Source organism: Paenibacillus sp. GSMTC-2017 (assembly GCF_016019935.1).
In the GTDB taxonomy this organism is placed as follows: Bacteria; Bacillota; Bacilli; order Paenibacillales; family Paenibacillaceae; genus Pristimantibacillus.
This window is the reverse complement of record NZ_JAECMT010000001.1, coordinates 692,057-807,399: the sequence shown is the minus strand read 5'-3', so window position 1 is coordinate 807,399 and position 115,343 is coordinate 692,057. Positions and strand designations below refer to the sequence as shown.

Genomic DNA, 115,343 nt, shown 5'->3' with positions numbered 1-115,343 from the left:
CCACCAATTCGATTTGGTTATAGAGGGAAAGGCTATAGTGAACTTGCGATACTGCTTGCATTTGGTGTGCTCCCAGTAGTAGGTGCGTATTATGTGCAAACGTCAGCACTTGATTATCGAGCACTACTGTTATCGTTACCGATTGGTTTGCTTACAACGCTTATATTGTTTAATCATCATTTTCTTCACTGGGAAGGTGACAGACAAGCGGGTAAACGTACATTAGTTGTCGTCTGGGGAGAGAAACGCGCATTAGTATTTTCTAGAGTGTTGCTTTTCCTTGCGTATTTATCATTAGTTGTGGGTATCGTATTCAAAGCTCTTCCAGTATACGCTTTGATTGCACTTCCGACAGCTATACCATTATATATAGTTTATGGTCGTTTGAACGAGCATAATAAATCAGTTGCTTATTTGCCTTTAATGGGTGCCTCATTAAAAGCTACGATGCGCTGTGGTCTCGTATTAATAGCTGTCCTGATCATTCAGGGAGCCTTACAATAAAATCAATAGACAATTAGAGAAGAGGGCATATAATGAATAATAGTAAAACGTTAGGCGATTTTCATACAATATTGAACGATGGTGAGGTTTGGAAAATAGGTGGGTTCCCGCTTCCAGATGGTTCGTTTTGGAAATATCGTGAGCCGAATGCAGTCGTTATTGTGCGCAATAGTATCCTTTATGTCCGCGCCACATTAAGTAGATCGAATGATCAAGTGCAAATTTTAGATAATGCAAAACATATGTATTACTCTGCCAAACCGGTGGTAGTACCAGAGACCGGAGAAATTAGCTTTGAGCTGAACATTCGAGCAAGAACACAAAATACAGTTGCTGGTGACCTTTATGACGGTTATGTTTCGTTAAATCTGCTTGATTTTACAACAGGTGGCGCATTGGACTTTTTTGCGAGTAATGATCAATACGCAAGTGTATATGGTGTATTGCCGTTCCCTGGGGTAAATGTGCCTGAGACTGAAGGGACACGTTATTTCTGCGTCTTCAAAGAAGATCAAGAAGCATTTATCCCGCGAGAATTTAATACGTACAAAATTTCGTATAACCGAAATAATGATGAAGCTGTATTCTATGTAAATGGAGTAGAAGTCCGCAGAGAACAACATATACCCGTTAAGTTTAATGAATTCACCGTAGCATTAGGTATTATGACGGAAAAAGATTTGGGTCCAGAAGGCAGTGTTTCCGTACATGGACAAACCGTAATTGCTGAGTGGTCACCGATAACGATAGAAGTGAATGATTAAGGAGTAGTAAAGGAGCTGTAAGATGCTTTTTGTTCTTATTGCCTTATTTGCAATAGCGGCAATACTTTGGCTGTCTGAGCCGAGTTCTGCTGTTAATCAGCGACTCGGCGCACTTACTTTTAGCGGCGGCACGGGAGCTCTTGCGGCACTGATCGATTATAATTGGTTGCCGCAAGCTGTTCAAGCGGGTGCAAATGAAAGTGTACAGTTGATGATATATCAACTGCAAGTGTTTTCTTCCTTGTTTTCTTATTATGGTATTCCTTATTTCTTCCTGCTCTTTGCACTTTCATACCGCAATTTCCCGTTGAACCGGGCTTTATCGTTGTTTCTTCCACTACTGCTTTTAATCCCAATCTTTTACACTATAGCGACGACACCCTTTTATACAACACAATATCCAATCACCTATCATGTTGTTGTATGGTGGGCAGCGCCCTACATTATATTAGGTACGATTATTGTGTTGTCCAAACGTATCCCTCCAACGATGTTAGCACGTACACACTGGATAGTCTGTTTCGCTGTATTGCCTACAGTCCTCTTTGTTATGTTTATGAATTACATCCTTCCAAGTATGGGTATGATGCGTATGTGGATCTATAACACTTGGATTGTGGTAGTGGGTGCAACTATATTTTTTGGCGGCCTCTTTACATATGGATTTATGGGGATGCGTGTACTAATTGATAGAAAACGATATGACTCTACACTAAGAGCAGTTACTTCGGGGACGGCTATGTTAAATCATGCGATCAAAAATGACGCAGGTAAACTGCGACTTTTCGGTGAGAAAATGAAGCGTCACGCCATCTCCACAAATCAAATGGATTTGCTGGAAGATATCAATTCCATATTATCGGCGTCTAGGCATATGGAGGAGATGGTTCAACGTGTACATCAGAGAACAGAAGATATTCAGCTTCAACTAGAACAAGGAGATCTTGCTAGCTTAGTAGAAGGGACACTTCATACACTTCGTCCTGCATTAGGTAATGTTCAATTAACGACTACATTAGTTGCTGGCTGGCAATGCAAGATTGATCATGCTCAAGTATCAGAAGCAATTACGAATCTAATTATAAATGCTGTAGAGGCAATGAATGGTGCTGGAAAGCTAGAAGTTACGATAACAGATATGAAACGTGAGTTAGTTATTGAAATTAAAGATAGTGGACCAGGTATGAATAGAGTGGAAAGTATGAGTATTTTTGAACCATTTTATACGACTAAATTAGGTGGTAATAACTTTGGTCTAGGTTTACCTTACGCCTATCACGTGATGCGAAAACATAAGGGCTCACTTAATTTCCGATCCAAAAAAGGCGAAGGGACAACTTTTTATATGGGTTTTCCCAAAAAAGTGGTGCAAGCAGAATGGGTTTCGGTAGATTTAGTTAATGGAGGTGAAGTAGTTGAGTAATATTCGAATTGGTCTTGTTGAAGATGATCCGGACTGGCTTAGAGGTATAGCGGATTTTTTGAAGGGTGAGTCTGACTTTAATCTTGTATGGACAGCTTCAACTGGTGAGGAGCTTAGGGAAGCTTTAAGTCATTCTGATGGGAATGTGGATGTAGTACTAATGGATATTATGATTCAAGGTAAACCTGAAGGAGTTCTACTTGCTGAAGAAACTGCCTTAGCAACAGGTGCACGTATCATAATGCTTACTTCAATGGAAGAAAAGGAACTTATTTTAAAGTCATTTCAAGCAGGGGCAATTGATTATCAATTAAAATCAAACTTTGAACAAATCCCGGATGCTGTTAGAGCAGCGTATAGTAAACAATCACCGATCAGCGCGACTGCTGCAGAGCAATTACGGGAAGAGTTCCGTAGGCTGAGGGCAATGGAACGTGATTTTGAAGCGAAAAAGATGGGAGACCTGATTACACCTTCTGAGCTTCAGCTGTTAAGTTTAATTGACCAAGGTTATTCACAGCCGCAAATTGCCGAGAAGCAGTTTATTACACTGAGGACTGTAAAAAACCATGTGAATCATATTTTGAAGAAACTGGGTATGGAAGGTTCCAAGGAAGCAGCTAGCAAGCTGAAAGAAATGGGATTATTAGATAAAGAAAATAAAGGGAGATAGTACCATAAATTGTTGGTACTATTTTTTTTGCATTTTACATGTAAAAATTGCCTTATTGTCAGATACTAATTCGTACGAAATTAGTATTGAGGAGGCGTTACATGTTTGAAATGTTTTCAATTGAACATTATGCCGCACTATTTGTTGGGGTAGTTATATTTGTCGCCATAATCGTATATCGCAAACAACTAAGGGGTCCTAAGCTGAATGGTAAGTTTCGATGGTTCATGGCTGTCCTGCTTTTAGGCTGTGAAGTGACTTTGCAAGCAACATATATAGTAGGAGGGAGCTGGGGGGCTGAGTCACTTCCATTCGAGTTATGTAGTATTACACTTCTACTATCAGCTATTGTACTAGCGTTTCGAGTGAAAAAACTGTATGCAATTGTTTTTTTCTTAGGTAGTTTAGGGGCTCTACAAGCATTAATAACGCCTAGCTTAGATCAAGCGTTTCCACAGTTCAGATATTTTCACTTTTTTATCGCACATATCGGGATTATAGCAACCGCGCTCTTTTTACTTGTAGTAGAGCAATATCGGCCAACGATTCGATCGGTGTTCAGCGCGTTGTTATGGATTCATGTGTTAGCCATTCCTGCTGCTATTGTGAACATTGTTACTGGTACGACCAATTTTATGTTTCTTGCTCGTAAGCCAGCATCAGCTTCATTACTCGATGCACTCGCACCATGGCCTTGGTATTTACTTCAGATGGAGCTACTCGCTATTGCAATGTGTTTGGTGCTGCTTGGAATCACTGAGCTTATCCATAAAATGACTAGGAGGAAGTAAGATGAAAAATGTTTTGCAAAAACATTGGACTTCTTTGCTTGGCGCTGTGTTTATCGTTGCAGCAGTTATAACGTTATTTCAATATACGATAGGTATGGGCTGGATGACAGATTTAATGAAAATTAGTCTAGGATTATTTTCAGGAGCTACTGTCAGTTATATAGGAATCAGGTTTTTACAGCGTAAGCCAAATGAACCTACAGGAGAAATAATATTCGGCATTGGAGCGTGTATTCTGTACACTACATTCACATTTGCAGGCATTTATTATTCCCTGTGGGAGCCAATAGTTGTAACGCTCGGAATGATTGTTATTACAATTGGAATAGCCTATTACGCACACCAATGCCAGTCAAGATTACTCATGAATATAGCTTTGGCTGGTGGGATGTTAGCGCCGCTGATGTTGCAACCGGAATCTGATCAAGTATTTACGTTGTTTCTATATTTGTTAGTCCTTAATTCTGCATTCGTTTATTTAAGTATTATTAAACATTGGATTGAACTTCGAATTGTCAGCTTTATCGGCACATGGCTTATGTTTGTTGTCTATTATATTCATTTCGATCCATTTGTGAGAGGGTTAGAAAGTATATCGATCCGTTATGCGATTGCCATATTTCTCTTCTTTACTTTAAGTATGTTAGTAACTGCTTGGAAAAGGAAACAAAATATTGATGGTGTAGATCTGTATCTAAATATCCCAAATGGTATCATTTTTGGTTTATGGTCATTATGGATCTTGTTTGATGAAGTAGACTTCGGATATGTATTATTGTTCTATGGTGTTGTGTATATGTTATCTGGTTTTAGTATCTATAAGCTTGGTGAACGTGTTACTGTAGCTTCTATGTTATTTGGAGTGGCTGGTTTAGTATTGTCTCTTTTGTCAATCCAGAGCTTTGGTGAAGGAGTTTTGTTTACCGTTATCACGTGGTGTGTATACGCCTATATATTAACTGCAGTTGGTTATGTGAAAAAGTCAGTTATTGCTACAATTGCTGCAGTATTAATTTGGTTTTATGTTGGCGTATACTGGTATGCAATTACTTGGACTTCACCGCGGGGCGAATGGTTCGGTACCTATATTCCTTTTCTTAATTGGGGAGCATTTGCGTGGATAATGTTTGCCGCTTTAGGCTTCTATTTTTCGAAGGGACTACAAATGCAAGGTATGAGTAATAAAGCAAAACGAAATTTGTCTCGTACGTTCGCATTATTATCTCATTTTATTGTTGGGGGATTGATGGCTAGACAAATTCAAAATGTGTTTACAGAGTATTTACAAGAAGTGCCTGACGTTTATATGGACTTAACATTATCCGTTGTATGGGCGCTATATGCCGTCATTCTAGTTCTATGGGGCGCTTATTATAATGAACGAACATTCCGATATTTCGGCTCAGTTGTACTTATTCTAGTTGCTATAAAAGCGATATTTATGGATTTAAGTGGAGAAGATGCACTGTTTAAAGTACTTATTCTTCTTATATTAGGTGCAATATCTTTTCTTATTACGTGGATTAATGGCAAGTGGAAACATACAGAACCACAGTCGCAACTTCAACCTCAACCGCAACAAGCTGACCTGCCGGTAATGAATGAGTAACGTAGCATGAAATGTAAATAAACGTCTGAAAATAATAATGAGACTATCTCATAAGTATGTAATTCTACAGAGGGGATAGTCTCTAAATTCATCAAACACCAACTAATATCGGGAATATAGTTTCATAGCGTTCATTTATAGTAGAATTTAACCATATACGCCAGTAGGTAATAGGCTTATACTAATGAATGAGAGGAAGAAATTCCTAACTATTGAAAGCGGTTGCATACTGAAATTTCTTCTTCATTATAAAATGAAGGTAGGGAAAAAGTATGAAATTGAAATGGTTTAAGGTTGTGTTGTTGTCGTTAGTTTTGTCTGCAACTGTCGTCTGGCCAGTTATGGGAGCACCTACGGGTGAGAGAGGAAGTCCAGAAGTAGTTTCTATTAACTCAGAAACATGCATTGATCCCGTAATTGGAACAAGTCAATCCCCTATTGATCTGGTTGCTCCACTAACAGCGATACCCTCAAATAAAGAAATTCAATCGATATTCTACCCAGCTTTTTTGCCTAAAATCACTAATAAGGGAGGACATGAGATTTCTGTAATTGATAATCCCAGTTTCCCTGCGTCAGGAAGCAAAATAACAATCAACAGCGTAGATTATAAATTAACAGAATTTCATTTCCATACCAAAAGCGAGCATCACTTGAACGGGACTGAATACCCGATGGAAATTCATATTAAGCATCAAAGCACCAGCGGACAAAACGTTGTAATCGGAGTGTTCGTGGAGTCTGTTACAGGACCAGCAGATGTTAACGAAACGTTAACGGCCTTGTTAGACACAATTCCTGTATCAAACGCTTCAGTTACTCCTTCCTCATCAATCGACTTAAACTTGCTACTGCCAGATGCCAATTCAAGAAGTTATTATCATTATGACGGATCATTAACAACTTGTCCGTTTACGGAAGGTATCAAGTGGTACGTTTTTCATACTCCAATTAAAATTTTGAATACGGATTTGGCTAAGTATAACGCAAATTTTGCACATAATGATCGGAATACAAAACCTCTCAACGGCCGTACCATCTACGTGAAGTAGTTAGACAAAAAGTTTACGTAATAGCAAAACGACAAAAAACCTACAAAGCCATTATGAAAGTGGATTTGTAGGTTTTTCTTTATGCAAGTAGATTAGTGTTTAGTAATCTTTAGCCTAAGACGCTTCGAACTTAATATCACGATTGATAGAATGATAGCCCCAATAATATTCATACCTAAACTAATATGGCTACTGATTCCGAGCAATGATTCGTGGAAGGTTAAGATTGACGGTGCCCCAACTTCACGCGACCCGAGCACAAACCTGCCGATTTCTAAGTACGCAATGTGAAAACCAATCGACGTCCAGAGACTTCCGGTCCATAAACGAAGTAGCTGTAAACATATTCCGAAGAAAAATAATATCAGGATATACGACAAGTCTATTTTGAATACATGAATAGGTGCTATAAGCGTTTGAATCAGAGTGAGTGCTATAGGGACAGCTAAAAATAGCAAGGATTGAAATAACACGGCTAACCATGCAGGAAATCGATGTCGTAAGACATCATATATCAGACCTCGCATTGCTATTTTCTCAAAAGTAGCATGATTTTTACCATCCTCTCGAATTAAATGCAATTCACTAAATTTTCCACTTTATAACATATTTACCTTAAGTAGATCAGACGATGGTCTAAGTTTTCGCCTAGACTGGAGTCGAATGTGGTTGTTTTGCGAGGTGAGCGTGTACTAGGAGGAATATAATTTCGTTATTTCGATGAAATAATTATGATAATTTTGCCGCTGACTAGCAGGAAGCTCTAAAAACATGTACAATAAAAACCGATATCACTCATGTACGTCTTTTGACTTGAATTAGGGGGCAACATTCATGAGTATAGATCCACGCACGATGAAAGCGATGCTGCAAGCTCAGCTTGCGCCAAATTTAGACTTCAGACCTTTATCGAAGAAGTCATCTCAGGATCAAGTAGATAACAAGGAAGCTTCCTTATTTAATAAGTTATTGTCAGCACAGATTTCAGGCCAAACGTCGATAGATGAAACATCGGACACTAACGTTCCAGTCTGGTCCAATGAAATTTGGGCACAGGTTGCACAATATGGTATCACGGAGGCAACTCCACTTGAGGTCTCATCCAATCAGTCCTTATCGGCAACTGCACTACAAGGGACACCTTTTGCGAATCTCATCGGGAATGCAGCGTCTAAGTATGGTGTAGATCCATCCTTGATTCATGCGGTAATCGCGACGGAATCTGGCTTTAACCCGCAAGCTGAATCACATGCTGGTGCAAAAGGCCTTATGCAATTAATGGATGGAACTGCAAGAGGACTGGGCGTATCTAATTCATTTGATCCAGAGCAAAATGTAGATGGTGGAACACGATACTTGTCATTACTTATGAAGAAGTATGATGGCAATGAATTGGTGGCGCTAGCCGCATATAATGCGGGTCCTGGAAGAATAGATCGACTTAGCATATCAACAAATGAGGAGCTTCAAGCTAACCTTCACGAGCTACCGAGAGAAACTCAGCGTTATATTGTGAAGGTACAGGAAGCGAAACTATAATGTGTTTTAAGATCACGTTGGATGCTCCGCAAAGATTGAGCGGAGGTCAACGTTGATCTTTTTCTTTTTATTTGAACATGTAAGAGAGGGGGAACAATTATGCTTTATTTCGACCATAGTGCTTCAACGCCACCATATGAAGAGGTTATAGAGACGATGGTGCAAGTAATGAGAAAACACTATGCAAATCCATCCTCGCTACATGCAGGAGGACTTGAAGCAGCGGGATTAATTGGGCGATCAAGGGCATTAATCGCTGATCAGCTCGGCACGACAAAAGGAAGCTGGCTATTTACATCTGGTGGTACGGAATCTAACAACTTGGCTATTAAAGGTGTTGCCAAACAATATCGCTCTCGTGGAAATCATATTATTACGACGGGTATTGAACATGCATCTATACATGAGGCAATGAAGCAATTGGAGTCTGAGGGATACCGAGTCACCTATTTGCCAGTAAGCTCATCTGGACATGTGAATGTTGAAGATGTTAGGGCTGCGCTAACGAAAGAAACGATATTGGTAAGCATTATGCATGTAAACAACGAGATTGGAACGATTCAACCAATAGAGGAGATCGGCCAATTACTGAAAGATTATCCAAAGACGTTGTTCCATGTCGATGCTGTACAAAGTTTGGGTAAAATTCCACTTGACCCAGATAGCTGGGGCATTGATTTAGTTAGTGGATCAGCACATAAGCTCCGTGGACCACGTGGAGTAGGTTTCTTATATGTTCGAGAAGGGGTTAAACTTACGCCTCTGTCATCAGGAGGTTCTCATGAACTTGGTTTCCGTTCAGGAACTGAAAATGTACCTGCTATCGTTGCATCTGCAAAAGCTTTGCGAATGTCCGTAGAGGGAAGCCTTCAAAGAAACATTCGAATGAAGCAATTAAGTCAGCAACTTAGAACCTTTATTGAATCAAAGCCAGAGCTTAAGTTAAATGGAACAGAGCCGCTTGCTTCCCATATCATTCATTTTTCCTATCCAGGAATGAAGCCAGAGGTAATCGTTCATATGCTTGAGCAGAATGGTATAATAGCATCAACAAAATCAGCGTGTTCGTCCAAGGAGAATAAACCAAGTCGTGTGCTGCTTGCATTAGGCGCTAGTGAAATGCACGCTGCTGGAGGCATTCGAATTAGTCTTGGAGACGAACATGAGGACAGACATATTGAAGAGCTATCCCTTGCACTAACACGCATTATAGGGCAGCTAAAGCCGCTTGAGAGGGGTTCTAACTATTGATTTATGATCAAATCGTATTGCGATACGGCGACCTGACGATGAAAGGTAAAAATCGCAATCAATTCGAAAAAAAGATGCTTGGTCAAGTGAAAAATGCACTTGTAGCTTATGAAGGATTAACATACTGGAAAACATTTGGTCGTTTATATATAAAACTTAACGGTCATCCGTATGAGGCTATTGCTGATCGGGTTAAAGATCTATTTGGATTAATTTCATTAAGTCCAGTATTAAGAACGGATACGGAACTAGAAGCCATTAGAGCGGCAGCGATGTCCGTGATGACTGCGCTAGAGACACCCCCTAAAACGTTCAAGGTTAGCGCGAAACGGGCATGGAAAAAGTACCCGCACAGCTCTCATGAAATGAACCATTTGGTTGGTGCTCACATCTTAAGATCATTCCCAGATTTAACGGTAGATGTAAGGAACCCAGAAATCGAACTGCGGGTTGATATTCAAGAAGAATCTACTTATATATTCTGTGAAGTGATTCCTGCTGTTGGAGGATTTCCGTTTGGTTCCAATGGGAAAGCAATGTTGCTTTTATCTGGAGGAATTGATAGTCCTGTAGCAGGTTGGAGTGCGATGAGAAAAGGACTTGAGCTGGAAGCGGTCCATTTCCACAGCTATCCGTTTACGAGTGAACAAGCGAAGGATAAAGTTATTGAGCTAGCGAAGCGGCTGTCTTATTTCAGTGGAGTACCGATAAAGCTTCATCTTGTTCCTTTTACAGAAATACAAACGATGCTTGCTTCATCGAGAAATGAAAGTTATCTGATTACGCTAATGCGCCGGATCATGCTTCGAATAACGGAGCAGCTTGCTGAACGTAATGGTGCTAACGGAATAGTAACGGGTGAAAGCTTAGGACAAGTTGCTAGCCAGACATTGCAAAGCATGAATGTTATTGGCAGAGCAACGGTGCTACCGTTAATTAAGCCCCTTATTATGATGGATAAAAGTGAAATTATTGACATAGCAGTTAAGATCGGAACGTTTGAGACGTCGATATTACCTTACGAGGATTGTTGTACGTTGTTCCTTCCTAAATCGCCAAGCATTAATCCCAACTTGTTAGCGGTTGAGCGAGCGGAAGCAGGTTTATCTGGTTTGGAAGAAATGATTAAAACAGCTATCGAAGGAACAGAACAAATGATTTTGACACCGGACAGTGCTACATCAGCTCAAAAGGCTGGAGAAGATAGCTGGTTCTAAAATTCATTTGCAGAAAAGAAAAAAGCAGTAATTCTCATGGTATGAGATTTACTGCTTTTTTAGTGCCTTCCCTTAATGGGTTTGGCTACTTTTTTGTGCACTAGCTGCTTGTTTACGTTTGTTCATTAAGTATCCGCCACCTACAGTTAATACAACAACTACTGCGATGAATCCCCAGTAAATAAGTTTGTTGTCTTCGAAATAACCACCAAACTTCTTCTCATGTGTAATCATCTTAGCCGCTGTGTAAGCAAGTACTGCGGAACCGACATACACGATCCATTCAAACTTGTTAATAAGTTTGATGAATAGTGTACTACCCCAAACGACAACAGGAACACTGATTAGCAAACCAAGAACGATTAGCACCATCTCATGCTCCGGAGATCCATGAGCCGCACCTGCTACAGCAATTACGTTGTCGATGCCCATCGCTGCGTCCGCAATAATAATTGTGCGGATGGACTGCCACAGCGTGTTGCCGGCAGTGATGTTGTCGTGAGCGCCATCTTGAATGAGCAACTTATATGCTATCCAAAGTAGCAACAAACCACCAGCTAGGTTAAGCCAAGGTACCGCAAGCAATTGAACAACAAGAAGTGTTGCGATAACACGAATACCTACTGCACCTACTGTTCCCCAAATAACAGCTTGCTTTTGTTGTTGAGGAGGCAACTTGCGTGCAGCTAGCCCTATAACAATGGCGTTATCACCAGCCAAAATTAGGTCGATGAACACGATTGTCAATAAGGCTGTAAAAAACTCGGCCGTGAAAAAATCCATTAAATTTTCCTCCTTTCTATATCTATGCTTAATGAAGTCTACAATAAATACGTTCATTCGGGAAGATGTGTTCATATTTTTTTTGGACATATTCCCATTAGCTTGTACATACCTCTGTTATAGAGGGGGAATACCGAATGGACAACGCTCTTATTTTTCTCGAAATTGTATTAATTAATGTACTGCTTAGCGGAGATAATGCAATTGTTATTGCAATGGCAAGCCAGCAACTTCCAATTGAACAAAGAAAGCGAGCCATTTGGTGGGGAGCATTCGCTGCAGTAGGTTTAAGATGTTTGATGACTGTTGTTGCGTTGCAGCTGCTCCAGATTCCTTATTTACAAGCTGTAGGTGCAGTAATGCTTCTCTATATTTCCGTCAAGTTACTCGCAGAAGCGGGAGGCGATCAGGATACACATCATGTAAAGAAGGCGACTACAATAGGTGCAGCAATTTGGACGATCGTTACAGCTGACGTCATTATGAGTTTAGATAATGTGCTTGCTATTGCAGCGGTGGCAGAAGGTGATCTCGTTCTTATATTGCTCGGTATAGCGTTATCCATACCTATGATCATTTGGGGAAGCCAATTATTGGGGACGATTCTGCAGAAGTTTCCATTTGTTGCGTATATTGGAGCTGCACTGCTTGCTTTTGCTGCAGGAGAGATGCTTATGCATGATCCTGGTCTGGAACGCGTGTTGTTTCATGGTTCGCCAATGTTATCAGAGCTTATTCCTCTGCTTTGTGTACCGTTTGTCATTATTCTTTCTATTTTGCGGAAAAGGACGAAATAATGTCTATTTTGAGGAAAATCGCCCCAGTTTATTAGCTGAGGCGGTTTTTTTTGTGCTTACCAACATGTATTACTGGTATTTTTGCCTCACTTCCTATAAACTAATAAAGATAAAAACTGGCGTCTTTCGTCTGTCTATACGATCGATGTTGTAAGGAGCGGAATGGGTATGCCTACAAACAAATATTCCGCTGGAATTATTTTGCTGATTGTCGGGATCGTTATATTGTTGGGCAAAATAGGGGTATTCAGCTTCTTGGGGGCTATTTTCTGGCCTTTGCTCGTTTTGATTCCGGGAGTGCTGCTGCATGTGCTCTATTTTGGCAGAGTGATTCCGGCAGTTATGTTAGTGCCTGGCGGAATGCTCGTTGTTTACGCATTGCTATTTGTCATTTGCAACATTTTCGGTTGGGAGAGCTTGAAGTATTTGTGGCCGATGTTTATACTCGGCATTGCCGCAGGTCTTTATGAATATTACATGTTCGGTTCATCAATACCGCGTGTCGTATTCAGAGCATCAATCGCGCTCGCAGCCGCATCTGTTTTGTTCCTCGTGATCAGCCTGATGTGGAGCTGGGGAATATATCTTGTTGCAGTTTTATTTATTGCAGCGGGTGCGTGGATGATGTTTGGTAAACGTAAGCGTTGGTAAGTGGTATTTAAATAAACAATTGGAGTGGATTATTTCTTATGCAAGCAAGAGAGAACTTACGCAATATCGCAATTATAGCTCACGTTGACCATGGCAAAACGACTTTGGTCGACAAACTGTTACAACAGTCGGGCACATTTAGAGATCATGAAGCAGTACAAGAACGTGCAATGGATTCCAATGATCTAGAGCGCGAGCGCGGTATTACCATTTTGGCGAAAAACACTGCGATTAACTACAAAAACTTCTTGATCAACATTATGGATACGCCAGGACATGCTGACTTTGGCGGTGAAGTTGAGCGGATTATGAAAATGGTTGATGGCGTTCTACTTGTTGTAGATGCTTTCGAAGGTTGTATGCCGCAAACGAAGTTCGTATTGCGCAAAGCACTAGAGCACAATGTTACACCAATCGTTGTCGTTAACAAAATTGACCGTCCGAATGCAAGACCGTCTGAAGTAATTGATGAAGTTCTTGACCTCTTTATCGAGCTTGGTGCAAACGATGAGCAACTGGAATTCCCTGTTGTATACGCATCTGCACTGAACGGTACATCAAGCCTTGATCCTGAGAAACAGGACACTGATATGATGGCATTGTACGAAACCATTGTAGAACATATTCCTTCACCAACTGAAAATGTTGAGGAGCCATTGCAATATTTGGTTACTCTTCTTGACTATAATGAGTACTTGGGCCGAATCGCGATTGGTCGCGTTAACCGCGGAACGATCAAGCAAGGTCAATCAGTTGCTGTTATCGATCATGATGGAAAAGTTAAACAAGCTCGCATCGAGAAACTATTTGGTTTCTCAGGCTTGAAACGTGTAGAAATCCCAGAAGCTGGTGCTGGTGATATCGTTGCAATCGCTGGTATTCGTGAGATCAACATTGGAGAAACAATCGCTGATCCACAAAATCCTGAAGCATTGCCAGTTATTAAAATCGATGAGCCAACTTTGCAAATGACATTCCTTGTTAACAACAGTCCGTTTGCAGGTCGTGAAGGTAAATGGGTTACTTCCCGTAAGATTCGTGAGCGTTTGTTCAAAGAGCTAGAAACAGATGTAGCACTTCGTGTTGAAGAAACAGATAGCCCGGATGCATTTGTCGTTTCTGGACGTGGTGAGCTTCACCTTGGTATCTTGATCGAAAACATGCGTCGCGAAGGATATGAGCTTCAAGTGTCCAAGCCTGAGGTTATCGTAAAAGAGATCGACGGAATTAAACAAGAGCCGTACGAAAAAATGTTGATTGACCTGCCTGAAGAAAGCATGGGAGCTGTAATGGAAAGCCTTGGATCTCGTAAGGCTGAAATGGTTAACATGATCAATCACGGAAACGGTCAAGTACGTCTAGAGTTCATTATTCCAGCTCGTGGACTAATCGGTTACCGTACGTCCTTCCTTACACTTACTCGCGGTTATGGTATTATGAACCATGCATTTGACAGCTATGGTCCACTTGCTGGAACAGGCGTAGGCGGCCGTCATCAAGGCGTGCTAGTTGCAAGTGAAAATGGTACATCAACATTCTACGGCATGCTGGGTGTTGAGGATCGTGGTTATATGTTCCTTGAGCCAGGTGCAGAAATTTACGAAGGTATGATCGTAGGCGAGCACAACCGTGATAACGACATCATCGTTAACATCTGTAAAGAAAAACAACTATCAAACGTTCGTTCCGCTGGTAAAGACGATACAGTTAAGCTTAAAACACCTGTAATCTTCTCCTTGGAGCAAGCTCTTGAATATTTGAACGATGATGAGTATTGCGAAATTACTCCAAAATCGATTCGTCTTCGTAAAAAACTACTAGTGAAGAGCGAGCGCGAGCGTGCTGAGAAGAATCGTAAATCAGCACAACAGGCTGGCGTTTAATCTAAGATATGAATGAGGTTTGTTCGGCAAACCTTAGGCTTAAGGCTTAGGAGGTATAAGGATGCAAGCATGGCTGAGTGATCATAAACTCGTTTCCTATTTGATCATACTTGGATTCACGATTTATATATTTAATCAAGTTTTCCGAGCACAGCAGAAATTGCCGATTCTGAAGGAAATACTTGTCTATCTTTTGATGATTTTTGGTTCCTTCATCTTGATGATATTGCAAGTAGATAAGTTGCCGATCATTCAATGTATGAGCATTGCTGTTCTGATGATGCTTATGTTGCGCGGCCGCCAACTGTATGACAAGTGGAAGGGTGGAAAAGCTGCAAAAACCGAATCTCAACATGCGGAGAGTGGCAAATGAGACTAGAGGATGCGCTTTTTAACTGGCTTCAAATTCAGATCGTTGCAAATGCAAGACCTGATGATGAGGCAGCAAACAACACATTAGCATTTTTTGAACAAATTTTACGTGAGGATCATGGTCTAGGTTCATTTGTCATTACGAAGACGGATGACACCATGATTCATGTGAAATATGAAAAGGATGAACGTGTTAAGCTGCAGCTATATCCACGTGAGGCTTGCGAACAACTGCTTCAAGATATAGTTGCAAATCCCAAATACAATTGATTTGAGGGTGGAACAGATGAGCCAAGGATCGACATCTTTGCCTCCACGCTCGGGATCGCGCGGCTCCGTTCCGCCTACAAAGGCGAAAAAGCCCAAAAAACCAAAGAAGAAACGTTCGTTTTTCCGAACGTTTATCAAGCTTCTAATAGGACTGCTGCTCATTGTAGCCGCAGTCCTTGGTTATTTGGTGTATAAAACGAACGATGCGATTAGTACCATTGGCGTGAATGATAACAAAGTAGAAGAAGTACCTGTTGGTGAATCGGTAAAGGCAAAACCCGTTGCAATGGTTTTGATGGGAATTGATACCCGTGAAAAAGGTGGCTCACTTAATACCGATGTTATGATGGTGGCCGCGTTTAATCCAACTACCAAAAAAGCGACCGTCGTTTCGATACCACGTGATACATATGTAGATGTAAAAGACTATCGTGGCCGTAAAGCGAATAGCTATTATGCTTCTTTCTATAACGTTGCAAGGCAAGAAGGCAAAGACAAGGAAGATGCTGAGCTCGCTGCCAAAAAGGTTGTTAAAGAAGTTTTTGGCGATTACTTTGACATCAATATTCAATATGCTGCAACGATTAACTTCCAAGGATTCTCTGACGTCGTAGATGCTGTTGGAGGGGTTAAGGTCAACGTAGATATGAGGATGAAATATACTGATTCTCATGATGGTACGAATATAGACTTAGAACCTGGCATACAAGTATTAGACGGCAAAAAAGCGCTTGATTTTGTTCGTTACCGCAAGTCGAATGGTGGGGGAGAACAGTCTAGCGACTTCGATCGTAACCGCAGGCAGAGCGAAGTAGTGAGCGCTATCCTTGATAAGCTTTTGAGCCTTGGGGGCGTTCCGAAAGTTGGCTCTGTAATCGATGCGGCAGCTAACAATATTAGTGTAGATATGCCTAAGAAAGAGATCAGCAGAATGCTCGAGAAATATTTTACTATCCGTAGTAATGATATTACTTTCCTGTCTCTTGAAGGTACTTGGAAGAGTCCACATGTAATTGCAGATGAAACAAGTCTTGCTAATGTAAAAGCGGAATTAAACAAAAGATTGGCAGAGTGACCGTAGACCAGTATTCATCTTAAAGTTATAATAAGAGCTAAGTAACTGCTTTTGAATTCTAATTCAGAAGGTGGTCATGCGGATGAACAAAGAAGTAATCGAGAGAAGTTCGCGAGTATGGATTCATACTGTCCTCCTAATAAACAAAAAGCCTAGTGATTAATCACTAGGCTTTTTGTGCCTTTTGGGCATCATTACCGTAATTGATTGACTGGAGCTGGATGGTTCGTATTGGAATGTTTTCCTTTAACACGATTGTGTCCGTTCACCTGTGAAGGCATCACATCACGAGGTATTTGCGGGATGAGTCTACCCATAATGTCAGCGAGTTCCTCTGCAAAGCCGGATATAGGCCGGCCATTTTTAATGTCAGTTCCGATCTCATTTAGACGGCTTGCAATATCGATGTCTGCCGTAACAAGAGCGTCTATACCGTAAGGATCGTTACGGAACGCTTCCGCAACTGAATACTTGATAATCCCTACACGCGAGCGATCAAGTGAGCCATCCACATCAATTCCGACGACAGCAGTATTACCCACAATGACGCAATGTGCGTTTTTTACCCCTTCAATACCTTTTGCAAGCTCTTCCAGATGAACTTCAACTTGTGCCCGGTCTTGTATTAACTTCTTGCCACTCTCGTTCTGCTTTGCCTGTAAATTGTGATTATTATGCGAAGAGGGTGATGTCTCATTTTTTGTTCCATTGCCACAGCCAGAAACCAAGATCATAATGACAAGTGTAGCAGTTAACCACTTACTCATGTATTCCACCTCATTTATTTTGTTGTTGATCGCGGATTTGCTTATGAAGTAGTTTGTCCGCTGTCAACTGAGGCTATGTATGCAATTGTATATCAGATGCCGGGAGGGTTCTCATGAAAAAAATATTCGTGCTCGACACCAACGTATTGCTACATGATCCACAATCTCTTTTTTCATTCGACGATAACGAGATCATTATTCCCGCAGTAGTACTCGAGGAAATAGACTCTAAGAAGCGGCTTGCGGACGAATTGGGGCGTAATGCACGAACCGTTTCTAGACTATTAGATAAAATGCGTGAGCAAGGTCATCTTCATGAAGGAATTATTTTGCCAAATGGTGGAGTATTAAAAGTGGAGCTCAATCACAGAAGCTTTATTCGTGTCCAAGAGATGTTCGGCGAAATGTCTAATGACAACCGAATTTTAGCTGTAGCACTCAATTATCATATGGAGCAACAGAATGCTACGGAGAAACAAGATGTCGTGATGGTAAGTAAAGATGTGCTCGTGAGGATCAAAGCTGATGTGCTTGGTTTACAAGCACAAGATTATTTGTCTGATCGAATTATCGATTCTTCAGAATTTTATACAGGTCAATGGACGCTACATGTACATCCTTCGGTGATTGATGAATTTTATTCTTATCGATTTCTAAGTGTAAATCATCTGCAACTAAAGCAGAAATTGAATCCAAATGAGTTTATTATACTCCGTGATGAACTCGGCACTTCCAAGTCAGCATTATTAAAAGTAAGTCAAGATGGCAACAGACTTGAGCCACTGTATTTAAGTAATGATCCTGTATGGGGGATAACAGCTCGCAACGCACAGCAGCGCATGGCTTTGGAACTTTTGCTCAACGATGATATTCCACTCGTCACTTTATCTGGTAAAGCTGGTACGGGCAAGACGTTGCTTGCTCTTGCAGCGGGACTTCTAAAGGTTGAAGATGATCATAAATATAAAAAGCTGCTAATTGCTAGGCCAGTCGTTCCAATGGGTAAGGACATCGGTTACTTGCCAGGTGAAAAGGAAGAAAAACTTAGACCATGGATGCAGCCCATCTATGATAATTTGGAGTTTTTGTTCGATACAAAAAAGGCTGGCGATATCGATAAAATATTGATGGGAATGGGAAGTATACAAGTCGAAGCGTTAACGTATATACGTGGACGATCAATTCCAGGTCAGTTCATCATTATTGACGAAGCACAAAATTTGACCAAACATGAAGTGAAAACGATTGTGTCGCGTGTAGGTGAAGGAAGTAAAATTGTACTCATGGGAGACCCTGGACAAATCGATCACCCTTATCTAGACTCAATTAGCAACGGGTTAACCCATATCGTGGAACGATTTAAGCAAGAGAATATAAGTGGTCATATGACGCTTGAAAAGGGTGAACGTTCCAAGCTTGCTCAGCAAGCAGCGGACCTTCTCTAACATTAAATGTAGCATCATAATCGTTAAGGCGCTAACGCATAAGTAGAGAAATCTACCTATGCGGAGCGCTTTATTTAATTTTTTGTTGTAAAAAATACCCTATTATTGATATTCTATATCCATAATAAAGAAGCCGGAAAGGAAGAAGTCTGTGTCCCCTCGCAAATATGTGCCACTACTTGCTGGCGCATTGCTTATAACGGCACTTATGTTGATTTATTTTTCACGATCAATGAATTGGGATCAGAGTAACAATTCTAACGGTATTACGCTAGTTGAGCCTGCTGGAGGCCAGCGAATCTCAGAAGCTACTACTAACCTTTATGTAAACGTTTCCCTTCCTCCAATTGACTATCATAAACTTGTATTACAGAACAACATATTTATGAATCGATATCCACAAATAAAAATTCATTTGACTAACGATGTCAAGAAAGTCGGAAACTACGCTACGATTTCTGAACTGAGCGCGCAAGGAAGTGGTTCAGACATTATGCTGCTGAATAATAGTATGGTCATTCCGTTAGCCGTTAAAGGTTATTTGAAGCCGGTTGACAGCTTGATGTCAGGGGATGTTTTTTCTGACCAACTGGCAAGTTTATTAGAACCAATAAAGTGGAATGGTTACCTATGGGGGACTCCTGATGATATTAATCCATATGTGATTGCGTGGAATAAGGACATGCTTGCAGAAGAAGGGTTGACAGAAGCGCCGGATAATTGGAATTCTCTTCAGGAACTAGCTGAAAAGCTTGCTTTATCTGAACCTGATGTAAAGCGGCATCTAGTCAATTTTAGTCCTGGAGACTTGCCTCAATTACTAATGTGGGCGACCAGATTTAATGGAGAGCGTTCTACTCTTATTAATTTACTTGAATTGTCGCCAAACCAGGCGGAGCAACTAACATGGCTTCAATCGAGGCAAGGAGCTGTAGTATCTATTCCTTTGGAAAAAAAGATTCAACTTAGTGAGCTAATTGTTAATCATCAATTACTTACACTTATTCTTCCATGGGAAGAACTCATCTCACTGAAAGAGGACGCTCAGAAAAAGTTGATTGTTGATAACGAAGCACTCTATTATCCGTGGTTGGATGGTAGCAGTTACGTCATTAGCTCAAGTAGTAAATATGAGGACGAAGCTATGCTCTGGATTCAAGAAATGACTGATACTCAAGGGGCACTAAAGGACTTTGTATTATCCAATCAACTTCCTGTCCGAGCTTCGCTCTACGATAACCAAATAATGGGTGAAAAAGCCCCCCCTAGTTGGTGGCTTGACTCTATGAATGCTAAACTTCCAGAAGGTGAGTTATTACTTGCTGATCCAAATTGGCTTGACAGATGGACGGAATGGGAGCTTGCATGGGAGATGGCTACCAAAGAGGAAGTTAAGCTGGATGTTTTTGTTGAAAAAATGACATTACGATAAGTAATGGCTTACAATAAATAACGGCCTCCTCGTTCGACAAGGAGGCCATTTATTGTTTTGGAACTGACTTCAATTAGAGAGTAATACTTAGCTTGATTATAAGCTCTCCATCTTTTACTTCTACTGATTTTGCTTTTAGCATTTCTAAAATTAAACCTGGATAAAAGCCAAGATCAAATTCTTCCTCTAAAGCTGCACGGGTAGTGTCCGGTAGAACAAAACCGTTAAATACAAGCTCATCAACATGGAACAAGATGCCGTTAACTGGCTCATTCTCGACGCTATATTGACCCGTAATACTTATTTCAATATTATCTCGTTTTCCAGATGCTGTTATTTTGTTATCTTTAAACTGAAATGAGAAATGTTTAAATTTTTCGTCCTGTTCTATTAAGAAGGCATTCAGCTTATCTTCTGGCACACGTATCGTATATTGAAATCCTTTAATTTCGAGTAGATCTTTATTGTCTTGAATCCATGAAGGTAATTCACCCATTGCAGTTGAAAGGGCTTTAAAGTATTCTCTTACTTCCGAAAGCCCTTCTTTTTCCCAAAAAGAAGTCAGTTCCTCGATCATAAGTTTAATTTTATCGCTGTCGGATCGTCCATCAAGCTGACCGGCAAGATCACTTTCAAGTGCCAGTACACGTTTCTTTTGATCTTGCAACTTTTGCTCAATATAGATGAGTTCGGCTTGTTTTCCTTCGAGCAACCCGTAATTGTTTTTTAATTGTTCGTAATGCCCTATATATTCGTTTAAGGTATGTTTGTCTTGTGATACGATAATGTCAATATAGTCCAATATACGAAAAAAGTTCGACCATGACTTTGATGTTAAGAGAGCTGAATAAAGCTGATCACGCTCTCCCATATAATAGGCACGCAGCACATCCCCCGCTTGCTCCCTTTTATTAGAAATTGTTTGTTCTTGTATAGCGAGCTGTTTCTCAGCTTCAGTCATCGTAAGCAATAGTGTTTGCTTTTCGGATTGAATTCTACTAATTTCTTTATCAATCTCGATAACGGAGAGGCTTTTCTCAAGGAGTGAATGTACATCCTCGGTAGGCGTAGGCAGCTGCTCAGCAACAATAGGGAGTCGGGTCATGAACAGAGCGCTGACAAGCAATACAATACATGCAGTCGCGATTCGTTCTACAGTCAACGTTATTCTCCCTCCTTAAGCGTTAGTTTATGCGGCAGACTAATCTATTATATCTTACAATTAGAAAAGGATGAACAAGCTATGACTATAATGCCGATTACTCCAATCGCAACTAAAATAACAGAACGAATCTCCCACTCGATATATAAGGGTATTAAGAAGGATAGCGTTGAACATGAAAAACTCGTGCCTTGCATTTCGTTCCATGACTATATGGACATATGTCTCTATGATGAAGTGTACGGTTATTATCGAGCGGGTGCGATTAGAGTTGGGAAGGAAGGGGATTTCTACACCAGCTCGGCAGTCGGCAATGTTATGGGAGAAGTGATCGCACAGTACGCGTTAACTTATAGTAAAGAACAGAACAAACGGATGTTATTAGGTGAATGGGGAGCGGGAACAGGAACACTTTCCGCAGCTATCTCCTCAGCAGGTTATCGATTAAATAAGGATTGGGAGGACCGTTTTCATTCGGTACTTATTGAAAATCACAGTGGTCATGTTGATGCTGTACAAAATAGTTTCCAGAAGGTTGGCATCAACAAAATACCAGCAGTACTCTCTTCTGAGCAGTTGGTAGAAAGTGCAAATGAATGGTTCACTTGTCCTTATTTATTTATTGCAAATGAACTTCTAGATGCATTTCCTGTTCATCGTGTAATGAAAAGAGGAGGTAAGTTCTTTGAGCTTGGAGTAGCTTATTCAGAGGGAGAAGGGTTTTATTACGTTCAGATGGAGCTTACTAACTCTTGCCTTTCTAGTTGGTTAGAACGTGATGGCATCTTATTATACGAAGGCCAAGTGACAGAGATTTGTCCTAGGGTTGTCGAATGGCTTAACTTATTGGCTAGTCTCACTAGCGAAGGTAGACTACTCTTAATTGATTATGGTCACGAAGCTGAGGAATATAGTGCGGAGCATCGAATGGAAGGTACTTTAATGACCTACTCGAAACATCGTGCAAGCGATTCTCCATTTGAACGACCTGGAGAGCAAGATATTACCGCCCATGTTTCATTTACTTTTGTTCGTCGATCGGCAGAAGAAGCAGGTTTTAACGTTGTTTATTTTGACACACAGAAGCAATTTCTTATCGATTACGGTGCGCTGAGTCTACTTCGTGATCATGATGGAAAGGATCCGTTTAGTGACACAGCTAAACGAAATCGAGCTATACGGCAACTATTGCTGAGTGATGGAATGAGCGAATCCTTTAAAGTAATGATTTTAGAAAAAAAAGGATCATAAAAATGAAAAAGATGTCAACCGAATGCGGCTGGCATCTTTTTTGATTTCTTTTGTTAAAAAGGCATGTCCATCTGGAAGACTGACCAATAGGTGAATCCAATGAATGAAACTCCCATATATCCCCAGAACATCATTATGTACGTTCGTTCGGAGAAATTCAAGTAACCTAGAAATACAAACGCTACAGCTTGAGCAAAAAACAACAATGCAAACTCAGGCATGTGGCCTGCGAAAGCCATTAATCCGATGACTAAACACCAGAAACCAAGTACTCGATACATGCGTGCCATGATACATCCCCCTTTACAGCTGACCCGATTTTCTAATGATCATTATAACGTTTGCATATAACAGTGTAAACCTTTAGACGTGACGAAATCATAATTTTTTTTTGTCCCGTAAAGGATTGCGTAGCAATAGTTTGTACAACATTATGACTATTCATGTATGAGGAATCAAAAAAATGGTTATACAATTTAGTATCCAATAGATTCTATGAACTCTACCAAGAGCATAGAAATAAGTAAGCGCCTTTTACGTTAGGAGGTTTTGATTGCATGACAGCAGTTAGACAAGATGCGTGGAGTCCTGATGATGATCTCATTCTCGCTGAGGTAACACTCCGTAATATTCGAGAAGGAAGCACTCAACTCGCAGCATTCGAAGAAGTAGGCGAAAGAATTGGTCGCACATCTGCGGCTTGTGGATTTCGTTGGAACAGTTGTGTACGTAAACGATATGAGGATGCTATCCAAATTTCGAAGCAACAACGTCAGAAACGCAATTATTTAAAGAAGCAAACGGTAACACCAACTTCACAAGTATCCTCATTAGCGGTATTTGAGACTGAGGAGCGTTCTTTCAAACAAGATGTCAGTTCTCTGGATGAAGGACTGTCGGTAGACGCAGTCATTCGTTTCTTGCGCGGCTTCAAAACAACCTATCAGGATTTGTCTCGTCAGATCAGATTGTTTGAGAAAGAAGTAAAAGACAAAGATGAAGATATTTATCGTCTTCGTATCGAAAATGAGAGATTGACCAGAGAAGTAAATAGCGCGCAAACAGATTACCGTACAGTCAATGACGATTACAAAACATTAATACAAATTATGGACCGTGCGCGTCGTCTGACCGTGTTATCAAGCGAAGAAGAAGTAAAGCCGCGTTTTAAAATGGATGCAAATGGTAATTTGGAACGTATTGAATAATGATAGTGGTATGCAAGGGACCTGCCGATAGTAAATCGGCAGGTCTTTCCATTTGAAAAAGGGTAAGTGTATAATACGATGAATGGAAGATCTTGAAAGAGGATGGATGACTACATTGCGTATTGATGTTATTGGTGGTGGCTCTATTGGGCTTCTTTATGCCGCAAGGTTGGCTATATCAGGAGCTAGTGTTACGGTTTGGACTCGAACTCACGAACAATCAGATATCATTAATCGTGAAGGTATTCGATTTATGAAGGATAACGGTAGTGCGGAGGAAGTAATAGCTGTATCTAGTGAATGGTTGACTAGTGAGCGTATCAGTTCCCTGCAACAATTAAGCTCTAATTGGATTATATTAGCGGTTAAACAGACAGATATTACTGAACAATTGCTCCAGTTAATTCATATGATGTCTTTTCGTTTAGAAGAAGGTTCCGCTATTGTCTGCTTGCAGAATGGGATTGGTCATATAGAAAAGCTTACTACGCTAGACTTAAAGATTCCGGTTTATGCAGCAGTGACGACAGAAGGTGCTAAGCGTGAAGATAAACGTACAGTACGTCATACAGGTATTGGACAGGTTTGGATTAGTGAAGAAGCTGAAAATGACCGTAATCGTGAACAAATAGACGTAATATCTCAAAAAATGTTTATAGACTATCTGAAAAAGGCAGGATTTGACGTTTTTCTGTCGAATGAGATCAATAAACGAGTTTTCCAAAAATTGCTGATTAATGCTGTTATTAATCCACTCACTTCAATTTTTGATAGTACTAATGGAGAGCTTCCAAAACATATAAAGCGATTAGATATCATGAAAGCATTATTTGATGAAACGGTAATTGTTCTTCAAGCAACAGGTATGGATGTACCAGAAGATAGTTGGGAACGACTGCTCGATGTATGCCAGAAGACAAGCTCTAACATATCTTCTATGTTAGGGGATGTTCGCGCGGGGCGTCATACAGAAATAGATGCAATCAATGGTGCAATTGTAAGATTAGCTGAACAACACCAATTGAAAGCGCCGATGAATGAATCTGTCATTGCAATGATTAAAAGTTATAAACTGGACCATAACAATAAGGAGTGAACGGGCATGGGTGCGCTTTGGAATAGCTTTGAGAAGCTCTATACGGTGTTGGCAGTTATTCCTCTTCTGCCATTTGCAATCGTTCTATTCGGATATGGAGCCTATATACAAAATCGAAAAAAAGCACTTCTAATGGCGATGGATGTGTCAAACATTTTTTTTGTATTATGTGTAGCAGGTCTATTTAATATTTTGTTTGACAATAGATTTGGGTTATATGGCATTTTGTTGTTTATGCTTCTTGGCGGTGGATTGTTAGGTAACGCTCAGTTTCGCAAACGAGGTAGTGTAGATGTCAAAAAGATTTTTAGGATGATTTGGCGACTTAGCTTTTTTGCAATGAGTGTGCTGTATCTATTGTTTATGGTAATTATGCTAGGAAGAGTTGTTTTTTCAGTCGCATAATGAAGAGAAATGAAGACGTCTCTCCACTATCGGGAGGCGTTTTTTATTTTGACGGTTAGCTTCATCTTTGTGTACAATGACTGTGGAAATACTTTTGATGGAGAGGGCAAACGAGATCATCATACAAATAGATAAATACGGGAGGTCGCTCGCTACGTTATGACTACTGAATCGTATCAACTTTCAAGCGCTCAGCCCTTGACAGAAGCGTATATTCATCGGACGGATTCCCGGTTAAATACGTTGTTTGGCTATCATTCTGGTTGTGAGCAGGATTGGGAGAAACGTGCCAATTCATTGCATAATAATTCGAATACTCGAGCATCTTCACTAGATGTTGCAAACGTACTACGCCTTTATAATAAAAGGATGAATGCAACGGAAGAGACGATGTCAGCCATTTCATCCCTTGCAGAAGGTTCTCCAGTTGTTATAGGAGGACAGCAGGCAGGATTGTGGACGGGTCCGCTACTTGTTATACATAAAGCGGTATCCATCATTAAGGCCGCTAAATCGGCAAGTGAGCAGCTAGGAATCACTGTTGTACCCCTGTTCTGGATTGCTGGTGAGGATCATGATTGGGATGAAGCAAATCACACTTACGTCATTACTTCTGACCAAGAATTACGAAAATTATCTGTAGCTAGGCCAGAAGGTGCACGCACCTCGGTGAGTCGAACTTTATTATCTTCTGACACTTGGGTTCGATTGATTGAGGAGCTAGAACAATCGTTGCCTCATTCCGAATTCAAACCACAGTTGCTTGAACAGCTCACTGATATGTCCAAAGGATCATATTCACTTTCAGATATGTTTGCTCATATGTTAAGCCATCTGTTTGGTCGTGAAGGATTAGTTCTGCTTGATGCAGATGATCCTGAACTTCGGAAGCTTGAATCCCCAATGTTTTCACGTATGCTTGAACATAATGATGAGTTAGAATCAGCGTACGTGTCTACAGGCGAAGCAATCAAGGAGTTTGGCTATGCATTACAAGCTGAAGTTACTGCAAGCAGTGCGAATATATTCCTCTTCCATCCGGATAGAGGTGAAGAAAGAGTGCTGCTATACAAGCGTAACGGAGGATATGAGGATCGTAAGGGGATTTCTTCGTGGACGAAAGAGGAATTACTCCAGATAGCTGCTGAGAGGCCGCAACTATTAAGCAATAATGTACTAACACGCCCGCTCATGCAAGATTATTTATTTCCAGTATTAGGAACAGTGCTTGGTCCAGGAGAGATTGCTTATTGGGCATTAACTGGTGAAGCATTCAAAGTGCTTGGCATGGAAATGCCAATACTTGTTCCTAGAATGTCCTTTACTCTTGTTGAAGGCATTGTAGCTAAAAATATGGAGAAATATGATTTGACATTTGCTGATGTGATGGAACGTTTCGACGCGCGCAAGGAGAAGTGGCTCAAGGATCAAGATAGCTTAGCGATTGCAGAAAAATTTGGTATCGTAAGGGCCAATTTCGAAGCGTCATATAAGCCGCTGGTTGATCTTGCAGCTTCTATTCAGCAAGGCCTCGCTAAGCTCGGAGACACCAATATGACAAAAATATTGGAGCAAATCGATTACATGGAGTCAAAAACGACCGATGCACATCAGAAACAATTTGAAGCATCGATTAGACAGCTCGAACGTATCCGATTAGCGTTACACCCGTCTGGCAAGCCACAAGAGCGAGTCGTTACGATGGTAGCCTACTGGAATCGATATGGTAATTCATGGCTTCATAATCTGCTTGAGGCGCCTTATAGTCGCACGGGCGGGCATGAAATCGTATATTTATAAAGGTAATTAGTAAATACAAACATTATCTTGGAGGGATTATACGTTATGAGTACATTGGATAAGAGCATCATTGCAGACCCGACGCTTGCACCAGAAGGTCATTTGAAAATTGATTGGGCAAGCGCGCATATGCCAGTTTTGAATCGCATCAAAGAGCAATTCGAGCAAGAGAAGCCTTTTCAAGGATTAAAAGTAACGATCTCACTTCATCTTGAAGCAAAAACAGCGTATTTAGCCAAAGTTGTTAAAGCTGGCGGAGCTGAAGTTACGATAACGGGAAGTAACCCTCTTTCTACCCAAGATGATGTTTGTGCAGCACTAGTGGAGGACGGAATTACCGTATTTGCTAAATACAATCCTTCACCTGCTGAATTTAAAGCACTTAACATGAAGGCATTGGAGAGCAAACCTGATCTGCTAATCGATGATGGTGGAGATTTAGCTACTTTGCTCCATTCTGAAAGTAAGGAACATGCTGTTAATCTTCGTGGTGGAGCTGAAGAAACAACAACTGGTATCATTCGATTGCGTGCGATGGAAAAAGACGGTACATTAAACTTCCCGATGGTAGCGGTCAATGATGCATTCTGCAAATATTTATTCGACAACCGCTATGGAACAGGCCAATCTGTATTTGATGGCATTAACAGAACAACAAATCTCGTTGTAGCAGGAAAAACGGTTGTTGTTGTTGGTTATGGTTGGTGCGGTAAAGGTGTTGCGATGCGTGCAAAGGGTCTTGGTGCAACAGTTATCGTAACAGAGATTGATGCAATTAAGGCGGTTGAAGCTTACATGGACGGCTTTGCTGTTATGCCTATGAAAGAAGCTGCTAAGCTTGGTGATATGTTCGTAACTGTAACAGGTAATCGTGATGTTATTCGCGGAGAGCATTATGAGGTTATGAAAAATGGAGCCATCTTGTCCAATGCAGGTCACTTTGATGTAGAAGTGAATAAAGTTGAGCTTGAAGCGATGTCTACTAGCAAACGAACAGTTCGCCGCAACATTGAGGAATACAAGTTGCAAGACGGACGCAGCATTTATTTACTAGCTGAAGGTCGACTTGTAAACCTTGCAGCTGGCGATGGCCACCCTGCGGAAATTATGGATATGACGTTTGCACTTCAAGCGATGTCTTTAAAATATGTAAACGAACAGTATAAAGCAATTGGCAGTAAAGTCGTGAATGTACCGTATGAGTTAGACGAGGAAGTTGCGCGTCTTAAACTTGAGTCTCTTGGTTTCGGTATCGATAAGTTAACGAGTGAACAAGTTGCTTATCTAGATAGCTGGGTAGAACACGAATAAGCTATTATTCGATATTATATTATAATTAAAAATCACCTTTCATTTAGCCTTCATTGGGTTAGTGGAAGGTGATTTTTTTGTGTTAAGGGAATTTGCGTGGGAAAGTTTAATAAAAAACGTTTTTTACATATGTTTACTAATTATTTAATGTGATATGTTTGAAAAACAATAGTTAAAGGAGGGTTGAATAGGATGAAGCTCGTGCGAATTTGCATTGGAATGTTAATTTTAGTGTTACTAGTTACAGGTTGTACAAAATCAGCAGTTGAAAATAATAAGGAGGTTCCAGTGGTCATAGAAAGTTTGCAACCATCTACTCCATTAAGTGAAGAAACTGAAAGTTCGAAAGAAACAATTCCTCCCAGCAAGTTCGATCAACTGCACACTTATATACAGGATAAAGAACAACAAATCCGCAGTGTTATCGTATCTCGAGATGAAGACATTATTTTTGAAGAATACTATGGCGATGCTACAGAAAGTACTTTAAACCATGTCAGGTCTGTAACAAAAAGCGTGTTGTCCGCACTTATAGGAATTGCTATTGAAGAAGGTTTTATTAAAGATATTGACCAGAAAGTAGAAGAGTTTTTCCCTGAATATATGACGAAAGAGACTCATCCACAAGTAGATGAAATTACGATTAAACATTTGCTTACGATGACCTCGGGCATTCCTTATAATTATATGAATTATAGCTCATGGATTAGTGCTGATAATCCAATAGAGACGACATTAGCACTTGATCTCATAACAGATCCAGGGGCAGATTTTTATTACAATGATCCTGGAGTACATATTCTTTCAGGAATAATTTCGAAAACTACTGGAATGAAAGCTAGTGACTTTGCCGAAAAGTACTTATTCGATGAGCTTGGAATTCATTCTTATGAATGGCCAACGGATCTTCAAGGAAATAATTTCGGTCCTGCTGAGCTTGAGCTAACGGCAAGAGATATGTTGAAATTCGGTCAGCTGTATTTAAATAAAGGAAAATGGAATGGTAAAACGGTTGTACCAGCCGGTTGGGTTGATGAATCTGTGACAGCACATACGGATGGTGGACTTCCCTCTGGCGGGAAATATGGATACTTGTGGTGGGTGACGCAAGTGAACGATTATACGAGCTATTATGCAATGGGTTATGGTGGGCAATTCATATATATCATTCCTGAACTAGATCTTGTTACTGTCATAACATCAGGTCTCGACAGACATTATGAAGGGAACAAAATGCTAGTCGAGCAATTTGTTATACCAGCCATTATAAACACTAAATAATGTGATTTTCACTTGGAAACCTTTTCAAGTTTAGTTCCGTCTATTGGATTGATGGGAACGATATAAGGGGGTAGTCCAATGGGTGAAACAAAAGGTTCAGCGGTCCCGAAAAGATATATAAAACAAGGGCTCTCGCTAGTCATCACGCTTCTGCTAGTTATTGCTGTCCTTGCAGGCTGTTCTTCATCGGAATCAGATGGAGAAAGTAAGAAAAGTGTAAAGAACGATGCATTTACTGAAGCAAGCAAGGTTAAATATGAAAGTGCCGCAAGTGAGCAAGAAATTATAAGTAATTATGAGGCTGGACAACCAGAGGAATTAGCTCTGACAACAACTGCAGCAGGAAGTTCTGATGATGTTTCTGCTAATGCGACAACCACTGTTGGTTCAGCGCAAGGTAAAATCATCTACTCTGCTAATATCGTGATGGAAGTTGACGACCTGAAGGAGACGACGAACAAATTAAAAAATGTTATACATCTGAGCGGAGGTTATACGTTAGCGTTTAACGATAATCGCTCTGACGGTGAAATTGCAGCAAGCTACACGATTAAAGTACCTGCCAAAGGGTTTATGTCATTTATCGAAGATATTGCAAAGATAAAAAACAATCACTTTGGGCAAAGTCTTTCTGGGGAAGATGTAACGGAACAATACGTTGATTTGGAGTCTAGACTTAAAGCAAAGCAGTTGGTGGAGCAACGACTAATTATTATGATGGAGAAAGCGACTAAAGCGGCAGATTTGCTACAATTTTCAAACCAATTAGGAGCTATTCAAGAAGAAATTGAAGCGATCAAAGGAAAAATTCGATATTTAGACAATAATGTAGCATTGTCCACTATCGAGCTTCGCATAGTACAAACGGACCAGACACTTCAAACCAGTAAAGCAAAAAAGGATAATAGCTTTGGGAGTCAGCTATCAGGTACTTTATCAGGAAGTGCTAATGTTGTAGTCGAAGCAATTAAGTGGATTATCATCATATTTGTTGGCGCATTACCCGTTCTAGCAGTGCTAGCTATTGTATTTATTCCCATACGTATACTAATGAAACGCCGTAGTTATCAGGGGAAATGGAATAGGAGTAAGGTCCCAGAACAAAGTAAAGAATCGTCGGATAAAGATGATTAATAGGGTAAAATATATTTTTTTCAAATCCTGCTCCCAGAGCAGGATTTTTATTTTAGGTGGCGAATTAGTGTATCAAGGTGGGGAAAAGTGGGGCGAAGTGGAGTGAAAAGGGGAAGGGGTGGAGCGAAACTATGTTTATGGGTGAATATCAACATAGCATTGATGAGAAGGGACGTATCATTATTCCTTCAAAATTTCGCGACTCTCTTGGAACAACTTTTGTTGCAACCCGTGGACTCGACAACTGCTTATTCGTATACCCCTTAACCGAATGGAGTGTACTAGAGCAAAAGCTTAAGACACTTCCACTGATGAAGTCAGATGCGCGTGCATTTACACGATTTTTTTTCTCTGGTGCAACGGAATGCGAGCTTGATAAACAGGGAAGGGTAAATATACCGGTTCATCTTCGTGAATACGCGAAGCTAGATAAAGAATGTATGGTGCTTGGTGTTTCCGGTAGAGTGGAAATATGGAGTAAGCAAACTTGGGATGGTTACTACGAGCAATCTGCGGAAGCATTTAACGATATTGCTGAGAAGCTCGTGGATTTCGATATTAACTTCTAGATAAACAACAAGAATAGGGAGGACTTTAGCGTGTTTCAGCATATTACAGTTTTATTGGAAGAAGCGGTTGACGGATTGGCAATTAAGCCAGACGGTATATACGTCGATTGTACGCTTGGAGGAGCGGGGCATAGCGAGTTAATTGCATCCCGACTGGGCGCTGGAGGACGTTTGATCGCATTCGACCAGGACGACTGGGCGCTCGACAACGCACGCAAAAGACTTGCACCATATATAGATAAAGTGACTCTAGTAAAGAGTAATTTCCGATATCTTGAGCAAGAGCTTCATGGATGTAATGTGCCGATGAAAGACGGTGTTCCACAGGTTGACGGTATTTTATTCGACCTTGGTGTATCTAGTCCACAGCTAGACGAAGCTGAGCGTGGCTTCAGTTACAATCATGATGCTCCACTAGATATGCGGATGGATCGTGACGGTGATTTGACCGCTCATGAAATCGTCAATACGTGGGATGAACGAGATATTGCCCGAATTTTGGATCGCTATGGTGAAGAAAAATTTGCTAGATCCATTGCTCGGAAAATTATAAAAGCAAGAGAAACAGCACCTATCGAAAAGACTGGTGAATTAGCAGAGTTAATTAAATCTGGTATACCAGCAGCTACAAGGCGAACAGGTGGTCATCCAGCAAAACGTTCGTTTCAAGCATTTCGAATTGCAGTTAATGATGAGCTTGGTGCTGAGGAAGAAGCGTTAGAACAAGCTATTAGATGTTTGGCACCCGAGGGGCGGGCGTCAGTCATCACGTTCCATTCACTGGAAGATCGTATTTGCAAACAAATCTTCGCAAAATATGTGGAGAAATGTACTTGCCCATCCGACTTTCCGCTATGTGTATGTGGAACGAAAGGTATTGTTAAATTGGTTAATCGCAAACCGATCTTGCCTAGTGAAAGAGAGCTTGAACTCAATTCTCGCTCTAGATCAGCCAAGCTTAGAGTTGCGGAAAAATTGTAAGAGGGGGATATCTAGTGGCGTACATTAATGGTAATCTGGCGCTTCAGCCGAAGCGAAAACCGCAACAACAGCAGGTTATTAAAGAAACAAAACGGACTTTAGTCAAAAGAAAGTCTTTGCCTGTTCAGGAGAAATTGCTTTATTTGTTCACAGTATTGATCTGCGTTGTCGTGGCTGGAGTCATTATTTTTAGGTACGCACAAATCTATGATATGAATCTCCAGATCAAAAAAATGAACACGGAATATAACAGTTTGAACATTGAGATGGAAGAGCTTAAAAAGCAAGTTGAGATGCTCAGTGATCCTGAGCGCATTCGAAAGATGGCAGTATTGCAAGGGATGGTTAACAACCTTGAAGGTGGCATTACAGTGAATAAGGGAGAAATCAATCCGGAAACAGCCATGCGTGAATAAGGTGGGATATGATGAGTAAGCGGATTAGATTACGTACATTATTATTTGGAGGGGTAATGACCCTCCTTTTTCTCGTTCTAATTGGTAGAACCTATTATGTACAAATTGTAGACGGCGACAAGTATTATCAATTAGCAGCAAAAAGGTGGTCGACAGCAGAAACATTAACGGGGAAAAGAGGATCAATAACGGATCGAGATGGTAATATACTTGCTATGGATACGATTGCCTATAACGTTTCTGTTAATCCTCAAATCATTCATGATGCAGCGATTGTAGAGGAGGTAATTGACGGGCTAAATGCGATATTAGATGTGCCAAAAGATGAACTGCGAAAGATTGTGACGGCGAAAAATGATAAAGGGAAGTTCTATATTCACCGAGAATTGCGAAATGGTGGTTGGCAAATCGATAAGCCGTTAGCTGATAAGTTGACTACATTCAGCGATGAACTGGAAAAGAAGCTGCTTAGCAATAAGAAAGTCGTGGATTCTGGCATTTATCTCTCACCTACTTTGAAACGTTTCTATCCAAGTAAAACGCTAGCCTCCCAAGTTGTAGGATACGTTAGTAAGAACGGTAAACATATGACCGGTATAGAGGGTGCTTTCAATGATGAGCTCAAAGGTGAGGATGGCTATATCGTTTATCAAAAAGATGGTAAACGGGTACAGCTTTCTAAGGGAGATGTAGAATATAAAGAAGAAGTGAATGGCAAAGATGTTGCGCTTACGATAGATAGCGATATTCAACGTTATGTGGAGGAAGCACTTAGAGATGTTGTTTCGAAATATGCTCCAAAAAGTGCGACAGCAATCGCAGCTGATCCTAATACGATGGAAATTTTAGCGATGGCGAACATGCCAGAGTTTGATCCTAATGAATATTGGAAAAGTGATTACGCCAACTCTTATAACCATGCAGTTGGATCTCTCTATGAGCCAGGTTCTACGTTCAAAATCGCAACGTTAGCTGCTGCTGTTGAAGAGGGAGTTTTTGATCCAGAGGAATTTTATAAATCAGGAAGCTACAAAGTTCCAGGCGATCCGAGAGTTATACGCGATCATAATCGGGTTGGTTGGGGAACAATTAAATTCATAGAAGGTTTGAAACGATCTAGTAACGTTGCATTTGTCAAGATGGGATATGAAGGACTTGGCGCAGATAAGCTGAGAGATTATTACAGTCGTTTCGGATTTGGTCAAAAGACGGGTATTGAGCTTGGTAATGAAGCTACAGGAACAATTCAATTCCATTACAATCGTGATATTGCTGCTGCTACATTTGGTCAAGGTGGAGTAGCAGTTACACCCATCCAACAGGTTGCGGCGGTAGCCGCAGTAGCTAATGGTGGGAAGTTGTTAGTGCCACATATAGTGAAGAGTAAGACGGACCCGGAGACGAAAGAAACCACTCTCACAGAACCAAAGGTTGTGCGCCAAGTTATTTCTGAAGAAACTTCGCGCCTCGTAGGTGGTTATTTGGAACAAGTTGTATCTGACCAAGATCAAGGTACTGGTAAAAATGCATACATTGAAGGCTACCGTATTGCTGGTAAGACGGGCACAGCTCAAAAGGTAGTAAATGGAAAGTATTCTACTACAAAATTTATGGTATCTTTTATTGGTTATGCACCGGTGGAAAATCCAAAGATCGTGTTATATGTCGCTGTCGATGAGCCGAACAATTCACTTGTAGGCGGTGGTACGGTCGCAGCGCCAGCTTTCCGAGAAATTATGTTAAAGAGCTTACGCAAAATGGGTATAGCACCTAGTAAGGAATTTGAAGTTGATGTGAAGTCAGAAGAAGTTCATGTTTCGATCCCACAATTAAAGGATCTGAAAATTGCGCAAGCAAAAGCAGAGCTTAAGGCTAAATCAGTTACTTTCGAGATTGTTGGAAACGGTGGTACGGTACTACAACAAATTCCTGCTGCAGGCTCGGTCATACATCCTACCCAGCGCGTTTATCTCATTACAGAGCAACGTGATAAACTACCAGTGCCAGATTTAACGGGAGTTTCGCTACGTGATGCGCTTGAGCTGACTTCACTCGTTGGTGCCAAGCTCATTACGGAAGGTACGGGATATGTTGTTTCGCAGAAGGTTGAAGAAGTAGATAAAAAACGCATTGTACGTGTAAAGCTCTCTCCTCCAATCGGATCTGAACAATATGTTGAGCTTCCAGTTGAGTCGACTGCACAGGATGAGAGTGCTGGTACGGAAGCTGAAAGCTCAGGTGAAACTGAAGGAGCAGATGACGCCGCTAATGATGAAGCAGTAGAAGGCAATACTAGCGAATCAAATAATGAGATTGATACTGGTATATCCCATAGCGGCGAGAACTAGCGAAGTGATCATATAGCTTGTTCTATCCCCCTCTTGTCCAGAATATGCTGGGAATGAGCGTTAGCGTACGCTCCTTACGAAGCTAAGGGCGAGGGGGAAGTGGAATGAAGGTATCAAATGTAACAGTTAGGCGACGTCTGTTCATTGTGTTGATATTGGCTGGCGTGGCATTTATAGCGCTATGTTTGCGGCTTGGTTATGTCCAGCTTTGGAAGGGAGCGGAGCTTGCTGAAAGAGCAGAAAACTCTTGGAGGCGCGATATTCCTTATGTGGCTAAGCGCGGCGAGATTTGGGATCGTAATGGAGTTCAATTAGCATACAATGTGAGCTCTCCTACCGTCTGGGCATTGCCGGTTCAAGTTAAGGACCGTGAAGGCTCCGCTGCAATATTGGCTAAGATGCTTGATATGCCAGAAGAGAAAATTCTTACTAAGCTAAAAACAAAAAAAATGATCGTTCAACTTGGACCTGGCGGACGTAAGATTACGCAAGAAAAGGCAAAAGAAATACAGGAGCTCAATCTTCCCGGTATCGTAATTGCAGAGGATAACAAAAGATTTTACCCTTACGGCAGTCTTGCTGCTCATTTGCTCGGATTTACTGGCATTGAGAATCAAGGGTTAACCGGAGTTGAATCAAAATATAATGAGTCACTCAGCGGTACTCAAGGAAATGTTTCATTTCTCTCTGATGCTGCCGGTCGGCAAATGCCGAATTCATCAGACACCTATGTTCAGCCAAAAGAAGGTTTGACGTTGCAATTGACAATCGATCAAGGCGTTCAGGCTGTTATGGAGCGTGAGCTCGATCAAGCGATGACTTCGCTCCAGGCTGATAGCATTATCGCAATAGCGATGGATCCTCGTAATGGTGAAATATTAGGGATGGCGAGCCGTCCAACTTACGAACCTGATAAGTATAAGGAAGTACCATCGGAAGTGTATAATCGTAATTTACCGATATGGATGACTTACGAGCCAGGATCTACGTTTAAAATTATTACGCTTGCAGCGGCACTTGAGGAAAATAAAGTGGATCTGAATAAAGAGCGATTTTACGATCCTGGTGCAATTGAAATAGGTGGGGCACGACTTCGTTGTTGGAAGAAGGGCGGTCATGGCAGCCAAACCTTCCTAGAAGTTGTAGAAAATTCTTGCAACCCAGGTTTTGTTACACTTGGAAATCGGCTAGGCAAAGATATGTTATTTAATTACATTAAAAACTTCGGCTTCGGCACAAAAACCGGTATTGACATCGGAGGCGAAGAAAACGGAATTTTATTCAAATTAAGTCAAGTAGGTCCGGTTGAGCTAGCTACGACTGCATTTGGTCAAGGTGTATCTGTCACGCCAATCCAACAAATTGCTGCAGTTTCGGCAGCTATCAATGGAGGTACGCTCTACAAGCCGCATGTTGCAAAAGCATTGATAAATCGGGATACAGGTGAGACGATACAAACGATGGAGCCGGAAGTGGTTCGAACGGTTATATCAGAAGAGACGTCTAAACAAGTTCGAGAAGCGCTTGAAAGCGTAGTTGCCAAAGGAACCGGTCGTAATGCTTTCATCGACGGGTACCGTGTTGGTGGTAAGACTGGGACGGCCCAAAAGGTCATAAATGGACGTTATTCCACGAACGAACACATTGTTTCGTTTATCGGATTTGCACCAGCTGATGATCCTCAAATCGTTATTTATGTAGCTGTTGATAATCCTCAAGGCATTCAATTTGGAGGAGTAGTCGCAGCACCTATCGTTCGTAATATTATGGAAGATTCTTTAACAATTTTGGAAGTGCCTCCTCGTGAGAAACAGATCGATCGTGTTTACAAATACGGAGATACGCCAATCGTAACCGTACCCAACTTGCTTGGGAAAAGTGTAGCTGATCTATACGAGGATTTGAATATGAATTTTAATTTAACTTCTGCTGGTTCTGGTCAGTTTGTAGTCCGCCAAGCTCCAGCGGCTGGCACACGTGTTGACCGTGGTTCAACAATCCGAATCTATCTCGGAGATGAAGAAGATGTACCCCATTCCCATTGATTATTTTGGTAATTAACGCGATTGCTTTGGGCGGCATATAGTATTCCGTCAGAGTAATCGAGGGGGGCTTGAAGGGGATGCAGCTACATGATCTTACGAAATTGCTTTTAACTGCTAGTCTTATTGGGGATGGGGAAACGGTGTTTACAGATATAGAGAATGACTCTCGATCTGTAAAGCCAGGTCAGCTATTTCTGTGTGTACCAGGTTTGACGGTTGATGGTCATATATACGCTGATGAGGCGGTTCGGAGAGGAGCCGTCGCTATCGTTACAGAAAAAGTATTGGAAATAGATGTTCCCCAACTTGTTGTGAGAGACAGTAGATTAGCGATGGCTGTTATTGCTGATTATGTGTATGCACATCCTAGTGAGAGGGTAAGACTTATTGGCGTGACTGGTACAAATGGGAAAACGACAACAACCTATTTGATCGAGAAGATATTTAATGATCGACTTAAGGCTACAGGGGTCATTGGTACAATAGAATGGCGCTACGCCGATAAGTCTTACCCTATGAAAGGGACGACACCAGATGCACTAGAACTGCAAAGACAACTCGGTGAAATGCGAGATGCTAATATACAGTATTGCGCTATGGAAGTGTCATCTCATGCACTAGAGCAAGGACGAGTGAAAGGCTGTCGATTCCGTACTGCTATATTCACTAATTTGACTCAGGATCATCTAGATTTTCACGGATCGATGGAACAATACGCTGCAGCAAAAGGGTTATTTTTCTCCAGACTTGGCAATGCTTACTCAAAATCAATGGATGAACGATCTTATGCCGTTTTGAATAGTGATGATCCCGCTTCAAGACGGTATAGTATGTTAACTGCGGCAGAAGTAATCACATTCGGTGTGGAACAAGAAGCAGATGTGCGTGCTTCACAAATTCGGATATCACCACAAGGTACATTTTTCCATGTAGAATCCTTTCGTGGTTGTGCGGATATACAGTTAAAGCTTGCAGGGAAATTCAACGTATATAATGCATTGGCGGCTATTGCCGCAGCTTTGATTGAAGGAATCGAGTTATCCGATATAAAGAGATCGCTAGAGTCGATTCCTGGGGTGCCAGGAAGAGTTGAAAGTGTAGATGAAGGTCAAAATTTTTCTGTAATCGTTGATTATGCGCATACCCCCGACGGTCTAGACAACGTACTTAGAGCAGTTAATGAGATTGCTGAAAATCGAATTATTTGCGTTTTTGGTTGTGGCGGAGATAGGGATCGAACAAAACGGCCAATTATGGGACGAATTGCAGCACAATGTGCGAACTATATAATTGTGACATCAGATAACCCGAGAACGGAAGATGCTGAGTTGATCATACGAGACATAGAAGTAGGTCTCAAAGAGGTGGAAATTGACACCGATAATTATGCGCTGATTCCTGATCGGAAGGCTGCAATTCAAAAAGCGGTTGAAATGGCAAGCCCAGGAGATGTAGTATTGATTGCGGGGAAAGGTCATGAAACCTACCAGTTAATCGGAGGAGATATATATCCTTTCGATGATCGAATAGTAGCAAAAGAAGCGATAAGGAGATTATTACAGTGATCAAACGTTCGGTAAGTCAAATAGCTACCATGTGTGGTGCAAAATTAAAGGGAGGAGAACCAGATCAAGTAGTAGTCGGTGTTACGACTGACTCTAGGAAGTCTGGTGGTGGAGAACTATTTGTTCCTCTCGTGGGGGAACGATTCGACGGACATGACTATGCCGAGCAAGCTGCTGCCAGTGGTGCAAAAGCGATGTTATGGCAGAAAGATAAGGAAATTCCGTCTACTTTGCCTGGAGTATCGTTCCTACTTGTGAGAGATACGTTAGCTGCGCTTCAGCGATTGGCTGCTGCGTATAGAAGTGAACTTATGGTCCGAGTAGTAGGCATAACAGGCAGCAATGGAAAAACAACAACTAAAGATATGGTAGCTGCTCTACTTGGTACGCAATATTGCGTATTGAAAACAGAAGGCAATCTCAATAATCATATTGGTTTGCCTCTCACTCTTTTGAAGATGGATGAAGAAACAGAAGTAGCCGTTATTGAGATGGGTATGAGTGGCTTCGGAGAAATTGAGGAGCTTACGAAAATTGCACAACCCGATGCAGCGATTATTACTAATATCGGTGATGCTCATCTTTTACATCTTGGTTCAAGAGAAGGTATTGCGAAAGCTAAGTTAGAAATTGTTGCTGGGCTTGGAGAAAACGGTTTGTTGCTATATAACGGAGATGAGCCGCTACTTGCTCAAGGATTACAGTCGATGACAATACCGGATACAACAACGTTAAAAACGTTTGGACTACAAGACAATAATGAATGGTCTGCGCAACATATTTCGCTTGAACCATATAGCAGTAAGTTTATTGCGCTGCATAAAGGTGTTCCAAGTGGGCTTGGCACCGTTCAAATACCTACACCTGGTCGCCATAATATTAGTAATTCACTTGCTGCGATAGCGGTTGCTCGTTATTTCGGTGTGGGGCCAACGAACATTGAGAAAGGCTTTAGTACACTCCAATTGACAGGTATGCGTATCGAACCATCACGTGCCTTTAACGATGCGGTTATACTGAATGATGCATACAATGCGAATCCAACGGCGACGCGTGCTGCAATTGATCTCGTTGCAGGGCTAGAGGGCTTCGGACGGAGATGGATCGTTCTTGGAGATATGCTTGAACTTGGACCAGACGAAGTTGCTCTTCATCGAGAAATCGGTGAATATATTACAGGTGAGAAAGCAGAAGGTGTACTAACTTTCGGAGCACTGTCTGTGAATACGGCGGAAGGTGCTCGCCAGAATAGGCAAGAAGCTGCTCAAACCGAGATGGTGCATCACTTTGATGATAAAGATGCACTTGCCGAGTGGTTAAGGGAAAGATTGCTGCCAGACGATCTTGTACTCGTGAAAGGTTCCCGAGGCATGCGTATGGAGCAGGTTGTCCAAGCTTTGGAGAAGGGGTGAGGAAATGGATATGATGGTCATCTTATTTTCAATCGGTACTTCCTTTTTACTAGCTGTTCTGCTCGGGCCATTGTTCATACCTTTACTTCGCCGTCTGAAGTTTGGCCAACAGATTCGTACTGAAGGGCCGCAAAGTCATCTGAAAAAAAGCGGAACACCGACAATGGGCGGCATTATTATCATGATTGCCATGATGATTGCTTTCTTACGGTTTTCTGATAAAACAGGAGATTTCTGGGTGCTCCTTACCGCATCACTAGGTTTTGGATTAGTTGGTTTTCTAGACGATTATATTAAAATTGTTTTTAAAAGATCACTTGGTTTAACGGCAAGACAAAAGCTGTTTGGGCAACTTCTATTTTCTATTATCGTCTGTGCGTTACTATATAATATGAATCATAGTACAGAAATTGTAGTTCCTGGTACTGGTTTTGGATTTGATTTAGGTTGGTTTTATTATCCACTTGTAGTCATTATTTTGTTTGCAGCAAGCAATTCTGTTAACTTCACTGATGGCCTCGACGGACTTCTAGCAGGTACGAGTGCAATTGCATTTGGTGCGTTTACAATTGTTGCATTACAAGCATCTGCACATGAGTCTGCTGTATTTTCGGCTGCGATGGTTGGTGCAGTACTAGGATTTCTTATCTTTAATGCACATCCTGCGAAAGTATTTATGGGAGACATGGGTTCATTAGGTATCGGTGGGGGTATTGCAGCTGTAGCGATACTTACGAAAACAGAACTGCTCTTGATCATCATTGGCGGAGTATTTGTAATTGAAATGTTATCCGTTATTTTGCAAGTAGCATCCTTTAAGCTTAGAGGCAAACGTATCTTTAAGATGAGCCCTATTCATCATCACTTTGAGCTAGTTGGTTGGTCAGAGTGGAAAGTAGTAACTGTATTTTGGCTAGCAGGACTTATTCTAGCTGCGTTAGGTTTATTATTTGTTATATAAATATATACTCACATTAGGGCGGTTCTCGCTATGAGAGCCGCTTCATGTATCCATAGAAAGGGATGTCGTTATGAATCATCCATCAACCTATCGAGATAAAAGAGTGGTCGTTCTCGGACTTGCAAGAAGTGGCGTAAGTGTTGCGAAGTTGTTTCATAAGCTTGGCGCTCATGTTATCGTAAATGACAAAAAAGATCGTGAATCTTGTCCCGAAGCGGATGAATTAACTGCTTTGGGCATTTCTGTGCTATGCGGTTACCATCCAGAGGATCTTATTAATGATGAGACCGTTCTACTAGTCAAAAATCCAGGCATTCCATACACGGCAGATCCTGTTCAGCAGGCGTTAAACAAAGGCGTCGAAATCATTACAGAAGTGGAAGCAGCCTATTGGCTATCTCCAGCACCTATTATTGGAATTACCGGATCTAATGGAAAGACAACAACAACGACTCTTATAGGCAAACTTCTCGAAGCTTCTGGTATGAAGCCAATCGTAGCAGGTAATATAGGTCTACCACTTTGTGATGCTGTACAAGATGTGGCTGAAGACGGATGGATCGTTGCTGAATTAAGCAGCTTCCAGTTGAAGGGGACGTCAGCTTTCCGACCGAAAGTAGCTCTTTTGCTTAATTTAGCGGAAACACATCTCGACTATCATGGTGGTATGGCTGATTACGTGCAATCGAAAACGAAGTTGTTTGCGAATCAAACGAATGAAGATACTGCCGTTATTAACTGGGACGACCCAGTATGTCGTGAAATTGCACAAAATATCCCGGCTAAGAAGCTGCCTTTTTCGCTATATGAGCGTCTAGAAACAGGCGTTTATATTGAACCTCCGTATGTTAAGGATCACTACGACAATGCGGGGTCAGAACAATCAGTTATTCGTTCTATTGTTTATCGTGGCTCTACAGAGGCTAATGGCGAAGAAGTTGTTATTATGCCAGTGGATGATCTGGGCATACCTGGGCGTCACAATGCGGCAAATGCACTTGCAGCTATTGCAGCTTGTTTATCAGCTGGAGCTGCGCCAGAGCTTCTTGCAGAACCGCTTACGTTCTTTAAGGGTGTAGAGCATCGTCTGGAATATGTATGTGAGCGTAGCGGTGTCAAATACTACAATGACTCTAAAGCAACAAATGCTACCGCATCTACGATGTCGATCCGTTCTCTAAAAGGTCCAATCGTACTTGTTGCTGGAGGATTGGACAGAGGATCAGATTACTTGGAACTGCTTCCGGTATTCAAAGAGCTTAAAGCACTTGTGACGCTAGGTGAAACTAGGGAGAAGCTGGCTCACGTTGCGGAACTGGCAGGTTTATCAAAGGTGCAAGTGGTGAACGCTGAGAAGGACGCCGAAAGCACCCTTCAGCAAGCTGTTAAGCAAGCAGCCGCACTTGCGGAGCCTGGAGACATCGTTTTGCTGTCACCTGCATGTGCAAGCTGGGATATGTTTGCATCTTATGAGCAGAGAGGGAGCATTTTTAAACAATCGGCGCATACCTTGTAAGTAGGGGGCTTGTCCCTACTTACCCATACTAAGAGGTGTGTTTGCTATGGCAAAAGCGCGATCTGCCCCAGATATTTGGCTCATAGTCGCAATAGGACTTATTCTTGCAATTGGTCTCGTGATGGTATACAGCGCGAGTGCCGTGTTAGCTTTTCATGAGTTTGGTGATCGTTTCTATTTCGTGAAACGACAGCTACTATTTGCCGGATTAGGGATTGGTGCGTTAATATTTACTATGAATACACATTATTCGATCTGGAAGAAATGGGCTCCAGCAGCTCTTATTGTATGTTTTGGTTTGCTCGTCCTTGTTCTTATTCCGGGTATCGGTGTCGTTCGCGGCGGTGCACGTAGTTGGCTTGGCATTAGTTCATTCGGAATCCAACCATCGGAATTTATGAAGCTCGCGATGATTATTTTTTTATCGAAATGGTTGTCTGAGAAACAATCGACGATAACTCAGTTTACAAAAGGGTTAATGCCGCCATTAGGATTAGTAGGGCTTGCATTCGGCATTATTATGCTTCAGCCCGATCTAGGGACTGGTGCGGTCATGATGGGAGCTTCCCTCATACTTATTTTTACAGCTGGAGCTAGAATGGCACATTTAGGTGGCTTAGCGCTTGTTGGAGTGGCAGGTTTTGTTGGACTAATAATAGCTGCGCCTTATCGATTGGCGAGAATAACGAATTTTCTTGATCCATGGGCTGACCCTTTAGGGGGAGGCTATCAAATCATTCAATCACTGTTTGCTATTGGACCTGGAGGCTTAGTAGGACTAGGCTTAGGCATGAGCAGGCAGAAGTACAGCTACTTGCCGGAACCGCAAACAGACTTTATTTTTTCCATATTGGCTGAGGAACTGGGCTTTATCGGTGGTGCGGCTTTAATATTATTATTTATGATCTTAGTCTGGCGTGGCATTCGTGCTGCGATCGGAGCTCCAGATACGTTCGGTAGTTTGCTTGCTGTTGGTATTACTGGAATTATCGGTGTGCAAGTGCTGATTAATATAGGTGTTGTTATTGGTATGATGCCTGTAACGGGTATAACACTTCCGCTAGTTAGCTATGGAGGTTCATCACTAACGCTCTTACTTACGGCACTAGGCATTTTACTTAATATATCCCGTTATTCGAGGTGAGAATGTGATGCGAATCGTGTTGACCGGAGGTGGTACAGGCGGACATATTTATCCAGCTATCTCTATTGGCAAACATATGTTGCAGAACGACCCGGACACGAAGCTTTTATATATAGGTACATCCAAAGGACTCGAAAGTAAAGTTGTTCCTGGACAGGGCATTGATTTCGAGTCTATTGAGATTACAGGATTCCGTAGAAAGCTATCGTTTGAAAATGTTAAAACAGTCGTACGTTTCCTTAAAGGGGTGCAGCGCTCTAAAGAGATATTGCGGAAGTTCAAACCTGATGTCGTCGTTGGTACAGGTGGATATGTTTGTGGACCAGTCGTTTATGCTGCAGCTAAACTCGGCATACCGACTTTTATTCATGAGCAGAATGCAATTCCGGGCTTAACGAATCAATTTTTATCCCGATATGCTGATCATATCGGTGTAAGTTTCAAAGAATCGATATCTCATTTCCCAAAAGCAAAAAGCATTTCTTTTACAGGTAATCCTTGTGCTACTAATGTGCTACGAGGTGTCTCTGGCAGAGGGCTGCAATCATTAGCGCTACCCCCTACTACTTCCCTTGTGTTAATTGTTGGTGGCAGTCGAGGGGCACGGGCATTAAATGAAGCTGTTGTGGAGATGGCATCAAAGTTGAATGAATTAAAGGATGCTCATGTCGTTTTCGTCACGGGAGAAATTTATTACCAGTCGACGCTTACTCGTTTAGAGGACATTTTAACGAAAGAGAACAATAATCTTATTATTGTACCTTATTTGCATAATATGGCAGATGTTCTTAGAGACTCATCTGTAGTTGTTGGTCGATCTGGTGCGTCGTCGTTAGCTGAAATTACTGCTCTTGGATTGCCGTCTATATTAATTCCGTCACCAAATGTGACGAACAATCATCAAGAAGCAAATGCACGAAGTCTCGAATCAGCTGGAGCAGCAGAAATCGTTCTGGAACGTGAGCTTAGCGGAGATACGCTCCTTGAGCGGTTACAGCAACTTCTTAACGATAGAGAGCGTATGTCTGTAATGTCAGAGGCTGCTTGCGAACTTGCTGTTCCTGACTCTGCAGCGCGTATAGTAGAGCAGTTGAAGATTTTATATCATAGAAATACACGGGACAGCGCGAAATAGGCGATTGTCACACAACGAAATGTCAAGGCATAGGATACTCTATATTCGTGATCGTCAACTGCGGGAGCGGAAATTCACAATAAAGCGGCAATTTGCCGTAGCGAAAAGCACTATTTGCACCTATGAAGGAGGTTGTCGCAATGAAAGCATTTATAGCGGAATTGGAGCAAGCAAACGTGGGCGAGCTTCTATACAATGAACCGCTGTCTAAACATACAACATGGAAAATCGGCGGACCTGCCGATCTATTAATCCTTCCAACTGGCAAAGACGAACTAGTAGCGCTAGTAAAGCTGCTGCATAAACATGGGTTAGGCTGGACGAACTTGGGCCGTGGCTCTAATATGCTGGTCAGCGATAAAGGCGTTCGCGGTGTTGTGATCAAACCAGCCCAAGGTCTCGATTACATGCGTATTGATGGGAACACTGTTATTGCAGGAGCTTCGTACTCATTTATCAAGCTGTCCGTATTGACTGGTAGGCAAGGGCTAAGTGGCCTCGAATTCGGAAGTGGAATTCCCGGAACGGTTGGCGGTGCCGTCTATATGAACGCTGGAGCGCATGGATCGGATGTATCACGTATTTTTAAGTCTGCTGACATTGTACTGGAAACAGGGGAATTGGTTCGTTATGAAAGGGAAGATATGCGTTTCTCATACCGTCATTCCATTCTTCATGAGCTAAGAGGTGTCGTCATAGAGGCAGCCTTTGAACTTGAAGAGGGTGATCGGACGGAAATCACTTCAACACTTGCCGCTCACAAGGAGCGGAGGCTGCGGACTCAACCATTGCAAATGGCATGCGCTGGAAGTGTATTTCGTAATCCGCCGGGTGATTTCGCAGCTAGATTCATCCAAGAGGCAGGACTGAAAGGTTTCCAAATTGGAGGAGCGCAAGTCTCTGAACTACATGCCAATTTTATTGTAAACACCGGGCAAGGGACAGCTAGAGACGTTCTCGCCTTAATGTCTCATATCCAGAGCACAATAGAAGAGCGCTTCGGCGTAAGTCTTGTGCCAGAGGTATTAGTGGTGGGCGAGCGGTAATTCGGAGGTGATACATTGGACAAATTGGTTATTGAAGGCGGGAAACCTCTCTCAGGAACCATAGTTATCCAAGGAGCGAAAAATGCCGCCTTACCGATATTGGCTGCCAGTTTATTGGCTGAAGGTACGATAACGATTGATTCCGTACCTCATTTGCTTGATATCGATGTTATGCTGAACATTTTACGCGAATTAGGATGCCGTGCCGAACACACGGGTGATACTGTGGTGCTTGACACAACTTCTGCACACACGTCCCATGTGCCGGAAACGTTGATGAAACAGATGCGTTCTTCTATTTTTTTAATGGGTCCGCTTCTCTCTCGATTTGGCGAGGCTGAAGTCTATCTACCAGGTGGATGCGCGATCGGTGAACGGAAAATCGATCTGCATCTGCAAGGCTTGCAGGCACTGGGTGCAGAGATCGAAGAAATTGGTAATCGCATTATATGCCGTGCCGAAAAACTTCAAGGCGCTGACATTCATCTTACTTTCCCAAGTGTCGGAGCCACGGAAAATATTATGATGGCAGCAGTACTCGCAGAAGGAAGAACGACGCTTAGCAATGCCGCACGTGAGCCTGAAATTCAAGATTTGCAACGATTCTTAAATGCAATGGGCGCCAAAATTATGGGGGCGGGTACGGATACCATCACCATTGAAGGTGTTAAACAATTAACTCCATGCCGATATAAAGTTATTCCCGATCGAATCGTGGCAGGTACGATTATGGTTGCGGCAGCTGCAACTCGCGGTGGGGTCACACTTCAGCAAACACATCCCGCTCATTTATCCTCACTTATTCATGTTCTGCGCCGCGCAGGTGTTCAAATAGTCGTCGACGGTGATATAATAAAAGTCGGTAGTGTTGCTAGACCAAAGGCAGTAGAACGTATCGTAACATCGCCTTACCCAGCTTTTCCTACTGATCTTCAATCACAGGTCATGGTTTTATTAACGCTCGCTGACGGCGTTAGCATAATGAAGGAAACGATATTTGAAGGCAGACTTAAACATGTGGATGAGCTGTCAAGAATGGGTGCTGATATTCGCGTAGATCTTAATGCAGCTTTTATAAAAGGAGTTCCACGTCTGTATGGGGCTACTGTTGAAGCAACTGACCTGCGTGCTGGAGCAGCACTCGTTATAGCTGGATTAGCAGCTCAAGGCCGGACTGTCGTAGAGCAGGTGCATCATATTGATCGCGGTTATGACAAAATCGAGTCGATGTTGTCGAGGTTAGGTGCAAATATTTCTCGCTATTCACCAGTGCCTAATAATTAATCATATACGTAATAGTAAGATAGAAACGACAGGCTTCCTATTTGCTTGCAATACCTAAAGCGTATCGTTACGCGGCAGATTGTAAAGCAATTGCTAAGGAAGCCGACGTTTCTAGGAAAAGAGGGACAAGTTATGAGCACGCAAATGCCTGTGCTAAAGGAACCTGCTCGCAAACGCAGAGGCAATAAGAAGCTGCTTGCCATTCTATTACTATTGTTTATTGCTTTGCTAGCCGTATTGTTTTTTAACTCATCTATAAGTAAAGTTTCTGATATTCAGATTACGGGTAATACATTTACAACACGTGACCAAATTGTTCAGTCTGCGGGTATTCATATTGGAGATGCCTTTTTCCAAACTTCATCCAGTTCTATTGCTAGTAAAGTGGAGAAACAACCGCAAGTGGAATCTGTTGATGTGATGAAAGTTTTCCCAGGCATCGTTAAAATTACGGTGAAGGAATTTCCAGTAGTAGCATTTGAGCTAGCGGAACAAGGAGAGTTAACAGCCTTGCTCGCAAATGGGACAAGCGTGAAATCAGTTAATAGTGGTAATCAACTGCTCGACAAGCCTATTCTATCTGGTTGGAAATCTGATGATCCAGTAAAGTTAGCATTGACGAAGCAATTGGCGCTTATTCCAGTTAAACAGCTTTCTGACTTATCGGAAATAACTCCAATACCGTCAAAGGCATACCCTGACCGTATTCGGATGTACACAAGAACGAGATTCGAAGTCATCACAGCCGTTTCTGTTCTTCCAGACAAAATTGAAGCACTTAATGCTGTTATTGAAACACAAGAGCCTGGTAAAATTACGATGTTGCTTGCAGATACTTATGTTCCATTCAGTATCGAAGATGGAGAAAATATACAATCAGACTAAAAAGAGACTACTCAATAGCTTGAAAGAATGGTAGAATTTTATTTATGACGTTAGAAGAATAGGGCTATTAGAGACATTTATGCCAGCAAGTATGATACAAGCTTCCTTACAACGAAATTATTCAAATTGCTTTTCATATATTTTTCCATGCTTCGACAAAAAACTTAAAAATTTCTGAAAAATTTGTTGAAAAAAGAGGGAAAATATTAAGGGCGTTGAATAAGTAGATAGACTTAGAGAGATTTATCATATAAAAATGCAATTATTATTATTGGAAACGGAGGTGCCGCAAGTTGAGCAGCAATGACATCATCGTCAGTTTGGACATCGGTACATCCAAAGTTCGTGCTATTATTGGTGAATTAAGCAATGGAACCGTTAATATTATCGGAGTTGGATCTGCTGACGCAGAGGGTATACGCAAGGGAGCAATTGTTGATATTGATCAAACCGTTCAATCCATTCGAAATGCAGTTGAGCATGCAGAGCGCATGGTTGGCATTCAAATATCAGATGTTTATGTAGGTATTCAAGGCAATCATATTGCATTGCAAACCAATCATGGCGTAGTTGCTGTATCCAATGAGGACCGAGAAATCGGTGAAGAAGACATTGAACGTGTATTGCAAGCCGCTAAAGTAGTCGCGCTCCCTCCAGAGCGTGAAATTATTAACTTAGTTCCTAAACAATATCTTGTGGATGGTTTAGAGGGCATTTCGGACCCTAGAGGGATGATTGGTGTTCGACTAGAAGTTGAAGCAACAATTGTTACAGGAACGAAAACGGCCATACATAATTTAAGTCGCTGTGTTGAGAAAGCCGGACTACGAATTAACGGTGTTATTTTATTATCCTTAGCTTCAGGCGTAATGTCACTGACTAAGGATGAGAAGATGATAGGAACGGTTCTAGTCGATATTGGAGCTGGTTCTTGTTCAGTCGCGGTTTACGATCAAGGTGGTTTGGCTGCGATTTCTACTTTGCCGATTGGCGGAGAATTCGTAACTAATGATATTGCGTATGGCTTACGCACACAAAGCGATCAAGCTGAGAAGTTTAAGCTGAAGTACGGATGTGCGAATGTTGCAGATGCGGCTGAGGATGTTAAATTCAAAGTGACTCGTATGGGCAGCAACATGGAGAAAGAGTTTTCTCAGAGAGATCTTTCTAGCATTATTGAACCTCGTATGCAAGAAATATTCCAATTAATTCGTCAGGAAGTTCGTCGCCTTGGTTATGGTGACAAGGTGAATGGGTATGTGCTTACTGGCGGTGCTGCCGCACTACCTGGAACACTTGCACTTGCACAGGCGGAACTTGAGGCGTCAGTGCGAATTGCATTGCCTGATTTTATTGGCGTAAAGGATTCATCTTATAGCAGTGGTGTAGGTATGATTCAATATGTATCTAAATATATAGGAATTCGTGGCAACGGCACGGTAAAGAAAACGACGAGTCGTAAAGCCGGTCCCGCAGCTACTTCTAAACCCGGTATGATTGAGAGAATTAAAAATATGTTTAACGAATTTATTTGACTGGGGGATAAAAAGTGATGTTGGAATTCGATATGGAGCTTGAAACGCTCGCTCAAATAAAAGTAATAGGTGTAGGCGGCGGTGGTAGTAACGCTGTTAACCGAATGATTGAGAATGGTGTAAAGGGTGTTGACTTTATTACGGTTAATACCGATGCACAGGCTCTTCATCTTGCTAAATCCGAACATAAGTTGCAAATTGGTGATAAGCTAACTCGTGGTCTTGGTGCTGGAGCTAACCCAGATGTTGGTAATAAAGCTGCTGAAGAATCCCGTGAGCTCATTGTTAATCAACTTAAGGGCTCCGATATGGTATTTGTTACTGCAGGTATGGGCGGCGGAACAGGCACAGGCGCAGCGCCAGTAATTGCTGAAATTGCACGTGAATGTGGAGCACTAACTGTAGGTATCGTAACACGTCCGTTCACATTTGAAGGGCGTAAACGTTCTGGACAAGCTGAGATTGGAATCGAAGCACTTAAAGAAAAAGTAGATACACTAATTGTTATTCCTAACGATCGTCTACTAGAGATCGTAGATAAGAAAACACCAATGTTAGAAGCATTCCGCGCAGCAGATAATGTTCTTAGACAAGCAGTACAAGGTATATCTGATCTTATCGCAGTACCTGGTCTCATTAACCTTGACTTTGCTGATGTTAAGACAATTATGACTGAGCGTGGTTCAGCTCTTATGGGTATCGGTATTGCTACAGGTGAGAATCGTGCAGCTGAAGCAGCTCGCAAAGCGATTATGAGCCCACTCTTGGAAACTTCGATCGATGGTGCACGTGGCGTAATTATGAATATTACTGGTGGCAGCAACCTGTCACTCTATGAAGTTAACGAAGCAGCTGAAATCGTAATATCTGCATCAGATCCAGATGTTAATATGATTTTTGGTGCTATCATTGACGAAGAATTAAATGATGAAATAAAAGTGACTGTTATCGCAACAGGTTTTGAAGCTAAAGCGAACCAACAGCCAGAGCGTCGTACAAATTCGTTAGGTTCTGACCAAGTTGAGTCTAGATCCACACACGCAGCGTCAAGTGTAAAACCTTTTAACACGGGTACTTCTAGTGATCAATTGGAAATTCCGGCGTTTTTGCGCAAGCAACCTCGTAGCGACAGATAGTTGAAATATAGAATGACCCTATTGAAGCGTTCATCGAACCTTTCAATAGGGTTATTTTTTACTTTTAATGGTTTTCGAGGTGTCGATTTGGGTTTCGTAGTCGAATTAACAATATATTTGCCTAATAGGAAAGTTAATACCTATTTGTTGTCGGAAAAGTGTTATCAACTAGGATTGTTCTATGAGATCATCAGTGATCTTCTGAACAATCCTATTTTTTATTGTGTAATAAATGCATACATTTCACTCGTAGAGTCGTTTCTTTTTTGAATCGTCGACAAAAAAAGATGCCTAGTGCCGTCATGAATAGACAGACTTTGAAATAGGATTACAATATACTAGTCTCAATCGTTCTCCCGAATTAACGAATACGAGCAGATTCGCTGGAATGGGAGGAAGGGGACGATCATGGCTGTTTATATCGATATCCTGTTTCTACGTGAATTGCTTGTAGATGGAGCTGTGCTGCTGACAACAGCGTGGGTTCGTAACTATAAGCCAAAGCCATGGCGAGTACTGTTCGCTGCCACATTCGGAGCCTGTTATGTTGTACTTATGCTAGTTCCTCAGCTATCATTCCTGTTTACGTTGGCCGTAAAAGTCATGTTTTCGTTATTCATGATATGGATAACGTTCGGATTTCATTCGCTGCAACATTTTATACGTAATATTGCAGCTTTCTATACGGTTAATTTTGTAGCTGCTGGTGCTGTGCTAGGTCTCTATTATTTGTTTATGCAAGGATCTGGTGAGGTTTGGGAAACGTTAACGATTGCCAGCGGTAGCGTGAATGCAGAGCTGAAGCTAGGACTTTTTTATTTTGCTGCCGCGTTTTGTATTGGTCTATTTATTTATCGGGCTGTATTAACACAAAAGCGGGAACGGGAGCTAGTGAAAACTCATCTTGCTGAAGTTATGGTTAGGATCGATGAACATGCATATACGTGTATTGGATTAATCGATACGGGCAATCAGCTTTATGATCCACTAACTCGCACTCCGGTAATGGTTATGGAAGTGGCAAACTGGGAGAATGAGTTTCCAGCGTCTTGGATGAAAAGTATTCGCGAGTCGCAAGTAGATCGTCTAGTAGCAGGTCTGGACGCGGAACCATTTAAGTGGCAGGACCGGCTTCGCCTCATACCCTTTAGAGGGGTTAATAGAGGATCGCAATTCATGCTAGCATTGAAACCTGATGTTGTTGAAATTACAAGGGAAGGTCAAGTGTTTGAAACGAAGCGAGTATTAATAGGTTTAGATGGCGGCAAGCTTGCAGCAGATGGGGCATATCAAGCGATTATCCATCCGTCAATGGTACAAACGAAACAAGCGTAAGCACATTTTACCGGGGAGGGATGGGCCACATGCTCGTCAAGTACAAACTAATACTGCAGTTATATTATTACAGGATTTTATTTTTATTCGGACTAAAAAGCGAAGAAATATATTATATTGGCGGCAGTGAAGCATTACCGCCTCCCTTGACGCGCGAGGAAGAAGAGTATTTGCTAGAGAAACTACCTTCTGGCGATACCGCAATACGTGCATTGCTCATTGAAAGAAATTTAAGACTTGTTGTTTACATCGCTAGGAAATTTGAAAATACGGGCATCCATATTGAGGATTTAGTATCGATTGGGGCTATTGGGCTTATTAAAGCGGTCAATACATTTGATCCCGAGAAAAAAATTAAGTTAGCCACATACGCTTCACGATGTATTGAAAATGAAATTTTAATGTATCTTCGTCGTAACAGTAAAACGCGTACTGAAGTTTCCTTCGATGAACCGCTTAATATTGATTGGGATGGCAATGAACTTCTTTTGTCTGATGTACTTGGTACTGAAAATGATACGATTTATCGAAACATTGAAGAACAAGTGGATCGCAAGCTTCTTCATAAGGCACTTGATAAGCTCTCCGAGAGAGAGCGAATTATTATGGAGCTTCGGTTCGGTCTTGCTGATGGTGAGGAAAAAACTCAGAAGGATGTAGCGGATATGTTAGGTATATCGCAATCCTATATTTCACGCCTCGAGAAGCGGATTATTAAACGTTTGCGAAAAGAATTTAATAAGATGGTCTAAGTGTCCAGCAAGCTTTTGTACCAAATTCGATTGTCGAACGATGTCAGATTAGGAATAAAAAGAGGGTCCAAGGAGATAATGATCATTAATGTTTCTCCTTGGGAGGTAATCACGTTGACCCGAAATAAAGTCGAGATCTGTGGAGTGGATACCGCGAAACTGCCTATACTGACAAATGTTGAAATGCGAGAGCTTTTTACGGCATTGCAGAGCCGGGGCGAGTTGATAGCAAGAGAGAAATTAGTTAATGGCAACTTGCGGCTCGTGCTTAGTGTCATTCAGCGTTTTAACAATAGGGGAGAGTTTGTAGACGACTTATTTCAAGTCGGCTGCATCGGACTTATGAAGGCGATTGATAATTTCGACCTTAGTCAAAATGTTAAGTTTTCCACCTATGCTGTGCCAATGATTATTGGCGAAATACGCCGCTACTTGAGGGATAATAATCCGATTCGAGTATCAAGAAGCCTTAGAGATATTGCTTATAAGGCGCTACAAGTTCGTGACAGCCTCACGAATAAAAATTCTCGCGAGCCGACGATATTTGAAATATCGGAAGCGCTGAACGTTCCTAAAGAAGATGTTGTTTTCGCACTTGATGCTATTCAGGACCCTGTTTCGTTGTTTGAGCCGATCTATCATGACGGTGGAGATCCCATCTATGTTATGGACCAAATAAGTGATGACCGGAATAAGGATGTGTCGTGGATAGAGGAAATTGCGCTGCGGGAAGCGATGCGTAAGCTCAATGAGCGCGAAAAAATGATTTTGTCGATGCGTTTCTTTGAAGGTAAGACGCAGATGGAGGTAGCCGATGAAATTGGCATCTCACAAGCTCAAGTATCAAGACTTGAGAAATCGGCGATCCAACAGATGCAAAAGCATGTAAAAACATGAACAATTAAAAAGTGGTGGGGTGCATATGCATCTCACCATTTTTGTTTTATTCAAAATTAGGACATTAGGACATTTTGGGCAAATCAATCATATACTTATACAAAGGATTGTGGAATACAATCTATAAGAAATGTGGTGGGTCTACTTGAAAATATCCGATTTCCAATCAAAGGATGTTATTAACATCGTAGATGGCAAAAAACTCGGGCATATAACTGATCTGGAGCTCGATCTTCGTCAGGGCCGTATTGATTCTATTGTTGTGCCACAGTTTACAAAGATGTTTGGTCTCTTCGGAAATAACGGAACGGAAATTGTTATTCCTTGGCGCAATATTGTTAAGATCGGTGCGGACGTCGTGCTCGTTAGAATGGACGAATCAAAAGCACTGCGCCAAGAAGAAGATGATTTGCATGCCCGTTCTTAAGGGGTTAAACTGAACATATGCGGAAAATGTTATTCGTTTATTACGCATAATGTTTAATTATGGGGTGAAATTATGGAACCATTTATACAAACGAAGTCAAACACAGCGAAGGAGCCTTCGCTTTTTTTGTTGTCACAATGGATGCAAGGTAATCATTCACTTTCAGCTGGATTTTCCGGGAGAGAAGGAGGCGTCAGTGTTGCGCCTTGGACATCTTTAAATATAGGATTGCATGTTGGTGATTCTGTGAGCGATGTAATAGATAATCGAAAAAGACTAACAACCGCTATTGGCTGGCCTTTTGAAGCGTGGACGTGTGCAGAGCAGGTTCATAGCAATCGTGTATCGATCGTAACAGAAAAGGAACGTGGAAAAGGTCGAATGGCAATGGCAGACACAATAGGGGACTGTGATGCTATTATGACGAATGTTCCTGGTGTACTGCTGGCTTCCTTTTATGCTGATTGCGTCCCGCTTTATTTCTATGCGGAAGAGGCCGGAGCTATTGCGCTTGCTCATGCAGGGTGGCGTGGGACAGTTGAAAACATAGCAAAAGAGACTATTCTCGCTATGGGATATGAATATGGTGTGAAGCCAGAAAATATAAAAGCAGCAATAGGTCCTTCCATTGGCAGTTGCTGTTATGAAGTGGATGGTGTGGTCATTCAGGAAGTTGAGCGAGTTATGAATGAACTACAACTAAACGAAACAATCATGCAGAACTGTATTGCATCGTCGCAAAATGGTAAAGCATATTTAAACTTGAAAGAAATAAACCGACAGATTATGATAAAAGCAGGAATTTTGCCGATCCATATCGAATTAACCAAGTGGTGCACTGGCTGCAGGACTGATCTTTTCTATTCACATCGAATGGAAGGCGGTAGTACAGGACGAATGGCCAGTTGGATCGGCATTCGAGGAAGGTGAATAAATAATGTCTATACAAGAACGTATTCAGCACGTCGAGCAGAGAATTGCAGAGGCTTGTGAGCGATCCGGAAGACGCAGAGAAGACATAAATGTTATAGCGGTTACGAAATATGTATCGGTTGAGACAACAATTTCAGCATATAAAAGCGGCTTGCTGAATCTTGGCGAAAATCGCTGGCAAGACGCAGAGCAGAAATGGAAAGCGTTAAGTAAGGAAGCTGGACAAACGGATGAGGATAGTCCAAGTTGGCATTTCATCGGTTCCTTGCAAACGAATAAAGCTAAGGACGTCATAGGAAAGTTCTCATACATACATTCGTTGGACAGGTTGTCACTTGCGGAGGCTATGCATAAACGTGCTTCCCAGTTAGGTATTACTGTCCCTTGCTTTATTCAAGTTAACGTATCTGGAGAGGACTCCAAACATGGTATGGAGCCAGGAGATTTAATGGCGTTTATTGAAGCATTGCAAGCATATCCAGCTCTGAAACCTATTGGTTTAATGACTATGGCACCTTATGAATCAAAGCCCGAAGAAACAAGAGTAGTCTTTCGAGCATTGCGAGAGCTTAGAGATGATGTTCAGATGAACTCAGCTCATGGCAGCAGAATTGTGCATTTATCAATGGGAATGTCGAATGATTTCGATGTAGCTATTGAGGAAGGCGCAACATGGATTCGTTTAGGAACTATTTTAGTAGGGAAAGAGGAGGAATGAGCGATGAGTGTAATGAACAAGTTTATGAATTGGTTTGGCTTGCAGGAAGAAGAAGAAGTGGTAGAACGTGAGCGTGTAACTCAGCCAGAAGAGCAAGAGAATGAAACTTCTCCGTTCGAGACACGTAGAAACATACGAAACACTGCGGTTGCTGGCAGTAATAATGTTGTTAGCATTCATTCGCAGAAAAATGTTCGAGTCGTGTTAAGCGAACCCCGTTCGTATGACGAAGCACAGGAGATTGCTGATCATTTGCGCTCTCGCCGCGCTGTTATCGTAAATTTACAGCGGGTTAGAACAGATCTTGCACTACGAATTGTTGATTTCTTAAGCGGCACAGTGTACGCTTTAAGTGGCAGCATCTCAAAGCTTGGTCCTAATATTTTTCTATGTACGCCTGATTCAGTAGAAATTCAAGGTGCCATAACGGAAATGCTTGCAGAGGAGAACGATTACAACAAAATGAGGTGACCTTGGGTTGGAAGATACTATTATCATTTTTTTGAGAAATGCATTAAATATTTACAGCTATTTGATTATCGGGTATGTGCTTTTGTCGTGGTTCCCGAATGCTCGTGAAAGTTCAATTGGACAATTTCTAGGACGGATCGTAGAACCTTACATCGGTATATTCAGAAGATTTATCCCACCAATCGGTGGTGTATTAGATCTATCGCCAATCGTTGCTATCTTCGCACTTAGATTTATTGGTATTGGACTTGAGTCAGTTATTTTGTTCTTCTTAGGTTTAGGCTAATTGTATGAAAGCAACTATATATGAACATTTCCACCCCGAAGAGAAATCTTTTGTCGATCGGGCCTTGGAATGGGTAGAGCGGTCCGCACAGCAGCATGAGCTGAAGCGGACCGATTTTTTAGACCCAAGACAAGCCCACATCCTTTCTATGCTTGCTAGTCGAAATCAAGATGTAAGCATCCGTCTAGATGGAGGTTATGCTGAGGCAGAGCGAAAAAGAGCATTAATTGCACCAGATTACCGCAGCTTAGATGATGAGCCTGTGGCTATTTGTGTGCTTGCCGCTATAGCTCCTGCAGGCAGTAAGCTTGAACTAGATCATGGTGATTTTTTAGGCGCACTACTTGGACTCGGGATTAAAAGAGATCGTATCGGTGATATTCATGTCCATGAATTGTTTGCACATATAATCGTTACGGATGAAATTGCCGATTATTTAAATATACATCTCCGTCAAGTACACAGACTAAGTGTCTTAACGGAAATATTGCCGCTCTCCGAACTGAAGCCTGTTCCAACTAAGTTTGAAGAAATGAGCCTAACTGTCGCATCTATGCGTCTGGATGGCATTGCAAGTGATGTTTATAGAGTGAGCAGATCTAAGATAGTAGATCCTATTCGTGCAGGGCGTTGTAGAGTGAACTGGAAGACGGAGGATGATCCGTCTGAAACGCTTAAAGAAGGCGATGTAATATCCTTCAAAGGATTAGGTCGATTTAAGGTGCTTGAAGTCGATGGCGTGACAAAAAGGGGCAGAATTCGGGTTAAAATTGGTAAATTTATTTAGAAGGTTGCAGGAAATAACGCGAGGCTGTCGAATCATTGTTGTCAGAGGGCAACGATGGCGTTCGTGCAGCTTGCTGCCGTCGATTGCGAAGTGCCAATAAAGTTTATAAGGAGGTGTTCCGATGCCGCTTACGCCATTGGACATACATAACAAGGAGTTTGCTCGTAGTTTTCGAGGATATGATGAAGATGAAGTGAATGAGTTTCTCGATCAAGTTATTAAAGATTATGAATCCATCATTCGTGAGAACAAGGAAATTCAAAATCAAGCTTTGACATTGCAAGAGAAACTAAATCATTTCACTAATATCGAGGAAACACTGAGTAAGACGATCATCGTCGCTCAGGAAGCTGCTGATGAGGTGCGCAACAATGCGAAGAAGGAAGCGCAGCTCATTGTGAAGGAAGCAGAAAAAAATGCAGATCGCATTTTGAATGAATCCCTAAACAAATCGCGTAAAGTATCACTTGAGGTAGAGGAACTTAAGAAACAAGCTTCTATCTATAGAGCACGATTCCGCACACTTGTAGAAGCACAATTAGAGCTACTTACTCAGGATGGTTGGGAGTCGCTCGAATCAAGTGCAAGAGATTCGGAAAGAGAGCTACTGAGAGGTTAATGAAGAATGGGTTATTACCCGTTTGACAAGACCCTGTTAAGTGAGCTATAACTAATACAATAAGTAATCAAACAACTTCATTGACGAGAACGAGTACGTTCAGCGTTCATGCTTCAGAGAGCCGGCGATTGCTGAAAGCCCGGTGCTTGAACCTTTACCGAATATCCTCTCTGAGAAGAGGCGCCTAACCCGCTGCACGCGGCAGTAAGCGTCGACGGATTTTCCCACGTTACAGGGAACGCGAATCAAGATTGGATTCGCAGCTAAGGTGCCACAATAAGCATCGTCACGACATGACGAATGTTTGTCTCCTAACTTTTTGAGAGGCAATTGTGGAACAAGGGTGGTATCGCGAGCAAGCCTCGTCCCTTTATCGGGACGGGGCTTTATTTTTTTTGATATTCGAAGGGGGCAATACAGATGCAACGTGTAGACGTGAAAGAGCGCGCTCGTAATCGAGAGTTGCGTGTTTTGGAGCAATGGAAGGCAGAGGATACATTTAAACAGTCCATTTTGAACCGTGAAGGAAAACCAAATTTTGTATTTTATGAAGGACCTCCAACTGCAAATGGTGCACCACATATCGGTCACGTGCTAGGAAGGGTTATTAAAGACTTTATTTGTCGTTATAGAACGATGACTGGCTACCGCGTTGTTCGTAAAGCGGGCTGGGATACACATGGCTTGCCAGTTGAGCTAGGTGTTGAGAAGCAACTTGGCATCTCTGGTAAACAAGAAATTGAAAATTACGGTGTAGAAGCATTCATAAAAAAATGCAAGGACAGCGTATTTGTATATGAAAAGCAATGGAGAGAATTGACTGAAGCGATTGGTTACTGGACAGATCTTGATAATCCATACATTACGTTAAAAAATGAATACATCGAAAGTGTATGGCATATTTTGTCCACTATCCACAAAAAAGGTTTGTTGTACCGCGGTCATCGCGTAAGTCCATATTGCCCTTGTTGCCAAACGACATTAAGTTCACATGAAGTTGCACAAGGCTACGAGGATGTAAAGGATCTTAGTGCAACAGCTAAGTTCAAACTTACTGATTCAGGCGAATTTGTTCTTGCTTGGACGACGACACCTTGGACATTACCTGCGAATGCCGCTTTAGCAGTTAATGCTGATCTGGACTATGTTCGTGCTTCAAAAGAGGGCGAGATTTATATCGTTGCGCAAAACTTGGCTGAGAAAGTTTTGAAAGAAGAGTATGAAGTTCTTTCGACATTCAAAGGTGCTGAGTTAGTTGGTCTATCTTACGAGCCTCCATTCAACTATGTGTCAATCGAAAAGGGTCATGTAGTCATTGCTGGTGATTTCGTTATGGACACAAGTGGTACTGGTATCGTTCATATCGCTCCAGCACATGGCGAAGATGATTACAAAGTTGCGCGTCAGAATGGAATCAGCATGCTAAGTGTTGTAAACAATGCAGGTCGTTATGTAGATGAAGTTACTGATCTTGCAGGTCGTTTCGTTAAGGACTGCGATGTTGATATCGTGAAGATGCTTAGCGAAAAAGGACTACTATACTCTAAAGAGCGTTATGAGCATAGTTATCCGTTCTGTTGGCGTTGTAAATCTCCATTGCTTTATTATGCAACGGAAAGCTGGTTCATTGAAACAACGGCAGTTAAGGATCAGTTAATTGCAAACAATAGCAAAGTGGATTGGTACCCTGGACATATCCGTGAAGGACGTTTCGGTAAATTTCTTGAAGATCTTGTGGATTGGAACATTAGCCGTAACCGTTATTGGGGAACACCACTAAATGTTTGGATTTGTGAAGAAACTGGTCAGCAATACGCACCAGACAGTATCGCTGATCTTCGTGCACGTGCAACCCAAGAAGTACCAGCTGATATCGAGCTTCATAAACCGTACGTAGATGAAATTTTATTAAAATCACCGTTTGCTGAAGGTGCAGTAATGAGACGTACATCTGAAGTAATCGACGTTTGGTTTGACAGTGGCTCCATGCCATTTGCCCAACATCATTACCCATTTGCAGATCCAAAGCCATTTGAGGAGCAGTATCCTGCAGATATTATTTGTGAAGGTATTGATCAGACTCGTGGCTGGTTCTTCAGCTTACTTGCTGTATCAACGTTATACAATGGCAAAGCGCCATATAAAGCTGTTCTTTCTACAGGACATATTCTTGATGAGAATGGGCAAAAGATGTCCAAATCAAAAGGGAATGTAATTGATCCGTGGGAAATTATTAATGAGTACGGTACTGACGCATTCCGTTGGGCTCTTCTCGCAGACAGCGCTCCATGGAACAGCAAACGTTTCTCGCGTGGTATTGTAGGAGAAGCAAAGTCTAAAGTAATTGACACGATTGTAAACACACATGCGTTCTACGCGTTGTATGCTTCAATTGATGGCTTTAATTATGCGGATCACGCTGAGCTTAAGTCCGATAATAAACTTGATCGCTGGATTACATCCAGATTAAACAGCTTGATCTCTGTAGTGAAAAAAGGTCTTGAAGTAAATGACTTCTTGAATCCTGCAAAGTCGATTGAACTATTCGTAGACGAGCTTAGTAACTGGTATATCCGTCGTTCACGTGACCGGTTCTGGGGCAGTGGTCTGACTGAAGATAAAATTGCAGCTTATCAGACACTACGTAACATTCTGCTCACGTTATCTCGTTTGATGGCACCATATACTCCTTTCCTATCGGAAGACGTATACGGCAATCTAGGTGGCGTAGGAAGTGTTCATTTAGCAGACTTCCCAGTTGCGGATGACTCGCTAATTGACTTGACGCTTGAACGTAATATGGAAAGCACAAAAGGAATCGTTGAGCTTGCACGTAATGTACGTAACGAGACGTCAATTAAAACGCGTCAGCCGTTGTCAGAGCTTATCGTATCGCTTGATCAGGATTTCCCGATTGCTGAATATGAAGCGATCATTAAGGATGAAATTAATGTTAAGACCATTACGGTTCAAACATCCGATAGTGGATTTGTTGATTTCACGCTTAAGCTAAACTTAAAAGTAGCCGGAAAAAAATATGGTAAACAAGTTGGACCTATCCAAGGAACGCTGAAAAGTTTAACTCCAGATGAGACGAGAGCGATCGTTACTGGTGGAAACTTCATCTTCACAACACCAGAAAACGAAGTGCTTCATATCGGTCTGGATGAACTGCTTGTTGAGAAACAAGCGAAGTCCGGTTTTGCTTCTGCTTCTGGCAACGGTATGACCGCTGCGCTAAATACAGACATTACACCTGAGCTAGAGCAAGAGGGCTGGGTTCGTGAAGTCATTAGAGCTGTTCAAGATACGAGGAAAAAACAGGATCTTCCAATTGAGAAGCGTGTGGATCTTGTGTTAGATGTAGATGATGTGCTTAAGGCAGCGCTTGAAGCATTCGCTGATGTACTGAATGAAAACGTATTGCTTCAATCGGTATCCTACGGAGCTGTAGAAGGTATGGAGCGAGTTACACTTGGCGACAAGGAAGTTGGCATTTTCATCAAGGAATAGGGACATAGTAATAGAATAAAGGAGCCCGCTTGCCCGCCATGCTGGCGGGGCGGGCTTCCTCTGTTGCTACCCGGAGGTTGATGGAACTCGTGAAACGAAAACGAAATGATAAAGGATCGCATGATGAACCTAAAGATTTGCCAGCCCTACAGGAGTCATTATCTTTTTTAGATAAGCGACTTCAGCATATCGCGACTGAGATGGAGCGGACACATATTGCTGAATATGTTGATTTGCTAAACCGCCCCTTCTCGTTAATATGGAGAAATCTGCTGTCAGGTACTGCAAGAGGCGTCGGTATTGCGATCGGCTTTACTTTTTTTGCTGCAACGATCCTGTACGTCCTTCAAATATTAGGAGCACTTAATCTTCCGATTGTCGGTGATTATATCGCTGATATTGTACGGATTGTACAGATTCAACTTGAAGGTAAAGGTTACTAAGTTAATTATAGCTTTCTAACCCATGATCACCTTCATCACTGTGAATGTACTGATCGTATTCTCGATTACGGACGACTGAGACATGACGACCTGTAATGTCGGTTGCAAGAAAACTTTCAATCGACTCTACGTAGCCATCATTTTCGTCCGATTCAATACCTAGATGAGCGTAATCATGTACTTCTCTATTTTCGGATAACGCTGGAGAATCAGCATTGCCCCATTGCTCGACAATTTGCCAGGCATCTTCACCATCGAAGCTGTTATAATCGGATCTTTCGTCCATACTTGTTCGGCCGAAAGGCGTCTGCAAATACGTTTCTTCGATTGGGCGATTGTGAGAAAGTTCCTTTCTTGGTGCATGTTCTAGGCAATAGAGGGAATCGGGTACAGCATCTAGTCGCTCATAAGAAATTCTTTCACCACAAGAGATGCAGATGCCATAAGTTCCTTTCTCCATTGCAGCAAGAGCCGCGTCAATACGACTCAGATGAAGCTCTTCTTGCTCAAGAAGAGCAATGTCCTTTTCGCGATCATAAAGTTCTGTTGCTAGATCACCCGGATGGTTGTCTATAGGAGAGAGCTCTCCAGTTGCATCGCGTAGTGACTGTGACATTCCGTAATGTTGATTATGGGACAGACGAGATTCAATTTCCTGCTGCTCGTTTAACAAACGATTGTGCAGCAAAGCAAGTTGTGGACTTGTTAAAGATGACATATCGATTGCACCGTCCTTTGCCGCTTAACATAATTGCCTCGTTAGCTTTTGCTGTTCTGATTGATTTCAGTATGGGCATGCATGGAAGCTTGCTAACAGTTGGAAATGCAATTACTGGTTCTGTTAAAGGCCATGTGCTACACTATTTAAATGACATCATGAGTATTGAAAAAGCTTGTGATTACGATGTATCGCTTTACTCCACTACGCTGACGTTTTATGTTTGTGAAGTGAAGTTTTGCATTACAAAACTTTTTGGGAGTGGTCAAATGCGTTATTGGTACTATTACCTTGTTTCAGTCATTGTTCTTATTATTGATTTTGCAACTAAAAAGATCATTGCTACCAAATTGGATCTATATGAGGAGATTAGTGTAATCGGTAACTTCTTCCTCATTACATCTCATCGTAATACAGGTGCTGCATTCGGTATTATGAAAGATCAACGCTCCTTTTTCATTGTCGCGACAATTGTAATTGTGACGGCGTTAGTTTGGTATTTGCATACGATGAGAAAAGTGGGGAAAACACCTTTACTGCTTGGACTTTCGTTAGTACTTGGTGGTGCGATTGGTAATTTTGTTGATCGTGTTCGATTTGGAGAGGTTGTCGATTTCTTCAAATTCAACTTCGGTAGCTATACGTTCCCGATCTTTAACATTGCAGATTCTGCCATTGTAATCGGTGTTGGTTTAATTCTGCTCGATACGCTTATCAGCATGAAAGAAGAAAAGAAACAGCTTGCGCAAGTAGATAAGGAGCAAAAAGAGCATGAAAAGCAATCCAACGCTTGAAGAAGCGACACATGAATGGAAAGTCGACCCCGATCAAACGGGGGAGAGAATTGATAAATATGTAGTCGATCAAATCGACGAAGCGGGAATTTCTCGAACGCAAGTGCAAGAATGGATTAAAGCTGCCGCTGTACAAGTGAATGGAAAAGTAGTAAAGGCAAACTACAAAACAATTGAAAATGACGTTGTAGTTCTAAGCATTCCTGAAGCTGAAAGTACAGATATTGTTGCAGAAGATATTCCTCTTACAGTTATGTACGAGGATTCTGATGTAATCGTCATTAATAAAGGGCGCGGAATGGTCGTTCATCCTGCACCAGGACATTCATCAGGTACTGTTGTAAATGCATTAATGTATCATTGCAAAGATTTGTCGGGCATTAACGGCATGTTGCGCCCGGGCATCGTTCATCGTATAGACAAGGATACTACAGGGCTATTGATGGCTGCCAAAAATGATCTTGCTCACGTTTCTCTTGCAGAACAGCTTAAAGAGCATACAGTTACACGCAAATATATTGCACTTGTTCATGGCAATGTTCCACATGATCATGGAACAATTGACGCTCCAATTGGACGCGATACAAATGATCGGAAATTGTTCACTGTGACGGGTCATAACAGTAAAGTTGCTGTCACTCATTTCGTTGTGTTGGAGCGTTTAGGCGACTACACTCTTATGGAGCTGCAACTGGAAACAGGTAGAACTCACCAAATACGTGTTCATATGAAATATATCGGACATCCACTTGCTGGAGATCCCGTTTACGGAGTAAACAAAACGGTAGCTCTTAAAGGACAAGCGTTACATGCTGCACTACTCGGCTTCACGCATCCTCGTACAGGAGAGCGCCTAAACTTTGAAGTGCCGATTCCTGATGATATGGAACATGTGCTTAATAGTTTGCGCCTTCGTTAATTTCAGCTTTTAATGTAATCGGTTGATTAGTAAGCTGCATGGATATGTTGAAATTAGTACAAACTTTTCGGCATATCCTGCATTATGTTTGCATCGAAAGTACGATATCCTATTTTTATACTTAGTGAAATTATTGAAGATAGGGATAGGTGACATTCATGACAGCTATTAATCAAAATTACTTAGAGCTGCAAGGCAGCTATTTATTTTCTGAAATTGCAAAACGTCGGACAAAATTTATTCAAGAAAATCCGAATGCTGAAATTATAAGTCTTGGTATTGGTGACGTAACTCGTGGGTTGCCACAATCCGTTCTGAAAGCTATGCATAGTGCAGTGGATGAGCTAGCAGAGCCGGGCACTTTTCGTGGATACGGTCCAGAGCAAGGTTATGATTTCCTTATTAAAGCCATTATCGAAAATGATTACAAATCACGTGGAGTTGACATCGCTGTAAACGAAGTGTTCGTCAGTGATGGTTCGAAATGCGATGTTGGTAATATTCAAGAAATTTTCAGCACAGATAGCATCATTGCTGTTCAAGATCCTGTATACCCAGTATATGTGGACACGAACGTTATGGCAGGTCGCTCTGGAAAATACAATCAAGATACGAAACGGTATGAAAATATCGTTTATCTTGAGTGTACTGCTGAAAACAACTTTAAACCTAGCTTGCCAGACCGCAAAGTTGATCTTATCTATCTTTGTTACCCGAACAATCCGACAGGAATGACACTAACAAAAGATGAGCTTAAAGTATGGGTTGATTATGCGAGAGAAAACAATTGTTTGATCTTGTTCGACTCTGCTTATGAAGCGTTCATTCAAGAAGATGATGTTCCTCATAGCATCTATGAGATTGAAGGGGCAAGAGAAGTTGCGATTGAGTTCCGTAGTTTCTCGAAGACAGCTGGCTTCACAGGCATTCGTTGTGCTTACACTGTCGTTCCACGTGATCTTAAAGGATTCGATGTGGAAGGTAATGCAGTTATTATTAATGACCTTTGGAATCGTCGTCACACAACGAAGTTTAACGGTGTTTCATACGTGACGCAACGTGGAGCAGAGGCGATCTATTCCGAAGAGGGCAAACAAGAAATTGCTTCCCTTGTTGAATACTATATGACGAATGCAGCAATTATCCGAGATGGTCTTGCTTCGATCGGTCTTGAAGTGTTCGGAGGCGTTAACGCACCATACATTTGGCTTAAGACACCTAAAGGAATGGACTCATGGAGTTTCTTCGATAAACTGCTTAATGAAGCAAACATTGTTGGAACGCCAGGTGTAGGTTTTGGACAAAGCGGCCAAGGTTATTTCCGTCTTACAGCTTTCGGCAGTCGTGAAAATACGGAAAAAGCAGTTGATCGTATCCGTAAGTTAAGTCTCTAATTTCACAGATTAAGTATATTTACGTTACTATTGGTATTCTTGTATAGTTGGGCTGAAACAGCCCACACTAATGACGAGCAAAAGGCATATATGCTCTTGACTTCTTTTGTCGAACGTGGGATAATTCCTATGATACAGAGCAGTACCTTTAACTCAGTCCTGTGAGACTGGCAAGGTAACGTGAATATAGGTCTAATTTTATTTAGAATGAGAAATCCGAACATACGTCTGAGGTCTGTTGACCGTAAGCGTTAGGATGCCTCTTCTTTAAACTGACTAATCACAACCTCCTTGCGAACTTCGCAAGGAGGTTTTTTGTGGCTTTTCACGATCTTGAAGGTGATTTAAGGAAGGTGTGCGACAATGGCGGAAGAAGAACACGTAGTCATAATGGATGAAACAGCGATTCGAAGAGCATTAACTAGAATTGCGCATGAAATCGTCGAGAAAAACAAAGGGATTGACGATTGCGTAATCGTAGGCATTCGAACAAGAGGAGTCTATGTGGCAAATCGAGTAGCAGAACGAATTGCAGAAATTGAAGGAAAGCCGGTTCCAGTATACGAATTGGACATTACGCAATATCGGGATGATCGTCTAGAGTATTCATCTACGGGTGTCGAAATGACTGCTAGCTTAAGGGATATTGGAGGAGCACCATTAAATACGAAAGACAAGATCATTATATTGTTCGATGATGTGCTTTACACTGGACGGACTATACGTGCCGCAATGGACGCACTTATGGACTGTGGCAGACCACGAAGCATTCAACTAGCAGTATTAGTAGATCGAGGACATCGTGAACTTCCTATACGACCTGATTTCATTGGCAAAAACGTTCCAACTTCCAAACAAGAGCAAATCGATGTTTCCTTAAATGAAGTTGACCTTATCGATCAGGTGACGATTATTAATCAAAGGGGGCAAGCCGGATGACACTAACACAACTGAAACAACGGAGTTTGCTCGGATTAAAAGAGCTAGGCAAAGAAGAAATTGAATCGATACTAGAACGTGCTGCTTACTGGGAGCAACATCCGGTCAAAGTACATCAGGACATGCAAGGTAAGTTTGCAGCTAATATGTTTTTCGAAAATAGTACACGAACTAGATTTTCTTTCGAAGTAGCTGAAAAGAGGCTCGGCGCAGAAGTGATTAACTTCGCTGCTGCTGCCTCAAGCGTAGCGAAAGGCGAATCGATTTATGATACGGTTCGAACGCTTGAATCGATGGGTATTGATGTAGGTATCATTAGATTGAAGCCAAACGGAGTGCTTGCTGAACTTGCTTCAAGCATCAAAGTACCACTTATAAATGCTGGTGATGGAAATAACGAGCACCCTACGCAAGCACTGCTTGATCTTTACACGATGCGCAAGCAGTTCGGATCACTAAACGGTTTGAATGTATCGATAGTCGGTGACATTCTACACAGTCGTGTAGCTAGATCCAATCTATATGCTCTACGCAAGTTCGGAGCCAATGTAAGTTTCTGCGCTCCGTCTAATATGCAAGCAACTGAGCTTGATGCCCCGTACGTCTCAATTGATGAGGCAATGAAAGCTGATGTCGTTATGATGCTACGGGTACAACTAGAACGACATGAAAGCGGAATGCTCAGCTCAGCTGAATCATACCGCGAGCAGTTTGGTCTTACTGTTGAAAGAGCACAAACACTCGCAAAACATGCCATTATTATGCATCCTGCTCCAATTAATCGGAATGTAGAAATCGATGATGAATTAGTCGAACATCCGCAATCACGCATTTTCCCCCAAATGGAAAATGGTGTGCCGATTCGGATGGCTGTTATCGAAAGAGCGTTAAGCTAACATACTTATACGTCTTAACCGAACCAAATCGGAGGGTGAACAAGCAATGTCATTATGGATCATTAACGGAATCGTTTGGGATGAGCAAACAGACCGTACAGAGAAAAAACATATACGAATAAACGAAGGTAAAATTGCGGAATTGGTTGATGGTAGTGAAATCATTGACACTGGTAGCACAGAAGTCATTGATGCACAAGGTAAACTCGTATCTGCAGGTTTTATCGATATGCATGTCCACTTGAGAGATCCAGGTTTTGAACATAAAGAAGATATTATAACAGGTTCTCGCTCAGCTGCCAAGGGCGGATTCACAACAATTGCATGTATGCCTAACACGCGTCCTGTTATCGACAAGCCCGAGACGGTTAAGTATGTTTTGGATAAAGCTGCAAGTGCAGGTATCGTAAAGGTGCTTCCATATGCAGCTATTACGAAAAATGAGCTTGGTCGAGAGCTTACAGATTTTGCAGCACTTAAAGAAGCAGGAGCAATCGGCTTTACAGATGACGGAGTAGGCGTTCAAAATGCGCAAATGATGAAAAATGCTATGGCGCTTGCTAAGTCGCTCGATATGCCAGTTATCGCTCATTGTGAGGATGACACACTCGTTGAAGGAGCTTGGGCTAGCGAAGGAGCATTTTCCCGCAAACATGGCATTAAAGGTATTCCGAACGAATCCGAAGCGATCCATGTTGGACGCGATGTACTTCTTGCTGAAGCAACAGGTGTTCACTATCATGTCTGTCATGTCAGTACAGAGCAATCGGTTCGTCTAATCAGATTGGCTAAGAGTGTAGGAATTAAAGTAACTGCAGAAGTTTGCCCTCATCATTTGATTCTTTCGGATGAAGACATTCCAGGGCTAGACGATGCAAATTGGAAAATGAACCCGCCACTTCGTACACCACGCGATGTTCAAGCGGTAATTGAAGGGCTTGAGGACGGCACTTTGGACATGATCGTAACGGATCATGCCCCTCATAGCGCAGAAGAAAAAGGACGTGGAGTTGATCTCGCGCCGTTCGGAATTGTAGGTTTCGAGACAGCTTTTCCACTTTTGTATACAAAGTTTGTTGAAACAGACAAATGGACCTTAGGTTTCTTGCTTAAGCGGATGACTTCCGATCCAGCTCGTGTATTCCGATTGGAAACTGGAAAGTTGGAACAAGGTGCACCAGCGGATCTAACGATCGTTGATTTAGAGAACGAACGTGAAGTTGAACCTTCAACCTTCTTATCGAAAAGCAATAATACGCCATTCGGCGGTTGGAAATTAAAAGGATGGTCTGTAACAACTATCGTTGATGGAAAAATTGTTTGGACGGAATAGACTTTAATTAACACCAGAGGAGTGATTCGGATGCAAGCAAGACTATTGTTGGAAGACGGAACTTTATTCACCGGTTTGTCCTTCGGAGCTGAAGCGCAAATGATGGGCGAGGTTGTTTTTAATACAGGTATTACAGGTTATCAAGAGGTGCTTTCAGACCCGTCATATTGTGGTCAGATCGTAACGATGACATACCCGCTTATCGGTAACTATGGTATTACTCGTGATGATTTTGAATCGATGCGTCCATACATTCATGGTTTCGTCGTTCGTCGTCATGAGCCTATCCCAAGCAACTGGCGCGCACAATATTCTCTTGGTCAATTGCTTAAGGAATACGGCATACCAGGTATCAGCGATATCGATACTCGTATGCTTACTCGTAAACTTCGCCACTTTGGTACGATGAAAGGTCTTATTACGACCGGCAATGAGCGTGTGGAAGAATTGGCAGAGCGTCTGAGCTTGTCGAGCTTAATGACGGATCAAGTTGCACGCACATCAACGAAACAAGTTTTCTCAAGCCCAGGTACTCGTGAACGTATCGTTCTTGTAGACTTTGGAGCAAAAAGCGGCATTTTGCGTGAATTGACTCAGCGTGGTTGCGATGTCATCGTAGTTCCGCATGACACTACAGCAGATGAGATTCGTCGTTATGCACCAGATGGCATTCAGTTGTCCAATGGCCCTGGGGATCCAAAGGATGTTCCTCACGCCGTGAAAATGATCTCTGAATTACTTGGTGAAATTCCTATCTTCGGAATTTGCTTAGGTCACCAACTGTTCGCTCTTGCTTGCGGCGCAGATACAGGCAAGCTGAAATTTGGACATCGTGGTGGAAATCACCCGGTTAAAGAGCTTGCAACAAACCGTTGTTACATTACATCACAAAACCATGGCTACACCGTTGTGGAATCTTCTGTTGAAGGAACTCCACTAGTTGTAACGCACATTAACAATAACGATAAAACAATTGAAGGTCTTAAACATAATACTTATCCGGCATTCTCTGTGCAGTACCACCCTGAGGCTGCTCCAGGACCGTTCGATTCCAGTTATTTATTCGATGAATTTTTAGAGATGATCCGTACACACAAAAGAAATAACCCACTAAAACCTCGTCAGGCAATTTTGTCTGAGACATCGAAGGGAGAGCTTCAGTATGCCCAGAAATAATGAACTCAAAAAAATTCTTGTAATCGGGTCAGGCCCGATTGTTATCGGTCAAGCAGCAGAATTTGATTATGCTGGAACTCAAGCTTGCCAAGCGCTGAAAGAGGAAGGTTACGAAGTTGTCCTTATCAACAGTAACCCAGCTACAATCATGACGGATACAAATATGGCAGACAAAGTTTACATTGAACCTATAACATTAGATTTTGTTTCCCAAATTATTCGTCAAGAACGTCCAGATGGTTTACTTCCAACACTTGGAGGACAAACAGGTCTTAACATGGCGGTTGAACTTGCTCGTGCTGGCGTACTAGAACGTGAAAATGTGAAGTTGCTTGGAACACAATTAATCGCGATTGAAAAAGCGGAAGATCGTGACTTGTTCCGTGAACTTATGCGTGAACTAGAACAGCCAGTTCCAGACAGCGATATTGTAACTACAGTTGAAGATGCAGTAATATTCGCAAACCGTATTGGATATCCGGTAATCGTTCGTCCTGCTTATACACTTGGCGGTACAGGTGGCGGTATTTGTGCAAATGAAGAAGAACTGGTTGAAATCGTTGCTTCTGGTATTCGTTATAGCCCGATCAACCAATGTCTAATCGAGAAGTCGATTGCAGGCATGAAGGAAGTTGAATACGAGGTTATGCGCGATGCAAACGACAACTGTATCGTAGTTTGTAACATGGAAAACTTTGATCCAGTTGGTGTACATACTGGTGACAGTATCGTAGTTGCACCATCGCAAACGTTGTCTGATCGTGAATACCAAATGCTTCGTTCTGCATCACTCAAAATTATTAGAGCGCTGAACATTGAGGGTGGCTGTAACGTACAGTTCGCACTTGATCCACAAAGCTACCAATATTATGTAATCGAAGTTAATCCACGTGTAAGTCGCTCTTCAGCACTTGCATCCAAAGCAACTGGTTATCCAATTGCTAAGATGGCTGCAAAAATTGCAGTAGGCTACACACTGGATGAATTAGTAAACCCAGTTACTGGTCAGACTTATGCTTGCTTCGAGCCTACACTGGATTATATCGTATCGAAAATTCCGCGTTGGCCGTTTGATAAATTCGTTAACGCTAACCGTAAGCTTGGCACACAAATGAAAGCGACTGGCGAAGTTATGGCAATCGGTCGTACATTTGAAGAATCGATTCATAAGGCAGTTCGTTCACTTGAAATCGGTGCACATCGTATTCACTTGAAAGAAGCTTCTTCCTTGGAAGATTCGGTACTACGTGCACGTCTTGAGAAGCCAGACGATGAGCGCATGTTCCTAGTAGCGGAAGCGTTCCGCCGTGGCTATGCGTTGCAAGAAATTCAAACGATTACGAACATTGACTGGTGGTTCCTAGACAAAATTGAATCTATCGTTCAATTTGAAGATCGTTTACGCAAAGAGTCGACATTGACCCTACAATCACTATATGAAGCGAAGCGCAAAGGCTTCTCTGACCGTTCCATTGCTGAAATTCGTAAGGAAGGGTTCCCGAACGGAAGTCATACAACTGAAGCGGATGTACGTGCATTCCGTCTTGAGAACAACTTGAAACCCGTTTACAAAATGGTTGATACTTGCGCAGCTGAGTTCGAAGCGACTACACCTTACTACTACTCCACATATGAAGTTGAGAATGAAGTAATCGAAACAACGAAGCAGAAAGTACTTGTACTTGGTTCTGGTCCGATCCGTATTGGACAAGGTATCGAGTTTGATTACTCCACTGTTCATGCGGTATGGGCAATCCAGAATGCTGGTTATGAAGCCGTTATTATTAATAATAACCCAGAGACTGTATCGACGGACTTTAGTACATCAGATCGTCTATACTTCGAGCCATTATTCTTCGAGGATGTAATGAACGTAATTGAGCAAGAGAATCCAATCGGCGTTATTGTACAGTTCGGTGGACAAACGGCGATTAACCTTGCTGCACCGCTTGTAAAAGCTGGCGTACGCATCTTAGGCTCGAGCCTTGAGAGCATTGATGCAGCTGAAGATCGTAAAAAATTCGAAGCATTGCTTCGTAAACTTGATATCGCACAACCAGAAGGTTCAACAGTTACTTCAGTAGACGAAGCAGTTGTAACTGCACAAAAACTTGGCTATCCAGTACTTGTCCGTCCTTCGTACGTACTAGGTGGACGCGCAATGGAAATCGTGTACTCTGACGAGGAACTTCTAGGTTATATGGAAGTTGCCGTTAAGATTAACCCTGAGCACCCAGTTTTAATTGACCGCTACATGCTGGGCAAAGAAGCTGAAGTAGACGCTATTTGCGACGGAGAAACGGTTCTAATCCCAGGTATTATGGAGCATGTTGAGCGTGCTGGTGTTCACTCCGGCGACTCCATTGCGGTATATCCTCCGCAATCATTGTCTGACGATATTAAGCAACAAATTGTTGATATTACAATTAAGATTGCGAAAGAATTTGAAGTACGCGGTCTAGTGAACATTCAATTTGTTATTCATAACGATCAAGTATATGTCATTGAAGTAAATCCGCGTTCATCGCGTACAGTACCATTCTTAAGTAAAGTGACCAATATTCCGATGGCTAATCTAGCGACAAAAGCGATTATGGGCACTAAGCTTGCAGATCTTGGTTACACAGAAGGTCTATGGCCAGAAGACGAGTTTGTATCGGTAAAAGTTCCAGTATTCTCCTTCGCTAAGCTGCGCCGTGTTGATCCTACGCTAACTCCTGAGATGAAATCAACGGGTGAAGTTATGGGCCGTGATTTGCAGTATGCGAAAGCATTGTATAAAGGACTTATCGGAGCAGGTATGAAAATCCCTACTTCTGGCGCAATCGTTGCGACAGTGGCAGACAAAGATAAAGAAGAAGCAGTAGAGTTGTTGCGTGGCTTCTACAATATCGGCTACAAAATTTTTGCGACAGGTGGTACGGCTACAGCGCTTGAAGAAGCAGGTCTACATGTCACTCGCGTGAACAAGCTAAGTGAAGGATCTCCAAATATTCTTGACTTGGTGCGGGAAGGTAAAGCCCACTTCGTCGTTAATACTTTGACTAAAGGTAAAGCACCTGAGCGTGACGGTTTCCGTATTCGCCGTGAAGCAGTTGAGAACGGCGTTGTGTGTATGACTTCACTAGATACGGTTCGTGCGCTACTCAGAATGATGGAGACGATTAACTTCTCTTCCAATGCGATGCCGGTTATTTTGAAATAAACTTTTTGGAGGGAATGGCAATGAAGCTAACAAGAGAACAAGCTGCTGGACGTGTAATGGTTGCATTAGATTATCCAGATGCATCAGCCGCTGAACGGCTCATCGAAGAGCTAAAGGGCATTCCCTGTTATATGAAGGTTGGGATGCAGTTATTTTACGCTGCAGGTCCTTCCTTCGTTGAGAGTTTGAAGAAACGCGGTTACTATGTGTTTCTAGATGTGAAAATGCATGATATTCCGAACACTGTCAAAGGTGGATCTAACAGTGTAACTCGGCTAGGTGTGGACATGTTTAATGTCCATGCAGCTGGAGGAAGTGCGATGATGGAAGCGGCGCTTGAAGGTGTTGATCAAGCAGTGTCTGTAGGCGGCAGCAAGCCAACAGTCATAGCCGTTACGCAGCTTACGAGTACTAATCTAGAGGTTCTTAATGCACAAATCGGAATATCGGGTTCTGTAGAGAATGCAGTATTACGTTATGCACAATTGGCTCAAGCAGCTGGATTACATGGCGTTGTTGCTTCTCCATCAGAAGTAGTTGCGATTAAGGAAGTATGTGGATCTGCATTCCAGACGGTAACTCCAGGTATACGACCAGCAGGCGCAGCATTAAATGACCAATCACGTATTATGACGCCTGGTGAAGCGATTAAGCAAGGTACAGACTATATGGTTATAGGTCGACCAATTACGGCTGCACCTGACCCACGTGCCTCATTGGAATCTATTATCGAGGAGCTGATCTCATATGAGTAAACTATCACTAGCTGATTTACCTACTGAAATTGCAAAAAACTTATTGGAAATCGGTGCAGTTGCACTTCAGCCAAATGATCCCTTCACTTGGACATCTGGTATCAAGTCTCCAATTTATTGCGACAATCGTCTAACAATGACATACCCAAACATTCGTGATTTAGTTGCAGAAGGTTTTGCTACTGTTATCCGCGAGCGTTATCCTGATGCAGAAGTTATAGCTGGAACGTCTACAGCGGGTATTCCGCATGCAGCATGGGTAGCTCAGAAACTAAACTTGCCTATGGCGTACATTCGTGACAAGGCGAAGGGCCATGGTAAACAAAATCAAATCGAAGGACGCGTTTTGCCAGGGCAGAAGGTCGTTGTTATTGAAGATTTGATCTCTACTGGTGGTAGTTCATTGAAAGCGGCTCTAGCAGTAAAAGAAGCAGGAGCAGAAGTAGCTGGTGTTCTAGCTATTTTCACTTATCAATTCGATTCAGCAGCGCAAGCTTTTGCCAATGAAAATATTGAATTAGAAACATTGTCGAACTATTCAGCTTTAATCGAAGAAGCAGTTAAGTTAGGCAAAGTGGCTGAGTCGGACGTAGCTACATTACAAGCATGGCGTCAAGATCCACAATCATTTGGCAAGTAAAGTAGATCATGAGAGTTTTGAGTAGATCATTTTCACTCAAGGCTCTCATTTTTTTATTTATACAAAATTTTTTATGTATTTAACCTCTTATTTAAGCTGAAATCATCCGATAATAATAGGAAACTATTTTTCAACTACGAAGGGTGCTGGATTTATTGAAACTGTCATTGCGAATGAAGCTTACTTTACTAGTTGCATTTCCTTTATTATGTTTTGCACTTGCTAGTCTCTATTTATTAAGTGAAGAGAAGGAAGTTTTTGAAGAATTGTCGAGTAGTATTTATGAGACTTCCAATCAAGTGAGTATGCTAGTATTGAACGCAGACAGAGATATGTACCAGTCTTATTCAGCTTATTTGCAATTAGAGTCCGGTGTACTAAATAAAACACAATTTGAAACTGCAAAAAAAGAAATGAAGGCTAATCAGGAACAAGCAGTAGAACGTGTTGCTGCTGCAAGGGAAATACTTGAATCTGCCGAATTGCTTGACCTGGCATATGGACAGTCTGGTCTAACTACAGGGCAAATCTTTGATTTGTTTGATAAAAATTATGCCTACTGGTTCCAGATAGCTGCAGTAGCAGTTGAAGATGGGAAACCTGTGCCATTTAACTTGGAGATTGACCTCGAGTTTCAAATTAGCCGAGAAGGTATAGATGAAGTTGGAGAAAGTATTGATAAACATGCAAAGCTCACAATTGATAGTATTGAGGAACATTTGAAGAAATCGCAATTAACGATATTGATTGTTATTATAACCGTAGCCATTTCTTTAACCATATTAGTAACTATAATGATAGTTCGATTAATGAAGACGATCAAAACAGTGATGGATAAAACAAGAAGAGTAAGTGAAGGCGATCTTACAATAGCTAGAGACACCCGTTATGATAAGGATGAGTTAGGTCAAATATCGCGATCAGTGGATGACATGATCGAAAATATGAATGGACTTATTACAGCTGTATTAAGTAATACAATGCAAGTTAGTCAGTCTTCTGAGCATTTATCTACCGTTTCCAAAGAATCAGCAGCAGCATCTGAACATGTTGCCGTACATATTCAAGAAGTAGCTAATGGATCTCAGATTCAAGCACGAGGTGCGGAAGAAACGTCCCGTGCAATTGAAGAAATGACAATTGGGATTGGTAGAATTGCGGAGAATACGCTTGCTATTTCAGATCATTCACTCGTGACATCATCGCAGGCAGAAGAAGGTCAGGTTGCCCTTGATCGTCTGGAAGGACAGATGGAAGAAGTGAAAATAGTAATAGAGAAATTGTCCTCTACTATTGCCACTCTTGAGCGACGTTCTGGGCAGATCGGAGCAATTGCTGAAAATATAACGACATTTTCTAACCAAACGAATATTTTGTCATTAAATGCAGCAATTGAAGCTGCAAGAGCCGGTGAGCATGGAAGAGGATTCGCTGTCGTTGCAAGTGAAATTCGAAAGCTTGCTGCTGGCTCTTTGGAATCTGCAGAAAACATCAATCAGTTAGTGGAAGTTACGAAAAATGAGATTGCCGGTGCAGCTTCCTTCATGAGTCAAACGATGCAAGAAGTTGAACGTGGTAGTGAGCGTGTAAGAGATGTAAGTAACAAATTGGATGTAATAAGTGTTTCCGTTTCTCAAATGACTCAGCAACTTCAAGAAAACTCTGCTGTCACAGAGCAGATGTCTGCAAGTTCTGAAGAAGTGAGCGCATCGATGGAACAGTCAGCATCTACAGCCATTTCCAATTTGGAAAATACAGAAAGCGTTGCAGCTGCGACTGAGGAGCAGCTAGCTTTAATGGAAAGTATCTCTGCTGCGTCACAACATTTGAATGAGATCGTTCATGAATTAAACGGGACAGTTGCCCATTTTAAAGTGAAAAAATAGAAGGATTAAGGCTGTTTTCGGCGAAAGTGAACATATGCTGAAACAGTCTTTTTCTGTAGAGTAAAAAAATGTTTTATATAGTTGTCATGAAACGTAACTTTTTTATACAAAACACCGTCTAAGTTGTTAGATTAGAAATATTAAAATGGATGTAGAGGAGAAAGGGGGTAGTGGAGGAAGATATGACCATCACTCAAAACGCTGTATCACAGGCAGAGCTGGAGTTACCTACTGAAGCGCATGAAAATCAAACTTCGATCAATCAAGAGCAGACTGAAACGAGGGAATCGTTGCTTGTTGTTAATAAGGTTGAACGATTTTTTCAAGTGGGAAGTAATTCCCTTCATGTTCTCAAGGGTATACAGATGGAAGTTAAACCGGGTCAACTCGTTATGTTGAAGGGAAGATCTGGCTCAGGTAAAACAACTTTACTCAACTGTTTGGGCGGGCTCGATACCCCAAGCAAAGGTGAAATAATGTTCAACGGTTTGCCATTCAGCAAGATGAGCGACAACGAAAGAACATTGGTACGCCGTAAAAATATGGGCTTTATATTCCAAGCTTTTGCACTGATGCCTCTTCTATCTGCGCAGGAAAATGTAGAACTGTCTCTACGTATGGCAGGAACACCGCGTTCAGAATGGAAGAGTAGAGTGCAAGAATGTTTAGAGCTCGTTGGACTTGAGAAGCGTCAGCATCATCGTCCATTTGAGCTATCAGGTGGTGAGCAACAGCGTGTTGCGATTGCAAAGTCGATTGCTCATAAGCCAATGTTATTACTTGCCGATGAGCCAACGGCGGAGCTAGACACAAATATGTCTGCTCAAATTATGGCAGTTTTTCAAAATATCATTCGTACTGAAAAAGTTTCTATTTGTATGACTACACACGATCCTACAATTTTGGAGGTTGCCGACCATGTCTATGAAATGGTTGACGGGAAATTTATTTAAACAATCATTGATTGTTACGATGAGCCTGTCATTAGTATTTACAAGCGGCTGTGCATTGCTGCCTAAAGAAAAAGAAGAAGAAGTTTTACCAGAAATTATTAAGCCTCAAATTTCGAAAAAACCTGAATATGTAGTTGGTACCAAAGATTTGGTTAGCAAAGTTCAGCTCATTGGAAAGCTGATCTCACTAGAGGAAGAAACACTTTTCTTTACACAAACAGATAAGCGCGTTAAGGAAGTTCATGTAAAAGTAGGAGATTCCGTTAACGCTGGTGATATTATTGCTGAGCTTGATGTCGATGATTTAAAGAAACAACTTAGACGTGATCAGTTAACATTCACACGTGAAGAAGAGAAAATGAAAGAAGCACTAAGAACTCGCGATGAGATGAGTCCAGAAGATTTCGCAGAGAAGCAGTTTGCTTTCGAAGATAGTAAGCAAAAGTTAGAGGATGCAGCAGAAGAAATCGCTAAAGCGACACTCGTTGCGCCTTTCGATGGAACGGTTGTGACGTTAAATGTTGTTAAAGGTGATCTTGCCAAAGCTTATGAACCCGTCGCAATTGTAGCGGATACGAAACAAATTACAGCTGCTTCAAAACTTACGAAAACCGAGCTAGAAAAGGTTATGGTAGGGATGGAAGTAGAAGTGAATATTAGTAGTGTAGGTAAATATACAGGGAAAGTGAAGCAACTCCCTATCAAAACAACTGAGGAGAACAACGGTGGGAATGGAGGCTTCCCTGGTGGAGAGGAAAATAAACCAGATCGTCCAGAAGATTTTATGTTGCTAGAGTTGCCGGAGCTGCCTAAAGATCTGAAACGTGGAACACCAATCGCTATTAATGTTATTACAAGCCGTACAAAAGATGCGGTAGTCATCCCACCATCGGTTCTACGTAATATTGGCCCACGATATTATGTTCAAGTAATAGATAAAGATGGTAAACGTGAGGTTGACGTTGAAGTTGGACAGCGTACAGCTACAGAAATTGAAATATTGCAAGGTCTTGAGCCAGGTCAGAAAGTCGTAGGTAATTAGCCGATGGGTATTCCGCTGTTTCGATTTTTATTCCGCAAAATGTGGAATACACGATGGCTTACGTTAAGTACATTGGCAGGTTTAACAATAGCTGTTGCCTTTGCAACAAGTATACCAATGTATGCAGATGGAGCATTGAAACGGGTTGTTGCCGAATCGTTGAAGGAAAAGAGTACCGGTCTTCCGGCGGGCTCATTGTTAATGAGGTATCAATCCACACCGGGAGAAAAAACGGATCTTACTGCACTGTCAGGGCTTGAGAATTACATTAAAACGACAGTACCTAAAGACATCGGATTTACATATGACACCTACTTAAAAAGTTACTCTATTCGAAGCGCTGATGTCGTTCCTGAAGACCCAACAAAAGTAGACGCAGGACGCAATAGGCAGCTTAGACTTATGACAATGTCTGATTTAGAAGGACATTCAGACATTGCACAAGGTCGTTGGTTCGATAAGGCGGAAGGCGACGGTAAAATAATCGAAGCTGTTATGCTGGAAGAAGCAATGTTCCGTAACGACATACATATCGGAGATGTTTTTGATTACCCGATATCAGGCGGTCTCAATTTGACGCTTAAAGTCAAGATCGTCGGAGCAGTTAATCCAAAAGATGCAGCTGATGCTTACTGGTATGAAGGTTTGGAAGGGCTACTTGGCACTTTACAGATCAGTGAGACAGCATTCCAAAAGCAACTTCTAGAGAAACTGAAAATACCTCTTCACAATGCAGGATGGTATTATTCTTTTGATCTAACTGAAGTGAAGACGAGTCAACTATCCCCATTGGGTAGAACACTTAATCGTCTTGATATTGATCTTTATCAACGTCTCAAGGACACTCGCGTTGAAATTTCTTTTGCATCTACTCTAACGGAATTCAAGAAGCAAAGTTTGCAATTGCAGACGCTACTATTCACATTGGCTGCGCCTATGATTGCAATGGTATTTTTCTTCATTGCTATGAATGCTCGTCAATCGCTTGATAAGCAACGAAGTGACATTGCCGTACTTCGAAGCCGGGGAGCGGGAACAAAACAAATTATTTGGATCTATTTGCTTGAAGGATTGTTGCTTGGTGGAATAGCATTAGCGAGTGGACCATTCCTCGGTTGGTTTATGGCGAAGAGTATAGGATCAGCCAATGGCTTTTTATCCTTTGTTAGTCGGAAATCGATACCAGTAGGATTCTCGACAGAAGCAATGATCGCTGGTGGTGTAGCAGTTTTTATCGCTATTATGGCAACGGTTATACCAGCAGTTATTTATGCTCGCTCTTCAATCGTAAGTTACAAGCAAGATTTGGCACGTTCTGATCGCAAACCAATATGGCAAAGATGGTTTTTGGACGTACTGCTTATCGGTGCTGCAGGATACGGTTGGTACATGTTTAATGAGAGACAAATGTTGACATTCCAAACTGGAATGACTACGGATCAGCTCAGTGTACAGCCATTTTTGTTTTTTGTACCTGCTCTTGCGATTTTTGCATTAGGGCTGTTTTTCCTAAGATTGTTCCCATGGCTACTGAAACTATTTAGCTGGATGGGTCGCAAGTTTTTACCAGTACCAATTTATCTTACATTAACTCAACTATCAAGATCGTCTAAAGGGTATTATCCACTGATGATTTTGTTAGTACTGACACTTGCTCTTGGTGTATATAATGCATCAGCAGCTCGTACCATTGATTTGAACTCCACTGAACGTACACTATACAAATACGGATCAGATGTTATTATTCAGACCGTATGGGATGGTACACCTGAAGTCAAAGTACCACCTAAAGGTGAAAATGGTGGAGGAAATGGTGGCGGCGGCAAAGGAGGAAACGGTGGTGGCGGCAATGGAGGAAACGGCGGCGGTGTTCCATCGCGCACGTTGTTTAATGAGCCTCCATTCGAAATTTTCCGTAAGCTGGAAGGCGTCGAATCTGCTACCAGAGTTTTAACAACAAAAGGAAATGTTGTTGTTTCTGGCAAGTCGATTGGCCAAGGTAACGTTATGGGTATCGATAACTATGATTTTGCAAAGGTAGGTTGGTTTGGTGAAGATCTTTATCCTATTCATCAGAACCATTACCTTTACAATCTTGGTCTCTCCGAACATGCTGCTCTAATTCCTAGCGGTGTAGCAGAGAAACACCAATTGAAGGTTGGCGATACGTTTACAGTCGGTTTTACTGACGGTGTGATAGAATTTTCAATCGTTGGTATTTTGCCGTATTGGCCGAGTCAATACCCAGATAAAGCGCCATTCGTTATTACAAATCTAGACTACATTTACGACCAGATTCCATTAATTCCTTATGAAGTATGGTTGAAAATGAAACCTGACGCACTAGTTAAACCTATGCTTGAACAGCTTCAAAAGGAAGGCCTTGAGCTTGCAAGCTTTAAAGATGTACGAAACGAATTGCTGACACAATCCAAACACCCAACTAGAGGTGGTGTGTTCGGTATTTTAAGTCTTGGTTTCCTTGTATCAGTAATTATTACGTTAGCTGGATATGTGCTCTTCTGGTTCTTTAATCTATCAGGCCGTGTCGTACAGTTCGGTATATTACGAGCAATGGGTCTATCTCGCAAACAATTGACAGGTATGCTTATGTTAGAACAGCTATTTACAGCTGGCTTAGCTATTGGACTCGGGGTGTTGATCGGTAAAGTAGTAAGTAAGCTCTTCTTGCCGTTTTTACAAACGACCGAAAACGTTGCTGAGACTGTACCACCATTCCGTGTCATCTTCGAATCCAAAGATACGAATCAATTGTTCTATGTCGTTGGCTTTATGATGCTAATCGGAGTATTGCTGCTCTTCCTGCATATCCGCAGACTTAAGGTGCATCAAGCGGTCAAAATGGGAGAGGAGCGTTAACATCAAATGATTGAATGCGAAGGCTTAGTAAAAATTTATAAAACAGATGATTTGGAAGTTGTTGCGCTCCAAGGCTTAAATCTTAAAGTAGAAGACGGCGAATTAATGGCTATCATCGGTAACAGTGGTAGCGGGAAATCGACGCTACTGAATACATTAGGAGGACTTGATCGGCCATCTGCCGGTCAAGTCAAAGTGGGACCTTGGGATCTTTTAAAGATTACAGAAGAAGAGCTAGTACAGTATAAACGAGAGACAGTAGGTTTCATTTGGCAAAATAATGCACGAAACTTGCTCCCGTATTTAACTGCACTAGAGAATGTAGAAATGCCAATGATGCTTTCTGGAAAAACAGATCGCGCCTATGCAAAGCAATTGTTAGAATGGGTTGGTCTTAAAGAAAGAATGCACAACAAGCTTCATCAGCTCTCTGGTGGTGAACAGCAAAGGGTTGCTATCGCAATTTCATTATCAAATCGTCCAAAGCTTCTACTGGCAGATGAGCCTACAGGTTCAGTCGATACGGCCACGTCAGATATCATTATGGGTATCTTTAGACGATTGAATCGTGAAATTGGCATTACAATCGTTATCGTTACGCATGACATGACGCTTGCAAGTAAAGTTGACCGTGTTGTTGCTATTCGTGATGGATTAACGAGTACGGAGTTTATTAAACGAAATCCCAACATGACAGACGGTACGGAACTTGCTCATTCGATGGGCAAAGGCTTAAACAATGTTCATGAAGCTTATGTAGTCGTTGACCGTGTTGGTAGATTGCAAGTACCTAAAGAATATTTAACCTCACTAGGCATAAAAGACAAGGCATCAATGGAATTTGATGGGGAACGCATTATAATATCTTCTCCAAAATCATTAGGGGGTAATAGCCATGAGAAATAATGGCAACGCAGGATCACGTTTTTCCAAATGGACGAAAGTTAGTTTGACTTTAGCATTACTAGTAGGTTTATTATCAGCTTGTACAGGTGGTTCCGGCACAAGTGATGCAGAAAATAGAGTACTTCGAATCGGTGTACTTTACGGTGGATCTGATAATGAGCCATACTTCCGTCAGCAGTATACAGATATGTTCGAGATGCAGAACCCTAATATTTCATTCGAAATCGTTGGCGCTATGAGTTATGACGATCACAGATTCCAACAACCAGATAATCCAGATAAGCCGCAAGAGCAGCCCGATCCGTATGAGAAGATGAAAGAAATGATGACAGGTCAAAATCCTGTTGACGTTGTAGTATTGGATTACAATATGCTTCGTCGATTTACTCAAGATAATTTGCTTCAGCCGCTTGATCCAATGATCAAGCAAGATAAGTTCGATTTGTCTGATTATGTACCGACTGTAATTGATGGTATCAAATCGGCAGGAGACAACAATATTTTTGCTTTAACGCCAACGTTCACGTCGGCTGCACTTTATTACAATAAGAAAATATTTGCTGATTTAGGTGTTGAGCCACCAACAGATATGATGCAATGGCAAGATGTATTCAACAAAGCACGTCAAGTTGCTAGCGGTGAAGGTGCGGACCGGAAATTTGGTTTTTCCTTTAATCGTTGGAATTCCGATGCATTCTCAGATTCTCAAACTTACGCTCGCTCCTTGCAACTAAAAACATTTGACGAAGCAGGTAAGAAGATGCTAGTTAATAGCGATCAATGGGAACAAGTATGGAATACTGTTAGAGATCTCCACAAGGAAGAAGTTGTGCCTAACCAAGAATTTATGACTAAGATGTATGAGAAAATGAATTCTGAGGGCGGAAATGATCCTTTCTATGGTGACTTATTCCTTAAAGGTCAATTAGCTATGGTAGTTAATGAATCTTATTATGTAAATGAAATAAAAAGAGTAAATGATAATGCGGGCAGTATCAAAAATTTTGAACCAATCGACTGGGATGTTGTAACGGTTCCAACGGATCCAGCTAATCCTGGTGCTGCAAGCAATATTGGCTTAAGCCAACTTATGGGTATTAATACAAAAGCACAAAACGCAAAAGATGCATGGGAATTCATTAAATTTTCTAACAGTAAAGAATGGGCGAAGCTTAAATCTAGAAGTAACTATGAACTAGTTGCACGTAAAGAGTTTTTGAAACCACAAGCGGGCCTAAATTACAATATTGATGCCTTTACGTTACTGAAGCCACTTCCACCAACTGTTGATGAAGAAAAAATCTTCCGTGAAAATCCAAATGCAGGCGAAGCTCAATATGTAGGAAATGAAATGTTCCAAGAGTTTTTAGCTGGTAAGAAGGAAGCACGAGAAGCACTTGCTGAATGGGAAACTAGAGGTAATGCTATACTTGAAAAACCTATTCCAGAAGGTTCAGTAGGTATTATGCCAAGACCTATGACGTACAATAACTAAATGTTGGATTAAGAAAAGCCGCCCATAAGACAATGTCTTATGCGAGCGGCTTTTGTTAGTTCTACCCTTTGAACTGGAAAGACTGAAGAGCTGTCCATCCGCCTTGGTCCGTTTTATAAAGTAGATGGAAGCGGTCGACTACTGTTGAATAGTCAATTGAACTCATGCGTAGATTGCCATAAAGATCATGTAACTCATCTGCTGGCATGTCTCGGCCAATCGTTACGTGTGGCGTGTACACTTGATTAGAGAGCGGTTGAACAAGAGGGCCACTACAAATAGCTTGTTTGAGCGTAATAACCGTCTGAGGCTCCTCTAGAGCGAGGTACAACGTGTTACTAACGGGAAAGAAGGTAGATACTCGATTAAATCGTATACTGAACGGTTTGAAAGCTGATGCGACGTGCTGTAGATGTAATATCGCAAGTTCTCTTGTAGAGTCATCCCATTCTTCTGCATCGCGCAACGTTAAGTGAGCTGGAATATTACAATAGTGTGGATCGTGACGGACACGCCAACTGTTGGCAGCATCTTGAATTTCTTTATCCGGAAAAATAGCGATTCCATATAGCATTCCATTCAACTCCTCTTTCCTATTGTTTCATATAGTATACCCGAAAATATCGAAGATAAAGAACCTAGTATGCTTGTATTTCAAATTATTGGGTATTCTAATGGAAGCATCAAGAGAATGGCAGGAGGAGCATTTCATGAAATGGGTATATTGGTTGCGCTTGTATGAAACCAAATTTCAAGCTGGATGTTTAGTAAAACGTATGGAAAACGACTGGTGGATCTATGGTTATGAATGCCCAAGGGAGGTCGAAGTTTTCCGCTCTTTAAAGGGTAGATACGGTGTTCGATATCTTCCATAAAATAATTTGTATAAAATGCTTGACTATAGATAGTGATATATAGTATATTAATTGATGTCGCCAATAAATGATGCTTTAAATCAGATGGATAACGTCGCGGGGTGGAGCAGCCCGGTAGCTCGTCGGGCTCATAACCCGAAGGCCGCAGGTTCAAATCCTGCCCCCGCAACCAATACTTCGATCAATACGTTGAAATATACGTTTTCGAGGGCCCTTAGCTCAGTTGGTTAGAGCGGTCGGCTCATAACCGATTGGTCGGGGGTTCGAGTCCCTCAGGGCCCACCATTTGTCTAAAGACTCAACTCATGCCGGGATGGCGGAACTGGCAGACGCACAGGACTTAAAATCCTGCGGTGGGTGACCACCGTGCGGGTTCGATTCCCGCTCTCGGCATACGAAGAAAACTCTTATTGAATAAGGTTTTCGAAATGTACATAACCCTGTACAAAATGTGAATCCTCTCTGTTTTAATTAACATTGGATTCGCCAAGAAGTTGAAGAAACCTCCTTTACAGTATCTGATTTAATTAGATGCAGTTGAAGGAGGTTTTTTCGTTTGTTTTGGTTATTGGAAGTAGGCGGGTGAAGTTTGTGAACAAACGATATATGAAAACTAGACTCACGATTATTTGTTAGTTGCGGTTAATTAATAATTCATATTTCATATTGTGCAAAATTGTAGAATTAAGATTGCCTTTTTGCTATAATCTGGTTCAAAAGTCTGCTTTTTATTAGACAATTAGAAGAAAGGTGGGTTTCGTTTTGCAGCCAAAGTTAGTTCCCCTTAGAATATCGTCAGGTTGGTCGGTGGGCTATAATAACTTTCTCGAAATCTCAACTGAGGATTTTATAGACGATACCTATCCTTATGAATGGGATTTAAATGAAGATATTTTACAATTCTCAAATGAATATCGTAAAAGGATATTAGATCTTGGATGGTATCCATCTTCCAATCCTAAAGGACAATATAGAATTGTGTTAATAGAGTTATGTGAAGATGAGGATCAAGCTGAGAAATGGGATTCACCTTTATTTCAATATTGTTCTAGAGATACGAATGATATTAAAGATAAAATTAATTTTGTTTTGCAAGAGGTTGCTACGGGACGTTTATAGTACTTGAATATTTTAAAGCCGAAATATAAGTCAGTTAGATAACAGAAGCATATGCTACTTTTCGGAATGTCCTTTAGTAAGAAACTAGAGATTTGTATGAGCAGAGCGTCCATGATATAATTTGGCAGTCAAATGGGACGGAGGTTATTACGATGGACAACATTTTTCAAAATGATTGGCGAGAAAAACTTGAGGAAGAACTGGCCCAGCCGTACATACAGGAGCTTTTTGAACAAATAGAACAAAGATATACAACTTCGGTAGTTTATCCTGAACGCCATGATGTATTTAACGCACTCAACATTACTTCGTTTGAAAATACGAAGGTTGTTATATTAGGTCAAGATCCTTATCATGGTGCTGGCCAAGGCCATGGCTTAAGTTTCTCTGTACAGAAGGGTATCAAGCAACCGCCGTCATTAAAAAATATTTTTAAAGAGTTAGTAGATGATATCGACTGCGCTCTACCTGTACACGGATCGTTAGAGTCATGGGCTGGTCAAGGTGTGTTACTTCTAAACACTGTTCTTACTGTCGAGGAGGGAAAGCCAAACTCCCATCAAGGATTAGGTTGGGAGCGTTTTACTGATCGGATTATCGAGCTGTTGAACGAACATGAGAATCCAATCGTATTTATTTTATGGGGAAAACATGCGCAGACGAAGGCTAGTTTTATTAGTAGTAATAAGCACAAAATTATAACCTCTCCTCATCCAAGTCCATTTGCTGCTCGTAAAGGATTTTTTGGGAGCAAGCCGTTTTCACAAGCTAACGATTTTTTGATAAGTAATGGGTTAACTCCTATAAATTGGTCAATATCCGATGATTAAAAAAGAAAGGGCTGTACGATATCTGTTTTATTATCAGATATCGTACAGCCCTTTAGTTTGTAAACATGTTATTTTACTATACCCTCACTGCTTACAGAACCACCAGATAGTTGGTTAGTTGCACCTTCCGGTAACACTGGTGTCAATTTAGCATCAATATAAGTTGTAACTTTTACAGTCGTCATAACTTGTGGATACATTTTGTCGGGGTCAGGTAGAATAGCTTCAACATTGATGATTGCATTATCGTTAACAAAATCAATAGAAGTAATACGTAAGCCATAACCAGGGTTTGGCAAAGTAGCAGATACAGTTACCTTCTTGATGTCGGCATTAACTGATTCGACAGATAGAGATAGATCGTTGATTGGAGAATTAGGTTCAGGTTCAACTACTGAATGTTCCTTAACGAACTCGATTCCATCATATAGCCAGCCAGCTGCTTCACCACGTGTAATTGCAGTAGTAGGGTGGAAGTTGTTATTTTTGTCAAGAGTAGCTATTTTGCTAATTAATAGCTTTTGGATACTATCTTGATAATCAGGGTTAACATCTGCAGCATCATTAAGTTGAATAAAAATTTCTATGAAAGAATATTCACCTGTATGAGACATAGCTTTGAAAAGATGTTGAGCGAATTGCTCCTTAGACATAGGATCATTAGCTTTCACTAGCTTTGGAATATCTAGGCCGTAGAAATCTGCAACGATAAAGGCTTGTGAATACCATGCATCATCTTTCAGGTTTGGATGGTTATCACTTGCGAGTGGTGCTTTAATAAAACGAATATGGTTAATATTGAGACCAAGACCTTTTACAATCATCGATATGCCAGAAGCATAAGTAAGTTTATCTTCTGGTCTAAACTCATCTTTGGTTAAGCCACTTATAATGCCCTGTTCTTTTAATGATTTTATTTTCTCCGCATTGGAATGATTAGTTACATCGGAGAATGCCATAACGGATTGGCCTAGTGTAAAAACTAGAACGGCAATAATAGTTAAAATAAATAGTGATTTCTTCTTCATAAGCTCACCTCGTTTATAATTTGCAGCTGCACATACATTGACGCAATGTTCAAACAATAGGTTGCAAGGTGTTCCATTTTAGGTAAATATTTTTTCTGTGTACGTTTGCAAACTATTGACTCTAGGGTGAATTTTTGATATATTATATTCTATCGCAAAGATGATCTGTTAGCTCAGCTGGGAGAGCACTATCTTGACAGGGTAGGGGTCAGTGGTTCGAGCCCACTACAGATCACCATAACTTTACACTTTAAACCCTTGGTTATCAAGGGTTTTTTATTTTAAATAAATATTATGGATGAGATCATTAATTTTCATAGTTGTTGACGAGTTGTTGATGTTTTTTCTAAGTATCTGTTTTAGTAGAATTTAATTTATCAAATTTTTCAGCTTATGTCGGTCAATCATTTTTCCACCGTTATGTAGTTGCATAGAAGGAATTGAAAATCACCCATCAACTTTCTATAGAAGAGTAATTGACAAAACATATAATTGGTGTGATGAATGAAATCATTGACATGTGGTTATTTTACTGAAGGTGTTAATTAAACCATCAGGAGGAAGATACATGTTCAATCAATTTCAACAAGGAAGTAACTCTAATCAGCAACTTGCCCATGCCGATCAACTGGTCCAACAGTTAATTCAACAGACACAACAAGCTTCAACCCAATATCAGCAGTTACTCCAACAAGAACAGCAAAATGCAAGAACACTAGAACAATTGGTACATAAAGAACAGCAAGCTGTTCAAATCATTCAAACAGCATTACAAGGTCATCAAACAGCGATTCAGCAACTTCAACAAATCTCTGCTCTTTGCAACCAAGCGACTCAAACTACGCAATCACACTATGTACCAGTAACAGCTCTTAACAACAACCAACATCAAACAAACAGTTACTCCAATAACTCTTACCAATAAGTGTATAACCCGCAGTTTTTGTGACAGTCAAAAAGTCGCATAACTGCGGCTTTTTTTAATTTTACGATATACGAAAGTGAAGTGAATATTGAAGTGTAGACTAGGCAGGAGCGCTCCTGCCGAGCAACATTAATTTGCGGTTCGTCTTCTTCGCAGCGTCGATAACTTGCTGTAACCTGTGGCTATTTGAAGCAAAAGTAGAAAGAAATATTTTGCTGTCCGCTTTCTGGAACGCTTCCTCGATATGTTCGCCCACTAGTCGTTCAGAAGGAGTAAAACCGGGTCGCTCTGCATTTGTGCTCTCCGATAACAACGCAAGAACGCCTCTTTTCCCAATCTCGGCCATTTTATGAATATCTGCATATTGTTCATTTACTGGTGTCAAGTCGAACTTGAAATCTCCGGTATGAACAACCGTTCCTAGTGACGTTTCGAAAGCAATACCTAAGCAATCAGGTATGCTGTGATTTGTACGAAAGAAGCTTAACTTCACAGAGCCGAGCATAAATTCAGAGCTCGATTCAATTTCATGAAGCTCTGCGTGATCAAGTAACCCGTGCTCTTTTAGCTTTCTAGACCAAGTGTTAGACGAGTTGCATAAATCGGCATGTTCATCTGTTTAATGATGTAAGGAACACCGCCAATATGGTCTTCGTGTCCATGTGTAATTACTAAGCCTCTAACTAGATTTTGGTTTTCGAGTAGAAAGGTAATATCGGGAATAATCACGTCAATGCCAAGCAAGCTTTCATCTGGAAATTTAGATCCACAATCCACGACAATAATGTCATCATTATATTGAACGAAGTACATATTTTTTCCAATTTCATTTACGCCACCTAGAGCAGCGATTGAAATTTGATCTTCCCTAGTGTCCACGGTAAGCCCCTAAGCGACAAATTACCTGCCAAGAATAAGAATAATATTTCTCTCGATAGTTGGGATTATCCAAGGAAGTATCGGCACTAAATGCTTAGTTTTTTTCTCTGAGTAGAGGGTACATAAGTTACTACAATGAAGAATTGATTAACATTATCGGAGTGGTCAGTCTGAGCTTTTACCATAAAAAAAGGACTTCTCATTTGAAGTCCTCACCTCTACAGTACTATGTTAAAACTTTATCGGTTACAATTTTATCACTCTGATGATTTGTTTGTTTAATTCCGAGCTTCTCCATATATGTTTCAATGGGGAATGGGAAACCAATGTAACCATCCGATCCTTTTAATGAAATAACTTTCGCTGGGATTCCAACTGCAACACCGTTATCAGGAATATCATTTGTTACAACAGCATTTGCTCCAATAATTACATTGTTACCTATCTTTATTTTTCCGATAATTTTTGCCCCCGGTCCCATATAGACAAAATTCCCAATAATAGGAGCCCCACGTTTTTCACCTCTACCACTTGCACCAATTGTGACCCCTTGCATAATAACGCAATTATCCCCGATTTCAGACAAGCTACTTACATTAATATCTCCGAAGTGGCCAATATAGAAACCTTTACCTATTTTAGTTCCAGGAGAAATAGATATGCCATATTTGTATTTATAACGTTGCAGAAGAAACATACTTATCATGTATATTGGGAACATAAACTTCCCTTTTTGACTAAGATACTTACATAATCTGACCCAGAACATATAATGAAACCCAGCAATCATAAATCGTCTATAAAAAACTTTCCACATACTTACTTTCATTGTTTCTTCATAGCGATACAAATCTGAAAACCAATACAATTTTAGCTCTTTAAATGACATATGGAAGCCCTCCAGAAATTTGTTCGTTATAAAGAACTATAGCTTATTATTAGTGAACATACAATATGGTAAATTAGATTGTAATTTTGTTTAGTCACTGATCCTTATGAATATATTGGAATATTTCAAAATCATCTCTATAATTAAAGTATAAAAGTAATTATGAGGTGATCAGGATGAAAAAGATTATAGTAGCTTTTATCGCAGGGGCAATATTCGCTACAGCAGGCACTGCCATGGCAAATACAATTATAGAAAAAGTGACAGCATCCGTTAGATCAGATTATAAAGTTGAACTTGATGGCAAATCGATTGAGTTAAAAAATTCTCCGTTAGCATACAATGGTTCGTCGTATCTCCCGTTAAAAGAATTTGCACAATTACTTGGTAAGGAAGTTGAATTCGTTGAGGGAACAATCATGTTGAAATCGATAGAAGAAGCACCCGTAGAAGAAGTGCCAGAGGAAAAGTTGCCAGAAGAAATGTTAAAACTTCTAGATGATCATGTAGAGTATCAAGAAGAATACGATTTCAAAATGAATAAACTAATTTTTGATCGCATTGTAGCTGTTGAAGGTCAATCAAAAACAACAGATAGTGAAGAGCTTGCTAAATATGAAAAACAGATTGCGGGAATTGATCAGCAAATAGCAGATCTTAAGGCGAAATATCCCCAGTACGCACCGTTTTTTGATTAACATTAATTTTTGTTTGACTTATTCAGGCTATGTAGCACCTTCTTTATAACCCTACTCGGAGTTCACAAATTAGGTGCTGCAATCTCCTAAACTTCTTATCTGTTTCAACAAAATGTTTCCCTCAATTATTTATCGTTGGATATTTTTCATGCTTACTGTAGTTTTATTAGACATGTTTTCTCGTATTGGTTTATTTCTACTAGTTAAATATCGTCCTAATTTGACGGACGGTAATTCAACTAAATGATACATTATTGCTGAAACAATAAATGATAAAACAAATGCAATGGTTAAAATCAACCATATTGGCATTGCTCCTTGGAGAGCATAAAGTGATACAAGCATAGTTGGCATGTGATACAAATATAGACTATATGAAAATTTCCCAACGTAGTGCACTGGCTTTAGTAGTAATAGGTTTTTTATCGTACTAGAATGTAATCCAAAAAAGATAAATAGTACACATCCACCTGCAATAGCCCAATCATTTAGAATAAACATATGAAGGATGGCGATGTTAGGTAGAACTAGCCAATTATACATATATAAGATTAATGCTAATAGTAACATAATGATTTTTAATGGTAGTGTCATCTTGTTATAGATTTTTTTCATATTGACTTGAAACTTGGCTAAAAGTGCACCTAGCAAAAAGAATGCAATGTAATGTGGGGTGAGTAGGTAGGAGGAATACCCACCACTGAAAGCTGTAATATCATATGAAAATAGTTTAAGACAAACATAGTAACCTACAAAAAATAAAATAGGGATTGATAATATAATTGCAGTATTTTTAACGAAATTGCCTTTAACTATAAGACATACAATAAATGGAAAAAGGATTGAAATACGCATTTCATGAACGAGTGACCAGATTACAGGATTTAATGTCATCGTGTTAAATTCAGTTAACAAAAATATATGATTTAGAATCATACTGATTGAAATAGGATCTCTCCAAATATCGTTGCCCCATTGGCTTATACTTGATATACCATTAGGTGAAAGCAGATATATAAGTGCAAGTACGATAATTAGTGATACACAACTTGGTATTAAGATACGGCAAATGCGACGTATGATATAGGTTGTATATGTAGGAGCATTATTGTTTAAGTAGGGAAGAGATAAAACAAATCCACTGAGCACAAAAAATAGGATGACAGATTCATGACCTAGCCAGAACAAATGAAGTGGTGTTTTATTAAGATTATCGAGAAAAAGAGACGAAGGTATTAGGATAGATATATGAGCAAGAACTACTGAAGTAGCAGCGAGACCTCTGATTGAATCAAGTTGATCAAGTCGTTTATTTGTTTGCAAAGTGAACCTCCGTTATTCTTAATGAAGAACGTTTTGTTCTATAAAAAGAATATACATTTAAAGTTAATTGTTTACAATGATTTATTTTGCAACTATAGATGTAACGTAACTATTTTATTTCTATAGTAAAATGTTTAAATGAGGTTATTGTAGTATAATTTACCTATTAAATCTTATGGATTTAGATGATTATCAAACGAAAGTCAATCGTCGATATTTAGTATGTGAGGAGTGCTAATATGAAACATATTTTAGTTGTTGGTGGTACAGGAATGCTTGCCGATGCTGTTTGTGAGCTTAATAATCAAGGCAATAAAGTCACGGTTATTGCAAGAGGCGAGTCTAAGCTAGAACATCTACATAGTCGATGCAACAATCCAGATCAGTTCAACAGTATTTCACTAGACTACGAGAATTATGAACAACTTCAGCACGTTTTACAAAATGATGCCAACAAGTTTGGGCAAATTGATTGTGTTATTGCTTGGATTCAATCCAATGAATCGAAGGCATTAGGAATAATTATGAATGAGATTACTGGGACAGAATCATTTAACGTTTTTCATGTATTAGGTAGTAGAAGTAATTTGCAAGAAGTTAAACAAGGTCTAAATATACCAGTCAATTGTAAATACCATCAGGTGAAACTTGGGTTTATTGTTGAACATAATACCTCAAGATGGCTTACAAACAATGAAATTTCGAGTGGTGTTATCCGTGCTTATAACAGTGAAGAAGAAATAAGCATTGTCGGCACTTTGGAGCCGTGGAATATGAGACCGTAATGATAGAAAGGTGCGTTTATTTTGGAAAAGAGTATCATTATAAAAAAGCTATCTAGTAATGATGAAGTTATCATGCTTGATGAAGCATTTCGTGCACAGTATCCATGGTACCAAGATCGGAATTATTTTCATACTTGTTTAGAACAAATAAGTAGTGGGCAAAGAGTAACCCTTATTGCATTAGTTGATGGGGAGATAGCAGGCTGCTGTCATTTACTATATGAATCAAAGTATCCGCATTTTCAAGATAAGAACATACCTGAGATTAACAGTCTTGATGTCTTTCCTGAATATAGAAGAAATAAAATAGCTAGTCGATTTTTCGATGAGTTAGAGCTAATTGCAGCTAACACTTCAGAATATATTGGCTTAGGGGTTGGACTATATAAAGATTATGGAAATGCCCAAATGATGTATAGCAAACGTGGATATATGCTAGATGGGAAAGGTATGTTCTACAATAACGTAGAAGTTTCGCCTGGACAATCTGTTATCGTAGATGATGAGCTACTCGTTTATTTAGTCAAGGAATTAAGATGATTTTAGGCAACTTAAAGGAGTAAAATGATGCATAGAACGTTAATAATAAGTGACATCCATGGATGTTTCAAACAATTTAATGAGTTGCTGAACAAAGTGGAATTTAACGCTAGCAATGATCAGTTGATCTTGATAGGTGACTATGTTGATCGGGGTCCGAATAGTAAAGAAGTTGTAGATAAAGTCATTGATTTGGTAGAAAACCATCATGCCATCGCATTACGTGGGAATCATGATCAAAGATTAGTAGATTTAGTCCAGCAAAACAGTTCTGAAGTTCAATATAAATTTATGCAGCATGGTGGTCCTGAAACAATTAAAAGCTATTGTATTGATGAAAGCTGTAATGAATCTCTTGAAAGTACGATCTGCCATATTAGAGGACAGTATTCGCATCATATTGCGTTTCTTGAGAGACTACCCCTTTACTACGAGGATGAAAAACATATTTATGTTCATGCAGGAATAAATCCAACATATCCGGATTGGAAGGAACAGACGGATCACGATTTTATGTATATTAAAGGAATTTTTCACAAGGCAGATCTTGGGCTAAGCAAAACAGTTGTGTTTGGGCATACAAGAACGGTAGAACTTCAAGAGACGCCTGAAGTCTGGTTTGGTAATGGTAAGATTGGAATTGATGGTGGCTGCGCTTACGGTATGCAACTAAATTGCCTCATCTATCAAGGAGATGAGTATAAGACGGTGAGTGTGAAGTGATCAAAGATATGGTATTAGAAACGAGCAGATTGGTTATTAAACCATATAGGGCTAGTGACCTTCTTGAGGCATTTCAGTTAATGCAAGATAAGGAATTGTTTACGTATTTACCGATGGACGTTATGTCATTAGATGATTATACTGATGTATTTAACTGGCTTATTGGCTGTTACGAAATAAGTCATACTGAAAATTGGTTTAAATATTCTTTTGTTATTACGGATAAAGAAACAGGAAGTCATATCGGATGGTGTGGATTCGGAAGTTTAGATTTCAACCATAACGTTACTGAAATATTCTACTTAATTGGTAAGCATCATTGGGGATGTGGTTATGCTACTGAAGCAATAGAGGGTTTAATGAAGTATTGTTTTGATGAACTTGGGCTGGAAAAGTTATCTGCAGTGGTCAAACCTGACAATATCGCCTCAAAGAGAATAATAGAGAAATTAGGATTTCATTATGAGTTTACGGTAGCTGACTTACCGGAAGAGTTTGACTTCTATAATGGAGAATTATTTTATTCAATTCGTTCAATATCGGATGGAGCATAAGATGATCATTAATAATCAACATTTCCATGTAAAAGGAATCGATTACACAATTAGATCTGCATCAAAAAAGGATGCGATCCATTTATCCTCTTTAAGAGTGCAAATTGATGGTGAAACGGAAAATATGGACAGAGAACAAGGGGAGGCTTTCATAGATAAAACCGGTTTTGAAGCATTGATTAAGAACGATTCTGATCATCCTAGAAACTTGTTTTTAGTTGCTGAAGTTGATGAACGGATTGTTGGATTTTCAAGATGCGAAGGTAGTCATCTAAAAAGAATGTCTCATAAAGTAGAGTTTGGAGTATGCGTTTTGAAACAATTTTGGGGATATGGGATAGGGAAAAATTTATTAAAAGAAGCAATAAGCTGGGCTGACTCAAATGGTATTAAGAAGATGATTTTAAACGTTTTAGAAAGCAACGAAAACGCTACAGAACTTTATAAAAGATGTGGCTTTGAAATCGAAGGTATATTGAAAAATGATAAGCTTCTTGCCGATGGTAAATACTACAGTACCATTGTTATGGGAAGATTCAATGAATGAGACTACATATTGAGCGTCAAATAGGATAGAACCCCGCAATGAGGTCATAACGTCTCTGCGGGGTTAATTGTTTTTTCTGAGTATATAACTTTATTGGAAAATGTTGCGTATAGTATGAAGAGACAATTCCATATGATGGAGGGCTTAACGATGAGAGTGAAAATTATTGGTTTACTTGTAGCTGTTATTGCAGCAACTGTACTAATCTTCACATTTCAAAGTAATAAAGTCGGTTTCGAAGAGGTAAAGGTTGAACAATTAGATGAGGAGTTTCAAGCTATAATTAAGCAACTGGATAAACCGAATATCTATTTTATTACGAAAGGTAAAACGATTATTTTGTATTCAACATTGAGCAAGTCAGGTATGTACACATACCCTTTTGCTGAAATCGTGAGAAATAAAGATCAATTAATAGTCAATATATCTAGCCACTTACCTGGGAGTGTCGAAAACAAAAGTGAACTACTCATTGGAAAGTTAGATTTAAAGAAACTCCCTAAAGATATTGATGCTTCGTTTCTATCTCAAAAAGTAGACCACGAAATTATTAACCTCGATGAATAACAATTTATAATCAGATGGCATATGTATTTATCCTAGATGTCGCACTGCTTTTAACGGGGGCGAGCTCTATACAGCAATGTAGGAAAATGGTAGAGTATTCTATAATTTAACTACAACTAAAAGGATGATACATATGAGAGCACCGAAATTAAAAGCTGGCGATGAAATCCGCGTAATCTCTCCTTCTCGTAGCCTGTCAATAATCGCAGAAGACCATAGAAATATCGCAAAAACTCGTCTAGAGGAATTAGGGTTTAAAGTGTCATTTTCAGAAAATGTACTAGAATCCGATGAGTTTGTTTCCTCTTCTATTCGTTCACGTGTAGACGATTTGCATGCAGCTTTTCTAGACCCAAATGTAAAAGCGATTTTAACGACGATTGGCGGATTTAACTCTAACCAACTATTGAAATATATTGATTACGATTTAATTAAAGCAAACCCAAAACGGATTTGCGGATATTCAGATATAACGGCGTTAAGTAATGCGATTTATGCAAAAACAGGATTAATCACCTATTCGGGTCCACATTTCTCGACCTTTGCTATGTTGCAAGGCAATACGTTTACTGTGGAATATTTCACGAAAATAATGATGCAAGACACTGATTTTAAGGTGATTCATTCCGAGCAGTGGAGTGATGACCCATGGTATTTGGATCAAGAAAACCGATCTTTTATAACTAATGATGGTCCATATGTAATCAATCCGGGAGAAACTAGTGGAACGATTATTGGTGGTAATTTGTGTACGCTAAACTTACTTCAAGGTACGGATTTTATGCCAAGCTTAAAAGACTCCATTTTGTTTGTAGAAGATGATTATGAGGTGCAGCCATATACTTTCGATAGAGATATACAGTCACTCATTCATCAGCCTTCATTTGAAGAGGTTAAAGGGATCGTCATTGGCAGATTTCAAAAAGGTTCAAACATGACGAAAGAGAAGCTCGTGAAAATTATTCGATCGAAATCGGAATTAAACCATATCCCAGTTATTGCTGATGTTGACTTCGGGCACACAACGCCAATCATCACTTTCCCTGTCGGTGGAAAAGTGTCGATACGAGCAATCGAACAACAGATAGAAATTAGTATTACTGAATAAGAGCCTACGATGAACGTTTCGGCGATTTAAGAGGTGATTAGATGATTATCTGGATAAATGGCGCATTTGGGTCTGGCAAAACGCAAGCTGCGCATGAATTACAACGAAGATTAGCGGGGTCGTTTATTTATGACCCAGAGAAGATAGGTTATTTCATTCGAAAAAACATTCCAGACGAGATAAGAAAAAGTGATTTTCAACAGTATACAATATGGCGGGAAATGAATTTTTCGATGCTTAGTTACTTAGCTAATGAATATGAAGGAGTAATTATCGTACCAATGACGATTGTTGATCCTGCCATATTTACCGAAATCGTAACTAGACTTGAAAATGACGGGATAACCGTCAAACATTTTGCCTTGTGCGCTACTAAAGACACATTGCTTAAGCGGCTTAAGAGCAGGGGAGAAGGTAAAAACTCATGGCCAGCTAGGCAAATAGATCGATGTATAGAAGGGTTATCACATGAAACCTTTCAACATCACATAGATACGAATGAAATGAGAACTTCGGAAGTTGTATCTTACATTGCAACAAAAGCAGAAATAAACTTGCTTGCGGATACAAGAAGCAATGTTAGAAAGAACTATGATCGGATAAAGACCCAGTTGTTACAGCTTCGTTTTTTCAATTGAGAGGTTGTATATTTTATAAAACAGTGAACTAATAGGATATATTAGTTCACTATTTCATGATGATTTTTATAAATAATCTGAAATGCAACTAGAAAAGAGATGATAGTTTTGTCTAATCATATTGAAGTTAAAATTTTGACTATGTGTATGATAGAAAAAGATGGTAAAGTATTACTAATTAATAGACCCGATCGATTAGGCTTCCCAGGATATTTGGCACCTGGGGGGAAAGTGGATTTCCCTGAAAGTATCGTATCTGGTGCTATTAGAGAAGTAAAAGAAGAAACGGGGTTACTTGTTACAGATATTGTGTATAAGGGGTTGGATGAATTCTGCGAACTTGAAAAAGGAAGCAGGTACATGGTTTTTAATTATTTAGTGAGAGACTTTGAAGGCGAGTTGCTCGAAAACCCTCCTGAAGGTGATTTACTGTGGATCGAGAAAGAAAAAGCATTTGATCTGCCGATGCAAGATTGGTTTAAGAGAAGGTTTCCGTATTTCTTTCAATCGGGTACATTTGAAATGAGTTTTATTTGGAGTCAGAGTAAGAATAAGGTCATTTATCAAACAATTAAACATTATGATGAGAGTGCAGTGAAAGTAACAGAAGTGGTCTAGTGAGAAATGTTACATACATACGAATTTGGGGAGATGTTTTGATTGAAGATGGAAGTAAAAGCATTTGGTATTTTCAGTGTGTTTAAAACGGTATTATACTTTTTAATTCTACCTGCTGGTTTCATGGCTGTACTTGGATTGATCGCTCTGGTTGTCGGCTTTGCTATTGGTGAGCATACTGTTACGGTAATGGCTATTCCTTACATTATAATGCCTATTTTCATGATGATCTTATATCCTGTATTTGGAATGTTGAATGGCTTAATTTATAATGGGTTTTCTAAAAAGTTCGGAGGTCTGGAAGTAACATTAGTTGCTAAGGAACAGGCTCAGTATCAGAACCAAACTCAGTATCAGAACCAACAGCAACAGCAACATGTGAATTCAGTGTCGAATTAATGTGAGCAGCCTCCTTACAATTTGTAAGGAGGCTCTTTTTTAACAACGTTTAGCTATTGAACACTGCTTTTAATGTATAGGCAATATCTTCAAGCGCCTCATTAGCTGTATCGACTTCATGTGCCAAATTCATAAACTGATGAATCATACCTTCATAACATCGATAGTTAACAGACACTCCTGCTGATTGCAGACGCTCAGCGTATGCCGCTCCTTCATCTCTAAGTGGATCAAATTGAGCTGTAATGATCGTAGCCGGAGGTAAATTACGTAAAGCACCATGTAATAGTGGTGAGGAAAATGAGTTGCTGGCATCCTCAAGTGTGGATAAGTACTGACTATAGAACCATAATATCGATTCTCTAGTTAATAAATATCCACTAGCATTTTCTATCATCGAAGGATATTGAAAGAGTGTATCCATTGTGACAGCAGGATAAATAAGCAATTGGTAAATGATCGGGAGGTTTCCATGTTCTGCTGCCTTAATTGTCATGACAGCCGCAAGGTTACCACCAGCACTGTCGCCGCCTACTGCGATTTTTTGAGGATCTATGTTAAGTTTCTTGGTATGTTCAGTCACCCACTTAAGCGCTGTGAACGCATCTTCTACTGCCGCTGGGAACTTATTTTCAGGCGCTAAACGATAATCGACAGAGATTACTATGCAGGAAGCTTTATTTGCTAATGAACGGCAGATGGAATCATGAGAATCTAACCCGCCTAATACAAATCCACCACCATGATAGTAAACCAATGCAGGGAATGGTTTCTCTCCTTCGGGTTTATAAATACGAATAGGGATTTCACTTTCTGGGCCAGGTATTTTCAAATTCTGTACATCTTCTACAGTCTCTACTTCTTCAGATGACCACGTTAAAGTGAAATAATTTCTAAGATGAGCAATCGTCATTTCATCTGGAGATATTTGCTTGGAGAGAAGTTCTATACGATCGAGAAAGTGCTTAATTTGTGGGTGTAATGGCATGTTTTTATTCCTCTCTTTCTTTTTGAAAGTATGTTATCACAATCTATTTTTGATTATAATTGGAAATGGAATGAACACAACCAGCAGAAATATGCCTCCTGTTTGATATCCAACAGTTTAAATAGATGTGTTTAAAAAGTACTATTTTTGAAGGAGGAGACCTGTTGGAATCAATTGAAAAAGTAGACCGTCGTATCAAGCGAACTCGTCAATTTATTAAGGAAGCACTCATTAAACTCATGTCAGAAAAAAGCTATTCGTCGATTAGCATTCAAGATATTACGGAATATGCCAACATTAATCGATCGACCTTTTATTATCATTACATGGATAAAGAAGACTTACTCCAAGTTAGTATGGATGAAATGATTGCTAAGGCAATAGTAGATGTATCAACAAAGCAGGCATCCAATGATGATTCGAAAGCTACTTACAACGATTATGATCCTGTCCCATTTTTTATTCGTATGTTTGAGCATATACAGAGTAATGCACCGTTTTATCGCGTTATGTTAGAAGAAGCGCCTACGTTTAGACGACGAATTACTGAAGCTATTAAACAACAATACATGGAAAGTATAGCTTTGATGCAACCAGATGAAAGGCAACTTATTGTTTCGAAGCAAATGTTGGCAACATTCGTATCCGGTGCATACATATCCATCATCATACAGTGGTTAGAAAATAATTTGGCTGACTCCGTAACTGAAATGGCCGAACAATTATCAAAGATTATGATGTTAGGTCCACATCGAGTTAGTGGTTTAATTTGAGGATTACTAAAAAATCGCTATTTATTAGGGGAGGAACTTATGAGCTATAATGGATTTCAATTTTACGATAATGAAACTAATTTTGAAAAATATATGGAGCGTCGAGCGTGGAAAGAGAATGCAAATGACACACTTGAGAAACCTGTTGTTCGAGAACTTCTTGGCGAAGTAAGCGGCAAAAAAATTTTAGATTTAGGTTGCGGCGATGCGAAGTTTGCTAAGGAGTTGTTTGATTTAGGCTGTGAGAATTATATCGGTATTGAAGGATCTACTAATATGATTGAACTTGCTACAGAATCTCTCGAGGGACTTAATGGTGCTGTAATACAAGCGACAATGGAAGATTGGGAGTACCCTGAATCTAGCTTTGATCTCGTAATCTCTAGACTTGCCCTACATTATATTGAAGATATAGACGGTCTATTTAAAAAGATTCACCAAACATTAAAGCCGAATGGTGTAATCGTATTTTCAATTGAACATCCCGTAATCACTTCAACGCTCCAAACATCAGGAACACGTACAAGCTGGACAGTAGATAACTATTTTATAGAAGGGTTCCGGGAGCAACAGTGGTTAGGTGGAACTGTTCATAAGTACCATCGTTCTATTGAGGGCTATTATAGAGCATTACAAGGGGCTGGTTTTACTGTTGAAAATCTCAGAGAATCGACACCTCACCGTGAACATTTCGAAAATGAAGAAACGTATGAGCGCAGATTAAGGATCCCGTTGTTTCTATTTCTTTCGGCTAAAAAGACTACATAAAAACGAACGTAAGAGTGAAAGAGGGGGTAGTACCCCCTCTTCTATTTGTGTAGAAGTAATCACTTATTACTCCATAAATTTTCGTAATACGATAACCGCATTGTGCCCACCAAAACCAAAAGAACTTGAGATGCCAATGTTCAAATCCGCTTCTCGGGCAATATTAGGGACATAGTCCAAATCACAAACAGGGTCGGATTGTTCCTGATTAATCGTTGGGGGAATGATGCCGTCACGCAAACTCTTTACAAGGGCGATTGCTTCTACTGCACCTGCTGCGCCGAGCATATGACCTATCATCGATTTGTTAGCCGTAACGGGAATACGATAAGCATCATCTTGGAACAACTTTTTTATAGCCATCGTTTCAGAAATGTCCCCGATTCCAGTACTTGTTGCATGTGCACTAATTACATCCACATCACTTGGACGAATGTTAGCTTCGAGCAAAGCTAATTTCATCGCTTGATAGGCTCCGATCCCTTCGGGATGAGTAGCGACAATATGATAAGCATCAGAGCTAGCACCATAACCGATCACTTCAGCATAGATCCGAGCATTTCTTTTTTGTGCATGCGAAAGAGATTCCATCATTATAATACCTGCACCTTCCGACATAACAAAACCATCTCGTCCAGTGTCAAATGGTCTGCTTGCCCTGGTAGGTTGATCGTTTCGAGTGGACATCGCTGTTGCATTTCCAAAACTAGCAATCGATATTTCTGTTATTGCCGCTTCTGTTCCTCCAGCAAATATTACATCAGCGCCGCCTGAGCGAATAAGTCGCCAAGCTTCACCAATCGCAGTATTTCCAATTGAACAAGCCGTTACAGGAGCGAGCGTAGGGCCTAATGCGCCATATTTTATACTTATCATCGCGGCAGCCATATTCCCTATCATCATTGGTACAAGTAACGGACTAACTCTCTCTGAACCTCGTTCGCGTAGAACAGCTGCTTGATCAAGTAACGTTTGTATGCCTCCGATTCCTGATCCGACATATACACCAACCCGTTCGCGATCTACTAGATCAAGTTTTATGCCAGAGTCATCTAGTGCTTGCTCAGCTGCAGATAATGCGAATTGGGTGAACCGATCCATTCTTCTTGCTTCTTTACGGCCAAATAAAGTATCAGCATCAAAGTCACGAATGAGACCAGCAATTTTTGTTTTATAGCCGGTTGTGTCGAACGTATCGATGGAGGAAATGCCGGATTCACCTTGGACCAATCGCCTCCAAAATTGATCAACCGTATTGCCAAGTGGTGAGACTACGCCCATTCCAGTAATAACGACTCTTTCCATTGTATGCCTCCTCATAGTGCTTATAGGAGCTATCTTGTCATATGAGTTATACTATTACAAGTTGTTGTTTATTATAGTATAAACACTACCACCTTAACTAACAGGCAAGGGACGGGATAATATGAATCAACAAGCGAGACTACAGGCGTTATCCATATTTTTGAAAACACAAAGAGCTAAAATACAACCAGAGTCTGTACATTTCCCGATTGGAACCCGTAGAAGAACACCAGGGCTAAGAAGAGAGGAAGTTGCTCAATTAGCAGGGGTTAGTCCGACTTGGTATACATGGCTTGAGCAAGGGCGAGATATTAAAGTATCCACATCGGTCTTAGATGCTGTTGCGACAGCTTTACGACTAACGGTTGATGAACGTAAATATTTGTATTCATTAGCAATAGAAGCTACACCAGGGACAAGTGTCATAAAAGAAGAACTCGCAGAAATTAGCCCATCATTGCAAAAGATAATGCAGGAATTGCGCTTTTGTCCAACTATTATTACAGATAGGAAATTCCAAATTATAGGTTGGAATAATGCGGCTTCACTGGTTTTCTTAAATTTTGACCTTATACCTGTTGAACAGCGGAACATGATTCATTTATTGTTTACGCGTAAGGAGCTTCGGAAGTTAGCTTTGAACTGGGAACATTTTGTTAGTGGCTATCTATCGATATTCCGTTCTTATTACGGGAAGTACGTGGAGGATGACTGGTATGAGCGTTTTATTGAAGAGATGAAGGCTAACCACCCTCAATTTAATCTGTTATGGGAACAAAGCCAAGTAAGTTCAGCACCAGAGGTGTTACTACAATTCCGTCATGCTAAGATGGGGAAAATGTTATTCCATTTAACTTCATTCCAGGTCCACGGTAATTCGGATATCCGATGTAGCGTCTATACACCTGCTCCAAACTCTTCAACGGAAGCTAAACTCAGTCGGTTAATTGAGCTTAAATCGAATTAAACTAATCGTTACCAACGAACATTAGTTAAATTGTGGTAAATTAATGGTAATACAATTATGTTTTCTATTAGAACATTACAACTATGCTGGGAGCGAATGAAGTTGGAACTATACATATCGAATGAAATAAATAGTGATGACAAGGCTACAGTAAGAAATAAGCTAATTGCGTTTAATATGAAAAACTTCCCTGAACATTTGAACGGCAGGTATCAAGAAATAAATCTGTTTTTGAAAAATGAAGCTGGAGAAGTATTCGGTGGAATAGTCGGTGAAATATGCTGGAACTGGATCGAGATCCATTATTTTTTTGTTGATGAGCAATATCGAAAGTATGGCTATGGGAAGCGCCTCTTAGTCGAGGCCGAACGAATAGCTAAAGAAAAAAACTGCGATTTTATTAAACTCGATACATTAAGTTTCCAAGCGATAGATTTTTACAAGAGGCAAGGATATGAGGTGTATGGAACAATAGAAAATGCAGGCGGACATACTCATTACTACTTAAAGAAGGATATATAAGCCCTAGTTAGCAGAATAAATACATAAGGGGGTAAAAGTATGTTGGGATTGTTATTTCGAAACCATATAGGCGTGCCTTTGGAAAACAAAATGGATCAACTGCGTGGCTGTCTGGAGCAAATGTTAGATCACAGTAATTTCGAGCTATTGTCTGTTACTTGTGACGATTTAGGTTACAAAACACCTAATTTTACAACTGCAGGTATCTATCATCTGCATGGTATTGTGAACGTTAACAAAGAGGAACAGCCGTGGTCGATTATTTTAAAAGTGATTAAACCGGACAGTGTAGAAAAAGATGATCCTCTCCATCACAACTATTGGCGACGGGAAGCGCTCGTTATCGAATCTAGCATTTTAAACGAGTTGCCTGAATCGATTCGGACTGCCAAAAGTTATCTTGTTGAAGAGCAACAGGATGGAACTGTTTGGATATGGATGGAGCGGGTCGCAGGCGAACATGCAAATTCTCAAGATCATTTCACTTTTATTGCTCGTCAATTAGGACGATTCAATGGGACTTATCTTAATGGGAAGTCATTACCGAATGAGGAATGGATATGCAAAGGTTGGCTGAGGTCATGGACCACTGGATGCAAAATGTATGCACCTAAATCAGAATCATATTTAAAGCAATTACAAAAGGAAAATGAACGCAACATATGGACGTGGTTTCAAGAGTTTACAGGTCAAATAGACGAGCATCTAGCTTCTCTAGAACAGTTACCGCGGGTATTAGCACATCAAGATTTAAGCCCTATGAATATGCTGATAGTTAAACAGAGTGATGGAACTGATCAGGTAGTATTAATCGATTGGCAATTTATGAGCATCTCGGGCGTAGGTGAAGACCTTGGCAAGATGTTTGGTGTAAGCATGAGTCTTGGTATTGTTCCGCCAACCCAATACGGATCGTTTAAACAATCTTTATTTGAAGCGTACATACTAGGTTTAAAAGATACGGGTTGGCAAGGTGACGAGAGGTTAGCGAGATATGGCTACTATTTGAGCAGCGCATTGCGATGTGAATGGGAAGTACCAAAATATTTCTCATTAGTGGAAAAGTTGGAAAACGGTTCACAAAATGCAGAGTTACTAGATGAAGTGGAACATTTGGAAGCAATCATTAACATGCAAAGGGTTATGGCTAAAGATGCTGAATCATTGAAAACAAGAAGCATATTTCCGAAAGGAATGTAGATGAAAACAAAAGATGTCATTTATATGATTTATAACGAGAAGGAACAGTCAGTAACATCAATGGGTATTAAGTTTAATGATTTTGTAACTTCACTTACTATTGAGCTAAACAATGTATTGTTGCTTGCTTCACAATATACAGGAGAAGATTATCACACTGATTTAAGATTAGAATTCGTTAGAAAAGAACATTTAATTGATCTTTACAAAGAAAATGTTTATGATTATGGAGATTTTTGTTGGGTCGATTTTGATGAAATAACATCTCTAGATAATCTCGAACCACAAGAAAAGGCAGAGTTACTTTATTTAGAACATTACAAAAAAGCATTAAGTAATCCGTTTTCTGATAAACTCAATAACAAATATGTTTATTTAGCACATGATGATGGATGGTACAACAAAGTTATCTATAAAGACATAAATGAATTTATCAATATATTACGACAGCTAATTCCAAATAGATTGAGTATGTATAAGAAGAGTATGGAACGGTTAGGTTTGGACGTTGTACAACAATTGGTGCGATTAGCGAAAGACGGAATATTGATAGAGCTATATAGGTGTATTAAATCGAAAAACAGTATAGAAATTCCTTTTAGCATTATAGGTAAGATCTTGGATTTTGACGATGTTTATAACAATATGGAAAGACATAAGGCAAAAGCAAATTCGGAATTTTGGCTTGTATTTAAAAACAAACAATGGGCGGTTAAGTCATATAGATAAAACGAGGATTGAAACAAGAGGAGAATATAGAAATTGAAGCCGAATCATACCAAATCAGGTATGGTTGGCTCTTTTTTTTGACGTAGTGATAAAGGTTTGGTGTTTGTGTGATTTAAAAATTTTATGAACGAAACCCGCACTTTTATGCCTGCTGACCAATAGCTTATAACCATCAAAAGTGATAGACTATAATAAGGTTAAAAATGATCCAGAAAAGATGTGTGATTAGCTCGCCCTTGGCTTGCTGTGGCGTCTCAACAGGAGTGCCTACATTCTTTCTGCAAATCTTAAGGTATAAGGACGGTAAAGATGAGCAACAGACAAATTAAAACAGATGTTATCTTAATTGGTGCCGGAATCATGAGTGCTACTTTGGGATCACTGCTGAAAGAATTGGCTCCGGATTTAGAAATTACAGTCATTGAGAGACGTGCAAACGCAGGTGAAGAAAGCTCAAACGAATGGAATAATGCGGGAACTGGGCATTCTTCACTTTGCGAGCTAAACTACACCGTGGAACAACCCGACGGATCTATAGATACAAAAAAAGCTACAAAAGTTAATGAAGAATATCAGGTTTCTAAACAGTTTTGGTCCTATCTTGTAAATAATAACTTGATACGTAATCCTCGGGACTTTATCGTTCCAGTACCTCATATGAGTTTTGTTCAAGGGGAAACGGATGTAACTTTTTTAAAGAAACGCTATGATGCGTTGTCTAACAACCCACTGTTTGAAGGGATGGAATATTCCGAAGACCCAGAAAAACTGATGGAATGGATTCCGCTCATGATGAAGAACCGTACATTGAATAAACGTATAGCGGCAACTAGAATCGAAACAGGTACTGATGTCAACTTTGGCGCTTTAACGCGGTTAATGTTTGCTCATTTAAAGAGTAAAAACGTCAATATAAAATTTAATCATGATGTTGATGATGTTACACGTACAAGTGACGGTTCGTGGGAATTAAAAGTGCGGAATGTCGAAAATGGTTCCGTCGATCGCCATACTGCAAAGTTCGTTTTTATCGGTGGTGGTGGAGGAAGTCTTCATTTACTGCAAAAATCCGGTATTCCTGAAGGAAAAGGAATCGGAGGTTTCCCGGTAAGTGGACTATTTATGGTATGTAAAAATCCAGATGTAGTATCAAAACACAATGCAAAAGTATATGGTCAAGCTTCCGTTGGAGCTCCTCCAATGTCAGTTCCACATCTTGATACAAGAGTGATTGACAAACAAGAGTCATTGTTTTTTGGACCGTTTGCTGGATTCACACCAAAGTTTTTAAAATACGGATCGATGTTTGATTTGATTACTTCCGTCAAACCACATAATTTAGTGACAATGCTTGCAGCAGGCGTAAAAAACATGTCACTTACAACATATTTGATCAAAGAAGTTATGTTATCGAAAGAAAAACGGATGGAAGCGCTACGTGAATTTGTTCCAGATGCAAAAAGCGAAGATTGGGAATTGCTTGTAGCAGGTCAGCGTGTACAAATTATTAGAGATACTGCCGAAGGAAAAGGTACACTTCGTTTTGGAACGGAAGTGATTAGTGCTGCTGATGGCTCGATAGCTGCGTTGCTTGGGGCTTCACCAGGTGCTTCTACAGCCGTTTCCGTCATGCTTGAGCTAATCGAAAAATGTTTCCCGCAGCATGTAAAAGAGTGGGAACCGAAAATAAAAGAAATGATACCTTCTTATGGTGCTTCACTATTGGAAAACCCAGACTTATTCCAAGACATTCATAATGCTACAGCGCAGGCACTTGGATTAAGTGAAAACTTGCCATTAAATGTAGCACGCCGTACTGTATCATAAATAACAAAGCTTTTGATTAAACCCTCCCAATCCAAGCAATGCTTAGGATATATAATTTGGGAGGGTTTTTGATTTTTTGTACATAACATCTGTTGAGATACTTGAGGAGGAACAATTATGAAACTAAAAATGAATATTTATCCCTATCGATTGGAACAAGATAACCCAATTACGTATGCCACTTTGGCTGATTTAATATTGGCATTTCAAGAACAGGGAACGGATATTTTATTTAACTATACGAACTGGGATAGGGAGTTGGATCCGTATAAGGGCGATTTGATTGAAGAATCAATACACAATTTCCACAATGATTTAATCAGTGACCCCGATGAATCGATAAGTCAGGCAGTGAAGGAGGTACTGCTGCATCATTATGCACCTGAGCGTAATCCAAAGGACAATCAGGCTGTAATGGATCAATTACTCACTCATTTTAGAGAGGTACCTTTGGATGAGTTAAATGAGGAATTGCTATTAAAGATTGGTACTGTTGTATATACAAAACAATCGATATACACACTGGAAGATCGTGATGAGGTAACGCAAGCGTTTGTGAACAATCGCTTGGTATATACAAATAAGACATGGTTATTCCCTCATGATCGTCCCGTTTATTTGAAAAACGTTTTGTGGTATAGAGCTAACACGAAAGAAGAAATTATTCAGTCTTTTGAACTAACCGGATCGTGGTTTATTTGCGTTATTGTGAGTCCAAACACAGCGGTTGAAGACTACAGCTACTTCCTGGAATATTCTGAGGATCATGGGGATGAGCATGACGGTATGGTACTTTTCATTTCTACTAGTACACCTGACAATTTCAAAAAAAATGTACTACCGCGTCTTAAAAACGTTATCGGTGATGAATTCAAAATTGTTGAGTAATTGGTTGTTAATATTCTAGAAAGAATATGAGGATTATTTATGACAAGATATTGGACAAACCAAACTGCGGAAGCTTGGGAACATGCTCAAAAGGTTGGTTATTTAGTAGGGAACGCCGAGTTCATTTGGGAGTATTTCCTTCAAAGTTACGATTGGATGATGAAACAAATGAAGAAAAGGCTTCCTGAATATAACGGTGAATACCCTATTTGGCTATGGACGGAAAAACCGGATCTTCGAAGAGGGAACCATTTTGAAAGAGGCACAAGTGCAGTAAGTCTTGAAGTGGAGATACCAAATGATCTAGTATTGTTATCCGATTTTGATGCATGGCATAGCGTTCTAAATAAAAGTTTCCTAGCTTTAAACGATGAAGAGTGGGAGTTATATAAAAGAAACGAGATGACTATTTCAAAAGAAGAGAGCTGGGAGCGGGTATTTGAACTTGCGTTGTTGAGACAATCGCCCTGGTGGGATTTGGAGCCAGAGTTTCAAGGGGTTACAGGTAAAATTGATCTTTCGTCAGTTAAGAAAGTAAGGACGTTTATTGCAAAATAACTAGGTAATACGTTAGTATAACGATTTCATTATAACTAAAAATGCCAAAAGGAAAAGCTGAGTGATTGACGATCTTGGGTCTCACAAGGGTTTGAGTTGGAATTACAACTATCAGAAAAAAGATAAACCAATCGTTTTTGAACTGCTGAAGCCATATCGCGGTAAAGTAGTGGTATTACAAGATAATACGAATATTCAAAACAGATTTGATCAGAAATGATCTGACAGCATAAATCTAAACATCATAAGTACTAAGGAGCATATTACGCCAATTGTAAACCAATATAACTTTTCAGTCCTTTATAGTTTGATTACATCCGTGAGAAGTCCCGTACCCTCCTCAATTTCTCTAACAATCGCTTCATCCAGTGTTTCTCCTTGTTCTACTCGTCCACCTGGTAGAGACCAGCTTCGAGCGGGAGATATTTACTGTTTCACTAATAAAATGTGCTCATTTTCAATTAGTAATCCTGTTACTCTAACTAGCAAGAGATTACTCACTAAAAAAACCCAGTTTCATTCATTATATGATAGAATAACATAAATTTACCTAGTCTGGAATTGGTCATATTGAAAATATTGTAATAAAATTCACGATTATAGTTGCCGATATTGGAGGACATTGTGATATGATCTTATTTTTAGCTCTGGTAGTTTGTATGTTCGTTTATCTCATTTACCATACGTATTACGTCAAGTATTCGACAATTGTACTAAAGAATGAGTCCAATATGCCATTCACAATTGTTCAGTTGTCTGATATTCATGGTCAAACACGATTTATTAATGGATCATTAAGTAGCATGGTTAACAGTACTAACCCTGATTATGTTGTTATAACAGGGGATTTAATATCGAATATACAGCAATTAAACCGCGTATTAATCGAGCTTCAAAAGATCAATTGTCGCAACATCTTATTTGTTCCCGGTAATTACGAGCGTGAAGGAGCTAACTTTTTTAAAAAGAGGCTTTATACGCAAGAAGAACATGAGCATATTGTCCAATCTCTACGTAATCAAGGAATAGTTGTATTAAACAACAGCGGTGTGTTAATCGAGCGCGCAGGTAAACAAATATTGTTCTATGGATTCGATAATTCTATTTATGGTAATGAAAAAGTTACTATTAGTAAAAAAGAAATCCAAAACGCGGATCATATTATATTGTTAGCACATTCTCCTTCTATCATTAATCTGGTGGACTTGCATCATCTGCCTTATGATTTATTGCTTGTTGGTCACACTCATGGTGGTCAAATAAGGATATGTGGCCGAACGTTCGGTAGTTATAAAAATTTCCATGTAGGGTTAACACGTTTTGATGAACTCAAAAATTTTTATATCAATAGAGGGCTAGGAACGGTAAAAATTCCAGTCCGTTTCTTCTGCCCACCTGAAATAGCAGTGTTTCGATACGATCATTCACAACGAAATAGATGATGATAACCAACCAGAGGAGAGGATTACAATGATATTAGAAGTTGCAATGCTACAGGTAAAACCCGGAATGACAGAGGAGTTTGAAGGTAATTTCAGACAAGCATCGGCAATCATTTCAATGATGAAGGGTTACATTAATCATGAGCTTCAGAACTGTATCGAAGATCGCAACAAATATATTTTGCTCGTAAACTGGGAAACGCTTGAGGATCATACGATTGGCTTTAGAGGTTCAAAACAATATTTAGAGTGGAAAGCGTTATTACATCATTTTTATGATCCGTTTCCGTCAGTTGAACATTTTGAGAAAATAATATAAGTTACTCTTTTTTGTGACGAACGGCATATACGGCCAATAACAGTACAAGAAATCCAACGATGTACGTTAGATCATACATAGGCCAATATTTTGCCAATTGGTTAAAATATACGATATTAGGATCTAGTGTAAGTGAGCCTATCAGTAGAATGATACCTAAAGGAAGAGTTAAAAATTTATATTCCTTTAGCCGAAGCATCTGCGCTATTCCTAAGTTGAAACTATAGAAGTATATAGCAAGTTTGAAGTAAATGGAAAGGAACCACAATATCATCATAATCGCTTCTACTCTTTCCAAAAAATCTCCGATGCTTATTTTTTTTGCTAATTCGAAGCTAGGATAGTGGTGACTTGCGGTAAAGTTTACACCTAATACTAGAATAGAAAGCATGACAATCAAGATGATAACGATTCCCCCAAGGAGCGTTCCAATTATCATGCTTTTTCTTATCTGGTCTGTCCGATTAACATAAGGGAAAATCATTAAAAAGACGATTAACTCCATAAAAGGATAAGCAGCTGAAGCAAGAGAACCTGGCATAACTTGCCTAATTCCCTCTTCAAAAATAGGTTGAATGTTTTCCAACTTTGCTTGAGGTGCAAGAAAAATAATAAATAACATAAAGAGCAGTACAAAAAAAGGGAAGAAGAGTTCCCCAGCGCGCGTAAAAACTTCGAGACCTAAACGTATTCCCATTACAACAATGAAGATAAATAAAACATGAATGTATTGGATTGGCGTATCTGGCATAATCATCGTTGTCATAAAATCACCAATCTCACGAACATAAACGGAAGCATCAATAAAAATAAAAAATAAAAACAATAATGATGCACATAGACCAAGCCATTTACCTAATATTTTTTCATTGTATTCAATTACTGTTAATGAAGGATAGAGTTTGCCAACAAACGTAAATAAAAAAACGATTATAATTCCAATTACGAGTCCTAAAATGGCAGAGATCCAAGCATCCTGTTTACCTACGGTAGCTGTTATAGACGGTAGAGCCAATATCGAATCCCCAATTGTAGCTAAACAGGCCAGAATGGCAAGTTGACGTGCTCCGATTTTCCCTCTCTCTAACATCGACTCCCCATCTCCCTTACTTTATTGCCCGAAAATTGTTTCGTAAATAGGTTTGTACACCGTAATTATCCAACCAGCAGGGCTTGGGAAATCAGCATGTAGACCCATTAAAATACATATCCCAGATCCTAACAATAGAAGGGTAGCAAATACCCATAGTTCCTTTTTTAACTGCTTTCTTCGTAGGGATGGAACTTCGATCTTGATAATAAAAAGTGCAACGGCAATGGTTGCTACAGCAATCCACATATAGGTATTCCTTTCCGGAATGATAACATTAAGTCCAGTATCACCCCTTACAAAACTTATTAAACTAAAAAGTTTCCATTTAACGATCGAGAGGAGTATGTGAATAGATGAAACTTACATTAAAATTAGCTACTGAAGCGGATATTTCATTATTAGCAAAAATGAATAAACAATTAATTGATGACGAAGGTAACTCTAATCCAATGAATGTGGAGCAATTAGAAGTGAGAATGAAGGTTTTTTTAGCTACCGATTATTTAGCGGACATTATTTTGTTAGAGGATGCTATTGTTGGATATGCACTATATCGTTTCAGTGATAATGATACAAATTCACATTGTAAAGATGTGTACATAAGACAATATTTTATCGTAGACAGATTTCGATGCAAAGGGTATGGCATACGAGGAGTTGAGCTACTTAAAGAACAACGATTTGCATCAATTGATATTCTTAGTGTCGATGTACTTGCAGCTAACCATTCAGGGCATCAGTTTTGGTTAAAAGCTGGTTTGCAGCCGTATGTTATAAATATGAAAGTGAAGCTGTAATCAAAAAATCCCCACAACTATTGTTGTGAGGATTTTTTGCGTTGTTTTACTACGATTACATATGTAACTTCAACATAGAGTAGTTTTTGCGAATGTAATTGTAACCGGAATAAACTGTGAGCACTAATGCAATGTAAATTAATAGCTGATCTATTTGCAGTGTTTTTAGCAACGGAAAAGGACCGTGATTCATTAATAAAGCGGCAATAGCAGCGACTTGAAATACCATCTTTATTTTGCCAAAGCCATCGGCTTGAAGTGCTATTCCTTTGGAAGCGGCGATGACTCTGATAGCAGTAATAATGATTTCTCTACCGATAATGATGAGTGCAATCCACGAATAAATAATGTCGCTTCCGACCATTAAAATCAATGCGGCCGATATAAGTAGCTTATCTGCTAGCGGGTCGAGGAGCTTACCTAAATTTGTTATTTGATTATACTTTCTCGCGATATGGCCATCTAACTTATCGGTAGCTGCTACTAACAGGAAAAATGCTGCTGCATAAAGAAGTCCATAATGATCGAGATGTTGTAAGACGCCGGATTGTTGTACGAGCCATTCTGGATAAATGGGGAAGAATAAAATGAAAACAGGTATTAATAAAATTCTTGCAATTGTAATTTTGTTTGCGAGATTCATATATAATCCTCCTATTTGCAAATGTCCAATGTATACAAGGATACCATATTATAGGTTATAGTCGTTAGTTTCTTAGTTTCTAAAAAAGGGAATTGACATTTACTAAAATAATGTCATAATGAAATTATCAAAATGACAATATGGAATGGAGCGAAATACTCCTCATGGAAATGATCGAAAATGAATCTAACTATACATCTAAGAGCTATCGTACACCTGATGGAGCGCCAAGTGACATCGTTATCTTTACCATCACAACAACGGAGAAAAAGCTTGCGAAAAAAGCATTACCCGAAAGGGAGTTACAAGTGCTTCTAATTCAACGTAAGAAATGGCCGTTTGAAGGGTGCTGGGCATTGCCGGGCGGATTTTGTGACGAATTAGAAAGTATGTATGACTGTGCAAGACGAGAGCTCGAGGAAGAAACGGGTGTATCGAACGTCCACATGGAATATTTCAACGTGTACAGCAAACCTGGAAGAGATCCTCGTGGATGGATGATCTCTCACGCATTTTTTGCCTTGGTGAATGAAAGTTTGTTAGCAGGCCGGGCAGCTAATGACGATGCAGCAGACGTACGTTTAGTTCCAATCAAAGAAGCATTGCAAATGGAGCTAGCATTCGACCACAAGGAAGTGCTGATGGATGCATGGTCAAAAGTTCAGGAGAAGATGTTAACAACAACGATCGCAAAAGAGTTTCTGCCAGAGACATTTACGATGAGCGAACTTTATCACGTTATTCAAACGGTTGTACCCCATTTCCAAGAGAAAAACTTCATTCGTAAGATTACGTCCACTCAAAGTAGACGAGGGATTATTGAGGAAGTAGTTGATAGCTATGGTACAAAGGTCGTATCCAATCGTTATTCACAAAGGGCGGCACAATTATATCGTTTCACTGATTATGTGCCTCAACTCTCAATTTATGGATAGGTAATCAGAAGAAACCATATGTAATTATTCGTAATTTATAATATAGACATTCAAGGAGGTTAACGATATGCGTGCGTTAATTGTGATTGATTATACTGTTGATTTTGTAACTGGAAAGCTTCCATGTGGGGAACCGGCAATAGCGATCGAAGATCGAATTGTTAATTTAACTGAGTCGTTCGTAAATGGGGGTGATGATGTCATTATGGCAGTTGATCTTCATGATGAAGGAGATCTCTATCATCCGGAAACTAAGCTGTTTCCTCCACACAATATTCGAGGAACAGAAGGAAGGGCATTATATGGCAAGTTAAACGATCTTTACGATGCTAACAAGGATCGAATATATTGGATGGACAAAACACGTTATAGTGCTTTTTGTGGAACTGATCTGGAGCTTCGATTGAAAGCAAGAGGCATTACAGAAATTCATCTTATAGGCGTTTGTACAGATATTTGTGTATTGCATACTGCGGTTGATGGGTACAACAAAGGTTTTTCGATAACG

General features: G+C 40.5%; 114 protein-coding genes, 4 tRNA genes, 1 pseudogene and 1 other annotated feature (2 of these 120 running past the window's edge). Of the genes and pseudogenes, 102 read left to right on the top strand and 17 right to left on the bottom strand.

Annotation, left to right across the window (positions count from 1 at the left end; genetic code table 11):
- From I6N90_RS03835 to I6N90_RS03805, 7 genes are all read left to right on the top strand, one after another.
- Positions 1-504 carry the 3' portion of a prenyltransferase gene (locus I6N90_RS03835; RefSeq protein WP_197934166.1) on the top strand. It extends 411 nt beyond the left edge of the window, so 504 of the gene's 915 nt are visible here — the last part of the coding sequence; its start codon lies beyond the left edge, outside the window; it ends in the stop codon at positions 502-504.
- A gap of 32 nt (positions 505-536) precedes the next feature.
- Positions 537-1,268 (top strand): DUF6081 family protein, encoded by a 732-nt coding sequence (locus I6N90_RS03830; RefSeq protein WP_197934165.1) that lies wholly within the window; start codon positions 537-539, stop codon positions 1,266-1,268.
- Positions 1,269-1,290: 22 nt separating this feature from the next.
- Entirely contained in the window at positions 1,291-2,691 is a 1,401-nt protein-coding gene (locus I6N90_RS03825) for a sensor histidine kinase (protein ID WP_197934164.1), read from the top strand.
- Entirely contained in the window at positions 2,684-3,364 is a 681-nt protein-coding gene (locus I6N90_RS03820) for a response regulator (RefSeq protein WP_197934163.1), read from the top strand. Before I6N90_RS03825 ends, I6N90_RS03820 begins: the two co-directional genes overlap by 8 nt.
- A gap of 101 nt (positions 3,365-3,465) precedes the next feature.
- Positions 3,466-4,155: a YwaF family protein gene (locus tag I6N90_RS03815; RefSeq protein WP_197934162.1), complete on the top strand. Its 690-nt coding sequence runs from the start codon at positions 3,466-3,468 to the stop codon at positions 4,153-4,155.
- 1 nt (position 4,156) lies between these two features.
- Positions 4,157-5,764, top strand: a complete 1,608-nt coding sequence (locus tag I6N90_RS03810; protein WP_197934161.1) for a DUF2339 domain-containing protein — start codon at positions 4,157-4,159, stop codon at positions 5,762-5,764.
- A gap of 272 nt (positions 5,765-6,036) precedes the next feature.
- Positions 6,037-6,816: a carbonic anhydrase family protein gene (locus tag I6N90_RS03805; protein WP_197934160.1), complete on the top strand. Its 780-nt coding sequence runs from the start codon at positions 6,037-6,039 to the stop codon at positions 6,814-6,816.
- Between the two features lie 92 nt (positions 6,817-6,908).
- On the opposite strand, the gene I6N90_RS25380 is transcribed toward I6N90_RS03805, so the two are convergent.
- Positions 6,909-7,397, bottom strand: a complete 489-nt coding sequence (locus I6N90_RS25380) for a CPBP family intramembrane glutamic endopeptidase (protein ID WP_442950930.1) — start codon at positions 7,395-7,397, stop codon at positions 6,909-6,911.
- Between the two features lie 253 nt (positions 7,398-7,650).
- Between I6N90_RS25380 and I6N90_RS03795 the strand changes: the two genes are divergently transcribed.
- From I6N90_RS03795 to thiI, 3 genes are all read left to right on the top strand, one after another.
- On the top strand, positions 7,651-8,355 hold the full coding sequence (locus tag I6N90_RS03795) for a lytic transglycosylase domain-containing protein (protein WP_197934158.1): 705 nt from the start codon (positions 7,651-7,653) through the stop codon (positions 8,353-8,355).
- Positions 8,356-8,454: 99 nt separating this feature from the next.
- Positions 8,455-9,606 (top strand): cysteine desulfurase family protein, encoded by a 1,152-nt coding sequence (locus I6N90_RS03790; RefSeq protein ID WP_197934157.1) that lies wholly within the window; start codon positions 8,455-8,457, stop codon positions 9,604-9,606.
- Positions 9,603-10,823, top strand: coding sequence for a tRNA uracil 4-sulfurtransferase ThiI (gene thiI, locus I6N90_RS03785; protein WP_197934156.1), 1,221 nt, complete (start codon positions 9,603-9,605; stop codon positions 10,821-10,823). The genes I6N90_RS03790 and thiI overlap by 4 nt, the downstream gene beginning before the upstream one ends.
- Before the next feature lie 72 nt (positions 10,824-10,895).
- On the opposite strand, the gene I6N90_RS03780 is transcribed toward thiI, so the two are convergent.
- Positions 10,896-11,606: a TerC family protein gene (locus I6N90_RS03780; RefSeq protein WP_197934155.1), complete on the bottom strand. Its 711-nt coding sequence runs from the start codon at positions 11,604-11,606 to the stop codon at positions 10,896-10,898.
- Between the two features lie 137 nt (positions 11,607-11,743).
- On the opposite strand from I6N90_RS03780, the gene I6N90_RS03775 reads away from it, so the two are divergent.
- From I6N90_RS03775 to I6N90_RS03750, 6 genes are all read left to right on the top strand, one after another.
- Entirely contained in the window at positions 11,744-12,403 is a 660-nt protein-coding gene (locus I6N90_RS03775) for a TerC family protein (protein ID WP_197934154.1), read from the top strand.
- A gap of 168 nt (positions 12,404-12,571) precedes the next feature.
- Positions 12,572-13,054: a hypothetical protein gene (locus I6N90_RS03770; protein WP_197934153.1), complete on the top strand. Its 483-nt coding sequence runs from the start codon at positions 12,572-12,574 to the stop codon at positions 13,052-13,054.
- A 38-nt stretch (positions 13,055-13,092) separates the two neighbouring features.
- Positions 13,093-14,937: a translational GTPase TypA gene (typA, locus tag I6N90_RS03765; RefSeq protein WP_197934152.1), complete on the top strand. Its 1,845-nt coding sequence runs from the start codon at positions 13,093-13,095 to the stop codon at positions 14,935-14,937.
- A gap of 61 nt (positions 14,938-14,998) precedes the next feature.
- Positions 14,999-15,310 (top strand): YlaH-like family protein, encoded by a 312-nt coding sequence (locus tag I6N90_RS03760; protein ID WP_197934151.1) that lies wholly within the window; start codon positions 14,999-15,001, stop codon positions 15,308-15,310.
- Positions 15,307-15,579: a hypothetical protein gene (locus tag I6N90_RS03755; protein WP_197934150.1), complete on the top strand. Its 273-nt coding sequence runs from the start codon at positions 15,307-15,309 to the stop codon at positions 15,577-15,579. The genes I6N90_RS03760 and I6N90_RS03755 overlap by 4 nt, the downstream gene beginning before the upstream one ends.
- 16 nt (positions 15,580-15,595) lie before the next feature.
- The gene (locus I6N90_RS03750; RefSeq protein ID WP_197934149.1) at positions 15,596-16,654 is read left to right on the top strand and encodes an LCP family protein; all 1,059 of its coding nucleotides are present in this window, start codon (positions 15,596-15,598) and stop codon (positions 16,652-16,654) included.
- 194 nt (positions 16,655-16,848) lie between these two features.
- On the opposite strand, the gene I6N90_RS03745 is transcribed toward I6N90_RS03750, so the two are convergent.
- The gene (locus I6N90_RS03745; protein WP_197934148.1) at positions 16,849-17,421 is read right to left on the bottom strand and encodes a YhcN/YlaJ family sporulation lipoprotein; all 573 of its coding nucleotides are present in this window, start codon (positions 17,419-17,421) and stop codon (positions 16,849-16,851) included.
- A gap of 113 nt (positions 17,422-17,534) precedes the next feature.
- Between I6N90_RS03745 and I6N90_RS03740 the strand changes: the two genes are divergently transcribed.
- The gene (locus tag I6N90_RS03740) at positions 17,535-18,866 is read left to right on the top strand and encodes a PhoH family protein (RefSeq protein ID WP_197934147.1); all 1,332 of its coding nucleotides are present in this window, start codon (positions 17,535-17,537) and stop codon (positions 18,864-18,866) included.
- A gap of 151 nt (positions 18,867-19,017) precedes the next feature.
- Positions 19,018-20,298 (top strand): extracellular solute-binding protein, encoded by a 1,281-nt coding sequence (locus I6N90_RS03735; RefSeq protein WP_197934146.1) that lies wholly within the window; start codon positions 19,018-19,020, stop codon positions 20,296-20,298.
- A 73-nt stretch (positions 20,299-20,371) separates the two neighbouring features.
- Here the strand turns inward: I6N90_RS03735 and I6N90_RS03730 are convergent, their stop codons facing one another.
- Positions 20,372-21,460 (bottom strand): coiled-coil domain-containing protein, encoded by a 1,089-nt coding sequence (locus tag I6N90_RS03730; protein WP_197934145.1) that lies wholly within the window; start codon positions 21,458-21,460, stop codon positions 20,372-20,374.
- 81 nt (positions 21,461-21,541) lie between these two features.
- Here I6N90_RS03730 and I6N90_RS03725 point away from each other — a divergent pair, with 81 nt between their 5' ends.
- Positions 21,542-22,711, top strand: a complete 1,170-nt coding sequence (locus I6N90_RS03725) for a class I SAM-dependent methyltransferase (protein WP_197934144.1) — start codon at positions 21,542-21,544, stop codon at positions 22,709-22,711.
- A 53-nt stretch (positions 22,712-22,764) separates the two neighbouring features.
- Here I6N90_RS03725 and I6N90_RS03720 read toward each other — a convergent pair whose 3' ends face one another.
- Positions 22,765-23,001 carry a DUF2626 domain-containing protein gene (locus I6N90_RS03720; protein WP_197934143.1) on the bottom strand — a complete coding sequence of 79 codons (237 nt, stop codon included), beginning with the start codon at positions 22,999-23,001 and terminating at the stop codon, positions 22,765-22,767.
- 267 nt (positions 23,002-23,268) lie between these two features.
- Here I6N90_RS03720 and I6N90_RS03715 point away from each other — a divergent pair, with 267 nt between their 5' ends.
- The 35 genes from I6N90_RS03715 (at position 23,269) to I6N90_RS03545 (ending at position 62,105) form a co-directional block, all read left to right on the top strand.
- Complete coding sequence (locus tag I6N90_RS03715) at positions 23,269-23,919, top strand: RsfA family transcriptional regulator (RefSeq protein ID WP_197934142.1); 651 nt, start codon at positions 23,269-23,271, stop codon at positions 23,917-23,919.
- A 106-nt stretch (positions 23,920-24,025) separates the two neighbouring features.
- The gene (locus tag I6N90_RS03710) at positions 24,026-25,015 is read left to right on the top strand and encodes a 2-dehydropantoate 2-reductase (protein WP_197934141.1); all 990 of its coding nucleotides are present in this window, start codon (positions 24,026-24,028) and stop codon (positions 25,013-25,015) included.
- Positions 25,016-25,021: 6 nt separating this feature from the next.
- Entirely contained in the window at positions 25,022-25,420 is a 399-nt protein-coding gene (locus I6N90_RS03705; RefSeq protein WP_197934140.1) for a DUF3397 domain-containing protein, read from the top strand.
- Between the two features lie 159 nt (positions 25,421-25,579).
- On the top strand, positions 25,580-27,220 hold the full coding sequence (gene bshC, locus I6N90_RS03700; protein WP_197934139.1) for a bacillithiol biosynthesis cysteine-adding enzyme BshC: 1,641 nt from the start codon (positions 25,580-25,582) through the stop codon (positions 27,218-27,220).
- A 45-nt stretch (positions 27,221-27,265) separates the two neighbouring features.
- Positions 27,266-28,531: an adenosylhomocysteinase gene (locus I6N90_RS03695; RefSeq protein ID WP_197934138.1), complete on the top strand. Its 1,266-nt coding sequence runs from the start codon at positions 27,266-27,268 to the stop codon at positions 28,529-28,531.
- 192 nt (positions 28,532-28,723) lie between these two features.
- On the top strand, positions 28,724-29,812 hold the full coding sequence (locus tag I6N90_RS03690; protein WP_197934137.1) for a serine hydrolase domain-containing protein: 1,089 nt from the start codon (positions 28,724-28,726) through the stop codon (positions 29,810-29,812).
- A gap of 78 nt (positions 29,813-29,890) precedes the next feature.
- The gene (locus I6N90_RS03685; RefSeq protein WP_197934136.1) at positions 29,891-30,946 is read left to right on the top strand and encodes a DUF4349 domain-containing protein; all 1,056 of its coding nucleotides are present in this window, start codon (positions 29,891-29,893) and stop codon (positions 30,944-30,946) included.
- Positions 30,947-31,077: 131 nt separating this feature from the next.
- Positions 31,078-31,515 carry a division/cell wall cluster transcriptional repressor MraZ gene (gene mraZ, locus I6N90_RS03680; RefSeq protein WP_197934135.1) on the top strand — a complete coding sequence of 146 codons (438 nt, stop codon included), beginning with the start codon at positions 31,078-31,080 and terminating at the stop codon, positions 31,513-31,515.
- Between the two features lie 30 nt (positions 31,516-31,545).
- The gene (gene rsmH, locus I6N90_RS03675) at positions 31,546-32,496 is read left to right on the top strand and encodes a 16S rRNA (cytosine(1402)-N(4))-methyltransferase RsmH (RefSeq protein WP_197934134.1); all 951 of its coding nucleotides are present in this window, start codon (positions 31,546-31,548) and stop codon (positions 32,494-32,496) included.
- A gap of 14 nt (positions 32,497-32,510) precedes the next feature.
- Positions 32,511-32,912, top strand: coding sequence for a cell division protein FtsL (gene ftsL / locus I6N90_RS03670; RefSeq protein WP_197934133.1), 402 nt, complete (start codon positions 32,511-32,513; stop codon positions 32,910-32,912).
- 11 nt (positions 32,913-32,923) lie between these two features.
- Complete coding sequence (locus tag I6N90_RS03665; RefSeq protein ID WP_197934132.1) at positions 32,924-35,260, top strand: penicillin-binding protein; 2,337 nt, start codon at positions 32,924-32,926, stop codon at positions 35,258-35,260.
- Between the two features lie 104 nt (positions 35,261-35,364).
- Positions 35,365-37,305 carry a stage V sporulation protein D gene (locus I6N90_RS03660; RefSeq protein WP_197934131.1) on the top strand — a complete coding sequence of 647 codons (1,941 nt, stop codon included), beginning with the start codon at positions 35,365-35,367 and terminating at the stop codon, positions 37,303-37,305.
- 77 nt (positions 37,306-37,382) lie between these two features.
- A complete protein-coding gene (locus tag I6N90_RS03655; RefSeq protein ID WP_197934130.1) occupies positions 37,383-38,870 on the top strand; it encodes a UDP-N-acetylmuramoyl-L-alanyl-D-glutamate--2,6-diaminopimelate ligase in 1,488 nt (495 codons plus the stop codon).
- Positions 38,870-40,282: a UDP-N-acetylmuramoyl-tripeptide--D-alanyl-D-alanine ligase gene (locus I6N90_RS03650; protein WP_197934788.1), complete on the top strand. Its 1,413-nt coding sequence runs from the start codon at positions 38,870-38,872 to the stop codon at positions 40,280-40,282. Before I6N90_RS03655 ends, I6N90_RS03650 begins: the two co-directional genes overlap by 1 nt.
- Before the next feature lie 4 nt (positions 40,283-40,286).
- Complete coding sequence (gene mraY, locus I6N90_RS03645; protein WP_197934129.1) at positions 40,287-41,243, top strand: phospho-N-acetylmuramoyl-pentapeptide-transferase; 957 nt, start codon at positions 40,287-40,289, stop codon at positions 41,241-41,243.
- A gap of 70 nt (positions 41,244-41,313) precedes the next feature.
- Positions 41,314-42,759, top strand: a complete 1,446-nt coding sequence (gene murD, locus I6N90_RS03640; protein WP_197934128.1) for a UDP-N-acetylmuramoyl-L-alanine--D-glutamate ligase — start codon at positions 41,314-41,316, stop codon at positions 42,757-42,759.
- Between the two features lie 46 nt (positions 42,760-42,805).
- The gene (spoVE, locus tag I6N90_RS03635; protein ID WP_197934127.1) at positions 42,806-43,903 is read left to right on the top strand and encodes a stage V sporulation protein E; all 1,098 of its coding nucleotides are present in this window, start codon (positions 42,806-42,808) and stop codon (positions 43,901-43,903) included.
- Between the two features lie 7 nt (positions 43,904-43,910).
- A complete protein-coding gene (gene murG, locus I6N90_RS03630) occupies positions 43,911-45,038 on the top strand; it encodes an undecaprenyldiphospho-muramoylpentapeptide beta-N-acetylglucosaminyltransferase (RefSeq protein ID WP_197934126.1) in 1,128 nt (375 codons plus the stop codon).
- A 140-nt stretch (positions 45,039-45,178) separates the two neighbouring features.
- A complete protein-coding gene (murB, locus tag I6N90_RS03625) occupies positions 45,179-46,084 on the top strand; it encodes a UDP-N-acetylmuramate dehydrogenase (protein WP_197934125.1) in 906 nt (301 codons plus the stop codon).
- 15 nt (positions 46,085-46,099) lie between these two features.
- Complete coding sequence (murA, locus tag I6N90_RS03620) at positions 46,100-47,368, top strand: UDP-N-acetylglucosamine 1-carboxyvinyltransferase (RefSeq protein WP_197934124.1); 1,269 nt, start codon at positions 46,100-46,102, stop codon at positions 47,366-47,368.
- A gap of 132 nt (positions 47,369-47,500) precedes the next feature.
- Entirely contained in the window at positions 47,501-48,253 is a 753-nt protein-coding gene (locus tag I6N90_RS03615) for a cell division protein FtsQ/DivIB (protein WP_197934123.1), read from the top strand.
- Positions 48,254-48,546: 293 nt separating this feature from the next.
- Positions 48,547-49,788, top strand: coding sequence for a cell division protein FtsA (ftsA, locus tag I6N90_RS03610; protein ID WP_197934122.1), 1,242 nt, complete (start codon positions 48,547-48,549; stop codon positions 49,786-49,788).
- 17 nt (positions 49,789-49,805) lie between these two features.
- Positions 49,806-50,924, top strand: a complete 1,119-nt coding sequence (gene ftsZ / locus I6N90_RS03605; protein ID WP_197934121.1) for a cell division protein FtsZ — start codon at positions 49,806-49,808, stop codon at positions 50,922-50,924.
- A gap of 408 nt (positions 50,925-51,332) precedes the next feature.
- On the top strand, positions 51,333-52,259 hold the full coding sequence (spoIIGA, locus tag I6N90_RS03600; protein ID WP_197934120.1) for a sigma-E processing peptidase SpoIIGA: 927 nt from the start codon (positions 51,333-51,335) through the stop codon (positions 52,257-52,259).
- A gap of 29 nt (positions 52,260-52,288) precedes the next feature.
- On the top strand, positions 52,289-53,011 hold the full coding sequence (gene sigE, locus I6N90_RS03595) for an RNA polymerase sporulation sigma factor SigE (protein ID WP_197934119.1): 723 nt from the start codon (positions 52,289-52,291) through the stop codon (positions 53,009-53,011).
- A gap of 114 nt (positions 53,012-53,125) precedes the next feature.
- On the top strand, positions 53,126-53,908 hold the full coding sequence (gene sigG / locus I6N90_RS03590) for an RNA polymerase sporulation sigma factor SigG (RefSeq protein WP_197934118.1): 783 nt from the start codon (positions 53,126-53,128) through the stop codon (positions 53,906-53,908).
- Positions 53,909-54,053: 145 nt separating this feature from the next.
- A complete protein-coding gene (locus I6N90_RS03585) occupies positions 54,054-54,335 on the top strand; it encodes a YlmC/YmxH family sporulation protein (RefSeq protein WP_197934117.1) in 282 nt (93 codons plus the stop codon).
- Between the two features lie 72 nt (positions 54,336-54,407).
- Positions 54,408-55,265, top strand: a complete 858-nt coding sequence (gene pgeF, locus I6N90_RS03580; RefSeq protein ID WP_197934116.1) for a peptidoglycan editing factor PgeF — start codon at positions 54,408-54,410, stop codon at positions 55,263-55,265.
- A 7-nt stretch (positions 55,266-55,272) separates the two neighbouring features.
- Positions 55,273-55,986 carry a YggS family pyridoxal phosphate-dependent enzyme gene (locus I6N90_RS03575; protein WP_197934115.1) on the top strand — a complete coding sequence of 238 codons (714 nt, stop codon included), beginning with the start codon at positions 55,273-55,275 and terminating at the stop codon, positions 55,984-55,986.
- Between the two features lie 3 nt (positions 55,987-55,989).
- A complete protein-coding gene (locus I6N90_RS03570; RefSeq protein ID WP_197934114.1) occupies positions 55,990-56,457 on the top strand; it encodes a cell division protein SepF in 468 nt (155 codons plus the stop codon).
- Between the two features lie 7 nt (positions 56,458-56,464).
- A complete protein-coding gene (locus tag I6N90_RS03565) occupies positions 56,465-56,743 on the top strand; it encodes a YggT family protein (RefSeq protein ID WP_197934113.1) in 279 nt (92 codons plus the stop codon).
- 4 nt (positions 56,744-56,747) lie between these two features.
- A complete protein-coding gene (locus I6N90_RS03560) occupies positions 56,748-57,530 on the top strand; it encodes a YlmH family RNA-binding protein (RefSeq protein WP_197934112.1) in 783 nt (260 codons plus the stop codon).
- A gap of 121 nt (positions 57,531-57,651) precedes the next feature.
- Complete coding sequence (locus I6N90_RS03555) at positions 57,652-58,149, top strand: DivIVA domain-containing protein (protein WP_197934111.1); 498 nt, start codon at positions 57,652-57,654, stop codon at positions 58,147-58,149.
- Between the two features lie 71 nt (positions 58,150-58,220).
- Positions 58,221-58,522, top strand: a binding site (T-box leader).
- A gap of 47 nt (positions 58,523-58,569) precedes the next feature.
- Positions 58,570-61,662 carry an isoleucine--tRNA ligase gene (ileS, locus tag I6N90_RS03550; RefSeq protein WP_197934110.1) on the top strand — a complete coding sequence of 1,031 codons (3,093 nt, stop codon included), beginning with the start codon at positions 58,570-58,572 and terminating at the stop codon, positions 61,660-61,662.
- An 80-nt stretch (positions 61,663-61,742) separates the two neighbouring features.
- Positions 61,743-62,105, top strand: coding sequence for a DUF5665 domain-containing protein (locus tag I6N90_RS03545; RefSeq protein ID WP_442950929.1), 363 nt, complete (start codon positions 61,743-61,745; stop codon positions 62,103-62,105).
- Between the two features lies 1 nt (position 62,106).
- Here the strand turns inward: I6N90_RS03545 and I6N90_RS03540 are convergent, their stop codons facing one another.
- A complete protein-coding gene (locus tag I6N90_RS03540; protein ID WP_332262390.1) occupies positions 62,107-62,778 on the bottom strand; it encodes a TraR/DksA C4-type zinc finger protein in 672 nt (223 codons plus the stop codon).
- Here I6N90_RS03540 and lspA point away from each other — a divergent pair.
- The 16 genes from lspA to I6N90_RS03460 all read left to right on the top strand — a co-directional run bounded on the left by lspA (position 62,697) and on the right by I6N90_RS03460 (position 84,036).
- The gene (gene lspA / locus I6N90_RS25220) at positions 62,697-63,617 is read left to right on the top strand and encodes a signal peptidase II (protein ID WP_332262389.1); all 921 of its coding nucleotides are present in this window, start codon (positions 62,697-62,699) and stop codon (positions 63,615-63,617) included. The two genes, I6N90_RS03540 and lspA, sit on opposite strands and share 82 nt — an antisense overlap.
- Positions 63,595-64,536, top strand: coding sequence for an RluA family pseudouridine synthase (locus I6N90_RS03530; RefSeq protein ID WP_197934108.1), 942 nt, complete (start codon positions 63,595-63,597; stop codon positions 64,534-64,536). Before lspA ends, I6N90_RS03530 begins: the two co-directional genes overlap by 23 nt.
- Before the next feature lie 158 nt (positions 64,537-64,694).
- Positions 64,695-65,930: an LL-diaminopimelate aminotransferase gene (locus tag I6N90_RS03525; protein WP_197934107.1), complete on the top strand. Its 1,236-nt coding sequence runs from the start codon at positions 64,695-64,697 to the stop codon at positions 65,928-65,930.
- Positions 65,931-66,293: 363 nt separating this feature from the next.
- On the top strand, positions 66,294-66,869 hold the full coding sequence (gene pyrR, locus I6N90_RS03520; RefSeq protein ID WP_197934106.1) for a bifunctional pyr operon transcriptional regulator/uracil phosphoribosyltransferase PyrR: 576 nt from the start codon (positions 66,294-66,296) through the stop codon (positions 66,867-66,869).
- Positions 66,866-67,765: an aspartate carbamoyltransferase catalytic subunit gene (locus I6N90_RS03515; RefSeq protein WP_197934105.1), complete on the top strand. Its 900-nt coding sequence runs from the start codon at positions 66,866-66,868 to the stop codon at positions 67,763-67,765. Before pyrR ends, I6N90_RS03515 begins: the two co-directional genes overlap by 4 nt.
- 46 nt (positions 67,766-67,811) lie before the next feature.
- On the top strand, positions 67,812-69,098 hold the full coding sequence (locus I6N90_RS03510) for a dihydroorotase (protein WP_197934104.1): 1,287 nt from the start codon (positions 67,812-67,814) through the stop codon (positions 69,096-69,098).
- Between the two features lie 30 nt (positions 69,099-69,128).
- A complete protein-coding gene (gene carA, locus I6N90_RS03505) occupies positions 69,129-70,274 on the top strand; it encodes a glutamine-hydrolyzing carbamoyl-phosphate synthase small subunit (RefSeq protein ID WP_197934103.1) in 1,146 nt (381 codons plus the stop codon).
- Positions 70,261-73,479, top strand: a complete 3,219-nt coding sequence (gene carB / locus I6N90_RS03500; RefSeq protein ID WP_197934102.1) for a carbamoyl-phosphate synthase large subunit — start codon at positions 70,261-70,263, stop codon at positions 73,477-73,479. Before carA ends, carB begins: the two co-directional genes overlap by 14 nt.
- A 20-nt stretch (positions 73,480-73,499) precedes the next feature.
- Positions 73,500-74,234 carry an orotidine-5'-phosphate decarboxylase gene (gene pyrF, locus I6N90_RS03495; protein WP_197934101.1) on the top strand — a complete coding sequence of 245 codons (735 nt, stop codon included), beginning with the start codon at positions 73,500-73,502 and terminating at the stop codon, positions 74,232-74,234.
- Complete coding sequence (pyrE, locus tag I6N90_RS03490; protein ID WP_197934100.1) at positions 74,227-74,874, top strand: orotate phosphoribosyltransferase; 648 nt, start codon at positions 74,227-74,229, stop codon at positions 74,872-74,874. The genes pyrF and pyrE overlap by 8 nt, the downstream gene beginning before the upstream one ends.
- Before the next feature lie 155 nt (positions 74,875-75,029).
- Complete coding sequence (locus I6N90_RS03485; RefSeq protein WP_197934099.1) at positions 75,030-76,760, top strand: methyl-accepting chemotaxis protein; 1,731 nt, start codon at positions 75,030-75,032, stop codon at positions 76,758-76,760.
- A gap of 170 nt (positions 76,761-76,930) precedes the next feature.
- Positions 76,931-77,713: an ABC transporter ATP-binding protein gene (locus I6N90_RS03480; RefSeq protein WP_332262388.1), complete on the top strand. Its 783-nt coding sequence runs from the start codon at positions 76,931-76,933 to the stop codon at positions 77,711-77,713.
- A complete protein-coding gene (locus tag I6N90_RS03475) occupies positions 77,679-78,755 on the top strand; it encodes an efflux RND transporter periplasmic adaptor subunit (RefSeq protein WP_197934098.1) in 1,077 nt (358 codons plus the stop codon). The genes I6N90_RS03480 and I6N90_RS03475 overlap by 35 nt, the downstream gene beginning before the upstream one ends.
- A gap of 3 nt (positions 78,756-78,758) precedes the next feature.
- Positions 78,759-81,635, top strand: coding sequence for an FtsX-like permease family protein (locus tag I6N90_RS03470; RefSeq protein WP_197934097.1), 2,877 nt, complete (start codon positions 78,759-78,761; stop codon positions 81,633-81,635).
- A gap of 6 nt (positions 81,636-81,641) precedes the next feature.
- A complete protein-coding gene (locus I6N90_RS03465; RefSeq protein WP_197934096.1) occupies positions 81,642-82,541 on the top strand; it encodes an ABC transporter ATP-binding protein in 900 nt (299 codons plus the stop codon).
- Positions 82,531-84,036 (top strand): ABC transporter substrate-binding protein, encoded by a 1,506-nt coding sequence (locus I6N90_RS03460; protein WP_197934095.1) that lies wholly within the window; start codon positions 82,531-82,533, stop codon positions 84,034-84,036. Before I6N90_RS03465 ends, I6N90_RS03460 begins: the two co-directional genes overlap by 11 nt.
- Before the next feature lie 61 nt (positions 84,037-84,097).
- Here I6N90_RS03460 and I6N90_RS03455 read toward each other — a convergent pair whose 3' ends face one another.
- Positions 84,098-84,610: a 2'-5' RNA ligase family protein gene (locus tag I6N90_RS03455; RefSeq protein WP_197934094.1), complete on the bottom strand. Its 513-nt coding sequence runs from the start codon at positions 84,608-84,610 to the stop codon at positions 84,098-84,100.
- A gap of 396 nt (positions 84,611-85,006) precedes the next feature.
- On the opposite strand from I6N90_RS03455, the gene I6N90_RS03450 reads away from it, so the two are divergent.
- From I6N90_RS03450 to I6N90_RS03430, 5 genes are all read left to right on the top strand, one after another.
- Positions 85,007-85,083: transfer RNA gene (locus tag I6N90_RS03450), tRNA-Met, on the top strand.
- Between the two features lie 36 nt (positions 85,084-85,119).
- Positions 85,120-85,196, top strand: a tRNA-Ile gene (locus I6N90_RS03445).
- A 22-nt stretch (positions 85,197-85,218) separates the two neighbouring features.
- Positions 85,219-85,304, top strand: a tRNA-Leu gene (locus I6N90_RS03440).
- A 369-nt stretch (positions 85,305-85,673) separates the two neighbouring features.
- Positions 85,674-86,030, top strand: coding sequence for a hypothetical protein (locus tag I6N90_RS03435; RefSeq protein WP_197934093.1), 357 nt, complete (start codon positions 85,674-85,676; stop codon positions 86,028-86,030).
- A gap of 152 nt (positions 86,031-86,182) precedes the next feature.
- Positions 86,183-86,860: a uracil-DNA glycosylase gene (locus tag I6N90_RS03430; RefSeq protein WP_197934092.1), complete on the top strand. Its 678-nt coding sequence runs from the start codon at positions 86,183-86,185 to the stop codon at positions 86,858-86,860.
- A gap of 68 nt (positions 86,861-86,928) precedes the next feature.
- Here I6N90_RS03430 and I6N90_RS03425 read toward each other — a convergent pair whose 3' ends face one another.
- The gene (locus I6N90_RS03425) at positions 86,929-87,888 is read right to left on the bottom strand and encodes an S-layer homology domain-containing protein (protein ID WP_197934091.1); all 960 of its coding nucleotides are present in this window, start codon (positions 87,886-87,888) and stop codon (positions 86,929-86,931) included.
- A 162-nt stretch (positions 87,889-88,050) separates the two neighbouring features.
- Between I6N90_RS03425 and I6N90_RS03420 the strand changes: the two genes are divergently transcribed.
- Together I6N90_RS03420 and I6N90_RS03415 are read left to right on the top strand one after the other, a co-directional pair.
- Positions 88,051-88,126 (top strand) — tRNA-Val (locus tag I6N90_RS03420).
- Between the two features lie 330 nt (positions 88,127-88,456).
- The gene (locus tag I6N90_RS03415; protein WP_197934090.1) at positions 88,457-88,813 is read left to right on the top strand and encodes an AMP-dependent synthetase and ligase; all 357 of its coding nucleotides are present in this window, start codon (positions 88,457-88,459) and stop codon (positions 88,811-88,813) included.
- 112 nt (positions 88,814-88,925) lie between these two features.
- Here the strand turns inward: I6N90_RS03415 and I6N90_RS03410 are convergent.
- Positions 88,926-89,692, bottom strand: a pseudogene (locus I6N90_RS03410) (ribonuclease J); the annotation flags it as partial.
- Between the two features lie 226 nt (positions 89,693-89,918).
- Positions 89,919-90,581, bottom strand: coding sequence for a serine O-acetyltransferase (locus I6N90_RS03405; RefSeq protein WP_197934089.1), 663 nt, complete (start codon positions 90,579-90,581; stop codon positions 89,919-89,921).
- A 176-nt stretch (positions 90,582-90,757) separates the two neighbouring features.
- Here I6N90_RS03405 and I6N90_RS03400 point away from each other — a divergent pair, with 176 nt between their 5' ends.
- Complete coding sequence (locus tag I6N90_RS03400) at positions 90,758-91,279, top strand: hypothetical protein (RefSeq protein WP_197934088.1); 522 nt, start codon at positions 90,758-90,760, stop codon at positions 91,277-91,279.
- 129 nt (positions 91,280-91,408) lie between these two features.
- On the opposite strand, the gene I6N90_RS03395 is transcribed toward I6N90_RS03400, so the two are convergent.
- Entirely contained in the window at positions 91,409-92,602 is a 1,194-nt protein-coding gene (locus I6N90_RS03395; protein ID WP_197934087.1) for an acyltransferase family protein, read from the bottom strand.
- 239 nt (positions 92,603-92,841) lie between these two features.
- Here I6N90_RS03395 and I6N90_RS03390 point away from each other — a divergent pair, with 239 nt between their 5' ends.
- From I6N90_RS03390 to I6N90_RS03345, 10 genes are all read left to right on the top strand, one after another.
- The gene (locus I6N90_RS03390; protein ID WP_197934086.1) at positions 92,842-93,387 is read left to right on the top strand and encodes an SDR family NAD(P)-dependent oxidoreductase; all 546 of its coding nucleotides are present in this window, start codon (positions 92,842-92,844) and stop codon (positions 93,385-93,387) included.
- Positions 93,388-93,408: 21 nt separating this feature from the next.
- On the top strand, positions 93,409-93,927 hold the full coding sequence (locus tag I6N90_RS03385; protein WP_232242513.1) for a GNAT family N-acetyltransferase: 519 nt from the start codon (positions 93,409-93,411) through the stop codon (positions 93,925-93,927).
- Between the two features lie 24 nt (positions 93,928-93,951).
- Positions 93,952-94,650, top strand: a complete 699-nt coding sequence (locus I6N90_RS03380; RefSeq protein ID WP_332262386.1) for a metallophosphoesterase family protein — start codon at positions 93,952-93,954, stop codon at positions 94,648-94,650.
- Positions 94,647-95,204 carry a GNAT family N-acetyltransferase gene (locus tag I6N90_RS03375; RefSeq protein ID WP_197934084.1) on the top strand — a complete coding sequence of 186 codons (558 nt, stop codon included), beginning with the start codon at positions 94,647-94,649 and terminating at the stop codon, positions 95,202-95,204. Before I6N90_RS03380 ends, I6N90_RS03375 begins: the two co-directional genes overlap by 4 nt.
- Before the next feature lies 1 nt (position 95,205).
- Entirely contained in the window at positions 95,206-95,751 is a 546-nt protein-coding gene (locus tag I6N90_RS03370) for a GNAT family N-acetyltransferase (RefSeq protein WP_197934783.1), read from the top strand.
- A 150-nt stretch (positions 95,752-95,901) separates the two neighbouring features.
- On the top strand, positions 95,902-96,318 hold the full coding sequence (locus I6N90_RS03365; protein WP_197934083.1) for a hypothetical protein: 417 nt from the start codon (positions 95,902-95,904) through the stop codon (positions 96,316-96,318).
- A gap of 133 nt (positions 96,319-96,451) precedes the next feature.
- On the top strand, positions 96,452-97,426 hold the full coding sequence (locus I6N90_RS03360) for a S66 family peptidase (protein ID WP_197934082.1): 975 nt from the start codon (positions 96,452-96,454) through the stop codon (positions 97,424-97,426).
- A gap of 41 nt (positions 97,427-97,467) precedes the next feature.
- Complete coding sequence (locus I6N90_RS03355; protein WP_197934081.1) at positions 97,468-98,064, top strand: AAA family ATPase; 597 nt, start codon at positions 97,468-97,470, stop codon at positions 98,062-98,064.
- 99 nt (positions 98,065-98,163) lie between these two features.
- A complete protein-coding gene (locus tag I6N90_RS03350) occupies positions 98,164-98,682 on the top strand; it encodes an 8-oxo-dGTP diphosphatase (protein WP_197934080.1) in 519 nt (172 codons plus the stop codon).
- Between the two features lie 42 nt (positions 98,683-98,724).
- Complete coding sequence (locus tag I6N90_RS03345) at positions 98,725-99,081, top strand: hypothetical protein (protein ID WP_197934079.1); 357 nt, start codon at positions 98,725-98,727, stop codon at positions 99,079-99,081.
- A gap of 49 nt (positions 99,082-99,130) precedes the next feature.
- Here I6N90_RS03345 and I6N90_RS03340 read toward each other — a convergent pair whose 3' ends face one another.
- The gene (locus I6N90_RS03340; RefSeq protein WP_197934078.1) at positions 99,131-100,069 is read right to left on the bottom strand and encodes an alpha/beta hydrolase; all 939 of its coding nucleotides are present in this window, start codon (positions 100,067-100,069) and stop codon (positions 99,131-99,133) included.
- A gap of 164 nt (positions 100,070-100,233) precedes the next feature.
- Here I6N90_RS03340 and I6N90_RS03335 point away from each other — a divergent pair, with 164 nt between their 5' ends.
- Together I6N90_RS03335 and I6N90_RS03330 are read left to right on the top strand one after the other, a co-directional pair.
- Positions 100,234-100,842 carry a TetR/AcrR family transcriptional regulator gene (locus tag I6N90_RS03335; protein WP_197934077.1) on the top strand — a complete coding sequence of 203 codons (609 nt, stop codon included), beginning with the start codon at positions 100,234-100,236 and terminating at the stop codon, positions 100,840-100,842.
- A 39-nt stretch (positions 100,843-100,881) separates the two neighbouring features.
- Positions 100,882-101,610 (top strand): class I SAM-dependent methyltransferase, encoded by a 729-nt coding sequence (locus tag I6N90_RS03330; RefSeq protein WP_197934076.1) that lies wholly within the window; start codon positions 100,882-100,884, stop codon positions 101,608-101,610.
- 66 nt (positions 101,611-101,676) lie between these two features.
- Here I6N90_RS03330 and fabF read toward each other — a convergent pair whose 3' ends face one another.
- On the bottom strand, positions 101,677-102,915 hold the full coding sequence (fabF, locus tag I6N90_RS03325; protein ID WP_197934075.1) for a beta-ketoacyl-ACP synthase II: 1,239 nt from the start codon (positions 102,913-102,915) through the stop codon (positions 101,677-101,679).
- A gap of 121 nt (positions 102,916-103,036) precedes the next feature.
- On the opposite strand from fabF, the gene I6N90_RS03320 reads away from it, so the two are divergent.
- From I6N90_RS03320 to I6N90_RS03290, 7 genes are all read left to right on the top strand, one after another.
- Complete coding sequence (locus I6N90_RS03320; protein WP_197934074.1) at positions 103,037-103,882, top strand: helix-turn-helix transcriptional regulator; 846 nt, start codon at positions 103,037-103,039, stop codon at positions 103,880-103,882.
- Between the two features lie 102 nt (positions 103,883-103,984).
- The gene (locus I6N90_RS03315; RefSeq protein ID WP_197934073.1) at positions 103,985-104,404 is read left to right on the top strand and encodes a GNAT family N-acetyltransferase; all 420 of its coding nucleotides are present in this window, start codon (positions 103,985-103,987) and stop codon (positions 104,402-104,404) included.
- A 39-nt stretch (positions 104,405-104,443) separates the two neighbouring features.
- Positions 104,444-105,604, top strand: coding sequence for a phosphotransferase (locus I6N90_RS03310; RefSeq protein WP_197934072.1), 1,161 nt, complete (start codon positions 104,444-104,446; stop codon positions 105,602-105,604).
- Positions 105,605-106,333, top strand: a complete 729-nt coding sequence (locus I6N90_RS03305) for a hypothetical protein (protein WP_197934071.1) — start codon at positions 105,605-105,607, stop codon at positions 106,331-106,333.
- 309 nt (positions 106,334-106,642) lie between these two features.
- Complete coding sequence (locus I6N90_RS03300; RefSeq protein ID WP_197934070.1) at positions 106,643-108,160, top strand: malate:quinone oxidoreductase; 1,518 nt, start codon at positions 106,643-106,645, stop codon at positions 108,158-108,160.
- 117 nt (positions 108,161-108,277) lie between these two features.
- Positions 108,278-109,048, top strand: a complete 771-nt coding sequence (locus tag I6N90_RS03295; protein ID WP_197934069.1) for a hypothetical protein — start codon at positions 108,278-108,280, stop codon at positions 109,046-109,048.
- Between the two features lie 39 nt (positions 109,049-109,087).
- Complete coding sequence (locus I6N90_RS03290) at positions 109,088-109,606, top strand: DUF3841 domain-containing protein (RefSeq protein WP_197934068.1); 519 nt, start codon at positions 109,088-109,090, stop codon at positions 109,604-109,606.
- 300 nt (positions 109,607-109,906) lie between these two features.
- Here I6N90_RS03290 and I6N90_RS25375 read toward each other — a convergent pair whose 3' ends face one another.
- Complete coding sequence (locus I6N90_RS25375; RefSeq protein WP_442950938.1) at positions 109,907-110,032, bottom strand: NUDIX domain-containing protein; 126 nt, start codon at positions 110,030-110,032, stop codon at positions 109,907-109,909.
- Between the two features lie 203 nt (positions 110,033-110,235).
- Here I6N90_RS25375 and I6N90_RS03280 point away from each other — a divergent pair, with 203 nt between their 5' ends.
- Both I6N90_RS03280 and I6N90_RS03275 read left to right on the top strand, forming a co-directional pair.
- Positions 110,236-111,048, top strand: a complete 813-nt coding sequence (locus I6N90_RS03280; RefSeq protein ID WP_197934067.1) for a metallophosphoesterase — start codon at positions 110,236-110,238, stop codon at positions 111,046-111,048.
- A 28-nt stretch (positions 111,049-111,076) separates the two neighbouring features.
- Positions 111,077-111,367 carry an antibiotic biosynthesis monooxygenase family protein gene (locus I6N90_RS03275; protein ID WP_197934066.1) on the top strand — a complete coding sequence of 97 codons (291 nt, stop codon included), beginning with the start codon at positions 111,077-111,079 and terminating at the stop codon, positions 111,365-111,367.
- Between the two features lies 1 nt (position 111,368).
- On the opposite strand, the gene I6N90_RS03270 is transcribed toward I6N90_RS03275, so the two are convergent.
- Together I6N90_RS03270 and I6N90_RS03265 are read right to left on the bottom strand one after the other, a co-directional pair.
- Complete coding sequence (locus I6N90_RS03270) at positions 111,369-112,457, bottom strand: GerAB/ArcD/ProY family transporter (RefSeq protein ID WP_197934065.1); 1,089 nt, start codon at positions 112,455-112,457, stop codon at positions 111,369-111,371.
- A 21-nt stretch (positions 112,458-112,478) separates the two neighbouring features.
- Entirely contained in the window at positions 112,479-112,706 is a 228-nt protein-coding gene (locus tag I6N90_RS03265) for a hypothetical protein (RefSeq protein ID WP_197934064.1), read from the bottom strand.
- A 107-nt stretch (positions 112,707-112,813) separates the two neighbouring features.
- Here I6N90_RS03265 and I6N90_RS03260 point away from each other — a divergent pair, with 107 nt between their 5' ends.
- The gene (locus I6N90_RS03260; RefSeq protein ID WP_197934063.1) at positions 112,814-113,257 is read left to right on the top strand and encodes a GNAT family N-acetyltransferase; all 444 of its coding nucleotides are present in this window, start codon (positions 112,814-112,816) and stop codon (positions 113,255-113,257) included.
- Positions 113,258-113,312: 55 nt separating this feature from the next.
- Here the strand turns inward: I6N90_RS03260 and pgsA are convergent, their stop codons facing one another.
- On the bottom strand, positions 113,313-113,900 hold the full coding sequence (gene pgsA, locus I6N90_RS03255; protein ID WP_197934062.1) for a CDP-diacylglycerol--glycerol-3-phosphate 3-phosphatidyltransferase: 588 nt from the start codon (positions 113,898-113,900) through the stop codon (positions 113,313-113,315).
- Positions 113,901-114,064: 164 nt separating this feature from the next.
- Here pgsA and I6N90_RS03250 point away from each other — a divergent pair, with 164 nt between their 5' ends.
- Positions 114,065-114,835, top strand: coding sequence for an NUDIX domain-containing protein (locus I6N90_RS03250; RefSeq protein WP_197934061.1), 771 nt, complete (start codon positions 114,065-114,067; stop codon positions 114,833-114,835).
- 67 nt (positions 114,836-114,902) lie between these two features.
- Positions 114,903-115,343 carry the 5' portion of a cysteine hydrolase family protein gene (locus I6N90_RS03245; protein ID WP_197934060.1) on the top strand. It continues 117 nt past the right edge of the window, so the window shows 441 of its 558 coding nt (coding positions 1-441); its start codon is at positions 114,903-114,905; its stop codon lies off the right edge, out of view.

Coding starts and splice junctions, on each gene's coding strand:
- I6N90_RS03830 (WP_197934165.1), top strand. CDS start 537: ATGAATAATAGTAAAACGTTAGGCGATTTTCATACAATATTGAACGAT.
- I6N90_RS03825 (WP_197934164.1), top strand. CDS start 1,291: ATGCTTTTTGTTCTTATTGCCTTATTTGCAATAGCGGCAATACTTTGG.
- I6N90_RS03815 (WP_197934162.1), top strand. CDS start 3,466: ATGTTTGAAATGTTTTCAATTGAACATTATGCCGCACTATTTGTTGGG.
- I6N90_RS03810 (WP_197934161.1), top strand. CDS start 4,157: ATGAAAAATGTTTTGCAAAAACATTGGACTTCTTTGCTTGGCGCTGTG.
- I6N90_RS03805 (WP_197934160.1), top strand. CDS start 6,037: ATGAAATTGAAATGGTTTAAGGTTGTGTTGTTGTCGTTAGTTTTGTCT.
- I6N90_RS03795 (WP_197934158.1), top strand. CDS start 7,651: ATGAGTATAGATCCACGCACGATGAAAGCGATGCTGCAAGCTCAGCTT.
- I6N90_RS03790 (WP_197934157.1), top strand. CDS start 8,455: ATGCTTTATTTCGACCATAGTGCTTCAACGCCACCATATGAAGAGGTT.
- I6N90_RS03780 (WP_197934155.1), bottom strand. CDS start 11,606: ATGGATTTTTTCACGGCCGAGTTTTTTACAGCCTTATTGACAATCGTG.
- I6N90_RS03775 (WP_197934154.1), top strand. CDS start 11,744: ATGGACAACGCTCTTATTTTTCTCGAAATTGTATTAATTAATGTACTG.
- I6N90_RS03770 (WP_197934153.1), top strand. CDS start 12,572: ATGCCTACAAACAAATATTCCGCTGGAATTATTTTGCTGATTGTCGGG.
- typA (WP_197934152.1), top strand. CDS start 13,093: ATGCAAGCAAGAGAGAACTTACGCAATATCGCAATTATAGCTCACGTT.
- I6N90_RS03760 (WP_197934151.1), top strand. CDS start 14,999: ATGCAAGCATGGCTGAGTGATCATAAACTCGTTTCCTATTTGATCATA.
- I6N90_RS03755 (WP_197934150.1), top strand. CDS start 15,307: ATGAGACTAGAGGATGCGCTTTTTAACTGGCTTCAAATTCAGATCGTT.
- I6N90_RS03750 (WP_197934149.1), top strand. CDS start 15,596: ATGAGCCAAGGATCGACATCTTTGCCTCCACGCTCGGGATCGCGCGGC.
- I6N90_RS03745 (WP_197934148.1), bottom strand. CDS start 17,421: ATGAGTAAGTGGTTAACTGCTACACTTGTCATTATGATCTTGGTTTCT.
- I6N90_RS03740 (WP_197934147.1), top strand. CDS start 17,535: ATGAAAAAAATATTCGTGCTCGACACCAACGTATTGCTACATGATCCA.
- I6N90_RS03725 (WP_197934144.1), top strand. CDS start 21,542: ATGACTATAATGCCGATTACTCCAATCGCAACTAAAATAACAGAACGA.
- I6N90_RS03720 (WP_197934143.1), bottom strand. CDS start 23,001: ATGGCACGCATGTATCGAGTACTTGGTTTCTGGTGTTTAGTCATCGGA.
- I6N90_RS03715 (WP_197934142.1), top strand. CDS start 23,269: ATGACAGCAGTTAGACAAGATGCGTGGAGTCCTGATGATGATCTCATT.
- I6N90_RS03710 (WP_197934141.1), top strand. CDS start 24,026: ATGACTACATTGCGTATTGATGTTATTGGTGGTGGCTCTATTGGGCTT.
- I6N90_RS03705 (WP_197934140.1), top strand. CDS start 25,022: ATGGGTGCGCTTTGGAATAGCTTTGAGAAGCTCTATACGGTGTTGGCA.
- bshC (WP_197934139.1), top strand. CDS start 25,580: ATGACTACTGAATCGTATCAACTTTCAAGCGCTCAGCCCTTGACAGAA.
- I6N90_RS03695 (WP_197934138.1), top strand. CDS start 27,266: ATGAGTACATTGGATAAGAGCATCATTGCAGACCCGACGCTTGCACCA.
- I6N90_RS03690 (WP_197934137.1), top strand. CDS start 28,724: ATGAAGCTCGTGCGAATTTGCATTGGAATGTTAATTTTAGTGTTACTA.
- I6N90_RS03685 (WP_197934136.1), top strand. CDS start 29,891: ATGGGTGAAACAAAAGGTTCAGCGGTCCCGAAAAGATATATAAAACAA.
- mraZ (WP_197934135.1), top strand. CDS start 31,078: ATGTTTATGGGTGAATATCAACATAGCATTGATGAGAAGGGACGTATC.
- I6N90_RS03665 (WP_197934132.1), top strand. CDS start 32,924: ATGAGTAAGCGGATTAGATTACGTACATTATTATTTGGAGGGGTAATG.
- I6N90_RS03660 (WP_197934131.1), top strand. CDS start 35,365: ATGAAGGTATCAAATGTAACAGTTAGGCGACGTCTGTTCATTGTGTTG.
- I6N90_RS03655 (WP_197934130.1), top strand. CDS start 37,383: ATGCAGCTACATGATCTTACGAAATTGCTTTTAACTGCTAGTCTTATT.
- mraY (WP_197934129.1), top strand. CDS start 40,287: ATGGATATGATGGTCATCTTATTTTCAATCGGTACTTCCTTTTTACTA.
- murD (WP_197934128.1), top strand. CDS start 41,314: ATGAATCATCCATCAACCTATCGAGATAAAAGAGTGGTCGTTCTCGGA.
- spoVE (WP_197934127.1), top strand. CDS start 42,806: ATGGCAAAAGCGCGATCTGCCCCAGATATTTGGCTCATAGTCGCAATA.
- murG (WP_197934126.1), top strand. CDS start 43,911: ATGCGAATCGTGTTGACCGGAGGTGGTACAGGCGGACATATTTATCCA.
- murB (WP_197934125.1), top strand. CDS start 45,179: ATGAAAGCATTTATAGCGGAATTGGAGCAAGCAAACGTGGGCGAGCTT.
- I6N90_RS03615 (WP_197934123.1), top strand. CDS start 47,501: ATGAGCACGCAAATGCCTGTGCTAAAGGAACCTGCTCGCAAACGCAGA.
- ftsZ (WP_197934121.1), top strand. CDS start 49,806: ATGTTGGAATTCGATATGGAGCTTGAAACGCTCGCTCAAATAAAAGTA.
- spoIIGA (WP_197934120.1), top strand. CDS start 51,333: ATGGCTGTTTATATCGATATCCTGTTTCTACGTGAATTGCTTGTAGAT.
- sigE (WP_197934119.1), top strand. CDS start 52,289: ATGCTCGTCAAGTACAAACTAATACTGCAGTTATATTATTACAGGATT.
- pgeF (WP_197934116.1), top strand. CDS start 54,408: ATGGAACCATTTATACAAACGAAGTCAAACACAGCGAAGGAGCCTTCG.
- I6N90_RS03575 (WP_197934115.1), top strand. CDS start 55,273: ATGTCTATACAAGAACGTATTCAGCACGTCGAGCAGAGAATTGCAGAG.
- I6N90_RS03570 (WP_197934114.1), top strand. CDS start 55,990: ATGAGTGTAATGAACAAGTTTATGAATTGGTTTGGCTTGCAGGAAGAA.
- I6N90_RS03560 (WP_197934112.1), top strand. CDS start 56,748: ATGAAAGCAACTATATATGAACATTTCCACCCCGAAGAGAAATCTTTT.
- I6N90_RS03555 (WP_197934111.1), top strand. CDS start 57,652: ATGCCGCTTACGCCATTGGACATACATAACAAGGAGTTTGCTCGTAGT.
- ileS (WP_197934110.1), top strand. CDS start 58,570: ATGCAACGTGTAGACGTGAAAGAGCGCGCTCGTAATCGAGAGTTGCGT.
- I6N90_RS03545 (WP_442950929.1), top strand. CDS start 61,743: ATGGAACTCGTGAAACGAAAACGAAATGATAAAGGATCGCATGATGAA.
- I6N90_RS03530 (WP_197934108.1), top strand. CDS start 63,595: ATGAAAAGCAATCCAACGCTTGAAGAAGCGACACATGAATGGAAAGTC.
- I6N90_RS03525 (WP_197934107.1), top strand. CDS start 64,695: ATGACAGCTATTAATCAAAATTACTTAGAGCTGCAAGGCAGCTATTTA.
- pyrR (WP_197934106.1), top strand. CDS start 66,294: ATGGCGGAAGAAGAACACGTAGTCATAATGGATGAAACAGCGATTCGA.
- I6N90_RS03515 (WP_197934105.1), top strand. CDS start 66,866: ATGACACTAACACAACTGAAACAACGGAGTTTGCTCGGATTAAAAGAG.
- I6N90_RS03510 (WP_197934104.1), top strand. CDS start 67,812: ATGTCATTATGGATCATTAACGGAATCGTTTGGGATGAGCAAACAGAC.
- carA (WP_197934103.1), top strand. CDS start 69,129: ATGCAAGCAAGACTATTGTTGGAAGACGGAACTTTATTCACCGGTTTG.
- carB (WP_197934102.1), top strand. CDS start 70,261: ATGCCCAGAAATAATGAACTCAAAAAAATTCTTGTAATCGGGTCAGGC.
- pyrF (WP_197934101.1), top strand. CDS start 73,500: ATGAAGCTAACAAGAGAACAAGCTGCTGGACGTGTAATGGTTGCATTA.
- pyrE (WP_197934100.1), top strand. CDS start 74,227: ATGAGTAAACTATCACTAGCTGATTTACCTACTGAAATTGCAAAAAAC.
- I6N90_RS03475 (WP_197934098.1), top strand. CDS start 77,679: ATGTCTATGAAATGGTTGACGGGAAATTTATTTAAACAATCATTGATT.
- I6N90_RS03470 (WP_197934097.1), top strand. CDS start 78,759: ATGGGTATTCCGCTGTTTCGATTTTTATTCCGCAAAATGTGGAATACA.
- I6N90_RS03465 (WP_197934096.1), top strand. CDS start 81,642: ATGATTGAATGCGAAGGCTTAGTAAAAATTTATAAAACAGATGATTTG.
- I6N90_RS03460 (WP_197934095.1), top strand. CDS start 82,531: ATGAGAAATAATGGCAACGCAGGATCACGTTTTTCCAAATGGACGAAA.
- I6N90_RS03455 (WP_197934094.1), bottom strand. CDS start 84,610: ATGCTATATGGAATCGCTATTTTTCCGGATAAAGAAATTCAAGATGCT.
- I6N90_RS03430 (WP_197934092.1), top strand. CDS start 86,183: ATGGACAACATTTTTCAAAATGATTGGCGAGAAAAACTTGAGGAAGAA.
- I6N90_RS03425 (WP_197934091.1), bottom strand. CDS start 87,888: ATGAAGAAGAAATCACTATTTATTTTAACTATTATTGCCGTTCTAGTT.
- I6N90_RS03415 (WP_197934090.1), top strand. CDS start 88,457: ATGTTCAATCAATTTCAACAAGGAAGTAACTCTAATCAGCAACTTGCC.
- I6N90_RS03405 (WP_197934089.1), bottom strand. CDS start 90,581: ATGTCATTTAAAGAGCTAAAATTGTATTGGTTTTCAGATTTGTATCGC.
- I6N90_RS03400 (WP_197934088.1), top strand. CDS start 90,758: ATGAAAAAGATTATAGTAGCTTTTATCGCAGGGGCAATATTCGCTACA.
- I6N90_RS03390 (WP_197934086.1), top strand. CDS start 92,842: ATGAAACATATTTTAGTTGTTGGTGGTACAGGAATGCTTGCCGATGCT.
- I6N90_RS03380 (WP_332262386.1), top strand. CDS start 93,952: ATGATGCATAGAACGTTAATAATAAGTGACATCCATGGATGTTTCAAA.
- I6N90_RS03370 (WP_197934783.1), top strand. CDS start 95,206: ATGATCATTAATAATCAACATTTCCATGTAAAAGGAATCGATTACACA.
- I6N90_RS03365 (WP_197934083.1), top strand. CDS start 95,902: ATGAGAGTGAAAATTATTGGTTTACTTGTAGCTGTTATTGCAGCAACT.
- I6N90_RS03360 (WP_197934082.1), top strand. CDS start 96,452: ATGAGAGCACCGAAATTAAAAGCTGGCGATGAAATCCGCGTAATCTCT.
- I6N90_RS03355 (WP_197934081.1), top strand. CDS start 97,468: ATGATTATCTGGATAAATGGCGCATTTGGGTCTGGCAAAACGCAAGCT.
- I6N90_RS03350 (WP_197934080.1), top strand. CDS start 98,164: ATGATAGTTTTGTCTAATCATATTGAAGTTAAAATTTTGACTATGTGT.
- I6N90_RS03340 (WP_197934078.1), bottom strand. CDS start 100,069: ATGCCATTACACCCACAAATTAAGCACTTTCTCGATCGTATAGAACTT.
- I6N90_RS03330 (WP_197934076.1), top strand. CDS start 100,882: ATGAGCTATAATGGATTTCAATTTTACGATAATGAAACTAATTTTGAA.
- fabF (WP_197934075.1), bottom strand. CDS start 102,915: ATGGAAAGAGTCGTTATTACTGGAATGGGCGTAGTCTCACCACTTGGC.
- I6N90_RS03320 (WP_197934074.1), top strand. CDS start 103,037: ATGAATCAACAAGCGAGACTACAGGCGTTATCCATATTTTTGAAAACA.
- I6N90_RS03310 (WP_197934072.1), top strand. CDS start 104,444: ATGTTGGGATTGTTATTTCGAAACCATATAGGCGTGCCTTTGGAAAAC.
- I6N90_RS03305 (WP_197934071.1), top strand. CDS start 105,605: ATGAAAACAAAAGATGTCATTTATATGATTTATAACGAGAAGGAACAG.
- I6N90_RS03300 (WP_197934070.1), top strand. CDS start 106,643: ATGAGCAACAGACAAATTAAAACAGATGTTATCTTAATTGGTGCCGGA.
- I6N90_RS03295 (WP_197934069.1), top strand. CDS start 108,278: ATGAAACTAAAAATGAATATTTATCCCTATCGATTGGAACAAGATAAC.
- I6N90_RS03290 (WP_197934068.1), top strand. CDS start 109,088: ATGACAAGATATTGGACAAACCAAACTGCGGAAGCTTGGGAACATGCT.
- I6N90_RS03280 (WP_197934067.1), top strand. CDS start 110,236: ATGATCTTATTTTTAGCTCTGGTAGTTTGTATGTTCGTTTATCTCATT.
- I6N90_RS03275 (WP_197934066.1), top strand. CDS start 111,077: ATGATATTAGAAGTTGCAATGCTACAGGTAAAACCCGGAATGACAGAG.
- I6N90_RS03270 (WP_197934065.1), bottom strand. CDS start 112,457: ATGTTAGAGAGAGGGAAAATCGGAGCACGTCAACTTGCCATTCTGGCC.
- I6N90_RS03265 (WP_197934064.1), bottom strand. CDS start 112,706: ATGTGGATTGCTGTAGCAACCATTGCCGTTGCACTTTTTATTATCAAG.
- I6N90_RS03260 (WP_197934063.1), top strand. CDS start 112,814: ATGAAACTTACATTAAAATTAGCTACTGAAGCGGATATTTCATTATTA.
- pgsA (WP_197934062.1), bottom strand. CDS start 113,900: ATGAATCTCGCAAACAAAATTACAATTGCAAGAATTTTATTAATACCT.
- I6N90_RS03250 (WP_197934061.1), top strand. CDS start 114,065: ATGGAAATGATCGAAAATGAATCTAACTATACATCTAAGAGCTATCGT.